This window comes from Actinopolymorpha sp. B11F2, assembly GCF_040195635.1.
Classification (GTDB): Bacteria; Actinomycetota; Actinomycetes; order Propionibacteriales; family Actinopolymorphaceae; genus Thermasporomyces.
Genome location: NZ_JBEFTX010000023.1, coordinates 1 through 115,343, shown reverse-complemented (window position 1 = coordinate 115,343; position 115,343 = coordinate 1). Strand labels below are relative to the sequence as shown.

At 70.0% G+C, this 115,343-nt stretch carries 102 protein-coding genes, 1 pseudogene and 1 riboswitch (1 of these 104 running past the window's edge); of the genes and pseudogenes, 47 read left to right on the top strand and 56 right to left on the bottom strand.

Features of this window, described 5'->3' with window-relative positions; all coding sequences use genetic code 11:
- Positions 1-693, top strand: the 3' portion of a protein-coding gene (locus ABN034_RS30660; RefSeq protein WP_349694462.1) for a hypothetical protein. It extends 720 nt beyond the left edge of the window; 693 of the gene's 1,413 nt are visible here — the last part of the coding sequence; its start codon lies off the left edge, out of view; the stop codon is at positions 691-693.
- Between the two features lie 11 nt (positions 694-704).
- On the opposite strand, the gene ABN034_RS30655 is transcribed toward ABN034_RS30660, so the two are convergent.
- The gene (locus ABN034_RS30655) at positions 705-2,009 is read right to left on the bottom strand and encodes a CpaE/TadZ family protein (protein WP_349694461.1); all 1,305 of its coding nucleotides are present in this window, start codon (positions 2,007-2,009) and stop codon (positions 705-707) included.
- Between the two features lie 24 nt (positions 2,010-2,033).
- Positions 2,034-2,642 (bottom strand): hypothetical protein, encoded by a 609-nt coding sequence (locus ABN034_RS30650; RefSeq protein ID WP_349694460.1) that lies wholly within the window; start codon positions 2,640-2,642, stop codon positions 2,034-2,036.
- Between the two features lie 338 nt (positions 2,643-2,980).
- Here ABN034_RS30650 and ABN034_RS30645 point away from each other — a divergent pair, with 338 nt between their 5' ends.
- Complete coding sequence (locus ABN034_RS30645; RefSeq protein WP_349327078.1) at positions 2,981-3,214, top strand: helix-turn-helix domain-containing protein; 234 nt, start codon at positions 2,981-2,983, stop codon at positions 3,212-3,214.
- Positions 3,215-3,293: 79 nt separating this feature from the next.
- Here ABN034_RS30645 and ABN034_RS30640 read toward each other — a convergent pair whose 3' ends face one another.
- Positions 3,294-3,809 carry a hypothetical protein gene (locus tag ABN034_RS30640; RefSeq protein ID WP_349694459.1) on the bottom strand — a complete coding sequence of 172 codons (516 nt, stop codon included), beginning with the start codon at positions 3,807-3,809 and terminating at the stop codon, positions 3,294-3,296.
- Positions 3,810-4,208: 399 nt separating this feature from the next.
- Between ABN034_RS30640 and ABN034_RS30635 the strand changes: the two genes are divergently transcribed.
- Both ABN034_RS30635 and ABN034_RS30630 read left to right on the top strand, forming a co-directional pair.
- A complete protein-coding gene (locus ABN034_RS30635; RefSeq protein WP_349327076.1) occupies positions 4,209-5,048 on the top strand; it encodes a LysM peptidoglycan-binding domain-containing protein in 840 nt (279 codons plus the stop codon).
- An 85-nt stretch (positions 5,049-5,133) separates the two neighbouring features.
- Positions 5,134-5,763, top strand: a complete 630-nt coding sequence (locus ABN034_RS30630; protein ID WP_349694458.1) for an Rv3235 family protein — start codon at positions 5,134-5,136, stop codon at positions 5,761-5,763.
- Between the two features lie 89 nt (positions 5,764-5,852).
- Here ABN034_RS30630 and secA read toward each other — a convergent pair whose 3' ends face one another.
- Positions 5,853-8,684 (bottom strand): preprotein translocase subunit SecA, encoded by a 2,832-nt coding sequence (gene secA / locus ABN034_RS30625; RefSeq protein WP_349694457.1) that lies wholly within the window; start codon positions 8,682-8,684, stop codon positions 5,853-5,855.
- 280 nt (positions 8,685-8,964) lie between these two features.
- On the opposite strand from secA, the gene ABN034_RS30620 reads away from it, so the two are divergent.
- On the top strand, positions 8,965-10,098 hold the full coding sequence (locus ABN034_RS30620) for a GNAT family N-acetyltransferase (protein WP_349694456.1): 1,134 nt from the start codon (positions 8,965-8,967) through the stop codon (positions 10,096-10,098).
- Positions 10,099-10,364: 266 nt separating this feature from the next.
- On the opposite strand, the gene ABN034_RS30615 is transcribed toward ABN034_RS30620, so the two are convergent.
- From ABN034_RS30615 to mtrA, 8 genes are all read right to left on the bottom strand, one after another.
- Positions 10,365-11,075, bottom strand: a complete 711-nt coding sequence (locus ABN034_RS30615; RefSeq protein ID WP_349694455.1) for an HAD family hydrolase — start codon at positions 11,073-11,075, stop codon at positions 10,365-10,367.
- A 49-nt stretch (positions 11,076-11,124) separates the two neighbouring features.
- Positions 11,125-12,330: a winged helix-turn-helix domain-containing protein gene (locus tag ABN034_RS30610; RefSeq protein WP_349694454.1), complete on the bottom strand. Its 1,206-nt coding sequence runs from the start codon at positions 12,328-12,330 to the stop codon at positions 11,125-11,127.
- A 103-nt stretch (positions 12,331-12,433) separates the two neighbouring features.
- Complete coding sequence (locus ABN034_RS30605) at positions 12,434-12,850, bottom strand: response regulator (protein ID WP_349327066.1); 417 nt, start codon at positions 12,848-12,850, stop codon at positions 12,434-12,436.
- Positions 12,851-13,049: 199 nt separating this feature from the next.
- A complete protein-coding gene (hpf, locus tag ABN034_RS30600) occupies positions 13,050-13,835 on the bottom strand; it encodes a ribosome hibernation-promoting factor, HPF/YfiA family (protein WP_349694453.1) in 786 nt (261 codons plus the stop codon).
- 512 nt (positions 13,836-14,347) lie between these two features.
- Positions 14,348-15,100 (bottom strand): ComF family protein, encoded by a 753-nt coding sequence (locus ABN034_RS30595; protein ID WP_349694452.1) that lies wholly within the window; start codon positions 15,098-15,100, stop codon positions 14,348-14,350.
- 11 nt (positions 15,101-15,111) lie between these two features.
- Entirely contained in the window at positions 15,112-16,902 is a 1,791-nt protein-coding gene (locus tag ABN034_RS30590; protein WP_349694451.1) for an LpqB family beta-propeller domain-containing protein, read from the bottom strand.
- Positions 16,899-18,542, bottom strand: a complete 1,644-nt coding sequence (gene mtrB, locus ABN034_RS30585; protein WP_349694450.1) for an MtrAB system histidine kinase MtrB — start codon at positions 18,540-18,542, stop codon at positions 16,899-16,901. Before mtrB ends, ABN034_RS30590 begins: the two co-directional genes overlap by 4 nt.
- A 162-nt stretch (positions 18,543-18,704) precedes the next feature.
- Complete coding sequence (gene mtrA, locus ABN034_RS30580) at positions 18,705-19,382, bottom strand: MtrAB system response regulator MtrA (protein WP_349327061.1); 678 nt, start codon at positions 19,380-19,382, stop codon at positions 18,705-18,707.
- Positions 19,383-19,949: 567 nt separating this feature from the next.
- Here mtrA and ABN034_RS30575 point away from each other — a divergent pair.
- The 5 genes from ABN034_RS30575 (at position 19,950) to ABN034_RS30555 (ending at position 25,314) form a co-directional block, all read left to right on the top strand.
- Positions 19,950-20,912, top strand: a complete 963-nt coding sequence (locus ABN034_RS30575) for a hypothetical protein (RefSeq protein WP_349694449.1) — start codon at positions 19,950-19,952, stop codon at positions 20,910-20,912.
- Entirely contained in the window at positions 20,912-21,598 is a 687-nt protein-coding gene (locus ABN034_RS30570; RefSeq protein WP_349694448.1) for a DUF4129 domain-containing protein, read from the top strand. Before ABN034_RS30575 ends, ABN034_RS30570 begins: the two co-directional genes overlap by 1 nt.
- Positions 21,595-22,947 (top strand): DUF4350 domain-containing protein, encoded by a 1,353-nt coding sequence (locus ABN034_RS30565; RefSeq protein WP_349694447.1) that lies wholly within the window; start codon positions 21,595-21,597, stop codon positions 22,945-22,947. The genes ABN034_RS30570 and ABN034_RS30565 overlap by 4 nt, the downstream gene beginning before the upstream one ends.
- Positions 22,948-23,033: 86 nt before the next feature.
- Positions 23,034-24,008: an AAA family ATPase gene (locus ABN034_RS30560; RefSeq protein ID WP_502879124.1), complete on the top strand. Its 975-nt coding sequence runs from the start codon at positions 23,034-23,036 to the stop codon at positions 24,006-24,008.
- A 10-nt stretch (positions 24,009-24,018) separates the two neighbouring features.
- Positions 24,019-25,314 carry a DUF58 domain-containing protein gene (locus ABN034_RS30555; RefSeq protein WP_349694446.1) on the top strand — a complete coding sequence of 432 codons (1,296 nt, stop codon included), beginning with the start codon at positions 24,019-24,021 and terminating at the stop codon, positions 25,312-25,314.
- A 214-nt stretch (positions 25,315-25,528) separates the two neighbouring features.
- Here ABN034_RS30555 and ABN034_RS30550 read toward each other — a convergent pair whose 3' ends face one another.
- Together ABN034_RS30550 and ABN034_RS30545 are read right to left on the bottom strand one after the other, a co-directional pair.
- Positions 25,529-25,951 (bottom strand): hypothetical protein, encoded by a 423-nt coding sequence (locus tag ABN034_RS30550; protein ID WP_349694445.1) that lies wholly within the window; start codon positions 25,949-25,951, stop codon positions 25,529-25,531.
- A 427-nt stretch (positions 25,952-26,378) separates the two neighbouring features.
- Positions 26,379-27,155: an LLM class flavin-dependent oxidoreductase gene (locus ABN034_RS30545; RefSeq protein WP_349694444.1), complete on the bottom strand. Its 777-nt coding sequence runs from the start codon at positions 27,153-27,155 to the stop codon at positions 26,379-26,381.
- A 139-nt stretch (positions 27,156-27,294) separates the two neighbouring features.
- On the opposite strand from ABN034_RS30545, the gene ABN034_RS30540 reads away from it, so the two are divergent.
- Both ABN034_RS30540 and ABN034_RS30535 read left to right on the top strand, forming a co-directional pair.
- Entirely contained in the window at positions 27,295-28,050 is a 756-nt protein-coding gene (locus ABN034_RS30540; RefSeq protein WP_349694443.1) for a DeoR/GlpR family DNA-binding transcription regulator, read from the top strand.
- The gene (locus tag ABN034_RS30535) at positions 28,043-29,266 is read left to right on the top strand and encodes an MFS transporter (protein WP_349694442.1); all 1,224 of its coding nucleotides are present in this window, start codon (positions 28,043-28,045) and stop codon (positions 29,264-29,266) included. Before ABN034_RS30540 ends, ABN034_RS30535 begins: the two co-directional genes overlap by 8 nt.
- 93 nt (positions 29,267-29,359) lie before the next feature.
- On the opposite strand, the gene ABN034_RS30530 is transcribed toward ABN034_RS30535, so the two are convergent.
- Complete coding sequence (locus ABN034_RS30530) at positions 29,360-30,361, bottom strand: stage II sporulation protein M (protein WP_349694441.1); 1,002 nt, start codon at positions 30,359-30,361, stop codon at positions 29,360-29,362.
- 57 nt (positions 30,362-30,418) lie between these two features.
- On the opposite strand from ABN034_RS30530, the gene ABN034_RS30525 reads away from it, so the two are divergent.
- The gene (locus ABN034_RS30525) at positions 30,419-31,375 is read left to right on the top strand and encodes an RDD family protein (RefSeq protein ID WP_349694440.1); all 957 of its coding nucleotides are present in this window, start codon (positions 30,419-30,421) and stop codon (positions 31,373-31,375) included.
- Positions 31,376-31,475: 100 nt separating this feature from the next.
- Here ABN034_RS30525 and ahcY read toward each other — a convergent pair whose 3' ends face one another.
- Positions 31,476-32,912 (bottom strand): adenosylhomocysteinase, encoded by a 1,437-nt coding sequence (gene ahcY, locus ABN034_RS30520; RefSeq protein ID WP_349694439.1) that lies wholly within the window; start codon positions 32,910-32,912, stop codon positions 31,476-31,478.
- A 163-nt stretch (positions 32,913-33,075) separates the two neighbouring features.
- Here ahcY and ABN034_RS30515 point away from each other — a divergent pair, with 163 nt between their 5' ends.
- On the top strand, positions 33,076-33,480 hold the full coding sequence (locus tag ABN034_RS30515; RefSeq protein WP_349327044.1) for a MerR family transcriptional regulator: 405 nt from the start codon (positions 33,076-33,078) through the stop codon (positions 33,478-33,480).
- Here the strand turns inward: ABN034_RS30515 and lspA are convergent.
- Together lspA and ABN034_RS30505 are read right to left on the bottom strand one after the other, a co-directional pair.
- On the bottom strand, positions 33,467-34,057 hold the full coding sequence (lspA, locus tag ABN034_RS30510) for a signal peptidase II (protein WP_349694438.1): 591 nt from the start codon (positions 34,055-34,057) through the stop codon (positions 33,467-33,469). The two genes, ABN034_RS30515 and lspA, sit on opposite strands and share 14 nt — an antisense overlap.
- Entirely contained in the window at positions 34,047-35,030 is a 984-nt protein-coding gene (locus tag ABN034_RS30505; protein WP_502879121.1) for a cation diffusion facilitator family transporter, read from the bottom strand. The genes lspA and ABN034_RS30505 overlap by 11 nt, the downstream gene beginning before the upstream one ends.
- Positions 35,031-35,092: 62 nt before the next feature.
- Here ABN034_RS30505 and ABN034_RS30500 point away from each other — a divergent pair, with 62 nt between their 5' ends.
- Positions 35,093-35,719: a nucleotidyltransferase family protein gene (locus ABN034_RS30500; RefSeq protein ID WP_349694436.1), complete on the top strand. Its 627-nt coding sequence runs from the start codon at positions 35,093-35,095 to the stop codon at positions 35,717-35,719.
- Positions 35,720-35,992: 273 nt separating this feature from the next.
- Positions 35,993-36,847 carry an acyltransferase family protein gene (locus ABN034_RS30495; protein WP_349694435.1) on the top strand — a complete coding sequence of 285 codons (855 nt, stop codon included), beginning with the start codon at positions 35,993-35,995 and terminating at the stop codon, positions 36,845-36,847.
- Positions 36,848-36,907: 60 nt separating this feature from the next.
- Here ABN034_RS30495 and ABN034_RS30490 read toward each other — a convergent pair whose 3' ends face one another.
- From ABN034_RS30490 to ABN034_RS30455, 8 genes are all read right to left on the bottom strand, one after another.
- Entirely contained in the window at positions 36,908-37,288 is a 381-nt protein-coding gene (locus ABN034_RS30490) for an antibiotic biosynthesis monooxygenase (protein ID WP_349694434.1), read from the bottom strand.
- Complete coding sequence (locus ABN034_RS30485; protein ID WP_349694433.1) at positions 37,285-38,277, bottom strand: hypothetical protein; 993 nt, start codon at positions 38,275-38,277, stop codon at positions 37,285-37,287. The genes ABN034_RS30490 and ABN034_RS30485 overlap by 4 nt, the downstream gene beginning before the upstream one ends.
- The gene (locus ABN034_RS30480; protein WP_349694432.1) at positions 38,274-38,879 is read right to left on the bottom strand and encodes a TetR/AcrR family transcriptional regulator; all 606 of its coding nucleotides are present in this window, start codon (positions 38,877-38,879) and stop codon (positions 38,274-38,276) included. The genes ABN034_RS30485 and ABN034_RS30480 overlap by 4 nt, the downstream gene beginning before the upstream one ends.
- 291 nt (positions 38,880-39,170) lie before the next feature.
- Entirely contained in the window at positions 39,171-40,340 is a 1,170-nt protein-coding gene (gene manA / locus ABN034_RS30475) for a mannose-6-phosphate isomerase, class I (protein WP_349694431.1), read from the bottom strand.
- Between the two features lie 17 nt (positions 40,341-40,357).
- Complete coding sequence (locus tag ABN034_RS30470) at positions 40,358-41,395, bottom strand: SIS domain-containing protein (protein WP_349327027.1); 1,038 nt, start codon at positions 41,393-41,395, stop codon at positions 40,358-40,360.
- A gap of 6 nt (positions 41,396-41,401) precedes the next feature.
- The gene (locus ABN034_RS34685; protein ID WP_502879120.1) at positions 41,402-41,734 is read right to left on the bottom strand and encodes a Trm112 family protein; all 333 of its coding nucleotides are present in this window, start codon (positions 41,732-41,734) and stop codon (positions 41,402-41,404) included.
- A 55-nt stretch (positions 41,735-41,789) separates the two neighbouring features.
- Positions 41,790-43,151 (bottom strand): phosphomannomutase/phosphoglucomutase, encoded by a 1,362-nt coding sequence (locus ABN034_RS30460; RefSeq protein ID WP_349694430.1) that lies wholly within the window; start codon positions 43,149-43,151, stop codon positions 41,790-41,792.
- Between the two features lie 36 nt (positions 43,152-43,187).
- The gene (locus ABN034_RS30455; protein WP_502877551.1) at positions 43,188-43,490 is read right to left on the bottom strand and encodes a DUF3499 domain-containing protein; all 303 of its coding nucleotides are present in this window, start codon (positions 43,488-43,490) and stop codon (positions 43,188-43,190) included.
- 302 nt (positions 43,491-43,792) lie between these two features.
- Here ABN034_RS30455 and ABN034_RS30450 point away from each other — a divergent pair, with 302 nt between their 5' ends.
- Positions 43,793-44,329, top strand: a complete 537-nt coding sequence (locus ABN034_RS30450; RefSeq protein ID WP_349327024.1) for a metallopeptidase family protein — start codon at positions 43,793-43,795, stop codon at positions 44,327-44,329.
- Between the two features lie 10 nt (positions 44,330-44,339).
- Here ABN034_RS30450 and ABN034_RS30445 read toward each other — a convergent pair whose 3' ends face one another.
- The 4 genes from ABN034_RS30445 to ABN034_RS30430 form a co-directional block, all read right to left on the bottom strand.
- On the bottom strand, positions 44,340-45,866 hold the full coding sequence (locus tag ABN034_RS30445; RefSeq protein WP_349694429.1) for a DUF5719 family protein: 1,527 nt from the start codon (positions 45,864-45,866) through the stop codon (positions 44,340-44,342).
- Positions 45,863-49,210: a glycosyltransferase family 2 protein gene (locus ABN034_RS30440; protein WP_349694428.1), complete on the bottom strand. Its 3,348-nt coding sequence runs from the start codon at positions 49,208-49,210 to the stop codon at positions 45,863-45,865. Before ABN034_RS30440 ends, ABN034_RS30445 begins: the two co-directional genes overlap by 4 nt.
- Before the next feature lie 281 nt (positions 49,211-49,491).
- On the bottom strand, positions 49,492-49,749 hold the full coding sequence (locus tag ABN034_RS30435) for a WhiB family transcriptional regulator (RefSeq protein WP_349694427.1): 258 nt from the start codon (positions 49,747-49,749) through the stop codon (positions 49,492-49,494).
- A gap of 330 nt (positions 49,750-50,079) precedes the next feature.
- On the bottom strand, positions 50,080-51,759 hold the full coding sequence (locus ABN034_RS30430) for a hypothetical protein (RefSeq protein ID WP_349694426.1): 1,680 nt from the start codon (positions 51,757-51,759) through the stop codon (positions 50,080-50,082).
- Positions 51,760-51,919: 160 nt separating this feature from the next.
- On the opposite strand from ABN034_RS30430, the gene cofD reads away from it, so the two are divergent.
- The gene (gene cofD, locus ABN034_RS30425) at positions 51,920-52,897 is read left to right on the top strand and encodes a 2-phospho-L-lactate transferase (protein WP_349694425.1); all 978 of its coding nucleotides are present in this window, start codon (positions 51,920-51,922) and stop codon (positions 52,895-52,897) included.
- A complete protein-coding gene (locus ABN034_RS30420; protein ID WP_349694424.1) occupies positions 52,894-54,210 on the top strand; it encodes a coenzyme F420-0:L-glutamate ligase in 1,317 nt (438 codons plus the stop codon). The genes cofD and ABN034_RS30420 overlap by 4 nt, the downstream gene beginning before the upstream one ends.
- A 133-nt stretch (positions 54,211-54,343) precedes the next feature.
- Here ABN034_RS30420 and ABN034_RS30415 read toward each other — a convergent pair whose 3' ends face one another.
- Positions 54,344-55,363 (bottom strand): DNA-3-methyladenine glycosylase family protein, encoded by a 1,020-nt coding sequence (locus ABN034_RS30415; protein ID WP_349694423.1) that lies wholly within the window; start codon positions 55,361-55,363, stop codon positions 54,344-54,346.
- Positions 55,364-55,623: 260 nt separating this feature from the next.
- Between ABN034_RS30415 and ABN034_RS30410 the strand changes: the two genes are divergently transcribed.
- The gene (locus ABN034_RS30410; RefSeq protein WP_349694422.1) at positions 55,624-56,331 is read left to right on the top strand and encodes a DUF3105 domain-containing protein; all 708 of its coding nucleotides are present in this window, start codon (positions 55,624-55,626) and stop codon (positions 56,329-56,331) included.
- A 61-nt stretch (positions 56,332-56,392) separates the two neighbouring features.
- On the opposite strand, the gene ABN034_RS30405 is transcribed toward ABN034_RS30410, so the two are convergent.
- The gene (locus tag ABN034_RS30405; protein WP_349694421.1) at positions 56,393-57,505 is read right to left on the bottom strand and encodes a mannose-1-phosphate guanylyltransferase; all 1,113 of its coding nucleotides are present in this window, start codon (positions 57,503-57,505) and stop codon (positions 56,393-56,395) included.
- Positions 57,506-57,718: 213 nt separating this feature from the next.
- Between ABN034_RS30405 and ABN034_RS30400 the strand changes: the two genes are divergently transcribed.
- On the top strand, positions 57,719-58,582 hold the full coding sequence (locus ABN034_RS30400) for a TIGR03089 family protein (protein ID WP_349694420.1): 864 nt from the start codon (positions 57,719-57,721) through the stop codon (positions 58,580-58,582).
- 44 nt (positions 58,583-58,626) lie between these two features.
- On the opposite strand, the gene ABN034_RS30395 is transcribed toward ABN034_RS30400, so the two are convergent.
- Positions 58,627-60,054, bottom strand: a complete 1,428-nt coding sequence (locus ABN034_RS30395) for a SpoIID/LytB domain-containing protein (RefSeq protein WP_349694419.1) — start codon at positions 60,052-60,054, stop codon at positions 58,627-58,629.
- A 118-nt stretch (positions 60,055-60,172) separates the two neighbouring features.
- Here ABN034_RS30395 and ABN034_RS30390 point away from each other — a divergent pair, with 118 nt between their 5' ends.
- Positions 60,173-61,657, top strand: coding sequence for a M81 family metallopeptidase (locus tag ABN034_RS30390; RefSeq protein WP_349694418.1), 1,485 nt, complete (start codon positions 60,173-60,175; stop codon positions 61,655-61,657).
- A gap of 27 nt (positions 61,658-61,684) precedes the next feature.
- Here ABN034_RS30390 and ABN034_RS30385 read toward each other — a convergent pair whose 3' ends face one another.
- Both ABN034_RS30385 and galE read right to left on the bottom strand, forming a co-directional pair.
- The gene (locus ABN034_RS30385) at positions 61,685-63,685 is read right to left on the bottom strand and encodes an acetoacetate--CoA ligase (RefSeq protein ID WP_349694417.1); all 2,001 of its coding nucleotides are present in this window, start codon (positions 63,683-63,685) and stop codon (positions 61,685-61,687) included.
- Positions 63,686-63,723: 38 nt separating this feature from the next.
- The gene (gene galE / locus ABN034_RS30380) at positions 63,724-64,713 is read right to left on the bottom strand and encodes a UDP-glucose 4-epimerase GalE (protein ID WP_349694416.1); all 990 of its coding nucleotides are present in this window, start codon (positions 64,711-64,713) and stop codon (positions 63,724-63,726) included.
- Between the two features lie 70 nt (positions 64,714-64,783).
- Here galE and ABN034_RS30375 point away from each other — a divergent pair, with 70 nt between their 5' ends.
- The 10 genes from ABN034_RS30375 to ABN034_RS30330 all read left to right on the top strand — a co-directional run bounded on the left by ABN034_RS30375 (position 64,784) and on the right by ABN034_RS30330 (position 76,357).
- Positions 64,784-66,307: an FtsX-like permease family protein gene (locus ABN034_RS30375; RefSeq protein WP_349694415.1), complete on the top strand. Its 1,524-nt coding sequence runs from the start codon at positions 64,784-64,786 to the stop codon at positions 66,305-66,307.
- A 753-nt stretch (positions 66,308-67,060) separates the two neighbouring features.
- Complete coding sequence (locus tag ABN034_RS30370; protein ID WP_349694414.1) at positions 67,061-69,019, top strand: DUF5941 domain-containing protein; 1,959 nt, start codon at positions 67,061-67,063, stop codon at positions 69,017-69,019.
- Complete coding sequence (locus ABN034_RS30365; RefSeq protein ID WP_349694413.1) at positions 69,016-69,798, top strand: phosphocholine cytidylyltransferase family protein; 783 nt, start codon at positions 69,016-69,018, stop codon at positions 69,796-69,798. Before ABN034_RS30370 ends, ABN034_RS30365 begins: the two co-directional genes overlap by 4 nt.
- A gap of 85 nt (positions 69,799-69,883) precedes the next feature.
- Positions 69,884-70,963, top strand: coding sequence for an iron-containing alcohol dehydrogenase family protein (locus ABN034_RS30360; protein WP_349694412.1), 1,080 nt, complete (start codon positions 69,884-69,886; stop codon positions 70,961-70,963).
- An 18-nt stretch (positions 70,964-70,981) separates the two neighbouring features.
- The gene (locus ABN034_RS30355; protein WP_349694411.1) at positions 70,982-71,749 is read left to right on the top strand and encodes a CDP-alcohol phosphatidyltransferase family protein; all 768 of its coding nucleotides are present in this window, start codon (positions 70,982-70,984) and stop codon (positions 71,747-71,749) included.
- On the top strand, positions 71,746-72,612 hold the full coding sequence (locus tag ABN034_RS30350; RefSeq protein ID WP_349327003.1) for a glycosyltransferase family 2 protein: 867 nt from the start codon (positions 71,746-71,748) through the stop codon (positions 72,610-72,612). The genes ABN034_RS30355 and ABN034_RS30350 overlap by 4 nt, the downstream gene beginning before the upstream one ends.
- Entirely contained in the window at positions 72,609-73,526 is a 918-nt protein-coding gene (locus ABN034_RS30345) for an ABC transporter permease (RefSeq protein WP_349694410.1), read from the top strand. The genes ABN034_RS30350 and ABN034_RS30345 overlap by 4 nt, the downstream gene beginning before the upstream one ends.
- On the top strand, positions 73,519-74,358 hold the full coding sequence (locus ABN034_RS30340) for an ABC transporter ATP-binding protein (protein WP_349694409.1): 840 nt from the start codon (positions 73,519-73,521) through the stop codon (positions 74,356-74,358). Before ABN034_RS30345 ends, ABN034_RS30340 begins: the two co-directional genes overlap by 8 nt.
- A gap of 261 nt (positions 74,359-74,619) precedes the next feature.
- Complete coding sequence (locus tag ABN034_RS30335) at positions 74,620-75,534, top strand: ABC transporter permease (RefSeq protein WP_349694408.1); 915 nt, start codon at positions 74,620-74,622, stop codon at positions 75,532-75,534.
- Positions 75,527-76,357, top strand: a complete 831-nt coding sequence (locus tag ABN034_RS30330) for an ABC transporter ATP-binding protein (RefSeq protein ID WP_349694407.1) — start codon at positions 75,527-75,529, stop codon at positions 76,355-76,357. The genes ABN034_RS30335 and ABN034_RS30330 overlap by 8 nt, the downstream gene beginning before the upstream one ends.
- Before the next feature lie 4 nt (positions 76,358-76,361).
- Here ABN034_RS30330 and ABN034_RS30325 read toward each other — a convergent pair whose 3' ends face one another.
- Complete coding sequence (locus tag ABN034_RS30325) at positions 76,362-77,405, bottom strand: glycosyltransferase family 2 protein (RefSeq protein WP_349694406.1); 1,044 nt, start codon at positions 77,403-77,405, stop codon at positions 76,362-76,364.
- Positions 77,406-77,438: 33 nt separating this feature from the next.
- Entirely contained in the window at positions 77,439-78,896 is a 1,458-nt protein-coding gene (locus ABN034_RS30320) for an LCP family protein (protein ID WP_349694405.1), read from the bottom strand.
- A 144-nt stretch (positions 78,897-79,040) separates the two neighbouring features.
- Between ABN034_RS30320 and ABN034_RS30315 the strand changes: the two genes are divergently transcribed.
- Positions 79,041-80,753 carry an LCP family glycopolymer transferase gene (locus ABN034_RS30315; protein WP_349694404.1) on the top strand — a complete coding sequence of 571 codons (1,713 nt, stop codon included), beginning with the start codon at positions 79,041-79,043 and terminating at the stop codon, positions 80,751-80,753.
- Positions 80,750-81,622, top strand: coding sequence for a phosphotriesterase family protein (locus ABN034_RS30310; protein WP_349694403.1), 873 nt, complete (start codon positions 80,750-80,752; stop codon positions 81,620-81,622). Before ABN034_RS30315 ends, ABN034_RS30310 begins: the two co-directional genes overlap by 4 nt.
- A 240-nt stretch (positions 81,623-81,862) precedes the next feature.
- Here the strand turns inward: ABN034_RS30310 and ABN034_RS30305 are convergent, their stop codons facing one another.
- A complete protein-coding gene (locus ABN034_RS30305) occupies positions 81,863-83,050 on the bottom strand; it encodes an acyl-CoA dehydrogenase family protein (RefSeq protein ID WP_349694402.1) in 1,188 nt (395 codons plus the stop codon).
- 296 nt (positions 83,051-83,346) lie between these two features.
- On the opposite strand from ABN034_RS30305, the gene ABN034_RS30300 reads away from it, so the two are divergent.
- The 3 genes from ABN034_RS30300 (at position 83,347) to ABN034_RS30290 (ending at position 85,753) form a co-directional block, all read left to right on the top strand.
- On the top strand, positions 83,347-84,669 hold the full coding sequence (locus ABN034_RS30300; RefSeq protein WP_349694401.1) for a UDP-glucose dehydrogenase family protein: 1,323 nt from the start codon (positions 83,347-83,349) through the stop codon (positions 84,667-84,669).
- 186 nt (positions 84,670-84,855) lie between these two features.
- The gene (locus ABN034_RS30295) at positions 84,856-85,278 is read left to right on the top strand and encodes a CoA-binding protein (RefSeq protein WP_349694400.1); all 423 of its coding nucleotides are present in this window, start codon (positions 84,856-84,858) and stop codon (positions 85,276-85,278) included.
- Between the two features lie 49 nt (positions 85,279-85,327).
- On the top strand, positions 85,328-85,753 hold the full coding sequence (locus ABN034_RS30290; RefSeq protein WP_349326987.1) for a TIGR03667 family PPOX class F420-dependent oxidoreductase: 426 nt from the start codon (positions 85,328-85,330) through the stop codon (positions 85,751-85,753).
- A gap of 30 nt (positions 85,754-85,783) precedes the next feature.
- Here ABN034_RS30290 and purE read toward each other — a convergent pair whose 3' ends face one another.
- The 3 genes from purE to ABN034_RS30275 are packed head-to-tail and all read right to left on the bottom strand — an operon-like array spanning position 85,784 to position 88,233.
- Positions 85,784-86,323, bottom strand: coding sequence for a 5-(carboxyamino)imidazole ribonucleotide mutase (gene purE, locus ABN034_RS30285; protein WP_349694399.1), 540 nt, complete (start codon positions 86,321-86,323; stop codon positions 85,784-85,786).
- Positions 86,316-87,440: a 5-(carboxyamino)imidazole ribonucleotide synthase gene (locus tag ABN034_RS30280; protein WP_502879123.1), complete on the bottom strand. Its 1,125-nt coding sequence runs from the start codon at positions 87,438-87,440 to the stop codon at positions 86,316-86,318. The genes purE and ABN034_RS30280 overlap by 8 nt, the downstream gene beginning before the upstream one ends.
- Before the next feature lie 43 nt (positions 87,441-87,483).
- The gene (locus ABN034_RS30275; RefSeq protein ID WP_349694397.1) at positions 87,484-88,233 is read right to left on the bottom strand and encodes a helix-turn-helix transcriptional regulator; all 750 of its coding nucleotides are present in this window, start codon (positions 88,231-88,233) and stop codon (positions 87,484-87,486) included.
- A 121-nt stretch (positions 88,234-88,354) separates the two neighbouring features.
- Between ABN034_RS30275 and folE the strand changes: the two genes are divergently transcribed.
- Positions 88,355-88,948: a GTP cyclohydrolase I FolE gene (folE, locus tag ABN034_RS30270; protein ID WP_349326983.1), complete on the top strand. Its 594-nt coding sequence runs from the start codon at positions 88,355-88,357 to the stop codon at positions 88,946-88,948.
- 28 nt (positions 88,949-88,976) lie between these two features.
- On the opposite strand, the gene ABN034_RS30265 is transcribed toward folE, so the two are convergent.
- Positions 88,977-89,918, bottom strand: a complete 942-nt coding sequence (locus ABN034_RS30265) for an aminoglycoside phosphotransferase family protein (protein ID WP_349694396.1) — start codon at positions 89,916-89,918, stop codon at positions 88,977-88,979.
- A 142-nt stretch (positions 89,919-90,060) separates the two neighbouring features.
- On the opposite strand from ABN034_RS30265, the gene ABN034_RS30260 reads away from it, so the two are divergent.
- Positions 90,061-90,582 (top strand): GtrA family protein, encoded by a 522-nt coding sequence (locus ABN034_RS30260; RefSeq protein ID WP_349694395.1) that lies wholly within the window; start codon positions 90,061-90,063, stop codon positions 90,580-90,582.
- Here the strand turns inward: ABN034_RS30260 and ABN034_RS30255 are convergent.
- Positions 90,480-91,604 (bottom strand): HAMP domain-containing sensor histidine kinase, encoded by a 1,125-nt coding sequence (locus tag ABN034_RS30255; RefSeq protein ID WP_349694394.1) that lies wholly within the window; start codon positions 91,602-91,604, stop codon positions 90,480-90,482. The two genes, ABN034_RS30260 and ABN034_RS30255, sit on opposite strands and share 103 nt — an antisense overlap.
- A gap of 15 nt (positions 91,605-91,619) precedes the next feature.
- Positions 91,620-92,342 carry a response regulator transcription factor gene (locus ABN034_RS30250; protein WP_349694393.1) on the bottom strand — a complete coding sequence of 241 codons (723 nt, stop codon included), beginning with the start codon at positions 92,340-92,342 and terminating at the stop codon, positions 91,620-91,622.
- A 211-nt stretch (positions 92,343-92,553) separates the two neighbouring features.
- Between ABN034_RS30250 and ABN034_RS30245 the strand changes: the two genes are divergently transcribed.
- Positions 92,554-93,090 carry a COG4315 family predicted lipoprotein gene (locus tag ABN034_RS30245; protein ID WP_349694392.1) on the top strand — a complete coding sequence of 179 codons (537 nt, stop codon included), beginning with the start codon at positions 92,554-92,556 and terminating at the stop codon, positions 93,088-93,090.
- Between the two features lie 50 nt (positions 93,091-93,140).
- Here the strand turns inward: ABN034_RS30245 and ABN034_RS30240 are convergent, their stop codons facing one another.
- From ABN034_RS30240 to ABN034_RS30225, 4 genes are all read right to left on the bottom strand, one after another.
- Positions 93,141-94,058, bottom strand: coding sequence for a hydroxymethylglutaryl-CoA lyase (locus ABN034_RS30240; RefSeq protein WP_349694391.1), 918 nt, complete (start codon positions 94,056-94,058; stop codon positions 93,141-93,143).
- A gap of 6 nt (positions 94,059-94,064) precedes the next feature.
- Positions 94,065-94,949, bottom strand: coding sequence for an enoyl-CoA hydratase/isomerase family protein (locus ABN034_RS30235; protein WP_349694390.1), 885 nt, complete (start codon positions 94,947-94,949; stop codon positions 94,065-94,067).
- Positions 94,950-94,962: 13 nt separating this feature from the next.
- Positions 94,963-95,490 (bottom strand): PH domain-containing protein, encoded by a 528-nt coding sequence (locus ABN034_RS30230; RefSeq protein ID WP_349694389.1) that lies wholly within the window; start codon positions 95,488-95,490, stop codon positions 94,963-94,965.
- An 88-nt stretch (positions 95,491-95,578) separates the two neighbouring features.
- On the bottom strand, positions 95,579-96,421 hold the full coding sequence (locus ABN034_RS30225; protein ID WP_349694388.1) for a biotin--[acetyl-CoA-carboxylase] ligase: 843 nt from the start codon (positions 96,419-96,421) through the stop codon (positions 95,579-95,581).
- A gap of 234 nt (positions 96,422-96,655) precedes the next feature.
- Here ABN034_RS30225 and ABN034_RS30220 point away from each other — a divergent pair, with 234 nt between their 5' ends.
- Positions 96,656-96,898, top strand: a complete 243-nt coding sequence (locus ABN034_RS30220) for a hypothetical protein (RefSeq protein ID WP_349694387.1) — start codon at positions 96,656-96,658, stop codon at positions 96,896-96,898.
- A 238-nt stretch (positions 96,899-97,136) separates the two neighbouring features.
- Here ABN034_RS30220 and ABN034_RS30215 read toward each other — a convergent pair whose 3' ends face one another.
- The 3 genes from ABN034_RS30215 to ABN034_RS30205 form a co-directional block, all read right to left on the bottom strand.
- On the bottom strand, positions 97,137-98,426 hold the full coding sequence (locus ABN034_RS30215; protein WP_349694386.1) for an alpha-L-fucosidase: 1,290 nt from the start codon (positions 98,424-98,426) through the stop codon (positions 97,137-97,139).
- Positions 98,427-98,752: 326 nt separating this feature from the next.
- Entirely contained in the window at positions 98,753-99,124 is a 372-nt protein-coding gene (locus ABN034_RS30210) for a hypothetical protein (RefSeq protein WP_349694385.1), read from the bottom strand.
- A 650-nt stretch (positions 99,125-99,774) separates the two neighbouring features.
- Positions 99,775-102,429, bottom strand: a complete 2,655-nt coding sequence (locus ABN034_RS30205) for a phosphoenolpyruvate carboxylase (RefSeq protein WP_349694384.1) — start codon at positions 102,427-102,429, stop codon at positions 99,775-99,777.
- A 256-nt stretch (positions 102,430-102,685) separates the two neighbouring features.
- Here ABN034_RS30205 and ABN034_RS30200 point away from each other — a divergent pair, with 256 nt between their 5' ends.
- The 5 genes from ABN034_RS30200 (at position 102,686) to ABN034_RS30180 (ending at position 109,990) form a co-directional block, all read left to right on the top strand.
- Entirely contained in the window at positions 102,686-104,431 is a 1,746-nt protein-coding gene (locus ABN034_RS30200) for an acyl-CoA carboxylase subunit beta (RefSeq protein ID WP_349694383.1), read from the top strand.
- 34 nt (positions 104,432-104,465) lie between these two features.
- Complete coding sequence (locus ABN034_RS30195) at positions 104,466-104,714, top strand: acyl-CoA carboxylase subunit epsilon (protein ID WP_349694382.1); 249 nt, start codon at positions 104,466-104,468, stop codon at positions 104,712-104,714.
- A 178-nt stretch (positions 104,715-104,892) separates the two neighbouring features.
- Positions 104,893-106,407 (top strand): Nramp family divalent metal transporter, encoded by a 1,515-nt coding sequence (locus ABN034_RS30190; RefSeq protein ID WP_349694381.1) that lies wholly within the window; start codon positions 104,893-104,895, stop codon positions 106,405-106,407.
- 67 nt (positions 106,408-106,474) lie between these two features.
- Positions 106,475-106,704: riboswitch (cobalamin riboswitch) on the top strand.
- 45 nt (positions 106,705-106,749) lie between these two features.
- Positions 106,750-109,032: a 5-methyltetrahydropteroyltriglutamate--homocysteine S-methyltransferase gene (metE, locus tag ABN034_RS30185; protein ID WP_349694380.1), complete on the top strand. Its 2,283-nt coding sequence runs from the start codon at positions 106,750-106,752 to the stop codon at positions 109,030-109,032.
- Between the two features lie 28 nt (positions 109,033-109,060).
- Entirely contained in the window at positions 109,061-109,990 is a 930-nt protein-coding gene (locus tag ABN034_RS30180; protein ID WP_349694379.1) for a helix-turn-helix transcriptional regulator, read from the top strand.
- Between the two features lie 54 nt (positions 109,991-110,044).
- On the opposite strand, the gene ABN034_RS30175 is transcribed toward ABN034_RS30180, so the two are convergent.
- Positions 110,045-111,391, bottom strand: a complete 1,347-nt coding sequence (locus tag ABN034_RS30175; protein ID WP_349694378.1) for an ADP-ribosylglycohydrolase family protein — start codon at positions 111,389-111,391, stop codon at positions 110,045-110,047.
- 119 nt (positions 111,392-111,510) lie between these two features.
- On the opposite strand from ABN034_RS30175, the gene ABN034_RS30170 reads away from it, so the two are divergent.
- Positions 111,511-112,137 (top strand): Maf family protein, encoded by a 627-nt coding sequence (locus ABN034_RS30170; RefSeq protein WP_349694377.1) that lies wholly within the window; start codon positions 111,511-111,513, stop codon positions 112,135-112,137.
- A 9-nt stretch (positions 112,138-112,146) separates the two neighbouring features.
- Here ABN034_RS30170 and ABN034_RS30165 read toward each other — a convergent pair whose 3' ends face one another.
- From ABN034_RS30165 to ABN034_RS30150, 4 genes and pseudogenes are all read right to left on the bottom strand, one after another.
- Entirely contained in the window at positions 112,147-112,899 is a 753-nt protein-coding gene (locus ABN034_RS30165) for an SDR family NAD(P)-dependent oxidoreductase (protein ID WP_349694376.1), read from the bottom strand.
- Positions 112,900-112,943: 44 nt separating this feature from the next.
- Positions 112,944-113,816, bottom strand: coding sequence for a fumarylacetoacetate hydrolase family protein (locus ABN034_RS30160; RefSeq protein WP_349694375.1), 873 nt, complete (start codon positions 113,814-113,816; stop codon positions 112,944-112,946).
- A gap of 60 nt (positions 113,817-113,876) precedes the next feature.
- Positions 113,877-114,680, bottom strand: a complete 804-nt coding sequence (locus ABN034_RS30155; RefSeq protein WP_349694374.1) for a sugar phosphate isomerase/epimerase family protein — start codon at positions 114,678-114,680, stop codon at positions 113,877-113,879.
- Between the two features lie 471 nt (positions 114,681-115,151).
- Positions 115,152-115,343: pseudogene (locus ABN034_RS30150) on the bottom strand (hypothetical protein); the annotation flags it as partial.

Genomic DNA, 115,343 nt, shown 5'->3' with positions numbered 1-115,343 from the left:
TTCGCCCGACGCCCCTCGGACGGACGGCTGGTGCTTCGCAATCCCCTCGCGCACCTCGCCGGGTTGGGTAGCGGACCCGGATCGGTCGCGGTGGTGGCCATCCTGTTGGGTTCCACGGCGTACGACGGTTTCTCACAGAGCACGACATGGATCGGGTTCGTTCAGGGTTCGGGGATTCCGGAGGTACTCGCGGGCACGGGCGCGCTGGCGGGGTCCATCCTCGTGGCCGCCGGGTCCTTCTGGCTGGCGACCGTGCTTGCCGGGGGCCTGGCGGGAGGCGGAGCGAGCGAACGTACGTCGTCGGCGCCATGGCTGCGGTCCGACCTGCCCGGAGCGTTCGCCGGTTCGGTCGTACCGATCGTGCTCGGCTACCTGATCGCCCACTACTTCACGCTGCTGGTCCTCGAAGGGCAGCAGACATTCATCTATCTGTCGGATCCGCTGGCGAACGGCGCAAACCTGCTTGGCCTTACCGGACGCGACGTCGACCCGTCGATCGCCAACAACCCTCAGCTGGTGGCAGGGGTGAAGGTCGGCGCCGTCGTCGTCGGCCACGTTCTCGGTGTGATCGCCGCCCACGACCGAGCGGTCGCGCTCTTTCCCCGACGGACGGCCCTGCTGGGACAGATCCCCCTGCTGGTCGTGATGGTCTGCTACACGCTGGCCGGGTTGACCCTTCTCTTCGCCACCTAGCTGGCGGGACCCTAGGCCTTCTTCCGCCTGCGCTGACGGGGCAGCGTGATTCCCATGAGGTCGGCCGCGAAGTTCCGCAGCGGCAACCGGGCGGGCGATTTGGGCGCCACCTCGGCCAACGACCTGCCCTGGGCGATCGCGGTGTCGAACGAGAACCGGTCGTAGGGCACGCAGACCACCGCGTCCACACCGGCGTACCTCCGCAACGCGTCCCTGATCTGGCCCTCGGCGTCACCACCGACCGGTCCCTTGCGGACGCTGTTGACCACGACCCTGACCGCCACGCCAGGCACCGCCTCGCGGAGTTCCTCCAGCCCACGGATCAGTCGCTGCAACCCGATCGGGTCGGCCGCACCGACGGCGATGACGGTGGTGGCGCGTTCGATCGTCGTGAGCGTCGCGCCGTTACGGCGCGGCGCCGCGGTGTCGAAGGAGATCTCCTCGTCCTGCTCCAGGCAGAACCCGCAGTCGACGACGGTCGCGGCGGCCAGTTGCCGAGCCAGGTCCCAGACCTGCTCGAGCGCCGAGGTCCGGAGCTCGGGCCACCGGTCGGCCCGCTGGATCCCGGTGAGCACCCGAAGCCGGGGCAGCACTTCCCGGGCGTGCCGGGCGAGGCCCGCCAGGTCGAGTGAGCCGCTGTTGGCCGACCGGCATGCCGCCGCCAGGCCGGGCGCCTCGTCGAGCAGTCCCAGTGCCTGTGCGACCACACCGCCGTAGACATCTGCGTCGGCGAGCAACGTCGGTACGCCGAACGTCGAGAGCTCGGTCGCCAGCGTCAGCGCCACCGTCGTACGCCCCGGCGCTCCCGCCGGTCCCCACACGGCGAGCAACTGGCCGGTACCCGTGCCCGTCTCCGGAGTGACTCCGACGTCCTGCATCGGCGGCAGTGACGGCATCGCACCCCACGGGTTGGAGACCGCAAAGTCCGGCTCCGGTGCGCGGCCATGGGCGTGCGCGATCTCCACCGACTCGGCGACCGCGCCCGCAAGGACGTCGGCGGGCGCGTCAGCAGGGACCACCTTGGCGATGCCGATCCGGTGCAGACGTTCCTCGCCCTCGGTGTCCCCTGGCGACACCACACCGACGACGGCTACACCGCCCGCGATCAGCCGAGCGACTGCCTCGCGGTCGAGTCGGCGCAGGTCGGCTGAGAGCAGGACCGCTCTGGCCTGGCCCGACTGCGCAGTGGCGAGAAGGTCGGGCAGGTCGACGCACCGGCGTACGACGTCAAGACCGAGCGAGCTCCGCTCCAGCGCGGAGACCAGGTCGGACTCCCATCGCGCACCGGTGACGGCTGTCAGGACTGGGAGGGACACGATCCCACCTCGGCTCTCACGATCTCACTTCGGCTCTGGGGCTACATGTTTGACGACAACCGCCTTCGCGTTGGCCGCGTGCGCCACCAGATCCTCGAGGGACATCCCACCGCTTTCCTTGTCGCGAGCCAACCGGATGGTCGCGCTCGACTCACCACCGCTGATGCCATCGCCCTCGGGGATGTTGACCACGATGATGTCCGTCGCGCCGACCACGGCCGCCTTGGGTGGGAACGCGTCGTCCTCGGAGGCGACGAAGTAGACGTCGACCCGATCGCCCGCGCGCAAGGACTTCGGCAGCAGACTCGGCAGCACGGGGATGGGCGCATCCTCCAGCTGACGGTCAGGGTCGTCCGTCCAGGAGTCACGAGGAAGGAACTCCTCCCCGCCGACAGACCGGAGCATCCGCGCGCCCTCCGGGATCTCCTCCCGGGCCGACACGTAGCGGTCCGCGTCCTCCTGGCTGGTGAACTGCACCTTCTTCGCGACGAGGGCGTCCTTCGTGAGTGGCATGGCCGGCTCGAGCCTGACGTCTTCCCTCAACGCCCAGATCTCGACCGTCTGGTCGGCAGCTGCGACGACCCTTGCTCCCAACACCATCGAGACGAGCACCAGCAGGATGCCGAGGAACAACTTGGGATCGAGCCAGCGAGGTCGCGATTGCCGAGTGGCCTTGGGGGACGGCACATCCGACAAGGTCTTCCTCCGGATTCGCAGGGTCGTGGTGGTTTCGTGGCCTAAAGGCGTCGAGACACAGTACGACACCATGCGTGACAGGTGCGCGGTCCGGCCACATCGGGCCGCCGAGCCCGCCAAAAGCCTTCACGGAGCGTTCTGCTAGATATACGTTCCGCGTTCACGTCGCTGGAGACGTAGCCGCGACCCGCCCCAGGGTCCTGTGGACAACCGAACGCAACCACAAGCAAACGCGTGGCAGACTGGCTACGCGCCACGTTCGGAAGGAGCTCCCCTTGCCCGTCACGCCGAGGTTCTTGCAGTTGGCCGATGTTGCGGACGTTCTCAACATCTCAGCCGCGCAAGCCTATGCCTTGGTCCGCAGCGGCGAGCTCCCCGCGATCAAGATCGGCGGCCGCGGCCAGTGGAGGGTGGAGGCCGCCGCGCTCGAGAAGTACATCGAGCGCATGTACTCCGAAACCCGGGACTTCATCTCCGCCCACCCCTACGGCAAGGCGGACGAGTTCTAGGGCCTGCCTCCCGAGCCTGCGCGGTTCAGCCGCCCAGCGCGCCACGCCCGCGGACGAGAGCATCCGCGCGAATGGACCCTCACGACCGGCGTACGAACGAGACGCCGGCGAACGGCACGGTCCGGATGCCCCGAATGTCCCTCGTCCGCCGGATCTCCGCCTGGCCGTGCTCGGCCATCTCGAAGAAGTCCGCACCCACCCGGTCGATCGTCCCGGTGACCGCCGTCGCGTCGCGGAGCGCCACCAACACCGCCGCCCGGTCGCGGGCGATCCCGCGGAGCGCGTAGCCCAGCGTGAGCCTCGCCGCGACCTTGCCTTCGCTGCCGGGCGCGGCGGTGAGACCGCCGAGCCCGGTCAGGCCGGTGATGGCGTCCAGCGGGATCAGGGCTTCGAGACGGTGCTCTTCGGCGACCAGGAGCCAGTCGGCGCCGACACCGGCAACCGTCCCCGCGATCTTGACACCGCCCAGGGTGAAGACGGTGACGGGATGCCCGAACGTCGGTCGCAACCGGTCGACCAGCCGGAAGCGCGCGACCTCGCGCCTGGTCCGGTCGGCCAGCTCCGAGGTGAGCTCAGCGGCCTCGAGCTCCGCCATCTGAGCATCCAGATCTTCGAAAAGACTCTCCCAGCGCACCGGCCAACCGTACTGGTCCACGCCGACCCGTCAGACGACCCCAAGCATCCAGTCACCGGCAAATAGATTCAAACGAAGGCAAGCGCATGCGTAATGTCGACTTTGGTCGCTTCCAGCTGTTACGCAAGTCTTCGCGGAGCTGAAATGGGGACTGGGTTTGAACCATCCACGCTGGTTCCTGCGTCCAACCAACCATGGGACACACGCAGTCGATCCGGCATCTTTGCTGGTCAGAGCGCATTTCCAGGACGTCGGCACCGACAGCGTCGCACGTCGTACGACCGCAGCCAGGTTGACAGCGCCGCTAACAGCAGAGTATGAAAGCAAACGCAAGCAAACGAAGGATCTGGAGGCGAAGCCATGAGGATCGTCCGTCGAGTGCTCTCCCCGGTCGGGGTGCTCCTTGCATTCGTCGGCGGCGGATGGGCGCTTCGCTGGCTGACAGCCGGTAGCTGGACCGCGGTCCAGGGCCCCAATCCGACCTTCGACGCGCTTCTCGTCCTCCTCGTCGCCGTGCTCGCGTGGGCCTGCTTCGCCTGGCTCGCACTCGGCACTCTGCTGATGGCCCTCTCGGTGATTCCTGGAGCACTCGGAGCAGCTTGCGGCTCACTCGCGGAGCGACTCACGCCCGCCGTCTACCGTCGGGCCGCCCGGGTCGCGCTCGGCCTCTCGGTCGCCGCAGGACCGATCCTCGGGGCACTTCCAGCCAACGCGGCAACGGTCGACCAGCCGACGCAGGCGGCCGCGGCGGCGCAACTCCTCCCCGGTCTCGACCGGCCGGGCACGTTCGGCGGTCAGGTCGAACAGCAACTCCCGAGCGGCGCCCAGCTCCCAGGCCTTGACCGGCCGGGCGGTATGGACCGGCCAGGCGGTGGCGACGTCCTCGACCAACTCCCGATGCCGGACCGGCCGGTCTCCGACCAGGGTGCCGGGCAGTCCGGGCTGCCCAATCCGGATCGCCCCATCTCCCGGGATCCGGTGACCCGCCCCGCTGTCCGTCATGTCGACGACCAGCACCAGGTCGTCGTCAAGCGCGGCGACAACCTCTGGAACATCGCCAAGGCGAGCCTTCCCGACGGTGCCAGCAGCGCCGAGATCAACCGCGAATGGCACCGGTGGTACGAAGCCAACCGCCAGGTCATCGGGGACAACCCCGACCTGATCCTGCCGGGCCAGATCCTCACACCACCGCAGCGATGACCATGCCGTACGCATCAAACCAGCACCTCGATCACCAGCAGCAGACACAGCTCAGTAGGACATCTCGAACCGGGGGAATCCACCGATGACTGCCACCCAGACCATGCCGCGGCCAAGGACCCAGCACGACGTCCACCGGCTTCCCCGCCGGATCCCCGCGCCCGCTACCGAGCCGCCCTACGACGACGAGGGTGGCTTCGACACCGACGGCCAGCTCACCGACGGCGCACTCGCACTGGACATCTCCGCCAGCACGATGGTTGCCGAACCGGCCGTCGAGGAGCTCAGCGTCGCCCGCCACCTCCGCGTCGTGAAGGGGCCTGGCTCGAAGCGCCCGTCCGAGGACCCGTTCTTCGCACCACAGCCGACACCACGTGGCGCGCTCCCCGACCCGAAGTCGTGGTGCGGTCGGTTCGTTCAGGCCCTGATCGAGGTGCTCACCGGCGACCGTCCGTCCGCGCAGCTGCTGCGCTGGACCAACGAACGTGTCTACGCCGACGTCGTGGCGCGAGTACGCGCACTCGGCGGGGCACCGGTCACCGTCCGCGGCGGCCGTGGTCGGGTCCTCGTCCGGTCGGTCCACATCTGCGAGCCGCGCGACGGCGTGGCTGAGGCGGCCATCCACGTCAAGCACGGCGGACGTTCGCGAGCGGTCGCGGTCCGGGTCGAAGGACTCGACGGCCGCTGGCGGTGCACCGCACTGCGGCTCGGCTGACGTTCCGGTCGGCGGGCCCACCTGCGAGGGGGACGTACGAAGGCACCCTCGACTCCGGTCGAGAGGTGCCCTTCGTACGTATGAGCCCGTCAGCCGTCCATCCGGGCGCGGGCCTTGGGGTCGCCATGGCAGCGCTTGTACTTGCGCCCAGAACCACACGGACATGCCGCGTTGCGGGGAGTCCCCGAGTAGTCGGCGTGGGCACCGGGCGCGGCACCGGAGCGGGCAGCGGACTCGTTGCGGCGTACGACCCCGCCCTCTCCGTCGACCGTGGGTGCGCTGTAGGACAGGCGCGTCGGCCGCGCCGGCGCCGCGAGCCCACGGGCGACCACGCGCTGCGTGCGGGCTGACGGATCTGCGCTGTCGGTCGGTCCGGCCGACGGCTGGGCTCCGGCCGCGACTACCGGCTCCTCCGCGGTCGGCTCGGCCACCTGCACCTCGAGGTTGAACAGATAGCCGACCGACTCCTCCTTGATGGCATCCATCATCGCCATGAAGAGTTCGTAGCCCTCCCGTTGGTACTCCACCAGCGGGTCGCGCTGGGCCATCGCCCGCAGGCCGATTCCCTCACGGAGGTAGTCCATCTCGTAGAGGTGCTCGCGCCACTTGCGGTCGAGCACGGAGAGGATGACCCGCCGTTCGACCTCACGGAGCACCTCCGGCCCCAGCTCGGCCTCCCTGCGGGCGTACGCCTGGTGGGCGTCATCGCGGAGCCGGACGAGGAGGAAGTCGCGGCTGATGTTCTGCCGTCCGCCGGCCTCGGCCTCCAGCCGGGAGATTCCGAAGCTCACCGGGAAGATCTGCTTGAGGTCGGTCCAGAGCTGGTCCAGGTCCCACTCGTCCGGGTAGCCCTCGGTGGCGGCGGCGACGTACGCCTCGAGCGTGTCGTCGATCATCGGCTCGACCTGCTCGTGGACGTCCTCCCCCTCGAGGACCCGGCGGCGCTCGTCGTAGATGATGTGGCGCTGCCGGTTGAGTACGTCGTCGTATTTCAGGACGTCCTTGCGGATCTCGAAGTTCATCGCCTCGACCTGCGCCTGCGCCGACGCGATCGCTCCGGTGACCCGCTTGTTCTCGATCGGCATGTCGTCGGGGATGTTGAGCGTGTTGAGGACCCAGTCGACCCAGTCGGACTTGAACCGCTTCATCAGGTCGTCCTGCAGGGAGAGGTAGAACCGGCTCTCCCCCGGGTCACCCTGGCGCCCGGACCGGCCGCGCAGCTGGTTGTCGATCCGCCGGGACTCGTGCCGCTCGGTGCCGAGGACGTAGAGGCCGCCGAGGGCGGTCACCTCGTCGTGCTCGGCGGCTGCCGCCTTCCGGAAGCGTTCGAGAGTCGCCGGCCAGGCGGCTTCGTACTCCTCGCGGTTCTCGCTCGGGTCGAGCCCCATCGCGCGCAGCTCGGTGTCGGCCAGGAACTCGGCATTGCCGCCCAGCATGATGTCGGTCCCGCGACCGGCCATGTTGGTAGCGACGGTGACGGCGCCCCTGCGGCCCGCCTGGGCGATGATCGCTGCCTCCCGCGCGTGGTTCTTCGCGTTGAGCACCTCGTGGGGTACGCCGACGCGGACGAGCAGCGAGGACAGCAGTTCGGACTGCTCGACACTCGTCGTACCGACCAGCACCGGCTGACCTTTGGCATGGCGCTGGGCCAGATCCTCGACGACCGCGGCGAACTTCGCCTCCGTCGTGCGGTAGATCAGGTCCGGCTGGTCGGCACGGACCATCGGGCGGTTGGTGGGGATCTGCGTGACGCCAAGCTTGTAGATCTTGTCGAACTCCGCCGCCTCCGTCATCGCCGTACCCGTCATGCCGGCGAGCTTGTCGTAGAGGCGGAAGAAGTTCTGGATCGTGATCGTGGCGAAGGTCTGGTTCTCGTCCTTGATCGGGACGCCTTCCTTGGCCTCGATCGCCTGGTGCAGGCCCTCGTTGTAGCGGCGGCCCGCAAGGATCCGACCGGTGTGCTCGTCGACGATGAGCACCTCGCCGTCGACGACGACGTAGTCCTTGTCGAGCCGGAACAGCTCCTTGGCGCGGATCGCGTTGTTGAGGAACTGGACGAGCGGGGTGTGGACCGCTTCGTAGAGGTTCTCGATGCCGAAGTAGTCCTCGACCTTGTCGATACCACTCTCCAGCACGCCGACTGTGCGCTTCTTGATGTCGACCTCGTAGTCGACCTCCGGTCGCATCGAGGCGACGACCTTCGCGAAATCCCCGTGCATCCGCGAAGACCCCTCGGCGGCCGGGCCGGAGATGATCAGCGGCGTGCGGGCCTCGTCGATGAGGATCGAGTCCACCTCGTCCACGATGGCGAAGTGATGACCCCGCTGGACGCACTCCTCCAGGGACCAGGCCATGTTGTCGCGGAGGTAGTCGAAGCCGAACTCGTTGTTGGTGCCGTAGGTGATGTCGCAGGCGTACGCCTCGCGGCGCTCCGCCGGGGTCATGTGGGAGAGGATCACGCCGACCGAGAGTCCGAGGAAACGGTGGATCCGCCCCATCCAGTCGCCTTGGTACTTCGCGAGATAGTCGTTGACCGTGATGATGTGGACGCCCTCGCCGGTCAGGGCGTTGAGGTAGGCCGCCAGTGTCGAGACCAGCGTCTTGCCCTCACCGGTCTTCATCTCGGCGATGTGGCCCCGGTGCAGCGCGCCACCGCCCATGACCTGGACGTCGAAGTGCCGCTGGCGCACAGTCCGCTTCGCGGCCTCACGCACCGTGGCATAGGCCTCCGGCTCGATGTCATCCAGCGTCTCGCCCCCGGCCAGGCGGGCCCTGAACTCAGCGGTCATCTCCCGGAGCTTGGCGTCCGACATCGCCACGAAGTCCTCTTCGATGGCGTTGACCTCTTTGGCGACCTGGTGCAGCTTCTTGAGGGTTCGGCCCTCGCCGGCGCGCAGGATCTTGTCGAGCAGGACAGGCACGGACTCTCGGCTCCTCGTCGTAGCGGTTGCGACAACGCTGGTCAGTGGCTCGGCAGGCAGAGGGTGTCAACTCCTCCTGCCCGCCTCCGGCCATCGTAGGCGACATCTGCCACACCGTGTTTGCGCCGTCCTCGACCTTTTGCGGGGCATCCGACCCGTCCGCTCGCCCCGGAGGGCGCCCTTTGCCCCGCTTCTGACTCGCCTGCCCGGACCGGCCCGAGGAGGTGAGGGGGGTACACCCGGCCGGCGGCGTACGAACCGGGACAGGCACCCTGGGGGGATGGATTCCGTACGCCTATCCGCCGGACCCGTGGTGCTGAGGCGCCACCGCGACGACGACATCGACGGAGTGCTGGACCAGTGCGACGACCCGACGTCCCAGCGCTGGACGACGGTTCCCGTCCCCTATACGCGGGAGCACGCCGAGCAGTTCGTCCGAGAGCGGATCCCCACCGGCTGGAGTCGCGGCGACTACCTCGCGCTGGCGATCGCCGACGCCTCGACCGACGAGTACCTCGGCACGATCAACTTCGTCGTGGACGGTACGGGTGCCGGCGAGATCGGCTTCGGTCTGCGGGCCTCGGCTCGGGGCAGGGGCGCGATGGCGCCGGCGGTGCGGGCCGCCTGCGGGTGGGCGTTCGCATCCGACGGTCTCGGCCTCGGCGTGATCCACTGGCAGGCACACGTCGGCAACTGGCCCTCCCGCAAGGTCGCCTGGCGAACCGGATTCCGGCTCGAGGGCGCCGTCCGCGGCTTCTGCGTCTCCCGCGGCCAACGCTACGACGGCTGGATCGGCTCGCTGCGCGCCCAGGACCCCCGCGAGCCTGCCACGCCGTGGTACGACGTGCCGGTCCTCCGCTCCGACGCCTGCGTACTCCGGCCCTTCCGTACCTCCGACGCCGACGCCGTCGTGGAAGGCTGCGCCGACCCGGTGACCCAGCACTGGCTTGGCGGCTTGCCGACGCCGTACACCGCGGGCGAGGCCCTCGGCTACATCCAGAGCCGGGAGGAGGAGCACGCCATGGGCCGCGGGATCTACTGGGCCCTGGCCGACCCGGTCTCCGACCAGTGCATCGGTTCGTTCGGGCTGATGGGTGTCGACCACTCGACGGGGACCGCAGAGATCGGCTACTGGGTGCATCCGAAATCGCGTGGCCGTGGGGTCGCGACGGCGGCCACCCGGCTGGTGGTCCGGCATGCGGCCATCGCCACCGAGGACGGCGGGATGGGCCTGCGCCGGCTGACCCTGCGGGCCGCCGCCACCAACGTCGCCTCGGCGAAGGTGGCCGAGCGGGCGGGCTTCGTCGCGTCAGGGCGGGCGCGGGCGGCCGAACGGCTTGGCGACGGAACGTATGAGGACCTGATCGCCTTCGACCTTCTCACCAGCGAGCTGCCCGCTGACGCGGTGGCGTGACCGGGCGCGCACTGCGTGCGGGAGGCTGAAGGTTCGACGGACATGCGAAGGGCGGCTGCCTCCCACGCCGGACAGCCGCCCCGCTTCCCGGTGACCTTCGCCGCGGCCGTGTAAGCGCAGGGGTGGGCGCGAGCGACGTGGCCTCGCCGGGAGCCTGACCGAGCATGCCACCTTTGTCCCCGCGCTGAAAACCGGGTCCCCCAAATTCGTGCCGCATTTTCGTTCCGTATAACGAGGTTCTCATCTGGTGAGCAGGCCGACGCGGCTCACGTGACTGCCATCGCCCACTCGAGCGCGACCGGGAGGTGGGCCAGCGACGTGATCTCCGCGTGCGGGGTGATGCCGCGCGGCGCCGTCTCCCCGCAGCGGTTGAGCCAGACGCCACGCCAGCCAGCACATTGGGCGCCCACTACGTCGCTGTGCAGCGAGTCACCGACCATGACGGGGGCCGTCGTGAGATCCCCCGCAGCGGCCGCGGCGATGTCATAGAGCCGCCGATCGGGCTTGCTCACGCCGTGGTCCTGGGCGAGCACGACAGCCTCAAACCTTCCGGCCAGTCCGCAGCGCTCGGGGTCGCCGTTGCCGTTGGTGAGAAGCCCGAGTCGGTACGACGACGCGGCCAGCACATCGAGTGCGGGAACCACGTCGGGATAGAGCTCGATGTCGTCGAACCTGTGCCGCATGAACAGCTCGTACAGGTCCCGGGCAAGGTCAGGATCTGGCGGCCCGCAGCGCCGGACGGTCCGGTCGAACGCCTCCCATCGGATCTCGTCCATCGTCCAACCCACGTGGCGATGTTCCGTCGCGACCGCATCACGCTCCGCAATCAGGGTTTCCACAGTGAGTCGATCGGTCGCCGCTCCGGGCCGCCGGGTTCGCAACTCACGCAACGCAATCGCCAGCGCATGCCGCATCACGGATGTGAAGTCCCACAGGGTCTGGTCGCCATCGAAGAAGACGAAGGGCTTGCGCGTCATGGTGAGACGGCCCTGTCCGGACGGTGGGAAGCGGTCATCACGAACCTGGTCATGCCAGGACTGCCTTCTGCAGCGGCCGGGCGAGATCGCCACGGTCGACCACGTCGATGCCCGCGAGACCGAGCCACTCCGCCATGCTGGCGAGCTCTGCCGCGAGCTCCTCCGCGGTCTCCGGCGGTGCATGCTCCTCGGCGAACGCGGACTGCACGCGAAGGACCCGCGCGGCCCGGTCCGCCTTGAGATCGACCCGCGCGACGAACCGGTCGCCGAGCAGGAACGGCAGAACGTAGTAGCCGAAGACCCGCTTGGGCGCCGGCACATAGATCTCGATCCGGTAGTGGAATCCGAAGAGGTTCTCCGCGCGGTCACGCTCGAACACCACCGAGTCGAACGGACCGACCAGCGCCCGGGCACGGACGCGGCGCGGGATCCTGGCCTCGGTGTGGAGGTAGGCCTGGCGGTTCCAGCCGTCGATGCGTACGGGAGTCAGCTCACCGGCGTCGACGAGCTGCGTCACCGCGGTGGCCGTCTCCCGCGCGGTGAGCCGGAAGTAGTCCCGCAGGCATCGCTGGGTGGCCACGCCGTAGGCCCGGGCCGCGATCCGCACCAGCTCCCGGTGCGCCTCCTCGTCGCTCGGCGTGGGCGCGGCCGTGATCGCCGGCGGCAAGACCCGCTCGGGCAGGTCGTAGACCCGCTCGAAGGCGCCGTTGCGGCCGGCCGAGGTGACCTGGCCGGTGTAGAAGAGCCACTCGAGGGCGACCTTGACCGCACTCCAGTTCCACCCCCAGTTGTCCCGTGGCCCAGGAGGTGCGTCGTGCTCGATCTCGCGGGCTGTCAACGGACCCTTGTCAGCGACCTCGGCAAGCACCCAGTCGACGAAGCCGGGCTTCTCCTCCCCCATCCGCCGCATGTTTCCCCATGCCTCTTCGGCGGCACGGGCCATCCGGAAGCGCAGCGCCGGCTGCGTCTGCACCGGAACGAACGACGCGACATGCGCCCAGTACTCGAAAAGTCGCCGCGGCGCCCTGCCGGCCGCGCGGTCGAGCAGGGTCGTGGGATAGGGCCCGAGCCGGCTGTAGAGCGGGAGGTAATGCGCCCGGCTGAGGACGTTGACGGAGTCGATCTGCAGGAGCCCGACATGACGCAGCACGCGGTCGAGGGCCCGGACGTCGAGGCGGCCCGTCGGTCGCGGATCGGCGAACCCCTGGGCGGCGAGGGCGATGCGCCGGGCTCTGGCGGCGGTGAGCGTCTCCACGACCAGACATGGTGGCACGAACCACCGACAGCCACTCCTGTCGTCCGTCGGTCGTCGGGGTCGCGGGTGGCGGTTCAGTCCGGTCGTACCGACGACTGGCCGATCAGGCGGCGGCGCTCCTGGCGACCATCCGGATCGCACCGGCAACGTCGTCGATCGGGCTGTCCTTGTCCACCTGCCCGTCGGCGCCGAGGCGGATCAGCTGGTCGAGCGGTTGATTCCCGCCGGTGGCGAGGACGACGATGCGGGTGGACGGTGCCAACGCCTTGATCCTGCGGCGGGTGTCTACGCTGTCCCACGGCGGCATGCAGGGGTCGAGGAGGACGACGTCCGGCCGGCTCTCGGCGACCAGTCGGATGGCGGCCAGGCCGTCACGGGCCTCACCGACGACGTCGATGTCCTGCTCCTGGTCCAGCAGCAGGCGAAGACCCCTGCTGGAGAGCTCGTGATTGTCGACGACGGCGACCCGCAGGGGGCCTGGGTCGCATGGGGTTGTACGCAATGGCGAGGTCTTGACCACCTGCGAATAATTGCACGACCGCCAGACCCAGGCAGCGGTTTTCCGCAGGTCGGGCAAGAATTCCGCACTTCGGGCGAGTGGCCCCGCCGGGGGGCCGGCGGTCGGCGTACATCCGACCCCGGTCAGGGCGTACCGAACTCATGATCATGAAGATTCCGACGGCCACAGGTCCGCAGAATCTTCATGATCACGAACATGATCACGGGGTGACGGGCAACTCGGCCTCCGCACACTCCAGCCGGATCACGCCGTAGTCGTAGCCGCGCCTACGGTAGACCACACTCGGCCGTTGGGTGGCGGCGTCGATGAACAGGTAGAAATCGTGGCCGACCAGTTCCATCTCGTACAACGCCTGATCCAGCGTCATCGGCCGCGCCTGGTGGATCTTCTCGCGGACGACGAGGGGTCCGTCACCCTGAACCTCGATGCCGGCGACCGTCTCGACCTCGGTGTCGGTCTCGACGTCGGTGTCCGTCAGGACAGCCGGGCCAGCCCAGACATCGGCCTCTGGCGCGGTCGCGGCGATCGTGGAGGTCCTGGCGCCCGGACTCGACTCACCTCCGCCCGTCGCGCCGCTCTCCTCCCTGCCCGAGCCGCGCAGGCCGTTCAGCGGACGTCCGGAAGTCGATGGCGGGTCCAGGCCCGCCGTGGCCTGCGCCACGGAGATCGGGGTACGGGACCCGTGATGCACCCGGCGACGGTCGGCTGCCTTGCGCAATCGGGCGATCAGCTTGTCGAGCGCGAGATCCAGCGCGGTGAACCGGTCCGCGGCCGCTGCTTCTGCCCGCACCAGCGGGCCGCGTGAATAGACAGTGAGCTCGACGCGTTCAGAGCTCGAGGCGGACCGGGTGTGTTCCTTCGAGACCTCGACCTCGATGCGGATCACCCGCGACGTGAAGCGCTCCAGGCGCTTGATCTTGTCCTCGACATGCCGGCGAAAGCGGTCAGTCACCGCACAGTGACGACCTTGAACCACGACGTCCACGCGAACCTCCCCACTAGCAAACGCACTTGAGGTTGTGGCGCTCGTACCGAGGGCCGCTCTCACCTCCCTCGCTCCAGCCGGGAACGATCGTTCGAAATGGCCGTGTATACGTCCATACCCCACTTGGGTGCGACGTATAACGCCTGATTGCCCGAAAGCGTCGATGTGCCGCCTGGGCCGGAGTGGCACCCGCCCGGCCGACCTGGTCTTCGTCCCCACATCCGCCTGCCGAGGGTTTCGCGGTGGCTGATGCGCTTCGTACCACTACTCCCCTTCTCCCGGTCCGGAAGGTATCGGACCTCCCGTCGGGGCAGGGCTTACTTCTAAGCCGCACCGTGATCGGTCGACAAGAAGTCGCCTTACGTGGGCCGTTTCGCCTGCGGCTGGCATCGGCTTGCCAGACGCCGACGCGAAAGTCGACGCGACGTCCGGCGCAACCACGGACCCGGGCGGGTGCCATGTCGAAACGCTAACTCCCGCGCGACGATCCTGAAACCCGGGAAGCGCGTTGATCAGGACGGACGCATCGGCCCGCGGCGTTGGGTGGCCGCCACCACCGCCGCCGAGCGCACCTTCGCACCCGCCCGGCGGAGGGCGTTCGCGGCTTCGACGAGCGTGGTACCTGTGGTCACCACGTCGTCTACCAGGATCACGCACCGACCTGCCACCACTGATCGGAAGCGCTGCTTGACCTCGAACGCGCCGGCGAGGTTGGCCCGCCGCGAAGCTGCGTCGAGTCGACCCTGGTCGGCGACGGTACGCACCACCTCGAGGGCCCTGCAGACGCGCGGACCGCGACCGTAGAGACCCGACAGCCATCCCGGCCCCGTCGCCCGTCGGACGATCCGCAGGAGGGGGTCATGGCCCCTCGTACGTACCGCGGCCCGTCCGGACGGCACGGGCACGATCAGGACCGGCAACGATGTCGGCACAGGTGCAGGCAGCGCGGCAGCGGCGGAGAGGGCACCCGCCAGCGCGGCACCGAGCGGTGCGGCCAGGCTGGTCCGCCCACGTTCCTTGTGCGCGAGCAGAGCGGACCGGGCGACTCCGTCGTACGCCGACACCGCCCACACCGGCGGCAGCCCGGTGGGCGCCGGATCGGGTGCGGTCGGGAACGCCGGCCGGACGAGGAGCCGTTGACACGCAGGGCAGAGCGCGCGTCCCGGTCGGGTGCATCCCACACACCTGCTGCCGAGGAAGAGGTCGGCCGCGTCGTCACGGACCAGCCCGGCCACGAGAGCGCCCAGACCGGCGGCGCGCGTCACGCCGTCCACTCTCATCCCGGGTACGCCGGACACGTCGCGACCCCCTGGTCCGTCCACAGGTAGTTCTTGTCCTCCAGATGCAGGTGCCCGTCCTCGCCGCCGAGCAGGAGCGGCTGGTCGGGCGCTGCCGCCAGCGTGCGGGAGGCCGGGCCGGAGCTGTGCTCGACGACCTCCGATCCGTCCACGGAAACGAGTGCGGGCCGCGAAGCCGACTCCTCGTCGGAGCCGATGACAGCCACCTGGTCGAAGTCGGACCAGGCGAGGTCACTCATGGAGGTCATCGCCACCGGAACCTCACGCAGGCCGCGGATCGCGATGGAGTCACCGCGTTCGATCCGCCCCATCAGCAGGCGGGTGACGCCGTCCTGCTCGACGAGCGTCGCGACCCGCGCTCCTTCGCGGGACACTTTCAGTGCCAGGACGTTGCGGCCCGTCAGGCCGGGCGCCACCACGGTGGAGACTTCGTCGTGGTCATCGACCACGACGATGGACGACCGGCCCGCACGCCGGTCGACCAGCCAGAGCCGTCCGGTCCGGTCCCAGGACGGTTCGGCGATGTCGGTTCCACGTAGGACGGTCCGGGTGCCGGCGGCCGACCCGTGAACGCTGGCGCGCCGCCCGTCGGCCGACACGGTGGCGAGCCAGTCCGATCCGCTGCTCGCGTCGGGGTCGAGCGGCTGGCCGGCGGTCCGTTCGCCGAAGATGCCCACCGCGATCGACCTCGCGCGCACCGGCCCGTTCCCCAGCTGTCCCGCGACCGGGACCTGTCGGTCGGGCCCGAGCATGACAACCCGGCCGTCAGCCAGCGCATAGGCGCCGCGTGCCGAGCCGGCGACACCCGGGTCGTACGCCGACCAGGTGGTCGCGTCGCCCCGCGAGCCGGCGTTCTCGGCGCCGAGGGGTACGTGGTCGACGGTGACCCGGACCTGCCGTACGCCCGACACCTGGCCCAGCGTCCAGGAGAGCTGGGCGAGGAGGAACCGCCGTTGCGGGTCGTACAGCTCGAGGACCTTGCGGTCGAGGTCGACCGTCGCCACGCCGTCGTCGACGGTGACGGCCGGCGCGGCCAGCCTCGTGTCGTCGGGCAGTGCCGACCGGACGGCGGGTCGCAGCCACGGGGACGGCCCACCCAGCAGGGCGTTGACGAGAAGCGTCTCGAGGTGACCTCGCAGGGGGACATAGACCGGGTCAGGGACGAGGATCTCGAAGTCGGGGTCGAAGAAGAACAGGTTGTACCGCTCGTACTCCCGGTCGAAGTTGAAGATCGACATGACGAACGCGTCGGGAGGCTGGCCGATCCGCCATTCGCCGTCGACCTTCGTCATCTTCAGGTCGAGCTCGATCTTCTCGCCCGGCCTCGCCTGCGCCCACGCGCCGTTGGCGCTGACCTCGGCCAGCTTGGGTACGTCGAGGGCGATCTTGCCCGGGGCGGCTTCGGAGATGGGGACGGCCGCGCTGTCGTAGACGAGAACGCCCCTCGGCTGCCACCGCTCGCTGACGGCGGGAGCGAGGTATTCGCGGGCGACCGGCTGCCCGGACTGGTAGCTCGCCATCGAGTCCAGGAATCCGCGCGCCACCTGTTGGGCGCTGTCGCCGGGCTCGGGACCGGTCACGAGGACGGGCAGGGAGGTCTCGCCGGGCTCGCTGGTCCCCATCGACTCGTACTTCACCGGGCCACTGGACGGGATGCGCGCACATGCGCCGAAGGCGACGACGAGGACAAGGCCGGCAAGGACCGCGGCCGGCACGGTGGCGGCGTACCGCCTTGTCGTGTGCTTCGGGCTCGTGGAGGGTGAGGTCATCGGGCACTCCCGGCGATGCCCGGGGCGGGAACCTTGGTGGGTTGAATCGGTGCCGCATGCGCGTCATCGGGGACAAGCGGGATCGGTGACCTCTGCGGTGGCTCCAGCGCCTTGCGCGACAGCGTCAGCCGGAAGTTCGCCCCCTTGCCGGGCTCGCCCCACGCCTGCAACCAGCCGCCGTGCAGCAGGACGTCCTCCAGGGCGATCGCAAGACCGAGCCCGGTCCCGCCGGTCGTGCGGGCTCTCGCCGGATCGGCCCGCCAGAACCGGTCGAACACCATGGCCGACTCCCCCGGCTTCAGTCCGATGCCGTGGTCGCGGACCGACACCGCGCACGTGGAGTCCCCGTTCGCCACCTGGACCACGATGTCGCGTCCGTCGCCGTACTCCACCGCGTTGTTGACGAGGTTGCGGAGTACGCGTTCGATCCGGCGCGAGTCGATCTCGGCGACCACCGGCGTGTCCGGGAGCCGGACGTCGATGCGGCTGCCCTTGCGGGCGGCGATCGGCTTGGCACCCTCGACGACCCGCCGGGTCAGGTCGCGCAGGTCGGCGTCTTCGAGTTCGAGGGCAGCGGCCCGGGCGTCGAAGCGGCTGATCTCGAGCAGGTCGCCCAGCAGCGCCTCGAACCGGTCGAGCTCGGCCTGCAGCAGTTCGGCGGAGCGGGCCACACCCGGCTGGAACGCGTCCCGGGCCTCGTGGAGCACGTCGGCTGCCATCCTGACCGTCGTGATCGGAGTACGCAGCTCGTGCGAGACGTCGGAGACGAACCGACGCTGGACGCGGGACAGCTCCTCGAGCTGGCGGATCTGACGTTGCAGGTTGGTCGCCATCTGGTTGAACGACGTCGCCAGCCTGGCCAGGTCGTCCTCACCGCGCACCGCCATGCGTTGGTCGAGCAGGCCGGCGGCCAGCCGTTCGGCCACCTGGCGGGCGAGCCGGACGGGTGTGACCACCTGCCGGGTGACGAACCACGCCACACAACCGAGCAGGACGACGATGAGGATGCCGACCGCCACGAGCGAACGGCTGAGCAGGACGAGCGTCGCTTCCTGCTGCTGCAGGTCGAACAGGTAGTAGATGTTGAGCGTGGCACCGCTGCGCGGCTCGTGAATGGCGGATCCCACGGCGAGCCCGGGTGTGTTGTCGCCACTGGCCCGGCGGATGACGGTGTAGCGATAGGCGACCTGGCCGGCCTGGACGCCCTCCCGCAGGTCGTCGGGGACGCTCGTCGTGAGGACGGTCGCCCGGGTCGATCGCGCCACCGTCTGGGAGCCGCCGACCGCGGGCAGGACGTCGAGCACCACGTCGTAGAGCCCGCCGGATGCGCCTCGCAGGGCGATGTCCTGCGCCAGCTGGGTCGTGAGCTCACTCGGGTCGCCGGCCGGCTCGGCATCGTCGATGACGGACTGGGCGGTACGGAATCCGGCTGACGCCTCACCCACCGACGCCGCGACCTTGGCCTCGAGCACGCCGTCCGCGACCTGCCGCAGCAGGATCCAGCCGACGAACAGGGTCACGACAGCGGACAGCACGAGCGTCCCGGTCACCACCCGCAGATGCAGTGAACGGCGCCAGAGATCGGCGGACCGGCGGGTCGCACGGACCGCCGGCCCCATGGCCGTACTCAGGATCTGCATGGAATCCGCACCAGCACTTCAGGGGGACGGGCGAAGGGACGGATGCGGCCGCCGCCGCGATGATCGACGTGAGCTGTCTGCCCAGACTCTACGTTGTCACGCAAGGTAGACAGTCACGTCCGAGGAGTGAACATGGGTCCCGCGTAGCTGTCGCTTCCCTGGCTACGAAGGACCGGCCTTGTAGCCGACCCCGCGCACGGTGACGACGATGTCCGGATGCTCGGGGTCCTTCTCGATCTTGCTTCGCAGCCGCTGGACGTGGACATTGACCAGCCGGGTGTCGGCGGCATGCCGGTAGCCCCAGACCTGTTCGAGAAGCTCCTCCCGGCCGAAGACCTGCCACGGCTTGCGCGCGAGGCAGACGAGAAGGTCGAACTCGAGGGGCGTGAGCGCGAGCGCGACCCCCTCGCGCTTGACCGAGTGGCCGGGCACGTCGATCACCAGATCGCCGATCGTCAGCGTCTCCGGTGTGGCCTGGTCGACCCGCCGTAGCCGGGCCCGAATCCGGGCGACCAACTCCTTGGGCTTGAACGGCTTCATGATGTAGTCGTCTGCACCCGACTCGAGGCCCAGCACCACATCAATCGTGTCGGTCTTCGCCGTGAGCATCACGATGGGGACGTCCGACTCGGCCCGGATCTCCCGGCAGACCTCGATGCCGTCCTTGCCAGGCAACATCAGGTCAAGCAGCACGACATCGGGCTTGGTCTCGCGGACCTTGCCCAAGGCGGCTTCCCCGGACTCGCAGAAAACCGGGTCGAGCCCCTCGCCACGGAGGACGATTCCCAGCATCTCGGCGAGGGCCATGTCGTCGTCGACGACCAGAATGCGACCTTTCATGAACCCATCGTCCCACCGAGCGTGGCACGATGGCTCGGCACGACCCGCAGATGCCGAGGCTGGTTCCGGCGCCCGGGCGGTGTACAAGCCCCGGCAAGCCGCGAGGACCCGCCCCGTACAGTGCACGTTCTGAGCAGTTATGGGCACGTCTGGGACGCGTCCTGACCACGCTCGGGACGGGTATCGAGCACGTCCGGGACGTGTGCTGAGCACGTTCGTCCACGATGGGATCCGTTCCCCACCACACGTGAGGTGCGCGAGATGACAGCAGCAGGGACTCCACCCGGCCCGCCGGCGGGTGGCAGTGAATGGGGCCCGCACAACAGTCCTCCGCAGGGTTCCCCCCAGGCTCCTCCGCCGGGTGCGCCGCCCGGTCCAGCGCCGGCGCCCGGCGCGCCCCACGGATTCCCTCCCGGCCCGCCACCGGCCGGTCCACCCGCCCAGCCCGGCTGGGGCGCACCAGCCGGCCCTCCGGCGGGCTGGGGACCACCGCCGCCGTGGGGCTCTGGCTCCACTCCCTGGGGAAAGCCACAGGCACCCAAACCGGGCGTCGTACCCCTCCGCCCGTTGGGATTCGGCGAGCTGCTCGACGGAGCGTTCACCACCGTCCAGCGCTATCCGAAGATCATGCTCGGGATGTCCACCGCGATCATGGCGGTGGTCGGCGTCGCCAGCGTCGCGGCGTTCTTCCTCGGCTTCGGCGACCTGATGTCGATGGGCGACGACGAACTCCTCGACGTGAGCGACAGCGTCTGGATCCAGGTCGGTGCCAGCATGTTCGGCCTGATGCTGGCGACGTGGATCGCCAGCATGGTGCTCACCGGCATGATCACCGCCACCGTGGCCCGCGGCGTCCTGGGCCGACCCATCACCGTCGGCGAAGCGTGGACGACCGCCCGGACCCACTTGCTCCGGCTGCTCGGGCTGACCCTCGTCCTCGGCTTCGGCTGGACCATCGCGATCGGCGTGCTGGTCGGCATCGTCGTCGCCGCCACCTTCATCCATGTGGCACTCGCCGTCCTGCTGGGCATCGTCGTGACGCTCGGCGGCATCTTCGCCATGGTCGTCGTCGGCACCCGGCTCGCGGTGGCCGCGGCCGCGCTCGTGCTCGAGTCCCGCCCTGCCCACCCCGGCATGCCGGACGGCCACCAGGAGAAGCTGGGCGTCTTCGCGTCGATCGTTCGTTCGTGGAACCTCATCAAGGGCCGTACGTTCAGGACGTTCGGCGTGCTGTTCGTCGCGAACCTGGTCGTCAGCGTCATCGCGTCGATCCTGCAGACGGCGTTGATGTTCGCGGGGAGCGGCGCCGCCGTCGGGTTCGGCGAAGAGAGCACGACCGGCATCATCGTGGCCGGTCTGCTGTTCGGCATCGGCTACCTCGCCTCGATGGTGCTCCAGGTCGCGTTCCTGTCCGCGGTCACCGTCCTCGTGTACGTCGATGCGAGGATGCGGAGCGAAGGCCTCGACATCGAGCTGGCCCAGGCGGCGGCGACACCGACCGGAGCGGCTTCGCCCTGGGCGACCGCGTGATGCCGCAGGTGCTGGGCGGGATCGTGGACAGGTCCCTCGCCGCGCCGGATCCGCCGATCGACATCGGGCGGGACGACGCGGCCCGAGCGGCCCGGGAGGAGCTCGGCAAGAGCATCTACCACCGCGACGAGCCGGGCGTGGTCTCCCGGGTTCTCGGCTGGCTGTTCGAGCACGCCGCCCAACTCCTCGGCTACCTCGCCGAGATGTCGCCCGGCGGCTCCTGGGGACTCCTCGCGTTGGTGGCGCTCGTCGTGCTCGCGGTGATCATCATCCGGTGGCGGATCGGCGCCGTCGCGCGGTCGGCGAGCGTGTCCGCGGGCACCGTCTTCGCCGGGCGCGTACGCTCCGCCGCCGAGCACCGCGCGGTGGCCGACGCCGCTGCCGGAAGGGGCGACTACGCCGCCGCCTGCCGTGAACGCTTCCGGGCACTGGTCCGCGAGCTCGAGGAACGCACGATCCTCGACCCGCGCCCCGGCCGCACCGCCGACGAGGTCGCACGCGAGGTCTCCGTGCTCGCCCCTGAGGCCGCGGGTGCCCTAGGTGCCGCGGCCCAGGTCTTCGACGAGGTGTCCTACGGCGACCGGAGGGCCGCGGCCGAGGACGATGCGGCGATCCGGGAAGCCGACGACATCACCCGCCGGATCCGGGGGCGCGGCGCCCTCGCCGGCAGGGCAGGAGTGCGATGACTCCGACGGTCGACGCGACCGCGAGCGCGACGGTCGACGGCAGCGCGAGCTCGACGGTCGACGGCAGGGCTAGCGTGACGGTCGACGGCAGCGTGAGCTCGACGGGCGACCGCACGCCGAGCGCGTCGACCGAGCACACCGCGAGCGCACCCGCTGACCCGGCTCGGAGTCGGTCGATCGATCCGACCCGCGGTGACGTCTGGCGGCGACTGCGCGGGCCACTCGCCATCGCGGCGGTCCTCGTCATCGTCGGCGGCCTGATGGCCGTCCTGCAGGGCCGCTCCACCGGAGGTCCGCTCGATCCGGAGTCCGCGCGCAGGTCGGGCGCGCGCGCACTCGCCGTCCTGCTCGCCGACCGGGGGGTCGAGGTGCGGCGGGTGCGTACCCTCGACGCCGCCCTGGCGGCCGCCGCCGGCGACACGACCGTCCTGGTGACCCAGTCGGACCTGCTTGTGCCGTCCCAGCTACGCCGGCTGGCCCGCGCCGAGACACGCCACCTCGTCCTCGCCGAACCCGGCGAGGAGGTTCTCTCGGCGCTGGCCCCGAAGGCCCTGACCGCGGGATCCGCGATTCCGCGGACGCGTGAACCCGGCTGCGACCTCCCGGCGGCGCGTCGTGCCGGCAGCGTCCGGGTCGACGGACCGATGTACCGCGCCCCGGAGGCGGAGGGCGCCACGACCTGCTACGGCGATGTCACCAGAGGTGCCATCGTCCGGCTCACCGGCGTCCGTCCTCGCGGTGAACGCACGGTCGACATCGTCGGGACGTCGGTGTCGTTCACCAACGGCCAGCTCGACGAGGAGGGCAACGCCGCCCTCGCGCTCAACCTGCTCGGCCGGCACCGCACGCTGGTGTGGTACATCCCCTCGCTCAGCGACGTACCCCTCGCGGACCGACCCGAGGCGGGTGCGGCACCGGACGTACTCCGGATGCTGCCCATCGAGCTGCAGTTCGGCGTCGCGCAGGTCGCGGTGGGGGTCGCGCTGCTGATGGTGGCGTACGCCCGCCGGCTCGGCCCTGTCGTCGCCGAACCACTCCCGGTCGTCGTCCGCGCATCCGAGGCGGTGGAGGGTCGCGCCCGCCTCTACCATCGTGCGCGGGCCCGGGACGTCGCGGCCGCCGCGCTGCGGGGTGCGACGCGGAACCGACTGGCGGCCCGGCTGGGGTTGTCGCCAGGAACCGCGCCAGACGTGGTGGCCGCCGCGGTCGCCGCCCGTACCGGTCAGCCGCCCGCCCAGGTCGCTTCGCTCCTGGCCGGGCTCGGCGGTCCGGAACCCCACGACGATCCCAGCCTCGTCCGACTCGCTGACGCCCTCGACACCCTGGAGCAGGAGGTACGCCGATCGTGACCGACCAGGCGGCTGCGCCCAGCCAACCGGCTGTGACCGGTGAAGGAACAGTGACCCGTGAGGAAGGGGTGACCCGTGAGGAAGCGGTGACCAGACCCTCCACACCCACCGCGGAGTCCGCGCGGAACGCCCTCGTCGCCCTGCGCACCGAGGTCGGCAAGGCCGTCGTGGGGCAGGACTCCGCGGTCACGGGCCTGCTCATCGCGTTGCTCTGTCGCGGACACGTCCTGCTCGAAGGCGTACCCGGCGTCGCCAAGACACTCATGGTGCGCGCCCTCGCGGCGGCGCTGCGACTGGACACGAAACGGGTGCAGTTCACGCCCGACCTGATGCCCGGGGACGTGATCGGATCGCTGGTCTACGACACGCGTTCGGCAGAGTTCGAGTTCCGCAAGGGACCGGTGTTCACTCACCTGCTGCTCGCCGACGAGATCAACCGGACGCCCCCCAAGACGCAGGCGGCCCTGCTGGAGGCGATGGAGGAGCGGCAGGTCTCGGTAGACGGCACGGCCCACCCCCTGCCCGACCCGTTCGTGGTGGCCGCGACGCAGAACCCGATCGAGTACGAAGGGACCTATCCCCTGCCGGAGGCGCAGCTCGACCGGTTCCTGCTCAAGCTGTCGCTGACTCTGCCGTCCCGTACCGAAGAGGTCGAGGTCCTCGGTCGCCACGCCGCCGGCTTCGACCCGCGCGACCTCGACGCGGCAGGAGTCCGACCCGTCGCCGGCCCGGCAGAGCTTGCCGCCGCTCGCCAGGCCGTGGCACAGGTCCAGATCCATCCCGAGGTCCTCGGCTACGTCGTCGACATCTGCCGGGCGAGCCGGGAGTCCCCGTCGCTGCGCCTCGGCGTTTCACCCCGTGGCGCGACGGCGCTGATGCGAGCCGCGCGTGCCTGGGCGTGGCTGTCCGGACGCACCTACGTCACGCCGGACGACGTCAAGGCCCTCGCCCTTCCGGCGCTGCGGCATCGCGTGGAGCTTCGGCCGGAAGCCGAGCTCGAGGGTGTCTCCGCCGATGCGGTCCTGAACGGCATCCTGGCCAGCGTTCCCGTGCCCCGGTAGGGCTTCCGCGATGGCACTCACGGCCCGAACCGCGCTGCTTGCCGTGGCGGGCGCGCTGGTGGTGGCGTTCGTCGAACCCTCGCGACTCGGCATCGTCGCGGTCACGGCAGCCGTCCTGGCGCTGGCACTCGTCGACCTGGCGCTGGCGGGTTCCGTACGCCGGTTGACGTTCGTCCGTGAGGGTGCGACGTCAGTGCGGTTGGGCGACGAAGTGGCGGTGTCGCTCCTGGTCTCCCATCCGGGCGGGCGACGGGTACGCGGCGTCCTCCGGGACGCGTGGCCGCCGTCAGCCGGTGCGGTGACCCAGCGGCACGTGCTTGACCTGCCGGCCCGGGAACGGCGCCGCGTGACCACCCGGCTGCGACCGACCCGGCGAGGCGACCGTCATGCGTACCGCGTCACCGTGCGGGCCTTCGGGCCGCTCGGCCTGGCGGCACGCCAGGGCTCTCACGTCGTGCCGTGGAGCGTCCGCGCGCTGCCGGCGTTCGAGTCGCGCAAGCACCTGCCGTCGCGGCTGGCCCGGCTGCGTGAGCTTGACGGGCGGGCGAGCGTGCTCGTGCGCGGGCAGGGCACGGAGTTCGACTCGCTGCGTGACTATGTCGTGGGCGACGACGTCCGCTCGATCGACTGGCGGGCCACGGCACGGCGGCAGGGAGTCGTCGTCCGCACGTGGCGGCCCGAACGCGACCGGCACGTCCTCGTCGTCCTCGACACCGGGCGGACGTCGGCCGGGCGGGTCGGCGACGCTCCCCGGCTCGACCATGCGATGGACGCCGCGCTGTTGCTCGCAGCACTGGCCACAAAGGCGGGTGACCGCGTGGACCTGCTGGCGTACGACCGGCGGGTCCGGGTCGACGTCACGCGCGCCGGACCGCAGGATGTGCTGCCGAGGTTCAGCGCGGCAATGGCGACCGTCGACAGCGAGCTCGTCGAGACCGACCACCGCGGACTCGCGACCGCCATCGCCCTCCGCGCCACCCAGCGGTCCTTCGTTGTCCTGCTGACCGGACTGGACGCCGCGGTCATCGACGAAGGTCTGCTTCCGGTGCTGGGACCGCTGACACGCCGCCACCTCGTCAGCCTGGCGGCCGTGTCCGATCCGCAGGTCGAAGCGATGCGTCAGGGCCGCGGGGACGCCGTCGCGGTCTACGCGGCGGCAGCCGCCGAACAGGCTCGTGCCGAACGCCGCCAGGTGACGGCTCGGCTCGAACGCCTCGGGCTGGTGGTCGTCGACGAGCCTCCCGACCTGATCGCGCCCGCGTTGGCCGATACCTATCTTGCCTTGAAGAAGGCCGGTCGCCTCTAGGAGGTGTACGGCCGGGGTCAGCTTGCTTACCTCGACATGCATCCCGGCCTCGACGGGACGCACCAGGGCAGAGGACTAGGACACAGCCAACGTGTCTTCGGTCACCACCAGGGCTCGATGCAGACCTCGCAACGCGCGCCGGCGCGATAGACGACGTGCGCACGCAGTGCATTGTTGCCGTTCGCCGCGGAGGCTGACGCGGGCTCGTTCCGGATCAATACCACATCGGCAAGGGCTGGTAATCGGTATACGTCTCACAGAGCTCCTCCCCGCGATCCCGGCTGAGGAAATAGACGCCAGCCGGGCGCCGCCCGTGAGGGCCGGTCTCATAGTCGATGCGCAGGATGTCGTAGGCCCCGTCCTTCTTGATGCGGAGGGCCCCCTCGTACAGCTCCTTGAGCGTGGGCGCCCCCTCGATGAACGGGCCCTTCCTGGCCACCTCGTCGAGTGCCACTACGCCGGCGATCTCGTCGCCCACGACAGTGAGCCTCCAGGCGCCTCGGGGTTTCTCACCGCACTTGCCGTCGTACAACCGCAGGGTGAAGGAATAGTCCTCGATCTCGTCCCACGTCGCCGCGACGCAACCGCTCACCAGTAACGCGACGAGGGCTGATACGCCGCCCGCAGTGACTGCCACCCTGCACCTGGTCATCGCAGTTCTTCCGTTCCACATGCGGCCTCGCCCATCCCCACGTCGGCGGGATCCGCCCAGCACCCGCCACACAGTCCGGCGGCGAAGTACAGACCGGGATCGCCACGTCGATCACGCTCCGGGGCCGTCGCCACTCGGCCCGACGACCGTGATCTGTTCGACTCTTCTGCTGCTGCCCGCGCCGACCCGTCGATGGGGAATGACGGGCGTGAGCATCGGCTACTGCCGTGGTGACGGCTGGGTCCTCCAAGTCACCTCAGAGTTCCGCATAGGCCCCTCCCAGACACGCCGCACAGGCCCAGCAACCCCTGTGTGACACGCGTGGCCCAAAAGTACGAGCAAGGGGAAGGTTGCGCGTCGGCTTGGGCAAAAGTGGTCGTTCCCCGTCCGGGCGGGCGATCGACCGACGGTCTCAGCGTCCGGGTGGGCCGGCGGCGATTCGGCGGCGCGTCGTGTCGAACGACTCTGCCGGGGACGACGGACCGTCGATCGCCCAGGTCGCGCCGGCCTTCTCGAGCGCGGCCACGTCGGAGTCCGGCCCGAGCGCGGTCACGATGTCGTAGCCGGGACGTGAGTCCAGCTCGGCAGCCAACCCGACCACCATCTCCGGGGTGAGCGCACCCAACTCGGCGTGGATGGGAAAGATGCCGTCCCATCGGCGGGCTCGCCGCACCCCCGCACGTGGTGGCAGCATCGCCGCCACCCAGATCGGTGGCCTCGGTCGCTGGACGGTGCCCGGGACGAGCTTCGCGTGCACGTGGAAGTGCGCGCCGTCGTGGTCGACGCGTTCGCCGCGCAGGAGGAGGTCGATGAGCTCCAGCCCTTCGTCGAGCATCGCGGCATGGACCTTCCGGTCCGACGGCTCACCGAAGGCAGTGAACTCCTCGGCCACGGGGACGCCGAGCCCGACGCCCAGGATCGCCCGGCCACCACTCAGGTGGTCGAGCGTCGTGACCTCCTTGGCCAGCTTCCACGGGCGTCGTCGCGGCACCGGCGTCACCAACGGGCCGATCTTGACCCGCGTGGTGCGGGCGGCGATCGCCCCGAGGAGGACCCACGGATCGTGCACCGGTGGACCGGTGGCGGCGTCGAACTGCAGGTGGTCCCACACGAAGAAGCCGTCCCAGCCGGACTCCTCCGCCGTGGCGGCGAGGTCGACGATGCCTGCGGGATCGCCGAAATTAGGCATGCTCACTCCGTACCGCATGGCGGATGTCTACCAGTCCGCGCCGACACTCGCGTTCGTACGAGGGCCACTCGCTGTCCAGATGCTGCCGAGACCTCACCAGGGGATTGCGATCGAACGCAGTTGATGTTCGTATGAACGCATGGAGAGTTCGGACCGGCAGGGTGTGATCCTGGCTGAACTGCGCGCCCGCGACCGGGTCACCGTCCCCGAGATCGCGCGGCTTGTTGGCTGCTCCGAGATGACGGTGCGCCGCGACCTCGACGCCCTGGCCCGCGACGGCCTGGTACGCAGAGTCCGGGGTGCCGCCGTCAGCGCGCTGACCGGCGAGGAGACGCCCTTCCCGGTACGCAGCCGGGCCGGGGTCGAGCCCAAGCGCCGGATCGGCCGCGCGGCCGCGAACCTCCTCCGCGACGGCGAGACCGTCGTCATCGACGGCGGCACGACCGCGCTCGAGGTGGCACAGGCATGCAGGGACCGCCGGCTCACCGTCGTACCCCTCTCGATGCACACCGCGAACGCGCTGACCGGTGCGGCGGGGATCCGGCTCGTGCTGCCCGGAGGTGACCTGCGACCGACCGAGCTCGCGTTCGTCGGGCCACTCACCGAGCACGCGATGGACCTGCTCCGCTTCGACGCCGTGGTACTCGGCTGCTGCGGCATCACCGCCCGCGACGGTCTCACCGGCCACGACCTCGCCGAGTCGACGGTCAAACGGGCGGCGATCCGCGCCGCCAAGCGGGTCATCGTGGTCGCCGACGCCAGCAAGTGGGGCGCGACGGCGTTCAGCCGTATCTGCGCACCAGACCAGATAGATGTCATCGTGACCGACCCCGAGGCCCCGGCGGAACAGGTCGCCGCCTTTCGTACGTCCGGAACGGAGATCGTCAGTGCCTGACGCACCCGAGGCGAGCCCAGACACCCCACAGCGGACCCCTGGCGCGGAGACGCCCGGCCGGCCCGTCCGGGCCCGGACGGCAACATCGATCGTGTTCGCGCTGCACGCCGTGGTGTTCGGGTCCTGGACGCCACACATCCCGCTGGTCAAGGACCGGATCGGCCTCAACGACGGCACCCTCGGACTGGCCCTGCTCGGCGGGCCGATCGGCTCGGTACTCGCGATGCTGGCGATCGGAACGTTCATCGCTCGGGCGGGCAGCCGGCGATCGATGATCGTGACGATGATCGGCTACGGTGCCGTCGCACCGCTGGTCGGGCTCGCGGACTCCTGGCTCGGCCTGTTCCTCGCGCTCGGCCTGCTCGGGGCGATGCAGAGCGGGCTCGACATCTCCATGAACGCCCAGGCGGTCGCGATCGAGAAGGCGTACGGACGGCCGGTCATGTCGAGCTTCCATGCCTGGTGGAGCTTTGGCGCGTTCGCCGGCACCGGACTCGGCATCCTGGCCGTGAGCATCGGGCTCGGCCTGGCCACCCAGCTCGCCCTCATCGGAGCGGCGGTGGCCGTTGCCGCACCGCTGCTGGCCCGGCCACTGATCCGCGACGACCGGGCGGCCGACGACCACCGCATCGTCCTGCCCTGGGGCAACCGTTGGCTCCTGCTGCTCGGCGCCATCATGTTCGCGGCACTGCTGTGCGAGGGTGCCGCCGGCGACTGGGCGGCGGTCTACCTGCGGGACGCGCTCGACGCACCCGCAGCTGTGGCGGGACTCGGCTACGCGGCGTTCGCGCTCGCGATGCTGTTGGGGCGGGCGATGGGTGACCGGTGGGTTGCCGCGTACGGCGGCGGCCCGGTCGTCGCGGTCCTCGCCGCCGCCGGGGCGCTCGCACTGGCCGCGGCTCTGCTCATCGGCCATCCCCTCGCCGCACTCGCCGGGCTCGCCGTCTACGGTCTCGGGATCGCCTGCGTCGTGCCCGTCTGCTTCAGCGCCGCTGCCGCCAGCTCCGGCAGCCACGCAGGACACTCGATCGCCGCCGTCGCGACCGCCGGGTGGGCGGGATTCCTGGTCGGACCGCCCGCGATCGGCACCCTCGCCCACGTCACGTCACTGCCGCTCGCACTCGGCCTGCTGCCGATCCTCTGTGCCGCGGTCATGGTCGGTGCCCTGCGAATGCGTCGCCATGCGCCCGCTCCGGAACCGTCGACGGCGGTCTGATCCCGAATCCGTACGTGCGTGAGGACCTGGCCAGAAGCAGCCGAGGACGCATGAAGACCACGCGCAGAAGCCGGCGTCACGGCGGGGTGAGGCTCAGGCCGCCGTGGGAAGGACGTCCTCCCGGTCGGCGGCGGAGACGTCGCCGCTCTCGCCGGACCGGACCGCGCGCCCACCGAGCACCACGACGTACGCGATGAACGCCAGCTCAGCGGCGACACCGATCCCCACCCGGGCCCAGGTCGGCAGCCCGGACGGCGTGACGAACGCCTCGATCACCCCGGACACCAGCAGGACGACCGCCAGCCCCAGCGCCATGCCGACGGTCGCGCGGCCGGTCTCCGCGAGGGCGACGAGGCGGGTACGCGGACCCGGGTGGACGACCGTCCACCCGAGGCGCATCCCGGCCCCTGCCGCCACGAGCACCGCGGTGATCTCCAGCAGACCGTGCGGAGTGATCAGGCCGAAGAAGACATCCCCCCGATCATTGGCCCACATGAGCCCGCCGGCGATGCCGACGTTGGAGGCGTTCTGCCAGAGGATGTTGATCACGGGCACGCCGAGGAACACACCGAGGGCAAGGCAACCTGCCGCGATCCAGGCGTTGTTGGTCCAGACGCCGAACGCGAACTCCGCGGCCGGCGCGGAGCTGTAGTAGTCGGCGAAGTCGTGTTCGACCAGCTGCCTGACCGCCTCCGGCGGCGCCAGCGCGGCCTGGACGTCGGGATGTCCCGCCACCCACCAGCCGATCCCCCAGCTCACCGCGAAGAACACCACGGCGGTCGGCACCCACCAGGGGGCACTGCGGTAGACGGCCGCCGGAAACACCACGAGGAAGAATCGCGCCACCTCCCGCCACGCCGGCGTGTGCGCGCCCGTCACGGCGCTACGGGCGCGGGCGACCAACGTGGACAGCCGACCCACCAGCACGGCATCCGGCGCACTGGAGCGTACGACGGACAGATGGGTCGCCACCCGCTGGTACAGCATCACCAGCTCGTCGGCCTCGGCGCCACTCAGCCGGCCACGGCGCGCCACCAGTGTCTCGAGGCGTTCCCAGGCGGGCTGGTTGGCGGCGACGTACGCGTCCAGATCCACGCTGGCACACTAATGGAGCCCCAGTTCAAGCGCAGGACGACGACGGAGAGGACCGCAGTGAGCGAACTCGTAACTGGCGAGGCGGTCGTCCTCGAGCTTGCCATCGCCCGGCCGGCGACCCGCGCGATCGCACTGGGCATTGACCTGCTCCTGGAGACGATCGCGTTCCTGGTGCTGCTGGTCCCGATCGCCTTCGTCGTCGGTGACGACGCCAGTGAGTCGCTGATCGCAGGCCTCGCCGTCGCGTGCTCGGTCATGACGTTCGTGGGCTACAACACGGCGATGGAGACACTGACCCGGGGCAAGACGGTGGGCAAGTACGCACTCGGGCTGCGGGTCGTCCGTGACGACGGCGGACCTGTGCACTTTCGGCAGGCCTTCGTCCGGGCCCTGTGCGGGGTGTTCGTCGACTTCCTGGTGACTTCTGGTTGTGTCGGCTTCCTCACCGCGATGCTGAACGCCCGCGGGAAGCGGGTCGGCGACATGCTGGCCGGCACGGTCGTGGTCAGGGAACGCGGCCCGCGGGCGCCGAACCCGCTGCCGCCGGTTCCGGCAGAGCTCGCAGCCTGGGCGGCCCGGGCGGAGCTGTCGCGGGTGCCGGACCAGCTGGCGCTGTCGGCACGGAACTACCTGGGCCGCTACTACGACCTCGCGCCGCCGGCCAGGGATGCACTCGGCGCCCGGCTTGCTTCAGCGGTCGCGGAGTACGTCTCGCCGTCGCCGCCTCCAGGCGTACCCGCCTGGGCCTACCTTGCTGCCATCCTCGGCGAACGTCGCAACCGCGCCTTCGCCCGCCAACAACCGCAACAGACTTCCCAGCCGCAACAGACTTCCCAGCCGCACGAGTACCAGCCACACCAGACTTCCCAGGAGCTCTGGCTGCAGCTCACCGGCGAGTCCAGCCAAGCTCCGGGGCCGCAGGGCAGGCCGTCCGCCGGGCACCCCGGGTCGGGTGACCACACCGGCATCCCAGCGAACGACCCCCCCGAGCGAGGTTTCGCACCGCCGAGCTGAGCCGGCTACCAAAGAAGGACCTGCTGGAGGTCCGTCGGTATAGCGACCGACCAACCTCCAACAGGTCACTGTCTACTGGGTCATCTCCCAGCCGGACGGCTCAGTAGCGGTAGTGGTCCGGCTTGTACGGACCCGCGACGTCGACGCCGATGTAGGCCGCCTGCTCCTTGGTGAGCTCGGTGAGCTTCACACCGAGCGCGTCGAGGTGCAGCCGCGCGACCTTCTCGTCGAGATGCTTCGGGAGTACGTACACACCGATCGGGTAGTCGTCGGTCTTCGTGAACAGCTCGATCTGGGCGATCACCTGGTTGGTGAAGCTGTTCGACATCACGAAGCTCGGGTGCCCGGTCGCGTTGCCGAGGTTCAGCAGTCGTCCCTCGGAGAGCACCAGGATCGAGTGGCCGTCGGCGAACTTCCACTCGTGCACCTGCGGCTTGATCTCGATCTTCTCGATGCCCGGGATCTTCGCCAGGCCAGCCATGTCGATCTCGTTGTCGAAGTGGCCGATGTTGCCGACGATCGCCTGGTGCTTCATCCGGCTCATGTGCTCAGCCGTGATGATGTTGAAGTTCCCCGTGGTGGTGATGAAGATGTCGGCGGTCTCGACGACGTCCTCGAGCGTGGTGACCTGGTAGCCGTCCATCGCCGCCTGCAGCGCGCAGATCGGGTCGATCTCGGTGACGATCACCCGGGCGCCCTGTCCACGAAGGGACTCCGCGGCTCCCTTGCCGACGTCGCCGTACCCGCAGATGACCGCGACCTTGCCGCCCATGAGCACGTCGGTGCCGCGGTTGATGCCGTCGATCAGCGAGTGGCGGATGCCGTACTTGTTGTCGAACTTGCTCTTCGTCACCGAGTCGTTGACGTTGATCGCGGGGAACGCCAGCGTGCCGGCCTTCGCCATCTCGTACAGCCGGTGGACACCCGTCGTGGTCTCCTCGGTGACGCCCTTGATGCGGGCCGCGAGCGCGGTCCACTTCCCGGAGCTCTTCGCGATGGAGTCCTTCAGCAGCTGGAGAACGATCGCGAACTCCTCCGACTCCGCGGTCGAGGGGTCGGGCACCGCGCCGTTCTTCTCGTACTCCGCGCCCTTGTGCACAAGGAGAGTCGCGTCACCGCCGTCGTCGAGGATCATGTTGGGACCCTCGCCTCCCGGCCAGTCGAGCGCCTGCTCGGTGCACCACCAGTACTCCTCGAGCGTCTCGCCCTTCCAGGCGAAGACCGGTACGCCGGCCGGTGCGTCGACCGTGCCGTTGGGCCCGACGACGACCGCCGCCGCGGCGTGGTCCTGGGTGGAGAAGATGTTGCAGCTCACCCAGCGCACCTCGGCACCAAGCGCGACGAGCGTCTCGATGAGAACCGCGGTCTGGACCGTCATGTGCAACGAGCCCATGATCTTCGCGCCCGCGAGCGGCTGACTCGGGCCGAACTCGGCGCGGAGCGCCATCAGGCCGGGCATCTCGTGCTCAGCCAGCCGGATCTCGTTGCGGCCGAACTCGGCGAGGCCGAGGTCCTTCACCTTGAAATCGAACGTCATGGGCTTTTTGCCCTCCATATGAATCTGTGTCCTTCATGCCGGGTGTGTGGCCGCTTCGGTGGTGTTGTGCCGCGGCCAGGTCCGTCAGCGACTCTATGGCCGACACTGCCCGTGCGACAGCGAAGACACGACTTCTTGACGCAATGATGTCAGAATTACGCTCATGCGAATCACGGATGCGGCCAAGGCGCTCGGCATGTCCCCCCGGATGCTCCGCTACCGCGAACAGCTGGGCCTCGTCCCTCCCGGTCGTACGCCTGAACGAAACACCCGACGTGACGGCAGCCCGACCGTCCGGCACCGGAAGTACGCCGAGGAGGACCTCGCCACGATCAGGTTCGCCGTCCAGCTCGAGGAGGCCTACGACATCAGTCCGGTCGCGCTCGCGTTCGCGCTGCGGGCGATGGCAGAGCCCGCGACCGGTGCCGCCGTCCGCGAGCTCGGTGAACGTCTCGGCCGGGTCCCCACGCCCGCGGAACGTGCCGTCGACATCGACCGCGAACGCGCGCTGCGCTGGCTCGGCAGAAGCGGCGTACTCCCCCCGCCGCGGCGGATCAGGGGTCGATAGCGGTGGGATCGGACCGCCTCCACCCGCTCCGCACCACCGTCCCGTCGTAGGACCGGCCGAGGAGGGTCAACAGCACGACGAGCGCGGCGCCACAGCTGATCGCCGCGTCGGCGACGTTGAAGATCGGGAAGAACCCGGCGTCCGGCCGCAGCAGCGAGACGAAGTCGACCACGTGTCCACGCAGGGGTCCCGGCGCACGGAAGAGCCGGTCGACGAGGTTGCCCGACGCGCCCGCGAGGGCCAGCCCGAGCGCGACCGCCCAGAGCGCCGACCGCACCTTCGGTGCGATCCACCCGAGGGCCACGACGACAACGACGGCGAAGAGCGCGAACACGACCGTCAGGCCCGACGCCATCGAGAACGCCGCACCGGGGTTACGGATCACCTGGAGGTAGGCGAGCCCACCCAGGACGCGGAGCGGTTCCCGGCCCTCCAGGTGGGAGACGGCCAGGACCTTCGTCACGATGTCGAGGCCGAGAACGCCGCCGGCTACCAGACAGAAGACGCCGAGCCGCCGCCGCGCCGTCAGGTTCGCCGGCTCTCCTTCGACCGGTGCCGGCGTCCCGTCACCTGCCATCGGCCGTGGACGCGGCTCGGTCGAGGTCGGGTTCGAGATAGATCACCGTGCTGATCGGGACCTCGGCGCGGATGCGTTCCTCCGCGGCATCGATGGCGGCCGCGACCTGGTGGGCAGAGTCGCTCGCGGCAACCGCGATCTTCGCCGCGACCAGCAGCTGCTCGGGGCCGAGGTGCAGGGTCTTCATGTGGATGATGCGTTCGACGAGCGGTTCGGCCGCGATGGCGCGTTCGATCGCCTGCTCCTGCTCACTCGTCGCGGACTCCCCGATGAGCAGGCTCTTCATCTCGACGGCGAGGACGACGGCGACGCACACCAGCAGCAGACCGATCGCGACCGAGCCGATCCCGTCCCACACGCCGTTGTGGGTGATCAGAGTGAGGCTCACGCCGATCAGCGCGAGGACAAGGCCGAGAAGTGCCGCGAGGTCCTCGAGCAGGATGACCGGAAGCTCCGGGCTCCGCGCCCTCCGGATGAACGCGACCCACGACGCACCGTTGCGGACCTTGTTGGCCTCCACGATGGCCGTACGGAACGAGAAGCTCTCCAGGACGATGGCCACCACGAGGACGGTGACGGGTACCCACTGCCAGTGCTCGAAGGCGTGCGGCTCCTGGATCTTGTGCCAGCCTTCGTATAACGCGAACAGCCCACCCACACTGAAGAGCACGATCGCGACGATGAACGCATAGATGTAGCGCTCACGGCCGTAGCCGAACGGATGCAGCGGCGTCGCGTCCCGCTCAGAGCGCTTCTTGCCGACCAGCAGGAGCACCTGGTTGGACGCGTCGGCGACCGAGTGGATCGACTCGGCAAGCATCGACGAGGACCGCGTGAGCAGGAACGCCAGGAACTTCGTCACCGCGATCCCGAGGTTGGCCAGCAAGGCCGCGACGATGGCCTTGGTGCCCCCTTCTGCGCTCATATGCCCTTCCCTCTCGGTCGCACCGTCAAGCGGATGTGCAGCAGACATGCCGGGCCGCCAGCGCCCTCCTCCATCCGTCGGACGTCTGACGGCGCCCCTATCCTGCCGTGGTGGACCACATCGGCGTGCACCCGGCCCGACTTCCACTCGAGGACCAGATCCATCTCCTCCGCGAGACGCTCGGATCGAATCCGGTCTTGGTCGACGTGCTCCACCGGGCAGCCGAGCTCGCCTTGCCGGGGTGGTATCTCACCGCTGGATGCCTCGTTCAGACCGTCTGGAACGCCATGACCGGACGCGCACCGACGGCGGGCATCAAGGACTACGACCTGTTCTACTTCGACGACAGCGACCTGTCGTGGGCTGCCGAGGACGCGGTGATTCGGAGCGGCGCTGACGCCTTTGCAGGTATCGACGCCCAGGTGGAGATCCGCAACGAGGCGCGGGTGCACCTGTGGTACTCGCAGCGGTTCGGGATTCCCTGTCCCACGTACGCCTCGACCGAGGAGGCGATCGACTCGTTCCCGGTGAGCACCTGCTGTGTGGGCGTACGTCTCGACCCGGACACCGAAAGGTGGCGGACATATGCGCCGCATGGCTTGTCCGATGTTTTCGGGCTGGTGCTCCGCCCGAACATGAGCGGGGTCGCGCCGCGGGAGGTCTACCTGTCGAAGACGGCGCGATGGCTCCACGAATGGCCCGAGCTGCGCGTGATCCCGTGGCCGGATTCGCCGTAGCAAGAACCTGATGACACTTCGAAAGCCCTTCCGGTCACCCGACGTGCAATTCACGTTGCTTTCCGCAATAGCTGTGCAGGCCTTCGGATTATCGCCCGTTCTCTCCATCCTCACGGCGATTTCGCTCATTATTCACCGACCACCACGGTGTGCAATCAGACCACCACGGCGGTTGGACCAATGCCCGGCCGAACTCGTGACAAGGTCCCGCCCTCCACCCGTTATCCGCCATTTTGAACGGATCGCGACTGCCCCGTCGCGCTGGTCCGGGTCGTGACCTACCACGCCATCGGGTGGGCCTGGCTCAGCCTGCTCTTCCCGTCGATGGGCGTGATGTTCGCCCTGGCCGGTTCGCTGATGGCGCGGTCGCTCGACCGTCCGGCGGTCAGCGTCGTAGGCGGGCGGATGCGCCGGCTGCTGCTGCCGTTCTGGCTGTTCGGTGCACTGGTCGTGGGCGCGATGCTGCTGCACGGCTGGGGCCCGGGCCGAGAGGAGGACGGTCTCGCGTGGTGGTCGCGGCTGCTGTTCTGGATCGTGCCCCTCGCCGACCCGCCCGCCAACGCGTGGGCGTTCCAGGTGACCGGACCGCTGTGGTGCGTGCGTACGTACGTCTGGTTCGTCCTGCTCTCCCCCGTGCTGCTGCCGACGTTCCGGCAGCTGCCCTGGGCGTCGGTGCTGGGCTTTCTCTGCCTGGCGGTCGTCGCGCAGGCCGGGTCGTCGTTCGTGCCGGAGACCTTGGAGACCGTGGCGACCAACCTCACCGAACTCGCGACGTTCGGTGCCTGCTGGCTGCTCGGCTTCGCCCACCGTGACAGCCTGGTCGACCGGGTCGGGCACCTCGTCAGCTGGCGGCCCGTGGCCGCGGCGGTGAACCTGTTCAACGCCCGCGCCGTGACGGTCTACCTCTGGCACGAGGTCGCGCTGGTCGCCAGTGTTCTCGTCATCGACGCGATGTGGGACGTTCCGCTGTTCGAAGAGGTGTTGCCCCTCGACTCGGTGTGGTTCTCCTTCGCGGTGGCCTGGCCCCTGATCGCGGTGGCGATCGTCGCCGTCGGGTGGGTCGAGGACCTCGCCGCCCGGCGCCGGCGCCGCCTCTGGCCGACGCGGGATCTCACCCCTCTCGGGTGACGGACGGCTGTGCGGTGGAGGTCGACGCACGCGCCGAGCCCCACCGCACGCCGGCTCCCGTCAGGCCGCCCGGGTGAATCCGGGCAGGGTTGCGGGCGAGACGGTCACGACGACCCCACGGTCCGCGTTGGCCCGGAGGGCTTTGGCGACCACGGGACCTGGCTCGCCGTACACCTCGACTCTGACGGGGCGGCTGAGTTCGCCCGCTCGAGCGAGCATTGGCTCGACCAGCTGAAGGTGCCGGTCAGCCGATGCGGCGTCCTTGTGTATCTGGACCAGGGAGACCTCGTTCCGCTCGGGATCGAGGTAGGTGTGATGCGCGAGCATGGTCGGTTCGTTGGCGCGTACGAACTCGGTGTACTCCGCGGTCAGTGCCCGGAAGTCGTCCTGCCGCCGCGGATCGACCTCGTGGGTGGTGACGAAGATGAACGGTGTCGTCATCGTGGATCCTTCCTGTTCTCGGTGATTGAGGGGTTCGTGGCGACCTCTATCCCGGCGCGGGACAGTCCTTCGCGGACGTCGTCGAGACGTGCCAGCTCGTCGGCGGCGTACACCCCGGGCGGGGCGGTCGCCAGGCGTTCGAGGAGCAGTGCGGCGACCGTCGCCGTGGCGTCGACCTCGCGCCGGCCGGTCGCCCACGCGCGTGTGCTGGTCGCCTCGGAGACCACGACCGTCCACCGGTCCCGCTGCGCAAGCAGGGTCGCTGCCGGGCCGCTGAGCCGGTCGAGGTACGCGGCAGCGCCCGGCGCGATGCCGGCGACCGCGAGGAGGGCGGTGGCCCAGGCGGGGTCGAAACCCAGCCAGGTCGACACCGGTCGGTCCAGGCTCGTGGCGAGCTGGTCCTGCTCCCCGAACCCGGCACGAAGCAGCGTGCGGCGGCCGAGTCCTGGAACGTCGAACCGGCGGGCGGTTCGATAGACCCGCTGCGTGGTCCCGCCGGACGTGACCTGACGACCGCTGACGCTCCAGACCCAGGCGCGCGCCGCGTCCCCGTGTGGTTCTCCGATGCCGGCGATGATGCCGATGTGGAGAGGGCCCTCGCCCGACGCGGCGACTGCCAGCAGGTTCGTCAGCCCAGGTGCCAGGCCGATGCCGGCAGCGATGGGGCGCACGGGCGCCAGCCGCGACAACTCGCCGAGATAGTCGCACTCGGCGCTGATGTCCATGAACGCCGCACCGCCCTCCGTGCTCGCGAGAGCCAGCTGCGAGTCCTCGACTCCGGTCGCGTTGACCACGACATCGTGGGCCGCCGCCATCCTGCGCACACCGGCCAGGTCCGTCATGCTCAGTCGGAGGTGATCGTGCGCGGGGACGCCGGACAACCGGGTGCCATCGCGGCCGACAGCCGTGACCACGTGCCCGAGGGTGGCTGCCTCGACCGCAAGACGTCGACCCACAGCACCGTACGCACCGAGCACCGCCGCTTTCATCGGTCCACCCCACGTGCGGCCCGCTTCGCGGGTGGGCGGAAGAGGGCGTCGATGGTTCGCCACACCACCTGGTCGGCGCCGGCCTGGGTGAGGCGTCCGGATCGCACCTCCTCGGCCGCGCCGTGGAGCACGGCGTAGTAGCAGGTGACCAGCCAGTCCGCCGGCAGGTCCTTGCGGAAGGCGCCAGTGCGGCGGCCCCGGCGCACCAGGCCACGCACACGTTCCATCGACTCGGCGTGGTGCCGCTTGACGGTGTCGAGCCCAAGTTCCTCCTCTGCGGCCTGCAGGACCAGCCGAGACTCGTCGACGATCCGCCACGAGGCGAGGACCAGCCGCTCGAGCGCGTCAAACGGCTCGCCGTCGAGGTCGAGACCCGAAAGGCTCCCCTCCGCCCGAGTCATCGCCCGGGCGAACGCCGCCTCGATGACCTCGCCACGCGAGGAGAAGTGGCCGTACAGCGTCACGCGGCCGACGCCGGCCTCCGCGGCTATCGCCGCCATGCTGGCTCGGGGGTTGACGCTGAGGCAGCGCATCGCGGCGTCCAGGATCGCCTCCCGGTTCCGCTCGGCGTCGGCGCGCCGCGGTCGCTGGATCTCCGACATCCCAGTTCCTTATCTCGAACAGCTTCTGTACGAGATACACGTTAGCAACTCAAACAGCAAGCGTCCAACTTAGGAGTAGTTCCGTGTCCCGTGCCACCCGTCCATCTGTGGGACGCGGGAAACCGCTGGGTGACGGAAGTGGGCTCGGGTCGATCGTGGCGGCCTCGGCCGCGGCTGGCCTGGCCGTCCTGGGTACGTTGGTGATCCTGGTAGCAGGCCCGGCCCGTGTGCGCGGCCGCTCATGCGCTGGACCCGTGTGCGAGGCCGCTCGTGCACTGAGGGCGACAGAGCTCAGCGAAGTCCGGAGGTGGCGCGGAACACCGTGCCCTCCCCCGCCAGGGAGACGACGCCCTCCCGTGCACCGGCGTACGCGGAATGACCGCGGGTCAACCCCACCTTGCCCAGCTCGCTACGCGCGACGACGTTCCCCTCGACGCACAGCAGGATCTGCGGTCCCTCCGGGGCGAGAGTGATCTCCGTCCCGCCCGCCACCTCGAGCCTCGCCAGCCGGAACTGTGGTGCGGGTGTGTCGAAGTCGCCGTCCGCGTCGACCGTGAGGATCCGCGTCGAGCCCGGTGTGAAGTCGAGGACGCGGAGCAGCTCGGGCAGGTCGACGTGCTTGGTCGTCAGACCGCCCCGGAGCACATTGTCGGAATTGGCGAGGAGCTCGACACCGACGCCTTCGAGGTAGGCGTGCAGGTTGCCGGGTGGCAGGTAGGCAGCCTCCCCCGGTGCAAGGTGGACGTGGTCGAGCAGGATGGCGGCCACCACGCCCGGATCACCCGGATACCGTTCGGCCAGCCGCACCACCAACCGGGCGGTCTCGAGCTCGTCCTGCCTGACCCGGCAGGCGTCGAGGACCGCTGCCACCACCGCGCGCTGTTGGTCGGCCGGCGCGGTCATCAGCAGCGTGAACACCGCCCGCAGACCCTCACCGTCGGGTTGCTCCCGCAGCACGGCCAGCAGCGGGTCCAGCGCCGCGACACCGAGCGCGTCCGCGACCGCGAGCGTCTCGGCCGGCGGCCGGAATCCCATCAGGGCCTCGATCGGAGTCAGTGCACAGATCATCTCCGGCTTGGCCGAGGGATCCTTGTAGTTGCGGTGCGGCGCGTCCAGGGGAATGCCGTCGGCGTTCTCGCGTTCGTAGCCATCCTTCGCCTGCACCGGATCGGGATGGGCCTGCAGCGACAGCGGGTCTCCGGCGGCCAGCACCTTCATCAGGAACGGCAGGCTGGGCCCGAACTCCGCCAGGCACGCCGCCCCCAGCTCCCCGGCAGGGTCGGCGGCGATCAGCTCCAGGAGAGACGTCGACGTGCCCCTGATGCGCGACGGCGCGGCGGGATGAGCACCCATCCACAGCTCCGCCTGCGGCTTGCCGGACGGCTCCACGCCGAGAAGTTCCGGGATAGCGGTGTGCGAACCCCAGGCGTACGGCTGGATCGGGTTGTCGAGAAGCTGCATGGTGTCCTTAGTTCAGGTCACGGTGCCGGCATGTAGCGGCCAAGGCCGACCGCGAGGTAGACCGCGGCATAGGTCCCGAGCGCCTGAAGGGCGGCGTAGCGGGCGACCTCCGGGCCCTCGGTCCAGCTGAGCGTACGGGTGTGAATGCCATGCGACTCCGCGGTGGCGAGGAGCCGGCCCCGGGCTTCACGGATGGTCGGTTGCTCCGCCCCGTCGTCGAGAACGAAGAGCGCGGAGCGAAGCGTCGGAGCCTCGGCGTCCGCGAACGGATCGGCGAACACGTCGCGCGGTGCCGAACCCTCCAGCACCGGCATGAGGTGGTCGGCGTCGGCGGCCAGCGTGGGCCGGTTGGACGCACGACGCAGGGTCTCCGCCACCCGGCGACCCGCTCGGGCGGCCAGCACGGAGCCGCCCCAGACGAGCGGGAGCGCGTCGGCGAGGACCAGCGCGAGGTCCTTCGCCGGGTTGGCGGCGAGGTCGGCGTAGGGCGAGCAGCGCGACGCGACGTCGTCGAGCGCCAGCGCGACGGACTCGGCCGCGACCTCCGGGCCGAGCTCGAGCACGTGCAGAAGCTGCAGGACGACGACAGCCAGCGCCAGCGGGTCACCGGTCTGCGCGGGGATCAGGGTGGTGTCGCGTCCCTGCCCCGCCTCGGCCAGCGGCGACTCCTGAGGGGCCGCGAGCAGGACGGAACTTCCGCGACGTACCGCGTCATGAACCGCCGACGCGGTCTCCGGGTCACCGCCGGTGGGGGCAAGGACGACCACGAGGTCCAGGGCGCCCACCCACCCGGGCAGACCCGGTCCGGGCCATGCGACGAACGGCACCGGACACCAGGGCTCGAGGACGGCACGGAGCAGTCGAGCGTCAGCACCGGCCGCGACGACCGCCCGCGGCCTCCCCTGTCCCACGAGGTCGCAGGCGACCTCCTTGGCGGCGTCGGCCTCGCGGCGTACGCGGGCGCCCGCCTCGGCGAGGTGACGCAGCACCTCGTCGGCGTGCGCGAGCGCCTCCGCGTCGTCGAGGCGGGAGTCGTCGAAGGTGTCCGTACTCACAGCGTTTCAGTCCTTGCTCTGGCCGTTGCCGGATCCGTCCGTCTCACTCCCGGCGTCGGCGCTGGTGTCGGTGTTGGCGGCCGCGGTCTCAGCGGTGCCGGCACCGGCGTCCGCGCCGCCAGCCTCCGCCGCGTCACCAGCCTCCGCCGCGTCGCCTGAGGTCCCGCCAGGTTTGCGCGCCTCGTCGACCAGGAGGACCGGGATGTCGTCACGGACGGGATAGGCCAACGCACAGTCGGCGTTGGTGCACACGAGCTCACCGGCCGGATCGTCGACCTCCAGCGGTGACTTGCACGCGGGGCACGCGAGGATCTCCAACAGTGCGGCGTCGAGGTTCACCGTCGTTCGTCCCTTCGGGAATACGGATGCGGCCGGCGTCCGTGGGGTGGAGCGCCTAGGACGTGCCGGACGAGATGAGGCCGAGAACCTCGTCGCGGACACGTTCCATGGTGGGTTTGTCGACAGCCTCGGCATTGAGCCGGAGCACGGGCTCGGTATTGGACGGGCGCAGGTTGAACCACCAGTCGGCGTCGCCGACCGTGAGACCGTCGAGCTCGTCGATGGTGGTGCCTTCGCGTCCGGCGTACGCCTTCCTGACCCGGGCCAGGGTGCCGGCCTGGTCCTCCACGCGGCTGTTGATCTCACCGGAGGCGGCGTACCGGTCGTACGCCGCCATCAGGTGCGACAGGGGTGCGTCCTGCGCGCTCAGTGCCGCGAGCACGTGCAGCGCGGCGAGCATGCCGGAGTCGGCCCGCCAGAAGTCGCGGAAGTAGAAGTGCGCCGAGTGCTCCCCGCCGAAGATCGCCCCGGTCTTGGCCATGGTGGCCTTGATGAACGAATGACCCACGCGGTCCCGAACCGGCACGCCGCCACGTTCGCGGACGATCTCCGGCACCGCGCGCGAGGTGATGAGGTTGTGGATGATCGTGGCGCCAGGCTCACGAACGAGCTCCCGGGTGGCGATCAGCGCGGTGATCGCCGACGGCGGCACCGACTCGGCGCGCTCGTCGATGACCCAGCAACGGTCGGCATCCCCGTCGAACGCCAGCCCCACGTCGGCGCCGACCTCCCGGACCTTTGCCTGCAGGTCGCGGAGGTTCGCGGGCTCGATCGGGTTGGCTTCATGGTTCGGGAACGTGCCGTCGAGCTCGAAGTAGAGAGGAACGAGCTCCAGGTCGAGGTCGGCGAACACCGCCGGAACCGTCAGCCCGGCCATGCCGTTGCCCGCGTCGACGACGACGGTGAGCCGGCGACCGCCGGTGACGTCGACCAGGCTCAGCAGGTGCGCCGCGTACGCCGCCAGCACGTCCTGCCGGGTGACGGTGCCCTGGTGCGGCGGGGCACCCTGCGGTCCGCCCTGCTCGGCGAGCGCCTGGATCTCGGCCAGGCCGGTGTCCTGGCCAACCGGGGCGGCGCCGGACCGGCACAGCTTGATTCCGCCGTACTCCGGTGGGTTGTGGCTCGCCGTGAACATCGCCCCGGGCGCGTCGAGGTGTCCGCTCGCGAAGTACAGCTCGTCGGTGGAGGCGAGACCGATGTCGACGACGTCGGTCCCGCGGCTCGTCACGCCCTCGGCGAAAGCCGTCGCCAGCTCAGGCGAGGACGCCCGCATGTCGTAACCGACGACGACCGTCGCGGGATGGTCGAGCACCTCGACGAACGCCGCACCCACCGCGCGGGCGACGCCCGCGTCAAGCTGGTCGGGAACCACGCCGCGGACGTCGTACGCCTTGAAGATCGTTGCGAGATCGGGCACAGCGCCACCCTATCGGCGGGGCACCGCCAGAACCGGTCAGCGGTCAGGATTGCGCAACACGCGAAGATGACCGCGCCTGCCGACTTCGGTGGCCGGCTCTGAGCCGCCCTCGCGGGGGCGTGCCGCCTCGCGAACGGCGTTGGCGAGCGCTTCGAGATCATCGGCGGACGGGCGCAGCGACTCAGGGTCCGGGGCGAGCCGGATGACCTCCCAGCCGCGGGGCACCGTGAGCCGCTCGGAGTGCTGGGAGCACAGGTCGTAGCAGTGCGGCTCGGCATAGGTCGCCAGGGGGCCGAGCACCGCGGTGGAGTCGGCGTAGACGTAGGTCAGCGTCGTCACCGCAGGGCGCGCACACGCCGACCGAGAACACTTCCGCAGTGAGCCCACGAAGTCGGATGGTAGCGGGCCGCACCCCCGCAGGTCCCCCCGAACACGCATGATCGTGCGGGACGACCCGGATCAGCCAGGTCACCGGCTCGGCGCAGCGGCCGTTTCGCCCGGATTCAGCCATCCCGCCGTCACCTTTCCATGATCACGATGCGCGGTGAATCTGCCGCGTGTCGCGGGGAAGGCCTTCCTGCGACGGAACACGGCACGCCCAGGAACGGCGACTGCCCGGATCCAGGCTCTAAGCTCGGAGGGTGTTCGGACCGCAGCACGAAGCCGGGTCGCCCGAGGGTTCGCCCGGCTACCCCTTGCCACCCGCCGAGACGCGGGTCTCACGTCCCGGTCACGGTGCCGGCCTACCTGACCACCCCACGCGTCGCCGCGACCGACACGGCCGCGGGATGCGCGGTCCGCTCGCCATCCGAGGGCCCCTGGCGCCTGCCGGAGTCCCGGTGACGCGGAGCCGCGCCGAACGCTTTGACGAACTGGTCCTCGATGCCGTCGAGGCGCTCGAACGCCGGTTCGCCGACGAGCTCGACGGCGTGGAGTTCGCCGTCGAGGAGGTCCCCGACCCGCGCCGGACCGCGGGGGACGATGTACCACTCGGGTCCGCGCACACGTCCACCACCGGGGAACCGCACCGTGTCGTGGTCTACCGCCGGCCGATCGAGCTCCGCGCGGCCGGTACGTCCGACCTGTCCTCACTTGTCCACGATGTCGTGGTGGAGCAGGTCGCCGAACTTCTCGGCCTGAGCCCGGACGAGGTCGACCCGGCCTACGGCGAGGACTGAGGCGGCTTCCCTACTGGAAGAGCGCGTCCGGAGTCGGCCCCGTGCCGACACCCGTACCGAGATCGGCGCGGGTCACCGGACGGATGGCTGTGGTCTCTCCTGACGCGAGGGGCCACACCGACATCATCGGACCGTCGCCCGCCGTCTCCACGAGGAACCTCGCGCCGTACAGCGGGCCGCCGTCCTCGGGCTGTACGACGAGGACGTAGCGGTCCACCTTCTTCGACGGGGTGAGTGTGACAGCGATCGTGCTGCCCGGCTTCACGACCAGCTTTTGCGAGCCGAGCGACCGGCCATCGGCGTCGGAGAGCTCGGCACTCGCCCGGACCGCCCGGCTTCCCGGCGTCGACAGCACAAGCGTCGCCGTATGGTCCGGACCGCCGAGCGTGACCGGGACGACCGCCGGGCCGGACAGTGAGCGGGACGCCGCGGTGTAGGCGACGTCGCGGACCCCGGTGCGCGGTCCGAGCTGACTACGCATCGTGGCGGTGATGGGTACGTCGGAGGTGAGGCGGATCGCGGCGGCCTGCCGCTGGGTCGCGCTGTCCAGGCGTACCTCCGCCACCGTGCCGGGCTTGACGTCGACACGACCGAGTTCAGCGGGTTGGAAGCTGCCTTCGGCGGCGAGCACCGACAGGTCGACGCTCGCGGTCGAGTCGCCGGGAGCGACGATGCTGAGGACCCGTTCGCCTCGGCCGGGCGCGACGCCGGGGATCACCACGTCCCGCCCGGGTCGCGCCGCCGTGGGAACCCAGTCGACGCCGACCGGAGTCTCACCTTCGAGCGCGTCATCGCGAAGTGCGGCGACAACACGGCCGCGGGTGCTGACCACGGCCACCGCGAGGCGTTTGCTGGTCGGGGCGAGCTGGTCGAGTTCGACGACCGCTTGGCTGCGGGCTTTGACGGCGAGGCTGTGGATGCTGTCGGCGTCGACAGGACCGTTCTCGTCATAGAGCCGCAGCTCGACCTGGGCGTCGGCGTTGTCGGTGTTGGTGAGGTAGACCCGGCCGTGCCGGCCGAGCTGGCTGCTCGTGCCCACGAACCAGAACTCCGACCCCGGACTTGTGCACGCGGACTCCGCCAGACCACGCAGTGGGCCCTCGCCGGTCCGCGTGATCTGGCCGGCGGTGGTGCCTGGAGCGATCGAACCCTGTGCGGACACGACGACCGGGGGTTCCTTGGGCTTGCGTACGGCATACGTCACGAGACGTTCGCGCCGGTCACCGGACGCCAACGGCGTGCGGGTGCCGAGAGGCGTGAGGTCGAGTCGGGGCTTCGCATTGCCGCGGGCGATCCGCAGCCCGGCATCGAGCAGCGATCCCTGTCCCGACGCCGCGACCGCCGCGACATCGGTCGATGTCGAATCCTTGGCGAAGCTCGATTCAGGGCAGATGAACGTCGCGCGCTCGAGCGGCAACCGGGTAGCCTGCAGGGCGGTTGTCGCCGGGCCCTGTCCGCTGGGCAGGAGGTTGGCCGCCAGTACGAGCGCGGCGAGGACGCCGATGACGAGACCGAGACGGATCACGACGCGGTTCACGGGCGTACCCCCTCACGAGGTCGCCTCGGACGCCCAGCCGGATTGGTCGGGTCGCGCGGGTCGGTCGGGTTCGCCGGCTCGCCCGGGCGGTCGCCCGCCTGCCTGGCTGCCCTCGCGGGGGTATCGGCCCGCCCCTGGACGAGCGATCGCCGTCCGGACCGGCCGCCGCCCCGGGCGTCACCTCGTCCCCGACCTCCGCCGCGCCGGCCGGACCCGGCATCGGCGCCGGGATAACCCGCGCGGGCGCGGGTGGGCAGGGCGAAGATCAGGAACAGCAGGATGAGCGCACCTTGCACGACCAGCAGCTCACCCTGCATCGCGGCCACGTGCGACAGCCTCAGCAACCCGCGCTCAGCGGGGAGCTCGAACGCCTGGGCCCAGCCGTCGTACCGGGCGGGGCGCAGGGGTTGCCCGTCGAGGTCGGCCTGCCAGCCCGGGTCGGCGGCTTCCGCGAGGACGAGCAGCCGCCCTGACGGACCGGCCGGGACCGAAAGAGTTCCCCGGCGGTCGTCGTGTCTCAGGATCTGTCCGAGGTCGTCGGTCGCTGCGGCGTTCCCGTCCCCGGCTCCCGCCCCGTCCCCGGCGACGACACGAGCGGCGCCGGCCGGGAGGTCGACCTGCCACGCTGCGGCACCACGGGGCGCGCTCGCCCTGGACAGTCCCGGGGTCGTGTCGAGCCGTTCGACCGAGCGCGTGTCCGCCGGCGGCGGGAGATAGACGTACCCGACCCCGTAGCCGGCAAGACGCGCCGCGGCCGAGTCATGCTGGGCGTCGCTCAGCAGGTCTCCCACGATGGCGTCGAGACCCGCGAGGGTCGTCGTGCTCGCGCCGACCTCGCCATCTCCGAGTCGGGAGACAGAGTTGCGGAGCGTGGCGTAGGAGACCGTTCCGCCGTCGGCCTGGATGACGAGCGTGCGCGGGTGGGTCGGCGAGTGCATCGCGTTCCGGATGTACGGAGGTACGGCGGAAGCTGGGGCCCGGTCCAGCGGCCCGTCGGCACCACGGATCAGCCACCAGCCGGCGGCGACGACCGGGGTGGTGAACGCCACGACTGCGAGCAGCCCCGCGACCGGCTGGCGCCAGCTGAAGCTGTGCTGGCTGAAGACCCTTGTGGCCCCGTCGGCCGCCTGCCCGATCGCGAGAATCCAGCCGAGAGCGATCAGTGCCGCCGCGAGACCCGGCCAGGAGGGCACCGGGGTGGAGATCCACTCGGCCTGCAGAACCAGGCGGCTCTGTACCAGCCCGACGGCGAGGCTGACGAGACTCAGCAACCAGGCCGCGAGGACGCCACGGCTCTGGTCGCGGCGGAGGATGGCGGTGAGAGCCACGAGGAGGAGCAGGGCGTAGATCCACGTCGGTGCGGCGTTCGGACCGCCGGGGCTGCCGAACAGCAGCGACATCGGAGCGAGCTGGCTGTCCGCGAGGCCGGGGGAGGCGATCCCTGCCTCGCCCAGCAGCGACCGCGGGTTGTCGGCCAGGGTGGGCAGCCATGGGAGGAGCGCCACCGGCGGGACGGCCAGCGCGAGTGCCACCCGGCGGCGGGAACCGCTGTGGCGAAGCCACGGGCCGATCGAGACGGCCAGGCCGAAGAGGAGGGCGACCCCGTAGGCCGCGGGGACGAACGCCACCATGACGGCGAGCAGCAGACCGGCCGCCCAGGCGGAGTTCCAGGAACCCACCATGGTGCGACGGGCGCCGACCATCCGGAGCACGGCGATGCCGAGGAGTGGCGTGACGACGATGGCGACGCAGGTACCGAGCCGGCCGCCGGCGATCGCGCCCGTCACGGCAGGGAGCAGGGCGTAGGTCCCGGCCATCCACAGCCGGAGTGGCTGGGAGCCCACCACCGACCGGGCGAAGAGGAAACACGTGAGGCCGGCGAGCGGCACCGCGCCGAGAATCAGGACGTCGACGGCCAGCCACACCTTCCCGGCCAGGACCGTGGAGAGGGTCGCCACCACGGCGAGGTAGGGCGGAGCGGCCCGGTCGCTGCCCAGATCGACCGGATGCCACGACTCGACGTAGCGCTGCCACAGGTCGACGACACTGGCCGGAGCCGGCAACAGCGCCGCACCGCCGAGTGACCCGCCACCCAGGAGGTCGCGCGCCGACGCGACGGCGAGGATCACCAGCCCGAGCAACAGGAGCACCGGGGGTCGGGTGAAGAGCCAGCGCAGGACGCCCGGAGTTTCCTCGCTGAGGTCCTCCGCCTCCTCCGCGACCGGCCCCGACTCGACCGGCCGGCGGACCCGCTTCGCCGAGCCCGCGTGGGTGCCGGTCCGCACGCTCACGAGGGCGAGCAGAGCGTCGAACGCATGTTGGAGCCCGATCCACGGCGGCGGCATCAACCGGCGGATCACCCGGTGCGACACCCGCCGGAACTTCGCGCGGCGGCGACGACCGACGATGATCAGGTCCGGCCGCGAGAACACACCGACCGCAGCCATGAACTCGTCGTACGCCGCGTCCGGCCACTTCGCGATCAGCAGAGCGAGGACGCGCGACACCGCCCCGACGGCGAGCCGGAGCGCGACGAACGGGACCAGCCACAACGCGGAGTTGACGAGGAGCGTGTGCATCGCGTTGCGTCGGTCGACCCGGCGCGGGCGCCCGGAGACCGCGGGCGTCCGGCGGATTCCGCGGAAGCTCGCTTCGGCGTGGAAGACGAGGGCTTCGGGACAGACCATGACCCGGTGACCCGCGCGAACGGCGCGCCACCCGAAGTCGACGTCGTCGCGGTAGAGGCCGAACCGCTGGTCGAATCCGCCCAGCCGCTCGAAGACGTCGCGACGGACGAGCATGCCGGCGGTGCTGACCGCGAGGACGTCGCGGACGGTGTCGTGCTGGCCCTGGTCGTACTCGCCGAACTCCAACCCTGTCTCGCGATTGCCGCTGCCGGCGATGGTGACGCCGAACTCGATCAGCCGACGGCCGTTCGGCCATTCGCGGAGCTTCGGCCCGAGAACGGCGGCCGAGGGCACCTCCGCCGCAAGCCGCAGCAGTGCCGACAGGGCTTCCGGAGCGGGTGCGCAGTCATCGTGGAGCAACCACAACCACTCACCGGGCTGAGCCGGCGGAAGTATGCGTACAGCCTGGGCGACGGCGACGCCGAAACCGGTGCGGGCCGGAGCGTCGATGACGACACTGTGCCCGAAGGTCTCTGCGAGAAGCTCCCGCGAACCGTCGCGGCTTCCGGTGTCGACGGCGACCACGCGATCGGGCCTGCGGCGCTGGTCACGAAGCCCGGTGACCAGCTCGCCCAGCCACTGCGTTCCGTTGTGCGCGACGACTACGGCGGTGACGATCGCAGGCACGGGCGCCTGATGGCCGGGATACGCGCTCATACGGGACGCTGAACCTCGTCGGGGCTGGGGGCCGATGCAAGGCCACACACTACGCGACGGTCACGACATATGGAGCCCGACCGTGGCAGTCCCGGCGATCGCCGCAAGGCTCGCACCACCAGTCGTGTCGAACTCGACGAGAGTGTCGGGCGAGGCAGGGCGGCGGTGCGGCTCGGGCCCGGATCCGACCCGCAGGTCAGATCCGGGCCCGAGTCAGCGCGAACGATCCGGCTGCTGTCCAGGTGAGGCCGGACAGCGGCCCAGGTCTCTGCTCGTGCGCCCTACCCGGCGCGTTTCTTCATCCGCCGACGTTCTCGCTCCGAGAGCCCACCCCAGATGCCGAAGCGTTCGTCATGCTCCAACGCGTAGGTCAGGCAGTCGGCACGCACGTCACACACCATGCACACCTTCTTGGCCTCGCGGGTGGAGCCACCCTTCTCCGGAAAGAACGCCTCTGGATCCGTCTGCGCACACAGGGCGCGTTCCTGCCAGCTGAGCTCTTCCTCGGCGCTGCCGTGCAGCAGGCTCGGCTCTGCCACGGTCCTCGCCTCCTCGATCCACGTGTCCGTGGATTCAATCCCCGTTGACTGCTTCTCTGCTCGGATATCCATCCAGCCGGCCGACCGCACGGTCTCCCACCGGACTCCCGAACTCTGCTCGTGTCCCACGCTTCAGGTGCTACCCCGGAAGGGTGCGAATGACACTGATGAAATTACATGCCGGAAATACCGTGAAGTCAACTCGTTGTCTGCTATACGCGACCCACGCAAATCCAGCGTGTCTGTGACGTACCAGGCCGGCTGGTTCGAAGTAGGGACTTTCGGCCCGGTCGGGCGAACCTCGCGTCGAGGGATACGGATGCTCCGCGCTCACCTCGGCGGCTGCGACCACCAGCCCTGCTGCCCAGCTTCACCCTGGGGTCGATCACGATCGGATGAGTCACCGTCGGTCTGCCCTGGGGTACGGCCGGAGCTCTCGCCTCCGCCCTGCTCGGGCGCCTCGTCACGACCGGCGTCCTGGCCCGTCGAACCGCGGGCCAGCATCCCGGAACCGTTGGCGTCCGATCCGCCGTGGTCCACCCCTTCGCCCGCCGCGCCCGTGGCCGGGCTGTCGGGACGGAGGAATGCGGTCTGGTCGACACCCTCAGTCCGGCCGCCCTGGTCACCCTGGGCGTACTGCTGACCGTAGGAGTTGAAGTCCTGGTGGGCGTATCCCGGGTAGGGCTGTTCCGTCGCCGGTGCGGAGTACGGCTGTCCGGGGGTCTGGTAGCTCTGGGCGCCGAAAGTACCGTACTGGCCGTAGGCCTGCTGCTGTTCCTGACCGTAGCCCTGCTGCTGTTCCTGACCGTAGCTCTGCTGACCCTGCTGGTCCTGCCCGAAGCCCTGGTGCTGTTCCTGACCGTAGGCCTGCTGCGCCTGCTGGTCCGGCGCGTAGCCCTGCTGGTCCTGGTGGTAACCGGCGTAGGGGTTGTACTGCTGCTGGCCATAACCCGGCTGTCCGTACGCCTGCTGCTGCGGGTCCTGACCGTAGCCCTGCTGCACCTGCTGGTCCGGCGCGTAGCCCTGCTGGTCCTGACCGTAGCCCTGCTGCGCGTAGTCCTGGCCCGCGTACTGCTGCTGCGGATACTGCGGGGTCGCCTGACCCTGGTCGCCTCCGGCGTACTGCTCCGTGCCGGCCTGCTGGCCAAACGCCTGGCCGGCGGAGACGTACCCCGCGGAGTCGTGGCCACCCTGCTGGCCAGGTGCCTGCCCGGCGGAGACGTACCCCGCGGACTCCTGGCCACCCTGCTGGCCGAATGCCTGCCCGGCAGACACATGGGCCGCGGGGTCCTGAGCCGCGTCCTGGCCAGGCGACGGGTACTGCGCCTGCGGGTATCCCTGCTGGGCGTAGTCCTGCTGGCCGAAAGGCTGCTGACCGGGCTGACCCTGCTGGCCGGCCTGGGCGACGGCCGCATAGTCGTGCGGGCCCGCCTGCTGACCCTGGGGACCTTGCTGGCCGTAGCCGGCGGCGCCGTACCCCTGCGGTGGGGCGCCGTAGGGCTGACCCGCGTACTGGCCGAACTGACCCGGCTGCCCCTGCGGCTGCCCGTGGAACACCGGCTTGGCGGCCGGTGCCGGGAGCGCCTTGAACGACGAGATGACGAACAGCAGTGCCCCACCCAGCACCGCGAGATAGGCGACCTGCTGCCCGAAACGCGACCACTTGCCGAACGGTCCGGCGGATTCGTTGATGGAGCTGTCGACGCCGAGCGCCGAGGCCCACATCACCACGCCGAGGAGGCCCATGACGATGAGCGTCACCAGCACGATCAGGGTGAGGACGCGCGCGTTGGGGGTCGGTTCGCCGACGTGGGTGACGAGGACGACCGCGAGGACGAGCATCCCGACGAGGACCGGCGAGACGAAGCGATCCTGGAAGCTGAACGCCTTCAGCGTGAACTCGCCGTCGCCGACCAGAAGCAGGACGGCCACGACGCCCAGAACCACACCGGCGCCTACAAGCACCCACGCGAACAGCTCGCGTTGGGGCTTGGTTGTCTCCGAAACCACGGTGCTACCCCCTCATGGTGGTGATGTCGCACGGAAGCCTTCCACATCGGACACGTTCCCGCAGCCATGCCCCCCGCCACGGCTCCGGCCAGGAGGTGTGGGTCGAAGGGACGATCTGGCGGCTGCCGGCGAGTTGGCGGGAGGGGGCACACTGGTCTGCGTGCGGATCACCGTTCTGGCCGGCGGCATCGGAGCTGCGCGCTTCCTCCGCGGTCTCATCGCCCAGGCACCCGAAGCCGAGATCACCGTCATCGGCAACACCGGCGACGATCTCACTCTCTACGGTCTGCGGGTCTCGCCCGACCTCGACACCGTGATGTACACCCTCGGCGGCGGCAACGACGAGGCGAAGGGCTGGGGCCGCGCCGACGAGTCCTGGAACGCGCTCGCCGAGATCCAGGCGTACGACGCCACGCCGTCGTGGTTCGGCCTGGGTGACCGCGACATCGGCACCCACCTGGTGCGGACCGCCCTCCTGGACGAGGGCCGGACGCTCTCGGAGGCCACGGCGGCGCTCACGGCGCGCTGGAACCTTCCGGTCCGGCTCGTGCCGATGACCGACCAGCGGGTCGAGACCCACGTGGTCGTCGAGGATCCCGACCAACCGGACGGGCGGCGGCGGCTGCACTTCCAGGAGTACTGGGTACGCCACCACGCCGAGCTGCCGGTCGTCGATGTGTGGTTCGACGGGATCGAGACGTCGGAGCCGGCACCCGGGGTCCTCGACGCCATCGGTTCGGCCGACCTGCTGCTGCTGCCGCCGTCGAACCCGGTCGTGAGCATCGGGCCCATCCTCGCCGTGCCGGGTGTTCGGGATGCTGTCCTCGCCGCTCCGGCGCCGGTAGTCGGGTTGTCGCCGATCGTGGGCGGTGCGCCGGTACGCGGGATGGCCGACAAGCTGCTGCCGGCGATCGGCGTCGACACCTCCGCGGCGGGCGTCGCCATGCACTTCGGTGGCCGGCGTTCGGGCGGCCTCCTCGACGGGTGGCTGGTCGACGAACGCGACGCCGATGCGGTCCCCCGGATCGAGCAGGCCGGGATCGCCGCCCGCGCGCTCCCGCTGCTGATGACCGACGTGCCGGCCGCCGCAGCGATGGCGCGGGCCACGCTCGACCTCGCCGAAGAGGTACGCCGGTGAGCTCCGGCGCCGGCGCGCACCAGGGCGAGGTGGTGATCCGGCCGGTCCTCGGGATGCCAGAGGTCGAGGCTGGTGCGGATCTGGCCGGGCTCATCGCCGCCCACACGGTCGACCTGCGCGACCACGACATCGTGGTGGTGTCGAGCAAGATCGTGAGCAAGGCCGAGGACCGGACCATCGCGGCGGCCGACGGCGCGGCAGTCGATCCGCTGCAGGTCGCGGCGATGCGGGCCGACGCCATCCGCGCCGAGACCGTGCGGGTCGTCGCCGAACGCGGAGCGATGCGGATCGTCGAGACCCGGCACGGGTTCGTCATGGCGGCCGCCGGCGTCGACGCGTCCAACGTCGCGGCCGGGAGCGTGCTCCTCCTGCCCGTCGACCCGGACGGCTCGGCGCGTGCCCTGCGTACCGCGCTGTCCGAACGCCTCGGCGTCACGGTCGGGGTGCTCATCACCGACACGTTCGGGCGCCCGTGGCGGTTGGGTCAGACCGACCTCGCGATCGGCGCCGCCGGCGTCCGCGTCATCGACAGCCACCGCGGCCGGCACGACGCCCATGGCAACGAACTCGCCGTCACCGCACCCGCGCACGGCGACGAGCTGGCCGGTGCCGCCGAGCTCGTGAAGGGCAAGATCGCGCAGGTGCCGGTGGCGATCATCCGCGGGCTCGCTGCGCTGGTGACGGAGGAGGACGGGCCGGGGGTGCGGGCTCTCGTGCGTACGGCCGAGGAGGACATGTTCCGGCTCGGCACCCGGGAGGCCGGCCGGGAGGCTGTGCGTTCCCGCCCGCGCGACGGGCTCGATGACGGGCTCGCAGTGGGAATCGCAGACAGGCTCGCAGACGGGCGCCCGGCCAGGCTCACAGACGGGCTCACAGACGGGCTCACAGGCGGGCTCGCAGACGCGCTCCCAGACAGGCTCGCCGACGCACCGGTCGACGTCGATGCCGTACGCCAGGCGGTCGCCGTGCTCCGTGTCCCCACCGGGCGGGGCGCTTCCCGTACGCGTGCCTGGGGGCTGGCGGAGGTCGACGACGCGGAGGTCCGCAAACCCCTGCTCGACGCGGTCGGCCTACCGACGTCGGTGGCGTACGTCGCCGTGGTGTACGTCCGTACGCACGAATCGGCCGGTCGTACCGCGGCCCTCCTCGCACTGGGCGGGATCCGCGAGCGGCTGGCACTGGCGTGTGCGGTCGAGGGAGTGGGTTCGGCCTGGATCCCCGCCGAGCGGTTCGGTTCGTCGCTCGTCCGGTCGATCCTTCCCGCCGACGTTGAGACCGTCGGCATGCTCGCCATCGGCGCCGCACTTCCATAGGGGGAGGGAACGCGGCCTGTTCTCACGTGGGCACGCCGCGCCCTCCCGCGGGCCCGCCGCGCCGGCCCATGATCATGAAGGAAGTCGTCTATACGCCGCAAAACTGATCATGATCACGATCATGATCACGTGGTCAGAGGGTGCGGTAGTCGCGGAGGGCGAAGCGAGGGCCGCGCCGCGGAAGCATGATTCCGGCGAGTTCGATCAACCGGGTGACCCGGTAGCGGTGACCAGGCCAGCGGGCGAGGACCGTCAGCATGGTCTCGTCGTCGTACGGCCGGCCGGCCAGCGCCCACCCTACGGCCTTGGCCAGGTGGAAGTCGCCGACCGACACCGCGTCGGGACACCCGTGCGCCCGCTGAAGCACCTCCGCGACGGTCCACGGTCCGACGCCCGGGATGGTGCGGAACGCGCGTTCGACCTCTGCGGGCGGGAGATCCAGGGTCCGCTCGAGCGTTTCCGCGAGCAGGGCGCACCGGACGAGGGTCCGCATGCGGTGTGGCCCCACACCGGCGCGGTGCCACTCCCACGACGGTAAGGCCGCCAAGGTCGCCGCGTCGGGCGGCACCCGGAGAGTGACCGGTGCCGGGCCTGGCCCGGGCGCAGGCTCGCCGAACCTCCACACCAGCTCCCGCCAGGACCGCCACGCCTCCTTCGACGTGACCTTCTGCTCGAGGACCGCAGGCATGAGCGCCTCGAAAACCCGCCCGGTGCGGCACACCCGCCATCCGGCGAAGCGTTTCGCCAGTGTCGCGACCAGCGGAAGGCCGGGCTCGAACCCGCTCGGGTCGTCCTCCGCGCCGACCAGCGCCGGCAGTCGGTCGAGGACCCAGGTCGCGCCGGGTCCCCATGCCCGCGCCTCGACCGCGGCGCGCCCCGGGTCCGCCGCGATGCGGACCGAGGCCGGCCCGTCCGGTGTCCGGGTGCCGCGCCACACCGCCCCGTCGGGCGTACACCGGTGCACCGGGTCGCCGGACCCCCGCCGCAACCCGGCGAGCGTCAGCGCTGGATCGACCGGCTGGTCGGTGATCAGGGTGCGTACACGTTCAGTGGTTCGTTCCGGCACGCGGTCAGTGTCCCCGATCCCCTCCGCCGCGCTGCCCCCGATGCCCTCCGCCGCGCCGCTCCTGATCGGCGGCCCGCCCGTGATCATGATCGTGATCGTGAAGGTTTGTCGGCGTATCTGGCGCTATTCCTTCATGGTCATGGTGACGGAGCCCGATCGGCCGACTCATGATCATGGTGACGGAGCCCCCATTGGCCGACTCATGGTCATGGTGTCCGAGCCCGATACCGATGCCAGTGGCTCAGCCCGCGGATGGGTGGTCCGGAGCCCCGCTCACGCACACCTTCCGTACACTCTGGAGCTTCGGTCGCGTGGGTCGGCCGGCACGAGGCGGAGGACGAGAAAACGTGGCAAAACGCAAGCCAGGCAGCCGACGCGAACGCATCGAGCAGATGCGGCGCGAGCAGCAGCGTGCCGAACGCCGCCGTACGGCGATCATCATCTCGGCCTGCGTACTTGTCGGCCTCGTCATCATCGGAGCGGCCGCGTTCGTGCCGGTCAAGAACTGGGTCACCAACCCCGCCCGCAAGCCGATGTCGGACTTCGGGGTGGCCGCGGCCCAGGCCAGTCTCAGCAAGGTCTCCAGCGACAGTGGCGCCGGCGTGTCCGACCACGTGCCCAACGGCCAGAAGGTGCCGTACAAGACGGTCCCGCCGTCGTCGGGTCCGCACTGGGAGCAGCCGGCGACGTTCGAGCGGAAGTTCTACTCCGCCGAGGACCGCCCGCCGCTGGAGATGCTGGTCCACAACCTCGAGCACGGCTACACGGTCGTGTGGTACGACGAAACCATCGCCAAGGACGCCGAGCAACTCGGCCAACTCAAGGACATCGCGCGCCGGTTCGAGTCGCGCCAGCCGGACAACTCCAAGAAGCTGATCGTGGCGCCGTGGAAGGTCGGCGAGGGTAAGTTCCCGGCCGGCAAGCATCTCGCGCTCACCCACTGGTCGAAGAACAACGGCCACCGCCAGTACGCCGCCAAGGTCAGCGGCGCGGCGATCGAGGCGTTCATGAAGAAGTTCCCGGCGGCCGACTCACCCGAGCCCAACGCGATCTAGCCGGACCGGGCGGCGTGGGTCCGCCGGCCTCAGGCGTACCTTTCCGGTGGGTCCGCCGGCCTCAGGCGTACCTGTTCCCGTGGGCATCGTGGACCCGCGCCACCAGGTCCTTCACCCGTTCGGCGGAACTCTTCGGGCAGACCATGGTGACGTCGCGGGTGTGCACGATGATCGTGTCCCGCAGGCCGACGGTGGCCACGAGGTGCTCGGGGTCGTCGCTCACGACGATGTTGCCCTCCGAGTCGACCAGGACGGTGACGGTGTTGGCGGCGTTGTGGGCGCTGTCGTTCTCCAGGGTCCGCGCCAGGGTCGGCCATGACCCGACGTCGAGCCAGTCGACCGCCATCGGTACGACGACGACCTTCGCGGCGCCGTCACCGCGCGCGGCCGGCTCCATCACCGCGTAGTCGATGCTGATCTTCGGCAGGTCGACGTAGACCTCCTTGAGGACAACCGAACGGTCGGGACTGTCCCAGGCGTCGGCGATCCGCCGGACACCCGTAGCGGACTGGGGAAGGAACCGCTGCAGCTCCCCCAGCAGGGTGTCGGCACGCCAGACGAACATCCCCGAGTTCCAGAGGTGTCGGCCGGTCGCGAGGTAGGCGCTCGCGGTCGCCAGGTCGGGCTTCTCGGTGAAAGCGGTCACGCCGAAGACCCGGGGCCTCCCGTGCTCGTCCCGGGGAGCGGCGACGGGCGCGGCGCGTTCGATGTAACCGAGGCCCGTGTGCGGGGCCGACGGCGGGATGCCGAACGTCGCAAGGACGGCGTGATCGCGCTCGACCGCCTCGAACGCGGTCTCCAACGCCTCCCGGAACGCCGGCATCGGCTCGATCACGTGGTCGGAGTTGACGAACGCCAGAACCGCATCAGGATCCCGCCGGGCGAGGACCGCACAGGCGAACCCGATCGCGTTGGCGGTGTCGCGGCCCAGCGGCTCGCCGAGATAGTTCTCCTCCGGAAGCTCCGGCAGGTGCTCGACGATCGCCTCGCGGTGGGCCGCGCCGGCGCAGACGAAGATCCGTTCGACGGGTACCAGGCCGAGGAGCCGTTCATAGGCCAGGCGGAGCAGGCTCCTGCCGCCGCCGACACTCAACAGCTGCTTCGGACGGGTTCCGCGCGACAGGGGCCACAGGCGGGTGCCCGTTCCCCCGGCGATGATGACGGCGTGCCGCATGTGACGGCAGCCTACGGCGCCCGATCGCGGCGCGGGTCCAGACCCGCGGATCAGTGCGCGAGCTCTGATCCCGCGCCAAACCTGGAGCGGGGAACCCGGCTACCCGGCGGACGGGTGGCCGCGGGCGGCTCGCCGCGGACTGGCTCGCCGCGGACTGGCCCACGGACTGGCCCGCCACGGTGCACCGTGCCACCTCGCCTAAGCTCCGGACCTGTGGAGACCCGCTCGAGCCGCACGAATCCCCAGCGCCCCACCACCCCGGCCCGGCTGCTGGCCGCGGCTCTGGCGACCGACCCGGCACGGCCGTTCCTGACGTTCTACGACGACGCCACCGGCGAACGCGTCGAACTCTCCCTCACCACGCTGGACAACTGGGTCGCCAAGACCGCCAACTTCTGCCAGGACGGGCTCGGCACCGAGCCTGGCGAACGGGTCGCGCTCCTGCTTCCCCCGCACTGGCAGGGCGCCGTGTGGATGCTGGCCGCCTGGTCCGCCGGGCTCGTCGTCGACCTCGCCAGCACCGCCGGTGTCAGCGGCCCTGGCGCTACCGAGCCTGCGAGCGTCGCCGAGACCGCGTACGCCCCCACGATTGCGAGCGCCGCCGAGATCGTCGTCACGAGCCCCGAATGGTTGGCCGCGGCCGTGGCGGCGGGTGGGCGGGATACGGTCGCTCTCGCCCTGCGGCCGCTCGGCGGTCCCTTCACCGACCCGCTCCCGGCGGGAGTGTGGGACTACGGCGCGGAGGTGGCGAGCTACGCCGACGAGTTCCATCCGTACGTCCCGGTCGATCCCGACGCGCCGTCCACGGTCGTCGGCGACCCCGGAACGCCGGTGTCCGGCGCAGCGTTGGTCGCCGCCGCGCAGGCGCGCGCCGACGACCTGGAGCTGCAGCCGGGCTCCCGCCTGCTGACCGACACGAACCCGGCGGACCCCACTGGTTACCTCGACGCCCTGCTGGCTCCCCTTGCCCGGAAGGCTTCGGTGGTCCTCGTCCGGAACCTCGACCGAAACCTTCTCGACCGGCGTACGCACGACGAGAAGGTCACCCACACCCACCTGGTCCCGACCGGCCCATAGGCCGCAAGCCAGCACAGCTGGCCGCCCGAATCCGCCACGGATCTCTATGACCCGAACGCGAAGTACGCCGAACGTAGGCCGAGCACCGACCGGACCCGGTCCTCTCCCCGGATCTCCTGCGTACCGCTGCTGCCGATGATCAACAGCCGGCTGACCCGGCCTCCCCACCGGCCGCCCCCTGACCTCTTGGCGACCCGGATCTCCACGATCGTGCCGATGGACGGATAGCGATTTCGCAGGGACCGGGCGCTCACCGTGTCGGTCCAGGTGCGGTAGGGATTGGCGGTCGCCGCGCTGTCCCAGCCGTCCTGCGCGGCGCGCAGATACGGCAGGCCACCGTCCGCGGTCCAGCCCCCGTTGGACGAACCGAACTCGGTGAAGGCGGCCTCGTTCGCATAGCGCAGCGTCATCCCGCGCGTCGCCTTGATCGCCTCGTTGGTGCCGGCGAACTCGTACTCCCGGATGACGTTCCAGGTCGCGCCGTAGCCCACCATGCCTGGATAGACCTGCGACGCCGAGGTGTCGTAGACGTCGTAGTAGCTCGACGACCGGTTGGAGGAGGAGCGGACCGCGTACGAACGGGCCGCGATCGTCTGTGCCCGCAACGCCGCGCGGGGCCAGCTGGCCGGCGACTCGGCGGGTACGACGGAGCGGAGGTAGTCCTCGTAGGGCACGACGTTCACCGGGCGTACCCGCCCACTCCGCAGGACCACCCGCACGAAGCCGCGGTAGCCCCGGCGGATCCTGGTGCCGTCGCCGAGTTGCCGTTCGACCTGCACCTTGCCGTCCGTCGCGACGAACGACGCCCGTCCGCTCGCCGAGAGGCGGCCCGACCCCACGTAGGCGTGCCACCGTCCGCAGGTGTACGCATCGACCGCCATGTCGCGGCGGTACACGGCGCGGACCCGCCAGGTACTCACCCGGCAGCCGAGGTAGGAGACCGGCAGGCGGACCGGCCGGGTCTGGCCGCTCTCGTTGGTCCACCACAGGGTGAGTCCCGGTTCGGGGCGGACCCGGAACGCCCCGAGGTCGTGGCTGAGCAGGACCCTGATCTGAGCGGGCGTACTCCGGGCGACGAGCTTCGTCCCCGGGTAGTAGAAGCGGAGGATCTCGGGGTAGGTGCGCCCTGCCTTCGCCGCCGCGAACGCGCCCCACTGCGACATGCCGCGCCCGTGCCCCCAGCCGTGTCCGGTGACGCGGAACACGCCGTCCTCAGGGCGTACGCCCTGGGCGAGCGCTGCCGGCCCCAGGGTCCCGGTCGACGCCTCCGCGGCGTTCACCGGCCCGATCAGGGCACCGGCCACCGTCGCCAGGGCGGCCAGCGCCACCGCCGGCGGCCGTGTCCACCGCGCTCGTCCCAGCCGTCGCGCTAGTCCCAGCCGCCGCGCTCGTCCCGGGCGTCGCGAGCGACGTCGCGGCTGCTCCGATCCGGGGACAGCCTCGTCGGTGACGGTCAGCAGGCGTCTGTTCATGCGTCTCCCCCGGTGGCGTGGCTTGGTTCGTCCCAGCCAGGCCACGGTGTCCGTCCGACATCTGACGACACACCGCGTATGGGAGACATCTCAGTGACCTGCGTGCAGGCTGATGATCATGGTGCGACTCGCGGCGGTGGGCCTGGTCCACGAGGCGAACACGTTCGCGCCGTCGCGGGTCGACCTCGTGGACTTCGCCGCGGACGGGATCCTGCGCGGTCCCGAGATCGTCGACCGGCACGGTGATGCCGACACGACCATGGCGGGATTCCTCGCCGCCGGGTCCGCGCCCGGTGTCGAAGTCGTTCCGCTGGTCTTCACCACCACCACGCCGGGCGGTCCGATCACACCGGAGGCCCTCGAGACCCTCGCGGACGAGATCCTCACCACGCTTGCCGAGACCGGACCCTGGGACGGCGTCCTCGCCGCGCTCCATGGTGCCGCCGTCGCAGAGCACCGCGACGACGCGGACGGCTACCTCCTCCGGCAGGTCCGGGTGGCGGTAGGACCCGACACGGTGGTCGGAGCCGCACTCGACCTGCACGCCAACCTGAGCGCCGCGGTCTGTGCGTACGCCGACATCGTGACCACCCACCGCACGAACCCGCACGTGGACGCCCGACTGCGGGCCGAGGAGCTCGCGGCCCTCGTCGTACGCACCGCGAGGGACGAGATCCGCCCCAGCCAGGCGCTGGTCCAGGTGCCCGCGGCTCTTGGCATCCTCGCGCAGAACACCGGCGAGCCGCCGATGCGCGAGATCCTCGCCGGGCTCGACGAGGTGCTCGCATCGCCGGGTGTCCTGACCGCCTCCGTCGCCCAGGGCTATCCGTATGCCGACGTTCCCCACATGGGCATGGCCACCCTGGTCGTCACCGACGGCGATCCGAGCGCTGCCCGCTCCTGGGCCGCCGCCCTGGCGCGGCAGGTGTGGTCGCGGCGGCACGAGTTCAGCGGCCGGTCGGCACGGCTCGCCGAGGCGCTCCACCGGGCGGCGACGGCGACGAAAGGGCCGGTCCTCTTACTGGACATCGGCGACAACATCGGCGCCGGCGCTCCGGGGGACTCGGTGGTGATCGTCGCGGCCGCCCGGCAGGTCGGTCTCACCGGTCTGCTCGCGATCCTCGTCGACGCCGACGGGGTGACCCGCTGCCACCGGGCGGGCACGGGCGGGCGGGTCGAACTGCTCGTCGGCGCGCGGACCGATCCGCGCGTGGGCCCACCGCTCGCCGTCGGTGGGGTCGTCCGTAGGTTGCACTCCGGACGGTACGAGGACCCTGGGCCGACCCATGCCGGGCATCGGCACTACGACGCCGGGCCGACCGCGGTCGTCGAGGTCGACGGTGGGCCGACGCTGGTGCTGACCACCCGGCCGACGCCGCCGACCAGCCTGGTGCAGCTCACCTGCCTCGGCCTGGATCCCACGGGCTACCGCGCCATCGTGGCGAAGGGTGTGCACGCGCCGCTCGCGGCGTACGCGCCCCTCGCCACCGAGATCATCGCGGTCGACACCCCCGGCGTGACGAGCGTTGACCTGCGGCGGTTGTCCTACCGGCGGCGGCGCTATCCCCTGTGGCCGTTCGAGCAGGACGTCACGTTCGGTTGAGTGGCTCCCACGGCAGGTCTGCCGGCATCAGTGGTCGCGGCGCGTGTGGGCGAACTCTTCGTACGCCCGCAGTGCCGTGGGATCGGCGAGGGCACCGGCGCTCGCCGCCTCCTCGGGCGGCCGGCCCTCCAGGATCCGCTTCACCGGGACCTCGAGCTTCTTGCCCGACAGGGTGCGGGGTACGGCGGCAACGCGGACGATCTGGTCCGGAACGTGCCGCGGGGACAGGTTCCGGCGCAGCTCCGTGGCCAGCTTCGCCCGCAACGCGTCGTCGAGCTGGGCGCCTTCGGCGAGGACGACGAACAGCAACAGCTCCTCCGTACCAGCTGCCGGGTCGTCCAGGTGGATGACCAGACTGTCGACGATCTCCGGCAGCGCCTCGACGGCCGAGTAGAACTCCGCCGTGCCCATCCGGACCCCGCCCCGGTTGAGGGTCGCGTCGGACCGCCCGGTGATGACGCAGGTACCGCGCTCGGTGATCTCGATCCAGTCGCCGTGGCGCCACACGCCGGGGAAGTCCGCGAAGTACGCCGCGCGGTAACGGGAACCGTCGGTGTCGCCCCAGAAGCCGACGGGCATCGACGGCATCGGGCGTTCGATCACGAGCTCGCCGAGTTGCCCGACGACCTGGTTGCCGGCCGGGTCGTACGCCGCCACCGCCGCGCCCAGGCACGGGCACGCCAGCTCACCGGCATAGACGGGTAGCAGCGGCGAGCCGCCGATGAACCCCGTGCACAGGTCCGTACCGCCGGAGAACGACTGCAGCAGCAGGTCGGGGTTGACGTTCTCGTAGACGTAGGTGAAGCCGTCCGCCGGCAGTGGCGCGCCGGTCGAGCCCAGGCCGCGGATCCGCGACAGGTCGGCGATGTCCGCGGGACGCAACCCGGCCTTGCGGCAGCTCATCAGGAACGGCGCGCTCGTCCCGAAGAACGTGATCCCGCACTCGTCGGCCAACCGCCAGAGGTAGCCGAGGTCGGGATGCGCGGGATTGCCGTCGACGAGCACCACCGTCGCTCCGACGAGCAGGCCCGAGACCAGGGCGTTCCACATCATCCACCCGGTCGTCGAGAACCAGAAGAACCGGTCGCCTGGTCCGAGGTCGAAGTGCAGCGCCAGCGTTTTCGCATGTTCGAGCAGGATCCCGCCGTGCCCGTGGACGATCGGCTTCGGCAGTCCGGTCGTCCCCGACGAGTAGAGAACGTAGAGCGGGTGGTCGAACGGCACCGGCTCGAACGCCAACTCCGGCGTCTCCCCGGCCGCGACTCCGCCACTACCTCGACCCAGCAGGTCGTCCCACGCCAGGACGTCGGGGATCGCGGCGGCCCGCTCCGCCGAGAGGTACGGCACGATCACGACGTGCCGCAGCCCCGGCAGCGCGGCCCGGATCGCGGCCACCTCGGCGGTCCGGTCGATCTCCTTCGCGCCGTAGACGTAGCCGTCGACCGCGACCAGCACCGTCGGCTCGATCTGGCTCCACCGGTCGACGACGCTCCGCGTACCGAACTCCGGCGCGCACGAGGAGAACACCGCACCCAGGCTCGCGGTGGCGAGCAGCAGCACGAGCGCTTCGGGGATGTTCGGGAGGTACGCGGCAACCCGGTCACCGCGGCCGACGCCGAGGCGCTGCAGGCCGGCGCGGGCCCTGCCGACAGAGGCCCGCAACTCTGCGGCGGTGAGCGCGACCGGCTCCCGCGTCTGTGACCGCGCCACCACGACCGGGCCGGTCTCCGGCAGGTCGGCGAGCATGCGTTCGGCGTAGTTCAGTCCTACGCCGGGAAACCACTCCGCCCCCGGCATGGCGTCGCTCGCGAGCACGGACGTGACGCGGGAATCGGACGACACACCGAAGTAGTCCCAGATGCTGCCCCAGAACCCAGGGAGGTCGTCGACCGACCAGCGCCACAGGGCGTGGTAGTCGTCGAAGGCCAGGCCGCGTTCGCGTTCCAGCCAGGCGAGGTAGTGGCCGACCCGGCTCCGCTCACGAGCATCGGCCGGCGGTTTCCAGCAGATCGTGCCCGGCTCCGTCATCCCTCGCCGACTCCCTCCGTCTCGCAGGCGTGGCGCCCTCAGTCCCGACGTGCCTCCGGATGGTGATGCAGCCAACCTTCCCACGCGGCCGCGACGATCGCGCCGCGATCATGTGCCGCCGACCAGCCGAGGACGTCGCGGATCCGGTCGGCCGAGGCGATCGAGGCCGCCGGATCGCCGGGACGCCGGTCGAGCACCTCGGGCGCGAGGTCGGAGTAACCGGACACGTCCAGGATCGCCTCGACGATCTCCCGGGTCGAGGACCCTCGACCGGTGCCGACGTTCAGTGTGAGCCGGGCCTCGCGGCCGTCCTGCAGGTGCCGGGCCGCGGCGACGTGGGCGGAGGCGATGTCCGCGACGTGGATGTAGTCGCGGATCGTCGTACCGTCGGGCGTCGGATAGTCGTCGCCGTAGATCTGCGGCGGCTTCCCCTCGGTCAGGCGGCTGAACACGATCGGGATGAGGTTGAACGCACCCGTGTCGGCGAGTGCCGGTCGTGCGGAGCCCGCGGCGTTGAAGTAGCGCAGGTTGGCGTAGCGCAGCCCGGTCGCGCGGGCGGTCGACGCGACGAGCCACTCGCTGACGAGCTTCGTTTCGCCGTACGGATTCTCGGGGTGGCAGGCGAGGTCCTCGGTGAGCACGTCGACGTCCTGGTTGCCGTAGACCGCGGCACTCGAGGAGAAGACCAGCGCGTCGACGCCGACGTCTGTCATGGCGCGCAGGACGGACTCGAGCCCGCCGAGGTTCTCGCGGTAGTACAGCAGCGGCTTCTCGACCGACTCGCCCGGCTGTTTTCGGGCCGCGACGTGGACGACGCCTTCGATTTCGTACTCCCTGAGCAGCTTCGCCACCAGGCTGCTCGCCTGGACACTGCCACGGACCAGCGGGACGTCCTCCAGGCCGCTGATCCGCTCGGGGATGCCGGCGGACAGGTCGTCGAGGACGACCACCTGCTCCCCGGCCTCGTGCAGGGCATGGACGACATGGGCGCCGATGAAGCCGGCGCCTCCGGTGACAAGCCAGGTCATGGCGCACAGCCTAGGGCTTTCACACAAAGCGTCACGGAGAGTCAGCGACACCCGCGGTACGCCTGGCAACTTGCCCTGGGCCTACCCGGTATGCATACTCAGTAGGTATGGCGATCCGCCACGGTCTACGTGCCGACCGCTGCGTTCCCGGCGTGGTTGCCCGATCGCCGGTGTACTCGTCGCGGCAGGGGCCGCCGTCGTCGTCCTCGTCGGTGGCCGCCAGCGGTCGGGTGGCGAGTGGCCGGTCACCGCCGGGACCCTGGCCCTCGTCGCGGGCGCGATCATGCTTACCCCGACCGTCATGGGTGCCGTTGGCCGGATCGGTGGTCACCTGCCCCTCTCCATGCGTATGGCCACCCGCGACGCGGCCCGCCACCGCGGGCGTACCGTTCCCGCCGTCGCCGCGATCATGGGGGCCGTCGCGGGAGTCACCGCTCTCGCGATCGGATCGTCCAGCGACTATGCCGAGTCGCGGCGGGAATACGTGCCGTTGGCGCCGGTGGGCACGATGACGGTGGATCTGGACAGGTGGTCCACGCAGGATCCCAGGGCCGCGGCCGACGCGATCATCGACGAGATCCGCCACCAGTTCCCCGGCCGTACTCCCGTGGTCCAGAAGGAGGTGCCGGCGTGGGATTGGGGCAACGTCCGCCAGTCCCGCACTGGTGTGGTCATGGTCCGGAACTGCACGAACGCCAACCCCCTGGAATGCGCGTACTTTCTCGCCGGCGGCGAAGGCATGACGGGATCGGCGGCACAGTTCGAGGGTTTGCTGGTGGCAGATCCGGACGAGGTTGCCGCATTCACCACCCGGCCCCTCACTGCCGAGCAACGGGCGGTGCTCGACCGCGGCGGTGTCCTCGTTCCTGACAGGGAGCCGATCGGGGACGCCGGCACGGTCCGGGTCGTGACCGGCGTGGCGAAGGACGGCGACGACATGACGACTCTTTCCGACCCCCAGGAGCACCGCGTGCCGGCGGGTGTACTTCCAGGGACGGTCGACGCCACGACCTACACCTACCTCGCGACCGCCGTCATGACCCCACAGACCGCCGAGAAGCTCGGACTGCAGCCGACGATCGGCAGTGTCGTGACCCCGCCAGGCGGGCCCGCCATCGATCGCGAGCAGGAGGCCAGGTTCGCCGAGTACGCCAGGGGCCTGGCCCCCGACGCGTCCGTGTACGTCGAACGAGGGTTCGTCGAAACCTTCACCGTCCAGTTCCTCGTCCTGGCACTCGTCGGCGGCTTGATCGTGGTCGTCGGCACCGCCACCGCCACCGCTCTCGCCCTCGACGACGCGCGGCCCGATCTCGCCACGCTGGCCGCTGTCGGCGCCTCGCCAGGGACCCGCCGGCGTACGGCAATGGGCCAGGCTTCGGTGATCGGGCTGCTGGGCGCACTGTTCGGACTCGCGGTCGGGATCGTGCCCGGCGTCGCGGTGTCGTATCCGCTCACCGCCGCCGTCGGCGGGCACGTCCTCGACATCCCGTGGACGCTGCTGGGACTCGTCGCGGTCGGCGTACCGCTGCTCGCGGTAGCCGGAGCCGGGATCTTCACCCGGTCCCGGCTACCGATGGTGCAACGCGTCGACTAGTGCAGCAGGCGCCTCCGCCGTACCTGCGAACGCGTACGGCGGAGGCGGCGTCAGCCGGTGGTGCTCATCGGGCCGCGGAAGGATGCGCTGTCATTGCCGCTTCCTTGGCCCCACGTCGGACGGAGAGGCGGCGGCCGGCGCCTCCGCTCACCCGGGCGTACCCGGGCGCGCGATGGCGCCCGCCCCGGCTCCGTGCGGGTCTCCCCCACACGCGGGACATGGGGGACAGCCAGGCGTTCGCCCACACTGCTTCCGGACAGGTCCATTCCCGTCCGCAGTACAGACATCTGGCGCCCTCGACCTGCCGTCGTCCCCCCACGCGCCGGAACTTCGACCAACTCTGGTCGGGCCGGTGCAACAGCAGGAGATACCGGGCTTGGGCATCCAGGAGTGCTCTCGACCATTGCACCCAGCCGTAGCCGGGGACGAAGACTGGCGTCTCTCGTGTGGTCGAAGGCACGGTCGCCGACGCCGTCAGAGACGTCGCCATCGACATCGACCTTCCTTTCGTGGCCTTGCCTCTATGTGTCGGTTCGACCCGCCCGGCTCGGGCCTTCACCCCTTAACGATCAGCTACGCGTACACGTGACGGTACTGAGTGTTATTAGATCATCTCCTTACTCGGCAGCGGAACGCGGCCGCGCCGCCGCGCGCCACTTCCCGTCGTACTGACGAGTTCGGACACTCCCGATGCGGCGCGCAGCCAACACCGCTACGGTCGGGGGGCCGAAAATGGGGGATCCGCCTTCTAAGATGAGCCGCTTCAACCAGTCAGGGGTGATGGCGCTGCCGACCGCGTTCCTCGTCGGACCCGTCGTGTCTGCCGAGCCAGGGGAACCGCCCGTGGCCGGGCAGTTACACGCGCTCGGCTACACCGTGGTCGACGCGAGCACGGTCGACGATCTCGCCGCCGCCATCACGACGGCGACGGCCGGGCCGGTGGCCCTGGTCGACCGGCGCTACATCGGCCACCTACACGCTCTCCGCCGGGCGGTCTGCGACACCAGGAGCGACGTCAGGGCAGGGCCCGGGACGCTCACCGCCACGACGGTTGCCCGAGCGCGGCTGGTGTCGGTCCTCACCCGGATGCTGGCCGGCGCCGACGCCGGACCGCCCGGGCGGCAGGAGACGCCCAGCAGTGCTTCCACCAACAGTGCTCCCGCCAGCAGTGGTCCCACCAGCAGTGCTTCTACCGGCCCTGTTCCAGGCACCCGCATCGACGTCGGCGAGGTGACCGAGGCCCTCGCCGCCGACACCGACGTCGCCCGCACCGACCCGGCGCCGCTCGTCGCCGGGCTCGCCGACACCCAGGCCGACCGCGACGCCCTCTTCGCCCGGGTCGCCGCCGTCGACGAGGAACCGATCCGGCTGCGTGGTGCGGTGAAGGCCGACGACACCGCGTTCACGACCTTCTTCGTACGCAGCTACTCGGGCTATGTGGCCCGCTGGTTCGCCCGCCTCGGGTTCACCCCCAACCAGGTCACGATCATGTCCCTCGCCGTCGCGCTAGGAGCCGCGGGCTTCTGCGCCACCGGCTCGCGTACCGGCCTCGTCGTGGGTGCGGTGTTGTTCCACCTGTCGTTCGCCCTCGACTGCATCGACGGCGACCTGGCCCGCTACACCGTGCGGTTCAGCACGATCGGGAGCCGGCTCGACCTCAGCGCGGACCGGGTGAAGGAGTACGTCCTGTTCGCCGGCCTGGCGATCGGCGCCGCGCCCGCCGACAGTGCGATCTGGTGGCTCGCCGCGGCCGCGATGGCGGTCCAGACGGTCCGGCACCAGATGCACTTCGCGTACGACGAGGTCACGGCAGGACCCGAGGCGGCTCCCTCGCTGACCGACCAGGTGCGCTCCCGACTCCGTGGCGGCAGGTGGAAGGTCTGGCTCCGGCGGGCCATCGTCCTGCCCCAGGGCGAGCGCTCGGCGCTGATCTGCCTGCTGGTGGCCTTCACGACACCGCGTGCCGTCTTCGTCGTCCTGCTGGTCGTCGGGTCCCTCGCTGCCACCTACGCCTTCCTGGGCCGGTTCCTGCGGAGCCTGCGTCGGCTACACCGGCCGTGGTCGAAGCCGGCCGGGCAGGCTCTGGGCGCGATGGTCGACGTCGGTCCGATCGGCTGGGCGGTCCACCACGCCCTGCCGGGCCGTTCGCTTCCTGCCCCACTCACGACGCTGATCGCGCTGGCGGCGTTGACGTTCTCGCTCACGGTGATCCCCGTCGTGGGTGCGTCCTGGCTGATCGTCGGCGTGCTGTGGTACGTCCTGCTCGTGGGCTTCGCGAGCCAGCAACCGCTCAACGGCTGGGCCGACTGGGTGCTGCCGCCGTCTTTCCGCGCCGCAGAGTACGCCCTCGCCATCACGGTCACCACGCTCGTCGTGCCCAGCGCCCTGCCGGTGGCCTTCTGCTACGTCGCCGCCTGCGCCTTCCACCACTACGACGCGGTCTACCGCCTCCGCGAGTCCGGTGCGGTCCCGCGGAAGTGGTTCCTCATCGCCACCGGCGGCCATGACGGCCGGATGGTCCTGCTCGCCCTCCTCGCGACGGGTGGCGCCACCGTGCTGCACGTCGGCCTCGTCGTCGTGACCGCGGCACTCGCCGCGATCGTCGTCGGCGAGAGTGTGACGGCGACCCTCGCCGACGTCCGTGCCGAACGCACGCCTCCCGCCGTTGATGCGCTCGGCGCAGCGGCGAGCCAGAGCGGTGGGATCCGATGATCGGCCTCGTCCTCGCGGCCGGCACCGGCCGCCGCCTGCACCCCTACACCGAGGACCTGCCGAAGACGCTCGTCCCCCTGGGCGCTCCCGCCGACCCGTCGGATCCCGACGAAGCGCTCACGCCGCTCGACGTCATCCTCGGCAACTTCGCCAAGGTCGGCGTGACCGACGTCGCCGTGGTGGTCGGCCACGCTGCCGAGGCGGTCCGCGAGCGGAAGCGGACCCTCGAGCGTCGCTACGGCGTGAGCCTCGAGCTCCTCCACAACGAGCACGCGCTTCGGTGGAACAACTGCTACTCGTTGTGGTGCGCCCGACAGTGGCTCAGCGGCCAGGACGTCCTGATGGCCAACGGAGACACCGTGCACCCGGTCTCCGTCGAGCACGTGCTGATCGACGGCATGGCCGACTCCTCGCTGCTGCTTGCCGTCGACACCACGAAGGATCTCGGGGCCGAGGAGATGAAGGTCACCGTCCCCGACAAGCGCAGCGTCACCCGCATCACCAAGCTGATGGACCCGGCGGAGGCCTACGGCGAGTACATCGGGGTGGCCCTCCTCCGCGCCGAGGTCGGCCCCGCGCTGACGGGGGCGCTCGAGGCGACGTGGCGGCGCGACCCGAGCCTGTACTACGAGGACGGGTTCCAGGAGTTCATCGACCGGGGTGACTTCACGATCGACGTCGCGCCGATCGGCGACGTGCCGTGGGTCGAGATCGACGACACCGCCGACCTTGCCCGCGCCACGAGTGTCGTCGCCGCGATCAGGGAGGCCCAGCGATGATCAGGGGCCCCATGCGTACAGTGAGGCATCCAGCGACGAGCACGGGGACACATCCAGCGACGAGCACGGGGATGACGGAGCCAGAGTGCCGCTGCTAGCGCGGATGATCACCACGCCGGTGGTGATCGACGTACGCCGTGGTGCCATCGCCGACCTCGGTGAGCTCCTCGCCGACCAGCGGATCTCCACCGCCGGGCGGGTCGCGGTCGCGGTCGGTCCGCGCTCAGGTGCCCGGATCGCCGAGGACCTTCGCACCCACCTGGTCGAGGCCGACTTCTACACCGTCGACGGCGGCACGGTCGACGCGGCCCTCGACCTCGCGACCCGGGCCCGCACCCCGTCCTACGACGCGATCGTCGGCATTGGCGGCGGTCGGATGATCGACGTGACGAAGTACGCCGCCGCCCGGCTCGGCCTGCCGATGGTCGCCGTCGCCACCAACCTCGCCCATGACGGGATCGCCTCGCCGGTGAGCACCCTCGACAACGACGCGGGCCGCGGCTCCTACGGTGTGCCGGCGCCGATCGCGGTGGTGGTCGACCTCGACGTCGTACGCCAGGCACCGGTGCGTTCGGTGCGCGCCGGCGTCGGTGAAGTGGCGTCCAACCTGTCCGCGATCGCCGACTGGGAGCTTTCCCATGAGCTGCGCGGCGAGCCGATCGACGGCCTGGCGGTGACGCTGGCCCGCACCGCGGCCGAGGCGGTCGTCCACCATCCGGGCACGATCGCCGACGACGACTTCCTCCGGGTGCTCGCCGAGGGCCTCGTCCTGTCCGGACTGGCGATGGTCGTCGCCGGCACGTCGCGCCCGAGCAGTGGCGCCTGCCACGAGATCTCCCACGCGATCGACCTGCTCTATCCCGACCGGGCGTGCTACCACGGCGAGCAGGTAGGTGTCGGTGCGGCGTTCGCGTCGACGCTGTGGGAGGATCCCGCGAGCCGCGCCAGGGGTGCCCTGATCGCGGAGTGTCTCGCCCGCCACGATCTACCGGTCGGACCGGACGAGCTGGGCTTCTCGCTGGAGGAGTTCGCCGCTGCCGTGGTGCGGGCACCCGATACCCGCCCCGGTCGTTTCACCATCCTGGAGCACCGCGACCTCGACAAGGACGCGGTGATGGCAGCCGTCCACGACTACGCCGCCGCCGAACCCGCCCAGCCGGAATGAGGAGAGCAGAAGCGACTCATGACTTCCCTGCCGTCCATCGCTGAGCTGCGGACCAAGACCCAGCCGCCCGGCCTGCTCGAGAGGCGCAGTGGCGAGCACTGGGCCGGTCGGCTGTACATGCGCAGGATCTCGCCGTACGCCACCCGGGTTCTCGCCGCCTGGGGGTTGGCCCCCAACCAGGTCACCGGGTTGATGATCGTCGCCGGCATTGCGGCCGGATTTGCCGTACTGCTGCCCGGCCTTCCCGGCGCGCTCCTCGCCGCTGTGCTCGTCCAGCTCTACCTCCTGCTCGACTGCAGCGACGGCGAGCTCGCCCGGTGGACCGGCAAGACCAGCGTCACCGGCAAGTACCTCGACCGGGTGGGCCACTACCTCTGTGAGGCCGCCCTGCTCGTCGGCCTCGGCTTCCGGGCGGCCGAGCTGGAGGCGAACGGCTACGCCGTGCTGGGCCTGGCGGCCGCTCTCGGCGCCGTGCTGATCAAGTCCGAGACGGACCTGGTCGACATCGCGCGGGTGCAGTCCGGCCTGCCTGCGGTGACCGAGGACGCTGCCGAGCCGCGCAGCCCACGGCTGGCGAGCCTGCGACGGGTCGCGCTGGTGCTGAAGTTCTACCGGATCATCCTGGCCATCGAGCTGTCCCTGATCATCGTGCTGGCGGCCGTCGTCGACGCGCTCACCGACAGCCTCGTCGCCACCCAGGTGCTCACCGTGACGGTCGCCGTCGTCGCCGCCGTCCAGGTGGTGCTGCACCTGGTCAGCGTGCTGGTCTCGAGGCGACTCGGATGAGCCCACCGCGGCTTGCCTGCGTGTTCCTCACGATGGGTGACCGCCCCGACGAACTCCAGCGCGCGATCCACAGCGTGCAGGACCAGATCGGCGACCCGATCGAGATCATCGTCGTCGCCAACGGCGTCGAGGCGCCGAAGGTACCGGGCGGTGTCCAGGTGGTCGAGCTCCCGACCAACGCCGGTATCCCGGGCGGTCGCAACGCCGGCGTGCAGGCGGCCAACGCCGACGTCCTCATGTTCGTCGACGACGACGGTTGGCTCCCGGCCCCGGACACGGCCGAGCGGTTGCGCGAGCTCTTCACCAACGATCCCAGGCTGGGCATCGTGTCGTTCTGCATCACCGACCCCGAGAGCGGTGTGATCGCCCGCCGGCACGTCCCGCGGATCCGGGTCGGCGATCCCCTCGCGCCGTCGGAGGTCACGACGTTCCTCGGCGGCGCGTCCGCGATCCACCGGCGGGTCTTCGACGAGGTGGGTGTCTTCCCGGCGGCGTTCTTCTACGCCCATGAGGAGACCGACTTCGCCTGGCGGGCGCTCGATGCCGGCTGGCGGATCCGCTACGACACGCACTGCGTCCTCGCCCATCCGGCGACCTCGCCGACCCGGCATCCGACGTACTTCCGGTTCAATGCCCGCAACCGCGTGTGGTTGGCCAAACGCAACCTTCCGCTCCCGGTCGCGGTGGTCTACCTGGCGACCTGGATTCTCCTCACCTTCGGTCGTACGCGTAGTCTCACTGGGCTGAGGGCCTGGTGCGGTGGTCTGGTCGAAGGTGTCCGGCAGCCGTGCGGCCGTCGCAAACCGATCGCCTGGCGTACCGTCTGGCGAATGACCCGTCTAGGAAGGCCACCTCTGGTATGACGCTGGTCCCACCTCCGGAGTCTCCGGTCGCACTGGCCGAAAGCTACGGCTTGAAGGCGAGTTCGGCACGGCCGCCGCTGTTGACCTACGTCAAGCAGCTCTGGGAGCGCCGGCACTTCATCCGGGTCTACGCCACGTCCCGGTCAGTCACGAAATACTCCCAGTCGATGCTGGGCGGACTCTGGCACGTGCTGACGCCGCTGTTCAACGCCGGCGTCTACCTGCTGATTTTCGGGCTCGTGCTGCGGGTGGACCGCGGCATCCCCAACTATCTGGCCTTCCTGGTCACCGGAGTCTTCGTGATGAACTACAGCACGAGCTCGGTGACCTCCGGCGCCCGCTCGATCTCGGGCAACCTCTCGCTCATCCGCGCGCTGCACTTCCCCCGCGCGTCCCTCCCGCTGTCGTCGACACTGATCGAGCTCCGTCAGCTGATGTTCTCGATGCTTGTCCTAGTCACGATCGTCCTGGTCACACCGGTCAACCTGGTCGGCGACGAACCCATGACGGCGCCGGAGCCGATCACCTGGCTCTGGCTGCTCCTCGTTCCCGCGCTGTTCCTGCAAACGGTGTTCAACATCGGGCTCGCCTTCATCATGGCGCGGGTCGGCGCCGCCGTCACCGACATCCAGCAGCTGCTGCCGTTCGCGCTCCGGGTCTGGTTGTACTCCTCCGGCGTGATCTTTCCCCTGGGTTCACGGCTGGAAGGCAGGGTCCCGGACTGGGCGATCGACATTTTGATGGCCAACCCTGCTGCCGTCTACATCGAGCTGGTCCGATCCTTGCTGATGCAGACCCACGACGCGTGGTTCGGGCAGTTCACCTGGGTGCTCGCCGCGGTCTGGGCGTTGGTGCTGTTCGGCGCGGGGTTCGTGTATTTCTGGGGTGCCGAGGAGAAGTACGGGCGTGGCTGAGCAGATGGTGCGAGACGACCAGACGGCGATCGAGGCCCCCAAGCGGGTACCGACGATCGTCGCCCATGACCTGCACATCACCTATCGGGTGTACGGCAGCACCTCCGGCAAGGGGAGCGCCACCAAGGCGCTCAAACGAGTGCTGACGCGGGCGAACTCGCCGGCCCTGCGCGAGGTGAAGGCGATCCGCGGTGTTTCGTTCACCGCGTACGAAGGTGAGTCGATCGGCCTGATCGGGCGGAACGGCTCCGGCAAGTCCACACTGCTGCGGGCGATCGCCGGTCTGCTGCCACCGACACAGGGCGCGGTCTACACCAGCGCCCAACCATCCCTGCTCGGCGTCAATGCCGCACTGCTGAACTCCCTCACCGGCGAACGTAACGTCGTGCTCGGCTGCCTGGCCATGGGCATGACACCGGCCGAGGCCAGGGAGAAGTACGACGACATCGTGGAGTTCTCCGGTCTCGGCGAGTTCATCGACCTGCCCATGCGGACGTACTCGGCGGGCATGGCCTCACGGTTACGGTTCGCCATCGCCGCTGCCAAGTCGCACGACGTCCTGCTCATCGACGAGGCCCTCGCCACCGGTGACGCCGACTTCCGGCGGCGCAGTCAGGAACGGATCGAACAGCTGCGTGACGAGGCCGGCACGATCTTCCTGGTCAGTCACAGCCTCAAGACAGTCGTAGCCACCTGCAGCCGCGCGATCTGGCTGGACCGCGGCAAGATCCAGCAGGACGGCGATGCCGCATCGGTCGTGGAGGCCTACCAAGAGGCAGTAGCCGAGAAGACCCTGGGGAAGGCCGTCGGAAGAGCTCCTAGAGCCCGCTGAACCGGAGCGTCACACGACGCACCGGGACGGCGTCTGCCGACACGCCCGCCACTACGTGGCAACTGAGGCGGTGGCTGCGTCATCATCGCCACCTGCGCGGCCCTCTGGCTCGACAAGGGCACCATCAAAAATGGACCACCACCCAGAAACCGTCACCAAGGCCTACAACAACGCCACCAGCAGGTGACCCGCCTCATCCGACATGCACCATCGAAACGGACCGTGTTCGCCGCGCCCGGCTAACCGGGTAGGCCACCTTGCATGTCGTACTCTCGTCGCCATGAGATCGGCGCGCGACCGGGGCTACCTGTGACCACGATCACCAGCCCAGCCCCGGCGGCGGAGCTGGCCGAGCGCCACGGTCTCTCGCCGAGCTCGGCCCAACCGTCGTTCGGCGCCTACCTCGCCCAGCTGTGGCAACGCCGGCACTTCATCACGGCGTTCGCGACCTCGCGGACGGTCTCGCAGTACTCCAGCTCCACGCTGGGGCAGCTGTGGCAGGTGTTGACGCCGCTGATGAATGCCGCCGTCTACTTCCTGATCTTCGGAATCCTCTTCCAGACCGCGAAGAGCGTCGAGAACTTCGTCGCGTTCCTGGTGACTGGTGTGTTCGTCTTCACGTTCACGCAGCGGTCGGTGACCTCGGGCGCACGGTCGATCTCAGGAAACCTTGCGCTGATCCGTGCGCTGCACTTCCCGCGGGCAGCGCTGCCGCTGGCCTTCACCATCGTGGAACTTCAGCAGCTGCTGGTCTCGATGATCGTGCTGTGCATCATCGTGCTGGCGACCGGCGAGCCGTTGACGTTCGCCTGGCTGCTCGCCATTCCGGCCCTGGCGCTGCAGACGATCTTCAACCTCGGCCTGAGCCTGTTCATCGCGCGGGTCGGGTCGAGACTGCCCGACATCAGCCAGCTGCTGCCGTTCATCACGCGTACCTGGCTCTACATGTCAGGGGTCTTCTTCGTCATCCCCGACCGCATCCCGGCGGGACCGTTGCGCGACATCATGCAGGCCAACCCGGGCGCGATCTACATCGAGCTGGTCCGCGACGCGCTCATCGACACCCACTCCGCCCCGCGGCTGGCCTGGGTGCTCGCGGCCGGCTGGGCGGTCGTCGCGTTCGGCGCCGGCATCATGTACTTCTGGGCCGGGGAGGAGGCGTACGGCCGTGGCTGACGACCCGGGCCACAGCGCGGGCCTCACCGACCCTGACGGTCTGGCAGGAACGGGCAGCCTGACCGACCTGCACGACCCGGCGCCGACGGTGATCGTGGATGACCTGCACATCATCTACCGCGTCCTCGGCGCCACCGCCGGCCGCGGCAACGCCCCCGCCGCCTTCACACGGATCCTCCGCCGAGAAAAATCACCCGCACAACGCGAAGTCCACGCCGTCCGCGGCGTCTCCTTCACCGCCCACCGCGGCGAATCCATCGGCCTCATCGGCCGCAACGGCTCCGGAAAATCCACCCTCCTCAAAGCCGTCGCCGGCCTCCTCCCCGCCACCCGAGGAGCCGTCTACACCGACGGCCAACCCACCCTCCTCGGCGTCAACGCCGCCCTCATGAACGACCTCACCGGCGAACGCAACATCCTCCTCGGCTGCCTCGCCATGGGCCTCACCCCCACCCAAGCGAAAGCCCGCTACGACGACATCGTCGAATTCTCCGGCCTCGAAGACTTCATCGACCTCCCCATGCGCACCTACTCCTCCGGCATGTCCCAACGCCTCCGCTTCGCCATCGCCGCCGTCAAGTCCCACGACGTCCTCCTCATCGACGAAGCCCTCGCCACCGGCGACGCGGAATTCCGCCGCCGCAGCGAACAACGCATCCGCGAACTCCGCGACGAAGCCGGCACCGTCTTCCTCGTCAGCCACAGCCTCGACGTCATCACCAAAACCTGCACCCGCGCCATCTGGCTCGACAAGGGCACCATCAAAATGGACGACGACGCAGAAACCGTCACCAAGGCCTACAACAACGCCACCAGCAAATGAGGCGTCAGGGAGTGCGAGCCGTCCCAGAGCCGCGGGGGGCGAGGGAGCGAGGGCTCAGGAGGAAACCCAGCCCCCAGCTCATGTGCATGGTGGTCACCACGACCGGCAGCCAGAGCTTCGCCCGCGAGTCAAGGCCGCGTCCCGCCAGGACGGATCCGGCCAGTACGCACAGCAGGTAGCCCGCCGGCATCACCAACGCCGCCACCAGCAGCGGAATCCCGGCGAGCAACCCCGCCAGGCCGGCGACGATGCCGACGGCGCATCCGGCGGCCGCGGTCGGCGCGGCGAGGTAGCGGATGTTGAACGTACCCGGGTGCAGGCGGCCGATCACCCGGCGCCAGCGGCCGGTGAGGTAGAACTGCCGGGCCAGCGCCCGAAGGTCAGGTCGCGGCCGGTAGGTCACCTGGAGCTCAGGGGTGAACCAGATCGTGCCACCGCCGGCCCGGATGCGGAAGTTGAGCTCCCAGTCCTGGGCGCGGACGAACGTCTCGTCGAAGCCGCCGAGCTTGTCGAGCGTCTCGCGCCGGAAGACACCGAGGTAGACCGAGTCGACCGGCCCCGGCTCGCCACCGACGTGAAACCGCCCGCCGCCCAGCCCGAGCGGGCTGGTGTAAGCCCGCGCCGCCGCCCGCTCGAACGGCGTCTCGCCCTCGGCCGCCATCACGCCACCGACGTTGTCCGCACCAGTTGCCCGGAGCACCTCGACCGCACGCCTGAGATAACCCGCCGACAGGATGCCGTGCCCGTCGACCCGCACGATCACGTCGTACGCCGCCTCCTTGATGGCGACGTTGAGCCCGCTGGGCGTGATGCCGGCCGGGTTGGCGATCACCCGAACCCGGTCATCGGCGGCGTCGATCTCGCGGGCGATCTCCTCGGTCCGGTCCTCCGACGGGCCGACCGCGACCACGAGTTCCACCGCGCCCGGATAGTCCTGGGCGAGGACCTGGCCGACCGCCGCTCGCAGGTGCCGCTCCTCGTTGCGGACCGGCATGATGACCGAGACCGGTGGCCAGTCGGCGCCGGAGTCGTCGGGTTCGCGGCTCACGGGCTACAACCTACCGATCGCCGCGGTCCGCTCCTATCCGGCCGTGCACACCTGATCGAGGTCATCGACGTGGGAGGCCGGCGTCCTGCTCGGGCCAGGCGTCGCGGCGTCGTCCCGCGGCCCGTCCGACGACGCAGGGCTCCCGGCGCCGTCGGGCGCGGCCGATGCCTTGGGTGACGATGACCGGGCCAGGCTCTGCGACTCTCCGCGGTCCTTCGACTCGTCGATCGCGGCCCGGATCGTACGCCTGATCAGCGGGTAGTCAGGTCGGGCGGTCATGATGAGCGGCGGGACGAACTGCACGGACGTGATCTTCGCCCGCTTCGCCTTCATCGCCAGCCCGGTCATGGTGTCGAGCTCGCTCGCCGGGATGTCGGTCGACACGATCTGCTCACCTGCCCGCGCAATCTCCCGGAACTTCAACAGGACGTTTCCTGGCTCCAGTTGGTGCAGCATCGCCGCCATCACACACCGTTGCCGGGCCATCCGGTCATAGTCGCTCGAGTCACTGCGCGACCGTGCGTACCACAGCGCGTGGTAACCATCGAGTCGCTGCGGTCCGGCCTTGATCGTGGCGCGGAGCTCGCCGCCCGGGCCGGTGATCGGCACGTCCCGCTTGACGTCGATGGTCACCCCACCCACCGCGTCGACGAGTTCCTGGAAGCCCTTGAGGTCGACGAGCGCGTAGTAGTTGACGTCGAGGCCGGTGATCCCGCGTACGGCGTCCTTCATCGCCTCGATGCCCGGGTCCGCCACCTGGTTGCCGAACAACGACTTGTGCTCGGTCGCCCACATGTAGATGGCGTTGAGCAGGCACTCGTTCCCACAGCTGAAACCGTTCGGGAACGCCTTGTGCATGACGGTGCCGCGCGGGAACGGCACCCGTTGCAGGTTGCGGGGGAAGCTGAACAGCGCCGTCCGGCCGCTCTCCTCGTCGATGGAGGCCAGCGTGATGCTGTCGGGACGCAGGCCCACCCGCGCGGCGTCGGCGTCCGCTCCGAGCAGCAGGACGTTGTAGCGGCCGGCGTACGGATCCACCACCTTCGTCCCCGCGAACACGCCCTTGAGGGACTGGCGCGCCACCGCGACGTAGTGCGACGAGGTGAGTACGAGGCTCACCGCGAGGACGGACAGGCCGAGCGTCATGACCGTCGACGTCAGGCGCTGCTTCTGCGGCAAGCCCAGTGGCCCGCCGAGCCGCCAGGCGTCCAGGAACAGCCCGAGCCAGCCGAGGGCCAGCCCGACCAGCAGGAGCTGGAGGACGCGCAGAAGTCCGGGATTGGCAAGGATCGAGACGAGAGCGCGTGGCGACACGAGGCCGATGAACGCCAGAAGTGCGCCCACCGCGACGGCACCGGCCGCGACGCGCAGGGCGATCCGTCCCACCTGTCTGTTGCCGGCGACGAGTTGCGCCGACCCGGGGACCACCAGCGTCATCAGCAGCAGCGTCACCGCACGCCGGAAGTGCCGGCCCTCCCCACGTTCGACCATGATCCGGCGTCGCTCCCCCGTGTGTTGCTGTCGGCCACTGGTCATACCAACACACGGGATACGACGGCCAGAATCGCCACGCCGCTCCAGGTCGACCTGTCACCGATCGTGCTACTTCGACGTTCAGCCGGTACCGTGCCCCTCATGCCGAACCGCGGCTATCGCCCAGAACCCGACGAATCAGGCGAACCGGGACAGAGCCCACGGTACGACTGGCTCTACGACGAGTCCGGACGCCCGAGCGCGACGGGACGTCGCACCCGTCCGCCGCGTTCCAGCGCGTCCCCGTACGACCAGACGCAGCCTCCCCCACGCCCCGCCGGGGAAGGCCAGGGCGGTTACCCGCAGGGCCAGTCCGGTGCGTACGACCGAGGTGGGTACGGCCAGGGTGCGTACGACCAGCCCGGCTACGGTCAGCAGGGCTACGGTCAGCAGGGCTACAGTCAGGACGCCTACGGTCAGGACGCCTACGGTCAGGACGCCTACGGTCAGGACGCCTACGGTCAGCATGGCTACAGTCAGGACGCATACGGCCAGCAGGGCTACGAGCAACAGAGCTACGGCCAGCATGGTTACGGCCAGGACCCCTACGGGCAGGACAGCTACGGCCAGGGGGGTTACGACCAGCGCGCCGGCTATGACCAGCAGGGCTACGGCCAGGGTGGCTACGACCAACGCGGCTACGGCCAGGACGGCTACGGCCAGGCCGGCCAGCAGGGCGGCTACAGCCAGGGTGGCTACGGCGCCCGCCGAAGGTCTCCCTACGACGAGCTGTCAGAGGACTACAACGAGCCGCCTCCGGGACGTTCGCCGCTGCGGCCGCCGGGCGGACCTGGGTCGGATGGACCACGACTCACCCGGATCCCGCGACGCAGGCGGCGGATCGGTCCGTTCCGCGTCATCCTGCTGCTCATCCTCGCGTACGCCCTGATCCTCGTCGGTGTCCCTGTCCTCGCCTGGGGACGGGTCGACAAGGTGGCGTTCGAACCGACCGACGAGCGGGCAGAGGACGGCTCCGGCACCAACTACCTCATCGTCGGCTCCGACAGCCGAGAAGGTCTGACGGAGGCGGAGAAGACCCGGCTCGGTACCGGAAGCGCCGGCGGCCGGCGTACCGACACCATCATGGTGCTGCACGTGCCCAACACCACCGCACCCCCGACACTGGTCTCGCTTCCCCGTGACTCCTACGTCCCCATCCCTGGGCACGGTCGCAACAAGATCAACGCGGCGTTCAGCTTCGGCGGGCCGAAACTGCTTGCCCAGACCGTCGAAGACGTCACCGGGCTGCGCGTCGACGGCTACGTCGAGATCGGGTTCGGCGGCTTCGTCGGCGTGGTCGACGGCCTGGGCGGCGTGAGAATGTGCCTGCCCAAGGCGGTCAAGGACGACAAGGCCCACATCGACCTTCAGGCGGGCTGCCAGGAGCTCGACGGACCGAACGCGCTCGGCTACGTCCGCGCCCGCTACTTCGACCCCCTCGGAGACCTCGGCCGGGTCGAACGGCAGCGGCAGTTCATGTCCGCGGTGATGAAGGAGACGCTCACCGCTTCGACCATCCTCAACCCGGTCCGCTACACCCGGGTCGGCATGGCCTACGGCGACGCCCTCACCGTCGGCGACTCGACCGGGGTCTTCGACCTGGCGCGGTTCGCGCTCGCGATGCGGGCGGTGTCGTCCGGCAAGGGGACCACGCTCACGGTGCCTATCGCCGACCCGGGACTCAGCACACCGGTCGGCAGCGCGGTGAAGTGGGACACGGAGAAGGCTCTCGCGTTGTTCAACGCACTGAAGGAAGACGCGATCATCCCGCCAAGCCTGATCCCCAAGGTGCCGAAGTCGGAGGAGGGGAATTGAGCGAGCCGATCGTCGTCCCCGACGCGGTGCTCGCCCACGAACACGTCCTCGTCGACTTCGGCGGAGTGGTGAGCCCCGGCACCTATGACGCCGACGAGGTGTTCGGGCTCGCGCTGCCCAAGCTCGCCGAGGCGTACTCCCTCGGCTGCCGGCGACTGCTGGAGTGCACGCCGAACCATCTCGGTCGCGACCCCGCGCTGCTCGCCCGGCTCGCCGACGCGAGCGGGATCGACATCTGGACGAACACCGGTGTCTACGGCGCGGCCGACCGGGTAGGAGTTCCGTCCTACGCACGAGAACTCACCGCGGAGCAGCTGGCGGCGCGGTTCGTGGCCGAGCATCGGGACGGGATCTTCGGAATGCGGCCGCGGTTCATCAAGACGGCGGTCCGCGACGGAGCGCTCGAGGATCTCGACAGGACCCTGGTCCGCGCGGCGGCACTGGCCTCGCGCGAGACCGGACTCACCGTGGCGTCACACACGACGGCCGGTGTCGCGGCGGTGCAGCAGCTGGAGCTGTTCGCCGAGGTCGGCGTACCGGCCGAACGCTTTGTCTGGGTGCACGCGCAGGCCGAGCAGAACCCGGAGTTCCACGAGCGTGTCGCGCGGGCAGGCGCGTGGGTGGAGTTCGACGGCCTACGGCCTGGTGCCGTCGAGTGGCAGCGCCGCTGCGTCGAACGAATGGCGGCGGCCGGTCTGTTGGGCCGCACGCTCGTCGCCAACGACAGCGGGTGGTACCACGTCGGCGAGGAGGGTGGCGGGGAGTTCCTCGGCTACACGTTCCTGCACACCGACCTGCTGCCGCTCCTCGACCGGTCCTGGCACCGCCAGCTGCTGGTCGACAACCCGACCGCCGCGTTCGGCGCGTGAGTCGGCCGCGCCATCGGCGTGGCGACCGGCCCCTCTAACGGCCGGCAAAGAGGTCACGCAACGGTAACGCGAATACGTGTCCATGAGCGGTCGCCGATGTAACCGTTGATCGCCGTCGAGCGTTACCCACCCTGTCGGGCCCGTTGATCCTTGCCGGTGGTCCCCCCGTGCCACCGCGGAAGGCAACGGGCCCGGCCTATGTCTTGAAGGCGTCGATCGCGTCTGCGCCGGCATGTGCGGTCACTTCAGCAGGTGCCGGGCGAGGACGACGCGCTGGATCTGGTTCGTACCCTCGTAGATCTGGGTGATCTTGGCGTCGCGCATCATGCGTTCGACGGGATAGTCCTGGACGTAGCCGTAGCCGCCGAGCAGCTGTACCGCGTCTGTCGTGACCTCCATCGCGACGTCGGAGGCGAAGCACTTGGCGGCGGCGCCGAAGTACGCCAGGTCCGTGTCGGAGCGCTCACTGCGGGCGGCAGCGGCGTAGGTGAGCTGCCGGGCGGCCTCGAGCTTCATGGCCATGTCGGCGAGCATGAACTGCACGCCCTGGAAGTCGGCGACGGGGCGGCCGAACTGCCGGCGTTCCTTCACGTAGCCGATCGCGTAGTCGAGCGCACCCTGCGCGATGCCGATGGCCTGCGCCGCGATCGTCACCCGCGTGTGGTCGAGGGTACGCAGCGCTAGCCTGAAGCCCTCCCCCTCGGTGCCGATGAGACGGTCCGCGGGGAGGCGTACGTCGTCGAAGTAGACCTCGCAGGTCGGTGAGCCCTTGATGCCGAGCTTCTTCTCCGGGGCGCCGAAGCTCACCCCTGGGTCGGACTTCTCGACGACGAACGCGGAGATCGGCGCGCGCGTCGCCTCCGCGGACGTCGTACCACCGCTCCCCTCCCCCGCCGGCGGATCGGTGACGGCGAACACCGTGTAGTAGTCCGACACTCCGGCACCCGTGATCCAACGTTTGACGCCGTTCAACACCCAGCCGTCCCCGTCTCCACGGGCGCGGGTCTTCATCGCGCCGGCGTCGCTTCCGGCGTCGGGCTCGGACAGGCAGTACGAGAACATGGCGTCGCCCCGGGCCACCGGTGGGAGGTAGCGCCGCTTGAGCGGCTCGGAGCCGGCGAGCAGCAACGGCATCGTGCCGAGCTTGTTGACCGCCGGGATGAGCGAGCTGGACGCGCAGGCCGCCGCCACTTCCTCGATGACGATGGCGGTGGCGAGGGCGTCGGCGCCAGCTCCGTCGTAGTCCTCGGGGATGTGCGGGGCGTGGAAGTCAGCGGCCCGCAGCGCGTCGTACGCAGCCGCCGGAAACGCGGCCTCCCGGTCGACCTCGGCTGCGTGCGGAGCAACCTTGTCGCGGCACAACGCCCGGCAGGCTTCGCGGATCGCCTCGTGCTCCGGGGTGACGGCGAACAGTGGGGTGTCGTTCACGGGACTACCTCCTGATGGGACGTCCGCGTTCCGCCGAATACTACTTCGAGGTAACTTGCGCGGTCGGCGTTGTGCCGGCCGTCGGCCATCCCATGGTCGCGCGCACGTTACCGAGTTGTCACCACAGTGCCACCAACCGATCACGCCGAGCAGCGGGACGCTTGACGCACTCGTGCGGTAGCCTGCCGGTCGGCGGGGCCAACGCCCCACATGTGCCCCTTGCACCGCCATTCGAGAGCGCGGCCGCTGCCCTGACGATCGCATCGCGTCCGCGGACCTGCTGGAGGCTTGAGCCCGTGACCTACCGCATCACCGTCCTCGGTACCGGTTACCTCGGCGCGACCCACGCGGCGTGTCTGGCCGAGCTGGGCTTCGAGGTGCTGGGTGTCGATGTCGACCCGGCCAAAGTCGCTGCCCTGTCAGAAGGACAGGTGCCGTTCTTCGAGCCCGAGCTCGAGCCCCTGCTGCGCAAGCACGTGGAGTCTGGCCGGCTGCGCTTCACCACCTCCTTCGACGAAGCGGCGGAGTTCGGCGACGTCCACTTCGTCTGCGTCGGCACTCCGCAGCGAGACGGCGAGTACGCCGCCGACATGTCCTATGTCGATCGGGTCATCCTCAGCGACCTGGTGCCGCGGCTCACTCGGTCGGCGCTCATCGTGATCAAGTCCACGGTGCCGGTGGGGACGACCGGACGCCTCGCCGAGGGGGTCGCGGGCCTGGTGGGTGACCAAGGGGATGTGGAGCTGGCCTTCAGCCCGGAGTTCACCCGCGAGGGACTTGCCGTCGAGGACACGCTTCGGCCCAACCGTCTGGTCTTCGGCGTACGTACCGAGCGGACGGAGAAGATGCTGCGTGACGTCTTCGCGGCACAGATCGAGGCGGGGACCCCGGTGGTGGTGTCCGACTACGCCACGGCCGAGTTGGTCAAGGCGGCGGCGAACGCGTTCCTCGCGACCAAGATCTCCTACATCAACACGATGGCCGAGCTGTGCGACGTCTCCGGCGGTGACGTCACAGTGCTTGCCGACGCGCTCGGCTACGACGACCGGATCGGACGGAAGTTCCTCGACGCCGGCCTCGGTTACGGCGGAGGCTGCCTGCCCAAGGACCTGCGGGCGTTCATGGCCCGCGCGGGTGAGCTGGGTGCCGAGGAGGCGTTGACGTTCCTGCGGGAGGTCGACGCGATCAACCTACGGCGGCGGCAGAAGGTCGTCGACGTCGCCGCGGAGATCCTCGACAACCAGTGGATCGGCAAGAAGGTCGCCGTGCTCGGCGCGGCGTTCAAGGCCAACACCGACGACATCCGTGACTCCCCCGCGCTGAACGTCGCTGGCCGGATCCACCTGCACGGCGCGCTGGTCAGCGTCTACGACCCGAAGGCGATGGACAACGCGCGCCGGTCGTTCCCGACGTTGCGCTACGCCAGTTCGGTGATGGAGGCGTGCCGGGGCGCGCACCTGGTCCTGCACCTCACCGCCTGGCAGGAGTTCCGCGAGCTCGACCCGGCGGTGTTGTCGCAGGTCGTCGCCGACAGGAAGGTCCTCGACGGGCAGAACTGCCTCGACCGGGAGACCTGGCGAGGAGCCGGCTGGACCTACCGCGGCCTCGGTCGCCCCTAGGGTCCCGCCGCCACATCCCGCCCCCACCGGCCCTTCCCTCCCCTCCTCCCGGGCCTCACCGCTCGGTGATCATGATCGTGATCATGATCACGGGGACAGGGTCCTGGCGGGAATGGTGAGCGGTAGAAGCCCCGCGAGGTCGCGGATTGTTGGCACAAGACCAGAGCTGGACGCAGGATCGAGGACATGAGCCGATCCTGGGGCGACCCTGACGTCATCCGCCGGATCCTTACCGGATGCCAGACCTGGGCGGTTGTGGGGCTTTCGACCAACACCGACCGGGCCGCGTACTCCGTGGCGAGGTTCCTTCAGGAACGCGGGAAGCGGATCGTCCCCATCCATCCGTCGGCGCCGACCGTCCACGGCGAGCAGGGGTACGCAAGCCTTGCCGACGTACCGTTCGGGATCGACTGTGTCGACGTCTTCGTACGTTCCGAACTCGCCGGCCCGATCGCGAAGCAGGCCGTCGAGGCCGGTGCGAAGGCGGTGTGGTTCCAGCTCGGCGTGATCGATCCCGACGCGTTCGCCGAGACGACCGACGCCGGCCTGGCGATGGTGATGGATCGGTGCCCGGCAATCGAATGGCCGCGCCACTTCGGACGCGAGTGACCCGAACGAACGGCGCGGTCGACCAGCCACACATCCAGGGGGAACCACCATGCTGACTCTTGACACGTCGACCGAGTTCGGCTCCCACGTCGAGAAGCGCCTCGATCACGACACGCTGGCCTGGCTCGTCACGGTGAGCCCGGACGGAATGCCTCATCCGACACCGGTCTGGTTCCTCTGGAACGGCCGGGAGCTCGTCCTCTCCAGCCAGCCGGACAAGCCGAAGCTGAGCAACATCGCCGCCAACCCGCGCGTCGCGCTCCACCTGGACAGCGACGGTCAGGGCGGCAACATCGTGATCGTGAACGGTACGGCGCGCATCGACCCGGCCGGACCCAGCGACGCCGAGCGGGAGGCGTTCGTGCCGAAGTACGCCGACCACCTCGAACGCCTCGGCGTGACGTACGACGAGTTCGCCGACACCTACTCCGTCACCATCCGCATCACACCGGAGAAGCTCCGCGGCTGGACGTGATCAGACCCGATCACCTCTGTTCACCGCTGATCAACCGAAGCCGACCCGCCGGCCACGCTTGGCGGCGAGCGTCTCGCCCTTGGCCCGGGCCTGTGCCTCGAGGTCGCGCTGGAAGCCGGCCATCCGGTCGCGCAAGGCGACGTCGCTCGCCCCCAGGATCCGGACCGCGAGCAGCCCGGCGTTGCGGGCGTTGCCGACCGCCACGGTCGCGACCGGGACCCCGGCCGGCATCTGCACGATCGACAGCAGCGAGTCGAGGCCGTCGAGATGCTGGAGTGCCACGGGTACGCCGATCACCGGCAGCGGCGTCACGCTCGCCAGCATGCCGGGCAGAGCGGCGGCGCCACCGGCGCCGGCGATGAGCACCTGGAGCCCACGCGACGCCGCGGTCTCGCCGTAGTCGAGCATCGCCTTCGCCATCCGGTGTGCCGAGACGACGCGTACTTCGTACGCCACGTCGAACTCGTCCAGGACCTTCGCCGCAGCCTGCATCGTCGGCCAGTCGGAGTCCGAGCCCATCGCGATGCCGACGACGGCAGCCTCCGCTGCTCCGGTCGTACCGTCACTCATCGATCTCTCCCGTGAGGTAGGCCGCGGCGTGCCGGGCACGTGCGCGGACGTCGTCGAGGTCGGCGCCGTAGGCGGTGACGTGCCCGACCTTGCGCCCAGGCCGGACCTCCTTGCCGTACAGGTGGATGCGCAGGTCGGGATCGCGTGCCTGGCAGTGCAGGAAACCCTTGTGCATGTCGGCGTACGGACCGCCCAGGATGTTGACCATCACGGTCCAAGGTGCCCGCGGCCGAGGCGAGCCGAGCGGCAGGTCGAGGATGGCGCGCAGGTGATTCTCGAACTGGCTGGTGACCGCGCCGTCGATACTCCAGTGCCCGGTGTTGTGGGGGCGCATCGCCAGTTCGTTGACGAGGACGCGACCGTCGCGGGTCTCGAACAGCTCCACCGCGAGGATGCCCACGACACCCAGTTCACCGGCGATCCGGAGCGCAATGCGCTGCGCCTCGACTGCACGGTCCTCCGGCAGTCCGGGCGCGGGGGCGATCACCTCGTAGCAAACCCCGCCGCGTTGGACGGATTCGACGATGGGGTACGCGATGGCCTGTCCGGACGGCGACCTGGCCACCACGGCGGACAGCTCCCGGGCGAAGTCGACCCGCTCTTCGGCGATCAAGGGCTGACCGGCGGCGAAGATCTCTCCGATGTCGCCGGCGTAGGCGTTGTCGATGACCCACACACCCTTGCCGTCGTACCCTCCACGTGCGGTCTTGAGGACCACCGGCCAGCCGCCGAGGGCCTTGGCCACCACGTCGAGGTCGTCCTGGTTCCTGACCGCGCGGTAGCGCGGGCACGGTAGGCCGAGCGCGGTGAGACGGTCGCGCATCGCGCCCTTGTCTTGGGCGTAGACGAGGGCGTCCGGCCCGGGCCGGCACACGACGCCGTCCGCTTCGAGCCGATGCAGGTGCTCGGTCGGCACGTGCTCGTGGTCGAACGTCACCACGTCACACCCCGCGACGAACGTCCGAAGCGTCCGGAGGTCGCGATAGTCACCTACCTGCACATCACGGACGACCTGCGCCGCGGAGACATCCTGGCCTTCGGCGAGCAAGCGGAAGTTGACACCCAGGGCGATTCCCGCCTGGTGGGTCATGCGGGCGAGCTGCCCGCCCCCGATCATGCCGACCGTGGGTACGCCGACGAGCTTGGACACGCACCGGAGGCTAACCCATGCGATGCCCACGGGTTGCCGCCGGCTCAGCGCGACACTCCCCGCGGACCTCGACGCAGCAGTGCCCAGGACGGGGTGCGAGATCGACGACGAGGCCGCGGGTCCCCAACCCGGAGAGCAGACCGCGGACGAACGCGACATTGAGGTTGCAGACCAGCTCCGGCTGGCGCTGCGCGAGTGCGTGGAACGGGCAGTTGCGGACGGAAAGGCGCCCGGTCGAGTCGGGATCCTCCGCAGGGGTGACGGCCGGCTCGAAGCCCAGCTCGGCGAGCAACGCGACGACCTGCTCCAGCGGTCCGTCGGCTGAGTCGCGTCTGGGGGTCTGCCCGCGAACGAGGCTGCCGAGTTGTTCCCCGCGTTCGTACGCGCCCTGCAGCGCAGCCGTCCGAGCGTCCGTGGGAGCCTCCGCGACGGCGGTGGCGAGGATCTCGCCGACCAGCGCGTACCTGCGTTCGGGGATCGTGAGCGCGACACCCTGGCTGGTGGCTTCGTACACCTTGGGTGCCCGTCCCCGGCCGCGCGGCTGCCCGGCGGGCGCTTCGTACCGTGCCCGCAGCAGCCCGGCGTCCACCAGCTTGTCGAGGTGGAAGGCGACCAGGTTGTGCGACATCGACGTGGCGCCGGCCGCCTCGTCGCGGGTCACCGGATGGTCCTGGCCGCGGACGTAGTCATAGAGCGCGCGCCGGCCGTGGTCGACCAACGTCGCCACGGCGAGCCACGTACGGTCATCGAGGCCGGCCATGTCAGCAGATTATCACCAACAGTCATTATTGAAATTCTTCCCTCGCCAGGGCACGATGGACCCCGGCCACCACCACCAACCACGACCACCACCGCCGACCGAGAGTTGCGTAGGGATCGCCGTGACAGCGCCATTGCGAGTCGTCCGCGAAAACACCGGACGTGACATCGACGCCGCCGAGCGGGCGGCCCGGGCGTTCCTCGAAGCGCTCGGCATGCCGCTGGACTCCGAAGGAGTCCGTGACACGCCGCGCCGGATGGCCCGCGCTTATGCCGAGCTCCTCACCCCGCGCGAGTTCGACCTCACGACGTTCCCGAACGACGAGGGGTACGACGAGTTGGTGCTGGCCCGCGACATCCCGATCAAGTCGGTCTGCGAACACCACCTGCTGCCGTTCGTCGGGGTCGCGCACGTCGGCTACCTTCCCGGCGACCGCATCCTCGGGCTGTCGAAACTTGCCCGCGTGGTCGAGCTCTTCGCCCATGGCGCGCAGGTGCAGGAACGCCTGACAAAGCAGGTCGCCGACTGGCTGGCGACCGAGCTCTCGCCCAAGGGCGTCGGCGTCGTCATCGAGGCCGAACACCTGTGCATGACGCTACGCGGCGTCCAGGCGGTCGGCTCGAAAACCATCACCTCGACGTTGCTGGGCGTCCTGCGTGACGACAACCGCTCCCGCAGCGAGTTCCTCGCGCTGGCTGGCACGCACCAGAGCTAGAACGCACCGGCCACGGGCGCCGGCGGCATCAAGCCAACAGTTCGGCCGTGTCGAGGAAGGGGCGGGAGAGTTCCTCGGCACCGAAGTTGAGCGTGTAAAGGCCCGTCGACACGCGTTCGAGGAAGCCCCACTCCCAGATCGCGGTCTCGTCGACCCCCGTGGCGGCGGAGAGATGCCGGCAGTAGCGGCGGGCGAGGCGGGGCGCGTCATCCGCCGCGAGCAGTTGCGGGCACCAGTCCCGAAGGACGACACCGAGGTCGTACGCCGGGTCGGCGAGGAACCCGTCCGGGTCCACGAAGACGAACCCCGACACCGCCCCGGCCCGATCCGCCAGCACTCGTAGGGCGTTGGCGGGATGAGGATCACCGTGGACGATCACACACCGGTCGAGATCGAACGCGGCGGCGCGGCGCTCGGCGTACTCCAGTGCGCGCGCCACGACGCGTTCCGGACAAGGGCGGTTGAGACGTTCCCACAACCGCTCGACGAGGTCGGCAAGCCCGCGCGCCTTCTCCTCGGCCGGCGTGACCGTGAGGCCGGGCGGCTTTCGCACCTTCCACGCCTGGCGCAGCGTCGCGCACAGCGTCTCGATCTGGCGTTCCGGTGGCAGGTCGGACTGGTCCATGGACGGACCGAGGGCCTCCAGCAGCATCGCGTGACGGTCGACATCGTGGGCGAGGAGTTCAACGTAGCCCCTGCCCGCCGCGTCCTCGATCGTCCGAACCTGGCTGGTGACGTCGTGCTCGGGGACGGCGAGCTTGAGCACGGCGGCGCGGTCGTCTGCGGTGCGCACCCGCGCGACGTACGACGCGGTCCCGCCGGCAAGCGCCGGACCCACGGTGATTCCCCACCGGCGTTCGAGGTGGGCGATGAGCTCCGGCAACTCCGTCAGCCACCGCTCACCCGGCTTGCCGAGGTGGGCCGCCTTGCGCCGGACCACATCCTGGACCTCGATCGCGCGCTCCGCCACGAGCTGGATACTCACATGGCGGCCGGGGCCGGGGTGAGGCGGGTCGGGAACGTCCGGCCGGTAGGCTCGGCGGTCTTGCCCGCCCACCTGGTTTTGGGCCCGACAAGCCTGGCCAGCCCACCCCACCTCTCGAGGTCGCCACGTGTCGCTCCTGCACCGGCTCGCTCGCCGGATGCGCCACCTCGCCCATGAGGTGGCGAAGTTCGGCGTCGTGGGCGCGGTCGCGTTCGTCGTGGACATGGGCGGGTTCAGCCTGCTGCGCTACGGGATCGACGGCGACGGCATCCTCCACGAGAAGCCGCTGACGGCGCGCACCATCTCCGTCGTCCTCGCGACGGTCGTCGCCTATCTCGGAAACCGGCACTGGACCTGGCGACACACCGAACGCCGGAAGGTCATCGGCGAGTACACCCTCTTCTTCGTGCTGAACCTCGCCGCGCTGGCGATCAACCTTGCGATTCTCGCGTTCGTCAATTACGTACTCGCTCTCCACGACCCGGTGTCGAACACGGTCGCCAACCTGGTCGGCATCGGACTCGGCACGCTCGCGAGGTTCTGGTCCTACCGCCGCTTCGTCTTCCGGGCCGCCCTTGCCGGAGCCACGCCCGCTCCACCGCCGGCCTCCGATCCTGGTCCGGACGACCGCGTGTCCACCGCGGCCTGAGCCGGAGCTTCCGTGCTCTTCTCGCCCGGCACGAAAACGGCGAACACGGCGGGGCGGCGCGAGATCAGCTCGAGGCGACCGCCGCCTGCCTCGGCGAGGTCGCGGGCCAGAGCGAGTCCGAGGCCGGTGCCGCTGCGCCCGCTCACGGCACGTTCGAAGATCCGCTGGCCGAGCTCAGCGGGTACACCTGGACCTTCGTCGGCCACCTCGACCACGACCGAGCCGCCGGGCTGACTGCCGACCGATCCGCCGGATGGGCTGCCGGTCGTACGCCGGCGTACGACGACCGTGCCTCCCCCGTGGTGTAGGGCGTTCTCCAGCAGGGTGGCGAGGACGTGGCCGAGCATGCCGGGCGTCGCCGCGACCGAGAGGCCGTCGTCGCCGGTGACCTCGACCCGGCGGTTCGCGCTGTCGAAGGCGGGCCGCCACTCGGCGACCTGTTGGCGTACGACCTGGTCGACGTCCACCAGCGTGTGCCGGGCGACGTGGGAGTCGCGGCTCTGGGAGAGCAACCGGTCCACGACATGCGAGAGGCGTTCGACCTGGCCGAGGGCGATCGCCGCCTCCTCGCGCACAACGGCGGAGTTCTTCGTGGCGAGGATCTCCTCCAGGCGCATCGACAGTGCCGTAAGCGGCGAACGCAGCTGGTGCGAGGCATCCTGGGACAGTTGACGCTCGGCCGCCAGCATCTCCGCGATCCGGCGGGCGCTCGTGTCGAGGGCGTCAGCGACCCGGTCCAACTCGGGCAGGCCGTAACGGTGGCGGTGACCGCGCGGGTCACCTGAACCCAGCCGTTCGGCCGCTTCGGCGAGTTCGACGAGCGACCGCGACAGCCGGCGCGCCTGCCAGACACCGATCGCGACGGCGACCAGCACCGCGACGATGCCGAAGCCGAGCAGTGCGAGGCGTTCGGTCCACCCACTGCCGAGGTAGTGCCAGCTGAAGACGAGGATCGGCAGGGCGAAGAGGGTCGCGGTGACGAGGGCGATCACGACCGTGGTGACGACGAGGCGGGTACGCATGAGGTCCGGCCCGCCTCACTCGCGCTCGAACCGGAAGCCGACGCCACGAACCGTCGTGATGAAGCGTGGCTGGGAGGCGTCGTCGCCCAGCTTGCGGCGCAGCCAGGAGATGTGCATGTCGAGCGTCTTCGTCGAGGACCACCAGGTGGTCTCCCACACCTCGCGCATGAGCTGGTCACGCGTGACGACGCGCCCGACCTCGCGGAGGAGTACCCGCAGTAGGTCGAACTCCTTCGCGGTGAGGTGGAGTTCCGCACCGTCGAGGAACGCCTGCCTCGACTCGATGTCGATGCGTACACCCTCGTCCGGAGAACCCGCCGGCTGGTCCGTCCGTGCATCCGGCGTACCCCGTCGCAGCAGCGCACGCACCCTCGCCAACAGCTCCGCCAGGCGGAACGGCTTCGCCACGTAGTCGTCAGCGCCGGCGTCGAGCCCGACTACCGTGTCCACCTCGTCGGCGCGGGCAGTGAGGACGAGGACGGGTACGTTGTCGCCGTCCTGGCGGATCCGCCGGCAGATCTCCAAGCCGTCGACGTCGGGCAGTCCGAGATCGAGGACCAGGAGGTCGAAGCCGCCCCGGTCGAGACTGCTGAGCGCGTCCGCCCCGGCCGCGGTCACTTCGACGGTGTAGCCCTCGCGGCGCAGCGCTCGGGCAAGCGGGTCGGAGATGGCCGGGTCGTCTTCGGCGAGCAGGATCGCGTGATGCTCACGCTCCGCGGTTCGCTCGCTCGACGTCATGGCCACTGATGGTAAGCCGCGATGCCGACAACGTCCCGCCCACCTGGTCGGGCGGTCTGGCGGCCGGCAACTGGCCGGCGGCTGCCGGGCCCGATCGTTTGTTCGATCGGAAGAGACCGGTTGCCCGCAGCCGCCGATGGGTAACTTCTCATCGGCACGAGAACGGCGAGCGCCGGTCCGCGCGGCCGGCCACGGGGGAGGTCGTTGCGTCGTGGGAAAGTCCTACCCGCTTCGGGCGTCGGTCCGGCTGGGCGGCGTTGCCGTCGCGCTGGCCGCCATGATCATCGGGTGCACCGGCGGGGGAGCCGACAAAGATGACGACGGAGTGGCTGTGACCAAACCAGCCGTCCGGGTGGTCGACGCACCGGAGATCGGCAAGATCGTGGTCGACTCCAAGGGCATGCCGCTCTATGTCAATGACGTCGATACCGGGCGCAAGATCGTCTGTGGGGGAGAGTGCGCGATGACGTGGCGGCCGTTCGCCGTCACGAGCGCGGCCGTCCCGCTGAAGCTTCGCGGCGTCAACGGCAGCTTCGGCACCGTGAAGCGGTCCAACGGCACCTTCCAGCTGACGCTGACCGGCCACCCGGTCTATACGTACACCAAGGAAGGGACGCGGGGAACGGCGAAGGGCAACGGCATGACCGACACGTACCAGGGCAGGAAGTTCACCTGGCACGTCGTCACGGCCACCGGGCGCGTGGAGCCCGCGGGCTCCGCGAGCCCGTCCGCAACGCCAGACCGCTGACCGAGCCGCGCCGCGGTGGACCGTTCGGCGCGGCGCGCTTCGGCGCGGTGTTACCGGGCCGCCGGCACGGTACGGCTGCGCGGCCCGGCCCGCAGTACCTGGGACGGGAGCTGACGGCCGACCAGCCGCTCCGCCTGGGCGGCGACGTCGAGCAGCCGATCGAGGTCGACTCCGGTCTCGACGCCCATGTCGGCGAGCATGTGGACGAGCTCCTCGGTGGCGATGTTGCCGCTCGCGCCCGGTGCGTACGGACAGCCGCCCAGTCCGCCGACACTCGCGTCGAATTCGGTGACGCCGATCTGCAGCGCTGCGAGGACGTTGGCGAGCCCCGTCCCCCGCGTGTTGTGGAAGTGCAGCGCCAGCGGAGTGTCGGGCAGGGAAGCGCGGGTGGCCTCGACGAGGCGTTCGACCCGGGTGGGCGTGGCCATGCCAGTGGTGTCGCCGTAGGCCAGGGAGTCCGCTCCCGCGGCGACGGCCGCCCGGGCAACGGACAGGACCTGCTCGAGGAGGATGTCCCCGTCGTACGGACAACCCCACGCGGTGGCAACCACGACCTGGCAGGTCGCTCCGCGTGCGTGGGCGAGCGCGACGATCGGGGCGAGCCCGGCGAGGGACTCCTGGGTCGAGCGGTTGAGGTTGGCGCGGTTGTGTCGGTCAGAGGCCGACACCACGACCTCGAGAGAACGTACGCCGGCATCCAGTGCCCGCTCCGCTCCGGTGAGGTTCGGGACCAGCGCGGAGTAGTCGATGTCGGGATCCTTGCTGATCAGCTTCCACACCTCCGTTGCGTCCCCCATCGCGGGGATCGCCCGAGGATGGACGAAACTGACCGCCTCGATCCGCCGCAGCCCGGTCGCGGACAGCGCGTCGATGAGCCCGACCTTGCCTTCGGTGGGCACGGGATCCTCGTTCTGCAGGCCGTCCCGTGGTCCGACCTCACGGATCGTCACCCGCTCAGGTAGCCGCATGCTGGCTCACCTCCCGGTACCAGTGTCCCCCGGCCACCTGGTGTCTTCTGGCCAACGGGTATCTCCCGGCCAACGGGTATCTCCCGGCCAACGGGGCGGGCGCTTCTCGTTGAACGCGGCGATGCCCTCTCGCCGGTCGGCCGAGAACGCCGTCTGGCGCCACGCGGCGTCCTCGATCTCCAGCCCTTCGGCGAGCCCGGCGGCCGCACCGAGTCGGAGGGCCCGCTTCGCGCTGCGTACGCCGACCGGGGAGTTGCCGGCGATCTGCCGCGCCAGGTCGACGGCGGTTTCCCGTGCCTGGCCCGGCGGCACGAGGCGGTCGACGAAGCCGAGCCGTTCCCCCTCCGCCGCCTCGACCCGCCGGGCGGTGACGATCAGGTCGAACGCGCGTGACCAGCCGATCCGGCGCGCCAGCAGCTGCGTACCACCGCCGCCAGGCACGAGGCCGACCGACACCTCGGGCAGCCCGAAGATCGCGGTCTGGTCGGCCACGATGAGGTCACCGGCGAGCGCCAGCTCGAACCCGCCGCCCAGCGCGTAACGGTGCACGGCGACGACGACCGGCACCGGGAGGTCCAGCAGCCCGCCGAACGCCGCCCGCATGATCGGCCGCTGCGCCCACAGGTCGGCGTCGGTGAAGTCGCTGCGCTCCTTCAGGTCCGCACCGACGCAGAACGCCTTCTCACAGGCGCTCGACACCACGACCGCCCGGACACGGCGATCTGCGGCGAGGTCGGCGGACGCGCGCCCGATCGACCGGGCGAGGTTCGTGGAGAGCGCGTTCAGCGCCTCCGGCCGGTCGAGAACGAACTCCGCGACGTTGCCGGCGTCGTCGAGGCGCCGCAGCCGCACACCGTCGTAGGCCGCCTCGTCGTACGTCCGCTCCCCCATGCCGGCAAGTCTCTCAGGTCACCCGCCGCCGCTCGGGGACCTCATCGTCGTCGGCCTCCCGGGCGAAGACGAGTTCGGACAGGGTGCGCTGGACCTTCTCCACCTGCGGGACGTCGGGCAGGACGACCTTGCCCTGCTCTCCCGCGGACCAGATGACGAGCGTTCCGCAGCCGAGCATGCGGTCGAGGAGCCCGCGCTCGCTGGAGACGTCGTTGACCCGGGTGAGCGGGATGTCGCGGCCGGTACGCGTGATGACGCCGTGCCGGGTGATGATCCGTCGGTCGGTGACGGCGTAGGTCGAGGCGAGCCAGGTGAGCAGTGGCCAGATGGCGTAGACGAGGGCACCGATCACGGCGATGGCGACGAGCCCGATCCGGATCCACTGCTGGTACTCGCTCGCCGGGATGAGCGCGACGACGATCACGGCGGCCACCACCGTGGCGAGCAGGAGAAGCACCGGACCGATCATGATCTTCCAGTGCGTACGCATGCTCATGACGAGTTGCTCGTTCTCCCCGAGCAACTTGGCTGAGATGCCCATCGGTGCTCCTCACAGGTGTCGGCGAAGGTGTCCGCACGGGTATCTGCAGTGCGTGACGGTCAGGCGAATCATGCCCGACGTCGGCGGGTCAACGCACGTGGACGACGTCGCCCGCGCCGAGCGGCCGGTCACCGGCGGCGGTTTCGACGACCAGCCGGCCGTCGGAGTCGACTTCGCGGGCCAGTCCCCCGACCCACCGGTCGGGTCCGATCTGGACGCGCACCCGGCGGCCGATCGTGGCGCAGCGCCGGAGGTAGGCCTGGCGGATTCCGCCGCCGGCCCCCTCCGCGGGGTCGCCGTGGGCGTCCCGCCAGGCGCGGTAGAGCGTCTCGAAGGTACGCAGGAGCGCGATCAGCAACGTGGAACGGTCTGTGTCGGCCGCTCCGGCGAGGCGCAGGGAGATGGCATGGTCGTCAGGCAGTTCGTCCGGGGCGCTGGTGACGTTGAGGCCGATCCCGACGACCGCCGCCGGATCTTCGGGGATCTCGATGCGTTCGACCAGAATTCCGCAGAGCTTTCGTTCGGCCAGGAGGACGTCGTTCGGCCACTTCAGCACGGGTCGTACGCCAGAGACCGCGGCGACGGCCTCGACGACCGCACAGCCGGTGAGCAGCGGGAGCCACGGCCAGCGGCCGGCCGGCACGGCGTCGCCGGGGCGGAGCAGGATCGAGAACGTCAGACCGGAGCGGGGGGCCGAGGCCCAGCCGCGATCCAGGCGGCCGCGCCCGGCACTCTGGTGCTCGGCGACGAGGACGCTGCCCTCCGGGGCGCCGGCGAGCGCGCGGGTGCGGAGTTCGGCGTTGGTCGATCCGATCTCGGTCACGACCTGCAGGTCGCTCACGAACCGGCCCGGTCCGGTGAGGGCACGCCGCAGCTTGTCGGCGCGCAGGGGCGGCCGGTCGAGGTCGACGTACGGCGAGCCGGAAGGCATACGGCCAGCCTATCGACGCGGTCGGGTCACTTCTGTCGCTCTCCTCCTGGTCGTGGAATCGCTCGACGGCTGCGGCTGCAGGGCGAGCCTTCAAGATCATCAGCGGGTTTGTGGGGTACATCGGGGCGGCCCGGTGCCCATCTTCTTAGCAGTAGGTCAACCGTGAGCCGACCTGCGTCGGGATGCTGTGGACATCGCTCGCGGCTGCCAGCGCATTTCGGGCACTCTGGCGTGATGGCTGCGCCCACGGTCCTGCCCGAGCCGCTGTTGACACGGCCGTTCACGCTCGCCGAGGCGAGGAACTCGGGTGTCTCCCGGGACATGCTTCGGGGCCGGCGGCTCCGACGGCCGTTTCGTGGCGTGTTCGTACCCTCGAGCCTTCCCGACACAGTTGAGACGAGGGACAAGGCGGCCCGGCTGGTCCTGCCCGAGACGGCGGTGCGACCTCGGCTGGATCGTGCTCGTCGTCACCGCTGACGACCTCGCCATCCGGCCATGGGACGTCCTATGCCGAGTGCAGAAAGCCTTGATCGCCCGAGGCCATCCAGACCCAACCCTGTCAAAGCTGTGGCGTACGCACTTCCCGCGCCGGCACAGATCACGGCTCGAGGCGGCCGAACCGTGGGTGGCGGAAGGGTCCGCGTACCCACCCGAACCGATTCCAGCCGAACTCCGGTGGCTCGACTGAGAAGCGCCTGCGCTGGGCTACTGCCGATCAGGACAGGAACAGCTCCACGACGGGGACGAGTTCGTTCGGGCGCTGGATCGGCAGGTCCAGCGTCACCGTTCCAGCCGGGATACCGCGCAAGGAGGTGTTGCCGTCGTCCTCTGAGCCGGCATACTCCCGCCACCGGACCTCTGAGGCATCGTGGAGCAACTGCGCGTACTTCACCCTTCCTGCCAGCCCCGGCAGGTGCACGTGCCGGAACGGCCAGGCGAACAGGTGCAGGTAGAGCCGGTTCCCCCGTTGGGTGTAGCGCGCGTCGGCCGGAGGGGTGAACTCCGAACGGCCCGCGCCGTAGATCGCCCGCCCGTTCCGCCTGGTCCAGCGCCCGATCTCCTCCAGCGTGGCCAGAGCCCGCTCGTCGAACTCCCCGCGCCCGGTGGGGCCGACGTTCAGCAGCAGGTTGCCGTCCTTCGACACCGAGTCGACCAGCATCCGTACGAGCAGGTCGGGCGACTTCCAGTCGAGGTTGTCCCGGTCGTACCCCCAACTGCCGTTGAGCGTCTGGCACGCCTCCCACGGCACCTCCCGGCCGTCGATGGTCGGCGCAGTGTGCGGTTGGAACTGCTCGGGTGTCGTGAAGTCGCCGGGGTAGTCGAGCCGGTTGTTGATGAGCACGTCCGGCTGCAGGCCGCGGACCAACTTGACGAGCGCCTCGGAGTCCCAGTCCTCGCGGCCCTTGCCGGGCAGGCCGTACGCCTCTCGTCCCGGGTAGGAGAAGTCGAACCACATCACGTCGACGTCGCCGTAGCGGGTGAGCAGTTCCTCGACCTGCCCGTGGAGGTACGCCCGATAGACCGCGATGTCGCGTTTGCCGGGCTCGGTCTCGCGGGCGCGGTAGTCAGCGTCCTCGATTCTCGGGTGCATCGTGTCGACGGTGTAGTGCGGGTGGTGCCAGTCGATCACCGAGTGGTAGAAGCCGACGCCGAGGTCCTCCGCGCGGAACGCGTCGACGAACGGGCGCAGCAGGTCGCGCCCGGCGGGCGTCTTCGTCGCCTTGTAGTCGGTGAGGTCGGAGTCCCACAGGCAGAAGCCCTCGTGGTGCTTCGTGGTGAGCACGGTGTACTTCATGCCGGCCCCGCGCGCCGCCTGCGCCCACACACGCGGGTCGTAGAGATCGGGGTCGAAGTGGTCGAAGTAGGGCTGGTACTGCTCGTCGGTCAGCTGCTCCCGCTTCTTCACCCACTCGTGCCGGGCCGGCAGGGCGTAGAGCCCCCAGTGGACGAACAGCCCGAACCGGCGTTCGCGGAGCTTGTCAACTGACGCTTGCGGTGCCGGCATGGTGGAGACCCTTCTCGCGCGGTGCGTTTCTTAGGTCAGATGTCTATCCATATATCCGAGCCGATCGCAAGAGGCGGGGCATTGCCGATGCCGGCACCTCAGCCCTTGGATGAGGGACACCCTGCGCCGAGCCGCCCTTGGATGAGGGGCACCCTGCGCCGAACCGCCTTTGGATGAGGGGCACCCTGCGCCGAACCTATGGGCGGAGGGGCACACTCATGCGAACGGCGACTGGGCGCGGCGGCGAATGACCACGCTGAGCATGCCTGTCGGCGCAGGACAGGGGTCGATGCACGGCCCGGGCACCACAGGCATGCTCAGCGTGGTCATTCGCCACGGGGCGCGCCCTGCGCCGAGCCGCCCTGATGCGCCCGCAGGACCTTGAGCGCTGCCACGGTCGCGTACCCCCGCCACTCGAGGGCGCCGGCCGGGGAGTGGGAGGTGAAGTCGACGATCCACCCGCCGTCGTCCTGCTGGAGACTCGCGAGCCGCCGCAGGTCAGTGGCGATGACGTCGTCGCTCAGCGCGGCGCGGAGGGGACCGTCTGGCAACGGGGAGAAGTCCAGCGGCCGCAGGGCCTCGCCCTCGATCCCACCCTCGACCGGCAGCGTTCCCGTGTCCGGAAGCAGCCGGCTGAGGCGGTCCAGCTCGGTCGCGGCCTCCGGGCGTACGTCATGGATCGCGTCGAGGAAGCACAAGACGTACCGGAGCTCGAGCGTGCCGCGCGGACCGTCACGGCTGGTGACGCGCCGCAGGCAGAAGTCGGTGGCACGCGCAAGCCACCGATGGTCGCGGACCGCCGGATCCTGTCGCGCGACGCCGTGGGCGGCCGCGACGACGGCCGCCGTGATGTGCAGCGACGAGGCGGACGGATCGGCCTCGGCCCAGAACGGCGCCGACCCCGCGCGGGCGGTGAGGGGCAGCGCGAACGGCAGTCCCCCGTCGGGCAGGTCACCGATGCCAGCCAGTCACACAGGTGGCTCGCCACCTCGCTCGTCCCGCGCCCCACCTCCTGGAAGACCTCGAAGGCGTGCAGCGCACCCGCCGGTTGGCTCTCCGGCGACCGCAGGTCCGGCTCGAGGCCCCAGCCGAAACCACCGTCGTCGTTCCGGTACGCCGTGACAGCAGCGAGGAGCGCCTCCGCCCTCCCCTGGCCGGTGATCAGGTCGAAGCGCCGTCGGTCGAGCAGCCGGGCATGGGTCGTCATGAAGGCCGCGGCCCGGTCCAGGTCGATGTCGAGATCGATGTCCATGCCCGTCATGCTGCCCGGGGCGGACGGGTTCCCACTTGAACGGATCGGACACGCCGGGCACGGGCAGCGCGGCCCGCGACGAGGGCCTGGTGCGGCTCAGCCGGTGTTCTGCAGACCGGCCGCCACGCCGTTGACGGTGAGGAGGACCAGCCGGCGAAGGCGCTCCGCCTCGCCCTCCGACAGCGTTTCCGTACGAAGGACTCGGAACGCCCGGAGCTGGAGGTACGACAACGCGTCCACGTACGGATTGCGCAGCTCCACCGCGCGGCCCAGCACGCGGCGGTTCTCCAGCAGGCGTTCGTGGCCGGCGACGGCGAGCACCCAGTGCGTGGTCCGGGCGTGCTCGTCGAGGACCTGCTCGGCGAGATCGGGCCGGCGGCCGAGCTCGAGATAGCGTCGGGCGATCCGGGCGTCGGTCTTCGCAAGCGACATCTCGACGTTGTCCAGCGTCACCGCGAACAGCGGCCACTCGGCGTACGCCTGGCGCAGCGCGTCGAGGTCGCCGACGGCCTCGAGTCCGGCACCCACGCCGTACCACCCGGTGAGGTTGACCCGCGCCTGTGTCCAGGCGAACACCCACGGGATGGCGCGGAGGTCCTCCAGTGAGGAGACCGCGAGGCCGCGCCGCGCCGGCCGCGAGCCGATCGGCAGCTGCCCCAGCTCTTCCACGGGGGTCACGGCGGTGAACCAGTCCGCGAAGCCGGGGCTGCGGACCAGCCGGTGGTAGGCCGCGCGTGCCGCGTCGTCCATCGTGCGAGCAAGCCGGGCGAACCGCTCAGCGGCGTTCGCGGTGCGCTTCTCCACGGTCGGGGTCGACGCGAGGAGGGTCGCCGCGGCGACCTGCTCGATGTGCCTGCGCGCGATGACCGGGTCGCCGTAGCGGGCGAAGATGACCTCGCCCTGTTCGGTGAGCTTGAAGCGCCCACTGACCGAGCCGGGCGCCTGCGCGAGCACGGCACGGTTGGCCGGTCCGCCACCTCGGCCGAGGGCGCCACCGCGACCGTGGAACAGGGTCAGCCGAATGGAGTTCCGGTCGGCCCAGGCGGCGATCGCGGCCTGCGCGTCGTAGAGCGCGAGCGTCGCCGACAGCGGACCGGCGTCCTTCGCGGAGTCGGAGTAGCCGAGCATCACCTCGTAGCGGCGCCCGGTCTCGGCGAGTCGCGCCTGGACCGGATCCAGCCCGAGCGCGTCGTCGAGCACAGCCACCGCCCGGCGAAGATCGTCCTCGGTCTCGAAGAGGGGTACGACGTCGAGTGCGAGCGGTCGGTCGTCCATCGCGTACCGCGCCAGCTCGTAGACCGCCGCGATGTCCTCGCAGGACTGTGTGAAGGACACGACGTAGCGCCGACACGCGTCGGCGCCGAAGCGCTGCTGGATCTGGGCCATCACCCGGAAGACCGCGAGGACCTCCTCGGTCGCGGCCGAGAGCTCACCACCGGAAGGCAGCGCCCGCAGCTCGGCGAGGGCATGGCTGTGCACCTTCGAGTGCTGGCGTACCTCCAACTCGGCCAGGTGGAAGCCGAACGTCTCGACCTGCCAGATCAGGTGTTGGAGTTCGCCGTACGCCTGCCGCCGGGCGCCCGCCGCCGCCAGCGACGACTGGACGATCCGCAGCTCGGCCAGCAGCTCGCCAGCACTGCCATAGGCGAAGTCGGCGTTGCGCTGCCGGGTCGCCGACAGCTTGCGGGCGGCAAGGAGCATGACCTGCCGGTGCGGCTCACCCGGCGAACGGGTCGCGGCGTCCTCGGCCAGGTCGGGGAAGGCGGCCCGGGCGTCGGCCAGCAGTCGGCGTACGGCAGGGGCGGGCGGGGTGGTCTCGGCGTCGGCCGTGAGCGCGCGGCCGACGCGCTCGCAGACGCGTTCGAGGGCACGGAGCACGTGGTCGGCCTGGATCGCCATCGCCCGCTGCGTGAACGCCGCCGTCACGAACGGGTTGCCGTCGCGGTCTCCGCCGATCCAGGACCCCAGCCGGACGAACGCCGGCACCTTCGGCGGCTGCGTGCCCGCCGCCTCGCCGGCGAGTTGGTCGTCGAGCTGGCGGTAGGTGGCCGGCAGCACCTGGAAGAGCGTGTCGTCGAACACCGTCATCGCCGTACGCACCTCGTCCAGCGGCCCGGGCTTTGTGGTCCGGATCTGGGAGGTACGCCAGAGCAGGTCGATCTCCTCCAGCAGCCGGCGCCGGTTCTCGACCAGCTCACCGGCGCCCAGCTGGCTGTCGCGCGCGGAGAGCAGGCCCGAGATGCGCCGGATCGCCGACGCCACGGCCCGGCGGCGCGCCTCGGTCGGGTGCGCGGTGAGGACCGGACGGAACTCCAGTCCGTCGAGCAGGGCCAGTGCCTGCTCCTCGCCGTACTGCGCGCTCACCTCAGCGACCGCGGCGGCCATCGAGTCGCGGACCGGTTGGTCGCCGGTGTCATAGGCGCGGAGGGCGCGGACCCGGTGGTACTCCTCGGCGAGGTTGGTCAGATGGAAGTAGCAGGTGAACGCCCGAGCGACATTCTCGGCGCGCTCCAGATCCCAGGACGCGACCAAGGCCTCGCTCGCGGTGGCCGCGTCTTCGGCCGCGGCGTGATCATCATGGTGTGCGGCGATCGTCAGCTCGCGGAGCCGCTCGACGTCGGCGAGGAGGGTGGGGCCGCCGTACTCCTGCAGGACCTGGCCCAGCAGCTCACCGAGCAGGCGGACGTCGGCCCGCAGTGGAGCCGGGACCTCGAAGCGCGCGTGCACGCGGGAAGGCGGAGTGGTGGGCATGTTCGCAAGCGTAGTCCGCCCTCTCCCCCACCCCCGTCCCGCACGGACGCTCCCATCCCGTGATCATGATCGTGATCATGAACGTTTTGGGGCTCTATGGCCCCGATTCTCTTCATGATCACGGAAGGTGGCGCGTCGAAGGACCGGCGGACCGCCGCATTTCGGGTATCAGGGGAGTAGCCCCGCCACGGCTGTACGTGCCGCCCGGCGGAGTAGGCTCGCTGGCCGGATCGACATGTGTGGGGAGGACCGACGAATGGGACCCGGGCAGCCGGAGACCGCAGCCGGGTCGGCGAGCGAGCCGGGTGAGGGTGAGACGAGTCAACCCAGCGACGATCAAAAGGGGACCGCCGGCCCAGGTACGACCGCCGACGCCGCCGGCCCCGCCGCCGGCAACGACGCCAACGGCCAGGTGGACACCCCCAGCGACATCCACACGACTGCTGGCAAGCTCGCCGACCTCGAACTCCGCCTCGACGAGGCCATCCACGCCGGCTCCGCCCGCGCGATCGAACGCCAGCACGCCCGCGGCAAGCTCACCGCCCGCGAACGGATCGCCCTCCTTCTCGACGAGGGTTCCTTCGTCGAACTGGACGAGCTGGCACGCCACCGCTCCACGAACTTCGGCCTGGAACGCAACCGTCCCGCAGGCGACGGCGTGGTCACCGGCTTCGGCACGGTCGCCGGCCGCCAGATCTGCGTCTTCAGCCAGGACGTCACGGTCTTCGGCGGCAGCCTCGGTGAGGTGTACGGCGAGAAGATCGTCAAGGTCATGGACCTCGCCCTCAAGACCGGCTGTCCGATCGTCGGGATCAACGAAGGCAGCGGTGCCCGGATCCAGGAAGGCGTGGTCTCGCTCGGCCTCTACGGCGAGATCTTCCGCCGCAACGTCCTCGCGTCCGGGGTGATCCCGCAGATCTCGCTCATCATGGGCACCTGCGCGGGCGGGCACGTCTACTCCCCCGCGCTCACCGACATCACCGTCATGGTCGACCAGACCTCGCACATGTTCATCACCGGACCAGGCGTGATCAAGACGGTCACCGGGGAGGACGTGTCCTTCGAGGACCTGGGTGGCGCGCTGGCGCACAACTCCAAGAGCGGCAACGCCCACTACATGGCGACCGACGAGCACGACGCCATCGACTGGGTCAAGACGCTGCTCGCCTACCTTCCGCAGAACAACCTCGAGGAGCCGCCCGCCTACGCCGCCGAGGACCCGGCGCCTGCGGTCAACGACGAGGACCGCGAGCTCGACACCCTGATCCCGGACTCCGCCAACCAGCCGTACGACATGCACACGGTCATCGAGCACGTCCTCGACGAGGCGGAGTTCCTCGAGGTGCACCCGCTCTTCGCACCCAACATCGTCTGCGGCTTCGGCCGCGTCGACGGACGCACCATCGGTGTGGTGGGCAACCAGCCGTTGCAGTTCGCCGGCTGCCTCGACATCGACGCCTCGGAGAAAGCCGCGCGGTTCGTCCGTACCTGCGATGCGTTCAACATCCCCATCCTCACGTTCGTCGACGTACCGGGGTTCCTGCCGGGTACCGACCAGGAGTGGAACGGCATCATCCGCCGCGGCGCGAAACTCATCTACGCCTATGCCGAAGCGACCGTCCCGCTGGTGACCGTCATCACCCGCAAGGCCTACGGCGGTGCGTACGACGTCATGGGATCCAAGCATCTCGGCGCCGACGTCAACCTCGCCTGGCCGACCGCCCAGATCGCGGTGATGGGTGCACAAGGTGCCGTGGAAGTGTTGTACCGCAGGGAAATCGCGGGTACCCAGGATGCGGCCAGCGCCGATGCGGTGCGGAAGAAGCGGATCCAGGAGTACGAAGACGCGTTGGCGAACCCCTATATCGCTGCCGAACGCGGCTACGTCGACGCCGTCATCTTCCCGCACGAGACCAGGGTCGAGGTGGTCCGGGCGCTGCGCCTGTTGCGGAACAAGCGCGAGACCCGGCCGCCACGCAAGCACGGCAACATCCCGCTGTAGTGTCAGATCCACCATGAACGGCGAGGAGCGAGCGATGGCGACGCCCGTCGAAAACGACGACGAGCCGCTGTTCCAGGTCGTCAAGGGAGACCCGACGCCGGCGGAGTTCGCCGCACTCGTCGCCGTGATCTCGGCGAAGCTCGAGACCGGCGCGGCGGATCAGCAGCCGGACGACACAGCCACCTGGCACGCCGCCCCCCGCTGGGCGGCGTACTGGCGAAGGACCCGCCAGCCGCTGCGGCCCGGTCCGGGCGCCTGGCGGGCGAGCGCCCTTCCCCGCTGAGGCGATCCCGCATCGCGAAGCACCCCAGGGCCTTTCCGCGGCGACCGCAACGTTTTCGCACACGAGCTGAGCAATTCCGGCCGTCGTCCCTCTTGTCACGACACGGGCAGGAGGACCACTATCTGGTGGGATGCGACGGGTACCGTCGCCCGTCGCCGTGGAACCGCGGAGGCTTGCCATGGCCGAAAGCGTCGAGACCACCGGTACCGCACAGGCCACCCACCCGCTGGGGGTGAGCCGCCCAGATCTCGCAGTCGCCGATCTCCCTACGCCTGAAGAGGTTTTCGGCGTACGCAGGATCGGGTTTCGGGAGCTCGTCAAGTTCGCGATCGGCCCGAGCCTCATCGCGCTCGGCATCTCGATCGGCAGTGGTGAGTGGTTGCTCGGCCCGCAGGCGGTCGGTACGTACGGCTTCATCGGCGTCGGCTGGGTCATCACGATCTCCGCGCTGCTGCAGACGTTCTACAACGTCGAGTGTTCCCGCTATGTCGTGGCGACCGGCGAAGTTCCCGTCGTCGGTTGGGGGCGGGTGCCGCCCGGCTGGATCCTGTGGGTGCCGCTGTCGGTCTTCGTCATCATCTTCGCGTTCATCGCCGGTGGTTGGGCGGCTTCCGCGGGCCAGGGCGTCTACGCCCTCGTGCACGGAGAGATCGCGGCGAGCGGCGCGGAAGAGCCACGGATCTACGCGATCCTGCTGCTCGTGGTCGTCTTCCTCATCACCGCCACAGCCCGGCGGATCAGCCGGGCGCTCGAGCTCGCCAACTGGATCATGGTCGGCACGATCCTCGTCCTCCTGCTGATCCTCGACCTGCTGCTCGTGCCCGCGAGCCTTTGGTGGGAAGGGATTCGCGGCTTCGTCACCCCGGCCGCCCCACCTGCCGGCATCACCGCCACCGAACTCGGCGGCCTCGCGGGCTTCACTGCCCTCGCGTCCGGGCTGAACTGGTACATCATGAGCCACTACCGTGACAAGGGCTACGGCATGGGCCACCGGGTCGGTTTCCTGAGCGGTCTGCGTGGCGACCGGAACGCCGTCCTCGCGAGTGGCATCACGTTCCCCGACGACGCGAAGAACCGTGCCCTGTGGCGGCGGTGGTACCGCCTGCTGCTCACCGACATGTGGGGCGTCTTCTTCGTCGGTGCGATGCTCGGCATGCTTCTCCCCACTCTGTTGATGGCGCGCGCGGTGGAGATCCGGGGCGAAGGGCCGACCCCCGAGACCGTTCCGACGTTCGTCGCCGATGTCCTTCGCGGCGAGTACGGCACGTTCGTCTTCTACGTCGCGTTGCTCATGGGCGTCTTCGTCCTCTTCAGCACCCAACTGGGCATCTTCGAGGCGATGGTACGAACCACCACGGACGCCTCGCATGCGACGAGTTCGAAGCTGCGCGCGTGGATCGAGGGCGATCCACGGAAGTTCTACTACCCGTTCATGATCCTGCTGCTCGTGATCATCAGCATCGTCATCCACCTGGCGCTGCCGGTCGGCCTTGTCCAGTGGTCGGCGAACATGGCGAACTTCGGCGCCCTGATCTATCCGTTCATGCTGATCTATCTCAACAGGCAACTGCCGAAGCCCGCACGTCCGCGCCCCTGGCACACCGTGATCCTGCTGTTGAACGTCCTGTTCTTCGGCTTCTTCTTCGTCAACTTCGTCGCCGACCTGGTAGGCGAACCGCTCATCACCTTCTGACAAGGGAGCTGCCGAGACCCGCCCTGTGCTTCGGCCGGGCTGCAACGGTCCGTGGGCCCTGGGCGCTATGGTCGTAGGTGTGGTTGGTTCGCTCGACCGGCACGACCCTTCGTGACCGGCCGGGCGAGGTGAGAGGGAACCCGGTGGGATTCCGGGACTGCCCCGCAGCGGTGAGTGGGAACGACCGCCGTACGAACGCACTGGGCCGACATCATCGGTCGCCTGGGAAGCGACGGCCAGTAGGCAGAGCGCAGAGCGCCCACGAGTCCGAAGACCTGCCGACCGCCCGCGCGCCGCCCCGGCGTCGCGGTCCGCTATCTGAGTTCCCGAGGGAAGGACTCCATGGCAGTACGTACGACCGTGCTCGGATATCCCCGGATCGGCCCACGCCGCGAGCTCAAGCGCGCGGCGGAGGCGTTCTGGGCGAGCCGATCCGATGCCGAGACTCTTCACCAGACCGCCGTCCAACTCCGCCGGCAGACGTGGGAGTCGCTGCGCGACGCCGGCGTCGACGACATCCCGTCCAACACCTTCTCGCTCTATGACCACGTGCTCGACCAGGCGGGACTGGTCGGCGCGATCCCGGAGCGGTTCACCGGCCTGGAGGGGCTCGAGCGTTACTTCGCGATGGCCCGTGGCACCGCCGGGGTGCCGCCACTGGAGATGACCAAGTGGTTCGACACCAACTACCACTACCTCGTGCCGGAGCTCGGCCCGGAGACGGCGTTCCGGCTCGACCGCGACGCCGCTCTCAAGCCGGTCGTCGAGTACCGCGAGGCGGCAGCGCTCGGAATCGACACCCGCCCGGTGCTCCTCGGCCCGGTCAGCTTCCTGCTGCTGGCGAAGCCTGACACTGAAGCGCCCAAGGGGTTCCGGCCGCTCGACCTGCTGCCGGGCCTGCTCGACGTGTACGCCGACCTGCTGGCGGAGCTGGCGGCCGCCGGGGCGACCTGGGTGCAGCTCGACGAGCCGGTGCTCGCCGCCGACCGGACACCCGAGGAGATCCAGGCCGTCCGTACGACCTACGACCGGCTTGGCGGCCTGCCTCCACAGCGGCGACCCAAGCTGGCCGTGGCCACGTACTTCGGCGCGATCGGCGACGCACTGCAGACTCTCGGTCGTACGCCGGTGGAGGGCGTTGCGCTGGACCTCGTGACCAGCCGGGCCGACGTCGAACGCATCGCCGGCGCGGGACTCGCGCGGAAGACGCTCTTCGCCGGCCTGGTCGACGGCCGCAACGTCTGGCGTACCGACCTCTCCGGCGCTCTCGCCACTGCCGCCTCGCTCCTGGGTTCGGTCGGCGAGCTGGTCGTGAGCACCTCGTGCTCGCTGCTGCATGTCCCGCTCGACCTCGACCTGGAGCGAGGCCTGCCGGCGGACCTTCGCGAACGGCTGGCGTTTGCCCGGCAGAAGGTCGCCGAGGTGGTCCTGCTGGGCCGCGCGCTGCGGGAGGGGCGGTCCGCGATCGAGTCGGAGCTTTCCGCGGCCACACGCGCCCGCGCGACGGCCCGGCAAGGTGCGGTTGACGCGCGGGTGCGAGCCCGGATCACCGCGCTGGGCGAGGGCACGCCACGAGGCGACTTCGCCTCCCGGGCGGCCACCCAGAAGGCGGTGGGGAACCTGCCGTTGCTGCCCACGACGACGATCGGGTCGTTCCCGCAGACGAAGGAGATCCGCGCCGCACGGGCCGATCTGCGGGCGGGTCGGATCTCCGCGGCCGACTACGACGCCGCGATGCGGGCAGAGATCGACCGGGTGATCGCCCTGCAGGAGGATGTCGGGCTGGACGTGCTGGTCCACGGCGAGCCCGAACGCAACGACATGGTGCAGTACTTCGCCGAACGCCTCGCCGGCTACGCGAGCACCGATCATGGCTGGGTCCAGTCGTACGGCAGTCGTTATGTCCGGCCACCGATCCTCGCAGGGGACGTGTCACGGCCCGAGCCGATGACGGTGGAATGGACGACGTACGCACAGTCGCGGACGACGAAGCCTGTCAAGGGAATGTTGACAGGCCCGGTGACCATGCTCGCGTGGTCCTTCGTCCGCGACGACCAGCCGCTCGCCGACACCGCGAAGCAGGTGGCGCTGGCGCTGCGGGACGAGATCCGCGACCTGGAGGCGGCGGGCATCCGCTACATCCAGGTGGACGAGCCGGCCCTGCGGGAGCTGTTGCCGTTGCGAGCAGCGCAGCAACCGGACTACGTCGCGTGGGCGGTGGCGGCGTTCCGACTGGCGACGTCGGGGGTCTCCGACGGCACCCAGATCCACTCGCACATGTGCTATTCGGAGTTCGGGGAGATCGTCGACACCATCGACGCGCTCGACGCCGACGTCACCAGCGTGGAGGCGGCCCGGTCCCGGATGGAACTCGTCGCCGACCTCGCACGGGCGGGCTACCAGCGAGGTATCGGGCCCGGGGTGTACGACATCCACTCGCCCCGCGTGCCGAGCACCGACGAGATCGAGACCGCGCTGCGGCTCGCGCTGGAGGCGGTGGAGGTCGACCGGCTGTGGGTCAACCCCGACTGCGGACTCAAGACCCGCGGCTACGCCGAGGTCGAGCCGGCGCTACGGCACATGGTCGAGGCCACCCGCCGGGTGAGGTCCAGCCTGTCCACCTGAGATCCCGGACGGCCTAACCTGTCTGTTCGTGACATGCCGTGTGGTCGTCCGGATCGGTCCGGAGGTGGCGCACTACCCGCCTGGCGCCACCTTCGGACCACGGACGCTGGTCGACTACGAGTTCGTCTGGCTCCTCGCCGGGAGCGCGCGCTGGACCTGCGACGAGCCCGACAGCACGCGCCCGGAACCGCCGACGCACCGCCACCTGCGACCCGGCACCCTGCTCCTCGCCCGCCCGGGGATGCGGGACCACTTCGCCTGGGACCCGACGCGGGCATCGCTGCATGCGTTCGTCCATTTCCGGGTGGTCGAAGCTGATCTCGACACGCTCGGACCACCGGAAACCTGGCCGATCTCCCGGGCGCTGACCCCGGCCGACCCGCTCGCGGCACTGTGCCGGTACTCCCTGTGGCTTGGCCGGGGAAGGGCTCGCGGGACCCAGCCGGGAACCACGCGCACGGGCCAGAACGACCGCACGACCGACGTCCTTGGCTTCCTGCTCGACCTGTTCGTCCGTGGTCCCGTTCCGGCCGATGACGAAGGCGACGAGATCCATCCGTACCTCGCGCGGCTCGCCGACCACCTTCGTCGGACCTGGCGTGGCGGTGGGACCACACCGCTCGCGCTCACCGAGATGGCCGCTGCGGCGGGCATATCCACAGGACACCTGAGCCGGTTGTTCCGGGCGGAGTACGGGATCGGACCGGTCGCGGCGATCGAGCTGGTCCGGCTGGCCCGGTCGGCCACCCTGCTCCAGCGCAGCAACCTCACCGTCGGAGCGGTCGCGAGCGCGTGCGGCTTCGCCAATCCGTTCCACTTCTCCCGCCGGTTTCGCGCGGTGTACGGCGTCCCGCCGCGCACCTACCGCACCGACCGGGGCTCCGACGATCCACTCGCGCCGCTCACCCCGGCCGGCCTCCTGCCCATTGCGCACCGCCTGCTCGTCGACGACGCGTAGACGTGGCCCGACCAGACCTGGTCAGGGGGAGGACCTGGTCAGGGGAGGACCTGGTCAGGGGTGAAGGACGCGCTGGGAGGAGTACGTACGAGCCAGTGCGAAGGTCCGTTGCGCAACGTCGCGGATGCTGCTCCGGTCGAACCCGTAGAGACCGCTGCGCAAGGTGTCGGCAAATGGCGAGGTCCAGTGCCGCGGCAACCCACCCCTTCCCACGAAGGCGCCGGCGACCGAACCCACCGTCGCGCCATTGGAGTCGGTGTCAAGGCCGGCTTGCACGGTCAGCCCGATCGCCCTGGTGTAGTCGTCCTCGGCGTAGAGCAGGGCCAACACGCAGGCTGCGGCGTTGTTGATCGTGTGCACCCAGTGGTAACGGCCGTAGCGTTCCCGCAGTTGGGTCAACGCGTCGTCCCAACCGACCTTCGAGTCCCGGACCCAGACCGCCCAGGTGAGCGCCTCGACCAGCCGGGTCCGCTGCGGCACGTGGTTGATCGACTCCTCGACGGCCTCCCGCAACGTCCCGGCCGTGAACGCCGCCGCCACCAGCGCGGCCGCCCACATCTCGCCGTAGATCCCGTTGCCCACATGGGAAAGCGCCGCGTCCTCGAACGCCATCAGGGCCGCGTCCCGCGGCCGGCCGGCGCACACGTAGCCGAAGACGTCGCCCCGGATCTGCGCTCCGATCCACTCGCGGTACGGATTGTCCATCACGGCGGCGACGGACGGGTCGACGCCGTTGACGAGGTTGCGGTAGGTCGCCCGCTCAGCGGTGTAGGTGAGGTGGTACGGAAGCCGCAGGAGCCATTCGGCGGCCACGTCGGCGGTGGTGAAGTCGAAGCCCTTCGTCTCCAACAGGTGCAGGCCGAGCAGTGTGTAGTCGAGGTCGTCGTCGCGCGGTACACAGGTGATCCGTCCCTTGGTCGTCTGTGTCCAGCACGGGTTGAGGACGTAGCCCTCGGGCATCGGGTCGAGCCGCGTCACGTAGTCGCGGATCGGGTAGTTGTGGGTCTGTTCGAGGTAGCTGCGCAGGCGTTCGGGCGTCCAGTGCTCGCCGTTCTCGACGGGTTTGCCGAGGCAGTTGCCGGCACACCTTCCGAGCCACGCGGCCTCGATCCGGTCCCGCAACTCGGCCGCACCGATCGGCCGCTGGCCGCGGCTACGGATGCGCGTCGGCGGGAGTTCGGCCTCGATCTCGGCCTTGGTTGAGGGTTCGTGGTAGGGCCATTCCGCGGACTGTTTCAGCTCGGCCATCTGGTCGAGGAGGAGACGGGCGCGGGTGACCGTCATCTCGCCATGGTCGGCGTCAAGCTGGGCTTGCACAGCCGCCACGTCATATCCCGACTCGATGCGTTGTTCGATTTCGTACGCAAGAACGGTCGGAAGGTCAGCCGGCTCTTTCTCCACAGGTCTCCTCAGGGGCACAGATCTTGCCGACGTGACCCTACCGAGTCCGCGGGGTGACCGCACGCGACACTACCGACACGGACAGCAGGCGTCAGGGCGACCCTCGTAGGATGCGGCCCGTGCCCCATCCAAAGCAACCCAACCACCATCGCCTTGTCCTCGCCTCGGCCTCACCAGCCCGGCTCGCGACGCTGCGGGCCGCCGGTATCGAGCCCACGGTGATCGTGTCCGGGGTTGACGAGGACGGTGTGGCAGAAGAGAGCGCGGCACAGCACGCACTCACACTCGCCTGCCGCAAAGCCCTTGCGGTGAAGGACAATCTCCCGAGTGAACCGGCCCTCGTCATCGGCTGCGACTCGGTCCTGGAGTTGGCCGGCGAGGTCCTGGGCAAGCCGGGGACGGCCACCGAGGCTGTCCGCCGGTGGCGTCAGATGCGCGGTCGCGCCGGCATCCTGCACACCGGGCACTGCGTTGTCGATGCCGTTTCCGGACAGACTGCCGCTGCCGTCGGCTCGACCGTCGTCCACTTCGCGGACGTGACCGACGCCGAGATCGAGGCGTACGTAGGTACCGGCGAACCGCTCGCGGTCGCGGGCGGGTTCACGATCGACGGACTCGGCGGTGCATTCGTCGACCGGATCGAGGGCGACCACCACAACGTGGTGGGGCTCTCCCTGCCCCTGCTCCGGCGCCTGCTCGGCGACCTGGGGGTCAGGTGGCCGGACCTGTGGACGAAGGGAACCTGACGGCTTTCGTCACGTCCGCGGACGAAGGCGGAGGTTCTGCATCCCGCCGTCGACGAAGACCTCGACGCCAGTGCTCGCACCGGCCGCGGGCGACGCGAGATAGACGATCGCCGACGCCACTTCGTGTGGGGAGACCAGCCGGCCCATCGGCTGGCGGGCCTCCAGGGCCTTGCGCTCGGCGACGGGATCGTCGGCCCGGTCGAGCAGCCGGCCGATCCACGGGGTGTCGGCCGTGCCCGGGTTGACGCAGTTGACCCGGATGCCCTCGTGGACATGGTCCGCCGCCATCGCCATCGTCAGCGAACGCACGGCCCCCTTGGACGCGCTGTAGAGCACGCGCTGCGGGATACCCGCCGTCGCCGCAACGGAGCAGGTGTTGACGATCGCAGCCGACGGCGACTTCCGCAGGTGCGGGAGCGCCGCCCGGCTCACCCGGGCCATCCCGACCACGTTGACGTCGAGGACACGGTGCCATTCCGAGTCGTCGTTGTCGGCCACCGTGCCCTGAGCCCCGATGCCGGCGTTGTTGACCACGATGTCGAGCCGGCCGAACTGCTCGACGACCGTCTCGATCGCCGTGCGGACGGACGCGTCGTCGGTGACATCGCACTGCACCCCGACGAGCGGCTCCCCCACCTCCTTGGCGTTGAGGTCGAGGCAGGCGACCTGCGCGCCTCGCGCGGCCAGGAGCTCCGCGACCGCCAACCCGATGCCCGACGCACCGCCGGTGACGGCCGCTGCCAACCTGTCGAAATCACCCATCGCCTTCTCCGCTGTACGTTCCGGTGGTCCGGTGGTGGCGCCGCTCAGGCCTCGACCAGCCGCTGCCGCTGCCGCCCGAGCCCGTCGATCTCCAGCTCCATGACGTCACCCACCTGGAGGTACGGGAAACGCCCGGAAAGCGCGACACCCTGCGGCGTTCCCGTGTTGAGCAGGTCGCCCGGCTCGAGGACGAGGTACTGCGACAGGTGCCAGATGAGATAGGCCACGTCGAAGATCATGTCCGTGGTCGTGGAGTCCTGGCGTACGTCGCCATTGACATACGAACGCAACCCCAGCTTGCCCGGCGTCACCTCGTCGGCCGGCACGAGCCACGGGCCGAGCGGGTTGAACGTCTCGGCGCACTTGCCCTTCGACCACTGGCCGCCGGACTGTTCCTGCTGGAACGCCCGCTCCGACACGTCGTTGGAGACGACGTATCCGGCCACGTGGTTGAGCGCCTGTTCGGGCGAGTCGAGGTAACGCACCCTCTTGCCGATCACCACACCGAGCTCGACCTCCCAGTCGGTCTTCTCGGCGACACGGGGGATGCGTACGTCGTCGTACGGGCCGACCACGGTGTTGGGGTGTTTGAAGAACAGAATCGGCGTGTCCGGCGGCGGCGACCCGGACTCGGCGGCGTGGGCGGCGTAGTTCTGGCCGATGCACAGCACGGCCGTCGGCCGGGCAATAGGCGCACCGATCCGCAGGCCGCTGCCGTCGCCAGGGTCGTCGAGCGCCGGCAACCCGCCATCCGTGACCGCGGCCCGGGCTCGGCCGATCCCGTCGTTCGCCAGGAAGTCGCCGTTGATGTCGCCACCGGTGTCACTGGTCAGCGACGAGAGGTCGAAGAGCCTGCCGTCATCGGTGCGTACGGCGGGGCGCTCCTCACCGATGTTCCCCAAGCGCAACAGCTGCACGTCAATGCCTCCTTGACAGGTGAGGGTGGAGCCACGGGCACGGAGTGCGGGCGCCTACGGTCAGGCAGCCCAGGTGGAGTGGCCGTGCGCGACCAGCCAGTCGCCGCCGGCCTTCGCCACGTCGAACGGATCACCGGCGGCCTCGTCGAGCTCGATCACGTGGTAGCCGACATTGGTGCCGGCAGCGATCGCGGCGACGTTGTCGACCGACCCTTCGCCGACCGCCGTCTGGAGCTGGTCGCGGACGCCGGGGCCGTCCTTGACGTGCAGGGTGAACACCCGGTCAACGTAGGACGTGATGACCTCGGCCGGGTTCTGGCCCGCCGTGTGCGCCCAGTAGACGTCGACCTCGAGGAAGACCCGCGGGTCGAGGTTGCTCACCAGGAGGTCGTAGGCGGGCGTGCCGTCCTCGACGGGCTGCCACTCGAAGTCGTGGTTGTGGTAACCGACCTTGACTCCCCGGGACTCGGCGCGAGCCGCCGCGGCGTTGAGCCCCTCGGCGAGCAGCTTCACGCCCCCGGCGGTGGCCAGCGCCTTGCCGTCGACGCCGGCGACCGCGCCCGGAACCGGGGCGATCAACCGGTCGGTGCCGAGGATCTCCAACTCGTCGTAGACCGCATCGGCCTCCTCGCCCGCTGACACCGATCCGTGCACCGCCACGACCTTGAGGCCGTTGGCGTCGAGCTCGGCCCGGAACGTGCGCGCGTCGGCCAGCCGGTCGGCGACATCCCGTTGCGCGTTGCCGATACCGAACGCCTCGACGGCGCGGAAACCCTGCTCGGCCGCGCGGGCAAGTGCCGCCGCACGGTCCGCGGCGAGTGCGTCGCGGACGGTGTAAAGCTGGAGGGCGAGGGGTGTCGCCATGGTTGTCACGCTCCGTTGTGGATGAGCTCGTGGTTGACGAGCGCACAGACTGCCGGTCCCGCCCATCCTGCCTGAGTGCCCGCGGACCGAATGCACCGTCCCAGTGCCTGAGACGTCACGTCCGGTCGAGGACGTACGTACGCCCAGGTCAGCGGCCCACCGAAGGGTCCCCGCCAAGCTCATGGCGGCGGGCGGCGAGCCCACGTGGCGCACGCGACGGCCTCAGGGAGACCTTGACCTTGATGCCCCGGTCAGCGGACCCGAAGATGTTCGCGGGTCCTAGCTCGGCGCCGGTGTCTTGGATTGACTTGGATCCACGTCCCCCAACCCCCGATCCGCCGCTCCTGCCGATGTCGTGCCGACTGGGGCAGAGCCGATGAGGGCCGTGACCGATCAAGCCGGACCGACTGGTGGAGCGGAACCTGGTCGGTCGAACGCCGTCAGGTCGGTACCGGCTCAACCGGTACCGGCTCAACCGGTGCCGGTTGAGCCGGTGCCGGTTGGCGGGTGATCGGTTCGGTGGGGTCGGTGGTGGGCGGTGGTGGGCGGTGGTTCGGGGTCGACGGTGTAGGTGTGGCCGAGAGGGCTTTGGGTGGTGAGGTGGCCGGGTTGGTTCTGGGTCCACCACCAGCCGCCTTCGTGTTTGGCGCGATGGTGTCTACG

Coding starts and splice junctions, on each gene's coding strand:
- ABN034_RS30630 (WP_349694458.1), top strand. CDS start 5,134: ATGACTGCCACCCAGACCATGCCGCGGCCAAGGACCCAGCACGACGTC.
- metE (WP_349694380.1), top strand. CDS start 106,750: ATGGCAGTACGTACGACCGTGCTCGGATATCCCCGGATCGGCCCACGC.
- ABN034_RS30320 (WP_349694405.1), bottom strand. CDS start 78,896: ATGGTCGAACGTGGGGAGGGCCGGCACTTCCGGCGTGCGGTGACGCTG.
- ABN034_RS30615 (WP_349694455.1), bottom strand. CDS start 11,075: ATGACGCGCAAGCCCTTCGTCTTCTTCGATGGCGACCAGACCCTGTGG.
- ABN034_RS30515 (WP_349327044.1), top strand. CDS start 33,076: ATGCGAATCACGGATGCGGCCAAGGCGCTCGGCATGTCCCCCCGGATG.
- ABN034_RS30315 (WP_349694404.1), top strand. CDS start 79,041: ATGCCGAACCGCGGCTATCGCCCAGAACCCGACGAATCAGGCGAACCG.
- ABN034_RS30505 (WP_502879121.1), bottom strand. CDS start 35,030: ATGTCTGCTGCACATCCGCTTGACGGTGCGACCGAGAGGGAAGGGCAT.
- ABN034_RS30155 (WP_349694374.1), bottom strand. CDS start 114,680: ATGGCGACACCCCTCGCCCTCCAGCTTTACACCGTCCGCGACGCACTC.
- ABN034_RS30230 (WP_349694389.1), bottom strand. CDS start 95,490: ATGGGCATCTCAGCCAAGTTGCTCGGGGAGAACGAGCAACTCGTCATG.
- manA (WP_349694431.1), bottom strand. CDS start 40,340: ATGCAGCTTCTCGACAACCCGATCCAGCCGTACGCCTGGGGTTCGCAC.
- ABN034_RS30480 (WP_349694432.1), bottom strand. CDS start 38,879: ATGTCGGAGATCCAGCGACCGCGGCGCGCCGACGCCGAGCGGAACCGG.
- galE (WP_349694416.1), bottom strand. CDS start 64,713: ATGACCTGGCTTGTCACCGGAGGCGCCGGCTTCATCGGCGCCCATGTC.
- ABN034_RS30205 (WP_349694384.1), bottom strand. CDS start 102,429: ATGCCCACCACTCCGCCTTCCCGCGTGCACGCGCGCTTCGAGGTCCCG.
- ABN034_RS30280 (WP_502879123.1), bottom strand. CDS start 87,440: ATGATCGGGGGCGGGCAGCTCGCCCGCATGACCCACCAGGCGGGAATC.
- ABN034_RS30440 (WP_349694428.1), bottom strand. CDS start 49,210: ATGAGCGCGTATCCCGGCCATCAGGCGCCCGTGCCTGCGATCGTCACC.
- ABN034_RS30415 (WP_349694423.1), bottom strand. CDS start 55,363: ATGATCACGGGCGGGCCGCCGATCAGGAGCGGCGCGGCGGAGGGCATC.
- mtrA (WP_349327061.1), bottom strand. CDS start 19,382: ATGAAAGGTCGCATTCTGGTCGTCGACGACGACATGGCCCTCGCCGAG.
- ABN034_RS30545 (WP_349694444.1), bottom strand. CDS start 27,155: ATGCCTAATTTCGGCGATCCCGCAGGCATCGTCGACCTCGCCGCCACG.
- ABN034_RS30355 (WP_349694411.1), top strand. CDS start 70,982: ATGACTTCCCTGCCGTCCATCGCTGAGCTGCGGACCAAGACCCAGCCG.
- ABN034_RS30395 (WP_349694419.1), bottom strand. CDS start 60,054: ATGAACAGACGCCTGCTGACCGTCACCGACGAGGCTGTCCCCGGATCG.
- ABN034_RS30490 (WP_349694434.1), bottom strand. CDS start 37,288: ATGACGACACCGTTCATCTTCGTCACCACCCACGAGGTCGATCCGCGG.
- ABN034_RS30275 (WP_349694397.1), bottom strand. CDS start 88,233: ATGGCCGGCCTCGATGACCGTACGTGGCTCGCCGTGGCGACGTTGGTC.
- ABN034_RS30350 (WP_349327003.1), top strand. CDS start 71,746: ATGAGCCCACCGCGGCTTGCCTGCGTGTTCCTCACGATGGGTGACCGC.
- lspA (WP_349694438.1), bottom strand. CDS start 34,057: ATGGCAGGTGACGGGACGCCGGCACCGGTCGAAGGAGAGCCGGCGAAC.
- ABN034_RS30225 (WP_349694388.1), bottom strand. CDS start 96,421: ATGCCTTCCGGCTCGCCGTACGTCGACCTCGACCGGCCGCCCCTGCGC.
- ABN034_RS30235 (WP_349694390.1), bottom strand. CDS start 94,949: ATGGGGGAGCGGACGTACGACGAGGCGGCCTACGACGGTGTGCGGCTG.
- ABN034_RS30345 (WP_349694410.1), top strand. CDS start 72,609: ATGACGCTGGTCCCACCTCCGGAGTCTCCGGTCGCACTGGCCGAAAGC.
- ABN034_RS30635 (WP_349327076.1), top strand. CDS start 4,209: ATGAGGATCGTCCGTCGAGTGCTCTCCCCGGTCGGGGTGCTCCTTGCA.
- ABN034_RS30335 (WP_349694408.1), top strand. CDS start 74,620: ATGTCGTACTCTCGTCGCCATGAGATCGGCGCGCGACCGGGGCTACCT.
- ABN034_RS30385 (WP_349694417.1), bottom strand. CDS start 63,685: ATGACGGAGCCGGGCACGATCTGCTGGAAACCGCCGGCCGATGCTCGT.
- ABN034_RS30290 (WP_349326987.1), top strand. CDS start 85,328: ATGCTGACTCTTGACACGTCGACCGAGTTCGGCTCCCACGTCGAGAAG.
- ahcY (WP_349694439.1), bottom strand. CDS start 32,912: ATGACGTTCGATTTCAAGGTGAAGGACCTCGGCCTCGCCGAGTTCGGC.
- ABN034_RS30485 (WP_349694433.1), bottom strand. CDS start 38,277: ATGAAAGCGGCGGTGCTCGGTGCGTACGGTGCTGTGGGTCGACGTCTT.
- ABN034_RS30240 (WP_349694391.1), bottom strand. CDS start 94,058: ATGCGGCTACCTGAGCGGGTGACGATCCGTGAGGTCGGACCACGGGAC.
- ABN034_RS30620 (WP_349694456.1), top strand. CDS start 8,965: ATGGATTCCGTACGCCTATCCGCCGGACCCGTGGTGCTGAGGCGCCAC.
- ABN034_RS30570 (WP_349694448.1), top strand. CDS start 20,912: ATGCCGCAGGTGCTGGGCGGGATCGTGGACAGGTCCCTCGCCGCGCCG.
- purE (WP_349694399.1), bottom strand. CDS start 86,323: ATGAGTGACGGTACGACCGGAGCAGCGGAGGCTGCCGTCGTCGGCATC.
- ABN034_RS30295 (WP_349694400.1), top strand. CDS start 84,856: ATGAGCCGATCCTGGGGCGACCCTGACGTCATCCGCCGGATCCTTACC.
- ABN034_RS30255 (WP_349694394.1), bottom strand. CDS start 91,604: ATGCGTACCCGCCTCGTCGTCACCACGGTCGTGATCGCCCTCGTCACC.
- ABN034_RS30640 (WP_349694459.1), bottom strand. CDS start 3,809: ATGGCGGAGCTCGAGGCCGCTGAGCTCACCTCGGAGCTGGCCGACCGG.
- ABN034_RS30405 (WP_349694421.1), bottom strand. CDS start 57,505: ATGCGGCACGCCGTCATCATCGCCGGGGGAACGGGCACCCGCCTGTGG.
- ABN034_RS30555 (WP_349694446.1), top strand. CDS start 24,019: ATGGCACTCACGGCCCGAACCGCGCTGCTTGCCGTGGCGGGCGCGCTG.
- ABN034_RS30220 (WP_349694387.1), top strand. CDS start 96,656: ATGGCTGCGCCCACGGTCCTGCCCGAGCCGCTGTTGACACGGCCGTTC.
- ABN034_RS30390 (WP_349694418.1), top strand. CDS start 60,173: ATGGTGCGACTCGCGGCGGTGGGCCTGGTCCACGAGGCGAACACGTTC.
- ABN034_RS30200 (WP_349694383.1), top strand. CDS start 102,686: ATGGGACCCGGGCAGCCGGAGACCGCAGCCGGGTCGGCGAGCGAGCCG.
- ABN034_RS30370 (WP_349694414.1), top strand. CDS start 67,061: ATGAGCCGCTTCAACCAGTCAGGGGTGATGGCGCTGCCGACCGCGTTC.
- ABN034_RS30195 (WP_349694382.1), top strand. CDS start 104,466: ATGGCGACGCCCGTCGAAAACGACGACGAGCCGCTGTTCCAGGTCGTC.
- ABN034_RS30250 (WP_349694393.1), bottom strand. CDS start 92,342: ATGACGTCGAGCGAGCGAACCGCGGAGCGTGAGCATCACGCGATCCTG.
- mtrB (WP_349694450.1), bottom strand. CDS start 18,542: ATGCAGATCCTGAGTACGGCCATGGGGCCGGCGGTCCGTGCGACCCGC.
- ABN034_RS30190 (WP_349694381.1), top strand. CDS start 104,893: ATGGCCGAAAGCGTCGAGACCACCGGTACCGCACAGGCCACCCACCCG.
- ABN034_RS30215 (WP_349694386.1), bottom strand. CDS start 98,426: ATGCCGGCACCGCAAGCGTCAGTTGACAAGCTCCGCGAACGCCGGTTC.
- ABN034_RS30565 (WP_349694447.1), top strand. CDS start 21,595: ATGACTCCGACGGTCGACGCGACCGCGAGCGCGACGGTCGACGGCAGC.
- ABN034_RS30365 (WP_349694413.1), top strand. CDS start 69,016: ATGATCGGCCTCGTCCTCGCGGCCGGCACCGGCCGCCGCCTGCACCCC.
- ABN034_RS30540 (WP_349694443.1), top strand. CDS start 27,295: ATGGAGAGTTCGGACCGGCAGGGTGTGATCCTGGCTGAACTGCGCGCC.
- ABN034_RS30590 (WP_349694451.1), bottom strand. CDS start 16,902: ATGACCTCACCCTCCACGAGCCCGAAGCACACGACAAGGCGGTACGCC.
- ABN034_RS30165 (WP_349694376.1), bottom strand. CDS start 112,899: ATGGGTGATTTCGACAGGTTGGCAGCGGCCGTCACCGGCGGTGCGTCG.